This is a genomic window from Clostridium bornimense (assembly GCF_018917145.1).
GTDB classification, from domain to species: Bacteria; Bacillota; Clostridia; order Clostridiales; family Clostridiaceae; genus Clostridium_AN; species Clostridium_AN bornimense_A.
In genome coordinates this window covers 1-87,987 of sequence record NZ_JAHLOD010000009.1, presented here as the reverse complement: position 1 = coordinate 87,987, position 87,987 = coordinate 1, and the positions used below count along the sequence as shown (strand labels likewise).

Below are 87,987 nucleotides of genomic sequence, written 5' to 3'. Positions count from 1 at the left end.
TAACTTATAGTATTGGTCGGCAAACCTACTATTATTTTACATCGGAGGTTTTTTATTTTCTACGTATAGCTAAAAGCTTTTTAGAACCACAGGTCGAACCTGTGGTATTCATTAAACAATAAAAGCCACATTGCAATTGCAATGTGGCTTTATGGTGGACCATCAGGGACTCGAACCCCGGACCTACCGGTTATGAGCCGGTTGCTCTAACCAACTGAGCTAATGATCCATTTTTACCTGGCAACATCCTACTCTCCCACACAGTCTCCCGTGCAGTACCATCGGCCCTCTGAGGCTTAACCATCGTGTTCGGTATGGGAACGGGTGTATCCCTTAGAGGCATCATCACCAGATGCTAGTTTCCTTTCAATGAAAAAACTTATTGTTCTTTCAAATTTACTACAATAGTTATTATATCAACTTAAAATTTATTGTCAATATTTTTATTAGCATATTTTAATATTCTCTAATCTCATCAAAAATAGTAGAAAACTATAGCAGACTGATTAAAATCATTTTTCCACTATAGTCCTCTATATATTATACTGAAATTAAAGTTTCTTAACTATATCCTTATATGCTCTTCCCCTTACTTCAAAATTAGGATACATATCAAATGATGCACATGCTGGTGATAATGTTACAATATCTCCAGCTTTAGATATCTCTTTTGCCTTTAATACTGCCTCTTCCATAGTATTAACCATATATATTGTTAATGAAATATTCTTTTCTTTAATAACATCTTGAAATACTTTGTTTATTTTTTCTTTTGTCTTACCAAGTAAAATTAAAGCTTTTACCTTTTCATACCCTTCTTCTGCTAATGGTTCAAACGGTATATTCTTATCATAACCTCCTGCAATTAAAATAACAGGATGATCAAATGCCTTTAATCCTGCTAATGTTCTTGTAGGTGATGATGCTATAGAATCATTATAATATTTAACACCATTAATTTCTCTAACAAGTTCACATCTATGTTCTACACCTTTAAATGTAGTAGCAACTTTTCTCATTGTGTCGATGCTAACATAATCATATACTGCACAAAAAGCTCCTAAATAATTTTCTACATTATGCATTCCTTTAATAACTATTTCATCCTTATCGCATACCTTTTTATTATTTACATATAAACTTCCATCTTTATAATATGCTCCATTATCAATTATTTGTTTAGCAGAAAATTTATTTAATCTACCTTTTTCTTCTCCAACAAATGATGCTGTAATATCATTATCCATATTCAATATTAATAATCCACTATTATCTTGATATTTAAATATATTTTTCTTTGCTTCAATATACTCTTCCATACCTTTATGCATATCTAAGTGATTTGGTGTAATATTAGTAACTACTACAACGTCCATAGGTAACTTAATAGTCATAAGTTGAAAGCTAGATAATTCTAAAACAACCTTATCTTCTTCATTGATTTCTTCTATCTTTGCAAATAAAGGAGTTCCTATATTTCCTCCTACATATGTCTTATACCCTTCTTCTTTTAACATATTATATATTAATGTAGTAGATGTAGTTTTACCGTCACTTCCTGTTACTGCAAAAATTGTACCTTTGCAATATCTAATAAATTCCTCCATCTCTGATGTTATATATGCACCTTCTTCTTTTGCCTTAACTAAAGCATCACAATCTATTCTCATTGATGGTGTCTTAAAAATAACTTCAAATCCAGTAAGCTTATCTAAATAACCTTCTCCTAAAATTAATTTTACTCCTAATGTTTCAAATTCATTTCCAACTTCACCAAGTGCCTCTCTACTTTTTCTATCAAACGCACTGACTTTTGCCCCTAAACTAACTAAAAATCTTATGAGAGGCACGTTAGAAACACCTATTCCAACAACTGCCACATTTTTATTCTTTATAAACTCCTTAAACTTACTAAAGTCTTCTCTCATAAACTTAATCCTCCTGACAATTAACTCTGTATTAATTATATCATGTATTTTCATTGATTTATAACAGCTATAAATAAATTACATCTGTATTTTTACTTTCATATAAAAACATCAATATTTTTCATAACATATTTATATATTTTCATAATTCTACAATACTTTTGAAAAATTTCACTTTTATCGAAAACAATTACATGCGCTATTTTACTGTATTTACAGTATTTTATAGAATTTTCAGAATATAAAAACATTATTTTTTTTGTTGAAAACATACTGCAAATAATGTATTATAATAGCATAACGCAAGAAAACTTTGATACAAATTCCCATAATTTAAAAAGATTTGACACATTCCCGTGATCAAACCCCAAATAACCAGATGCATCCCTATCTGGTTATTTACTTTTTTGAATAGTATTTATTAAGTAAAAAAAATCTGTCACATAAAGAAAAGTGACAGATTTTTTCTTTTTAACTAATATAGATATACTAAATCCTACCTTATATCATAACAAAAGTGCTCACTAACAACTTTTTGATCATATCATACAATTAAAACATTAATTTTTCTTCTATATAAGATTTAACTTCACTAATAGGAAGTCTAACTTGATCCATAGTATCTCTATCTCTTACTGTTACAGTATTATCTTCTAATGTATCAAAATCTATAGTTATACAGAATGGTGTTCCTATTTCATCTTGTCTTCTATATCTCTTACCAATAGATCCTGCTTCATCATAATCTACAGCAAAATATTTAGCAAGTTCACTATAAACTTCAGTAGATTTTTCAGATAATTTCTTTGATAATGGAAGTACTGCAACCTTATATGGTGCTAATGCAGGATGTAATCTTAAAACTGTTCTTACATCACCTTCAGATACTTCTTCTTCATCATAAGCATTGCATAAAAATGCTAAAACAACTCTATCAGCTCCAAGAGATGGTTCTATTACATATGGAATATATTTTTCATTTGTTACTGGATCTTGATATTGAAGATCTGTTTTAGAATGATTCATATGTTGAGTTAAATCATAGTCAGTTCTATCAGCAACTCCCCATAATTCACCCCATCCAAATGGGAATAAGAACTCTATATCAGATGTAGCATTTGAATAGAATGCTAATTCTTCTTGTTCATGATCTCTCATTCTTAATGCTTCAGTATTCATTCCTAATCCTAATAAGAAATTCCAACAATAATCTTTCCAATATTTAAACCATTCTAAATCTGTTCCTGGTTTACAGAAGAATTCTAATTCCATTTGTTCAAATTCTCTTGTTCTAAAAGTAAAGTTTCCTGGAGTAATTTCATTTCTGAAAGATTTACCTATTTGTGCTATACCAAAAGGCATCTTCTTTCTAGCACTTCTTTGAACATTCTTAAAGTTAACAAATATACCTTGAGCTGTTTCTGGTCTTAAATAAATTTCTGCTGCTGAATCTTCTGTTACACCTTGGAATGTTTTAAACATAAGATTAAATTGTCTTATTTCTGTATAATTGTGCTTTCCACACTTAGGACAATCTATATTATTCTTATCTATATATTCTTTTAATTGTTCTTTTGTCCATCCATCTGCTGATGCAACTTCTACTCCAGACGCTGTCATGTGATCTTCAACTAACTTATCTGCTCTAAATCTAGCTTTACAATCTTTACAATCCATTAATGGATCAGAAAATCCACCAACATGTCCTGATGCTACCCATACTTCTCTATTCATAAGAATAGCTGAATCTAAACCAACATTGTATGGTGATTCTTGAACGAACTTTTTCCACCAAGCTTTCTTTACATTATTCTTTAACTCTACTCCCAATGGACCATAATCCCATGAGTTTGCTAATCCCCCATAGATATCTGATCCAGGAAATACAAAACCTCTGTTTTTACATAATGCTACTATTTTATCCATAGTCTTTTCTACTGCCATCAATATAACCTCCTAAAACTTTTTATTTCAAAAAACAAAAAAACCACCTGCTCATCTAAGGGACGGTTTTACCGCGGTTCCACCCTTATTGGCAGCTAGCCCAACTTTATTTTTAATCGCTCCAAAGTTCCTTCGATATAAATTTCCTAATGGTTTGCAGCACCCACCATCTCTCTTCAAGGTCCCTTATATCTACTCCTCTTTTTCAACGCGTCTTTCATTATATTACTATTATATATCATTCAGCTAAATTAGTAATTACTTTATTTTATTTTATCAAAGATTATATAAAAGTCAATATTGTTTATCATTACCTCCTTTGAGTATTTTTTGTCTTTTCTTGCATTATTTTGTATTTTAATGTATTATATTGGTACTACTTTTTTCTTTTTTTGTTTTATTTATTGAATATTAAAGAGGTGATTATGTGATAAAAAAAACTTTTATTAAAACTATAATAACTTTTACAACTGCTATTGCTCTAACTCTAAACTCTTCAGCTATTGCAAGTTTTTCATCATTAGAGACTAACGTTTATGCTGCCACTTCTACAGCAAGACAAATGGAGTATTTAGATCGTGGTGTTATAGCCACTAAAGTAAATAATGGTGTATATATTGGTTGGAGAATGTTAGGTACTGATAGTGAAAATATTTCTTTCAACATATATAGAGATGGTAAAAAAATCAATTCTTCACCTATAACTAATAGCACCAATTATCTTGATACGACCGGAACTACAAACTCTAAATATTCTATAAAGCCAGTAATAAACAACAAAGAACAGGATGGAACATCTGAGGTATCTGTATCCTCAACACCATATAAATCTATTCCAATAAAAAAACCTGCTGATGGAAAAACTCCATCTGGAGAAGAATATAGCTATAGTGCTAATGATGGTAGTGTAGGAGATGTAGATGGTGATGGACAATATGAAATTATATTAAAATGGGATCCATCTAATAGTAAAGATAACTCTCAAGATGGATATACAGGAAACACTTATATCGATGCTTATAAAATGGATGGTACTTTTCTATGGCGCATAGATTTAGGAGTAAATATTCGCTCTGGTGCTCATTATACTCAATTTATAGTTTATGATTTTGATGGCGATGGTAAAGCTGAAGTAGCATGTAAAACTGCAGATGGAACAAAGGACGGTACTGGAAAATATATTGGAGATAAAAGTAAAGATTATAGAAATAGCAAAGGACGTGTTTTAAGTGGTCCTGAATACTTAACAATGTTTGAAGGTTCCACCGGTAAAGCTTTATCTACTATAGATTTTTCTCCTGAAAGAGGTAAAGTAAGTGATTGGGGAGATAAGTATGGTAATAGAGTTGATCGTTTCCTTGGTGGTGTTGCATATTTAGATGGAAAAACTCCAAGCCTTGTTATGAGCAGAGGATATTATGCTAAGACTGCTATAACAACTTATAACTTTAAAGATGGCAAACTTACAAAGAATTGGGAATTCGTTGCCGATGATTCAACAAATTCTAACTATAGAGATCGTGGTTGCCACAGCTTAAGTGTAGCTGATGTTGATGATGATGGTAAAGATGAAATAATTTTTGGTTCTGCCACTATTGATGATAATGGTAAAGGATTATATTCTACAGGACTTTCTCATGGTGATGCTCTACATGTTGGAGATTTAGATCCTAATAATGATGGATTGGAAGTTTTCCAAGTACACGAATCAAAAACTTCTAAATATGGATTCGATCTTCGCGATGCAAAAACCGGAAAAGTACTTTGGGGCGTAAAAACTGGTACTGATGTAGGTAGAGGTCTTACTGCTGATATAGATCCTACTCATCCAGGCGAAGAAATGTGGGCATCAGGCCAAGGCTTATATAATTCTTCTGGTAAAAAAATAAGTTCTTCAACTCCAGGTTCTATAAACTTTGCTGCATGGTGGGATGGTGACTTATCTCGTGAATTAGTAGATCGAAATAGAATAGATAAATGGGATTATAAAAATAACAAATTAAACAGACTTCTAACTGCTACTGGATGCTCTGCTAATAATAGTACAAAGGCTACTCCAGTATTACAGGCTGATATATTAGGAGATTGGCGTGAAGAAATAATTTGGAGAACTGACGATAGTAGTGAATTAAGGATTTATTCAACAACAGATATAACTGAATATCGCATTCATACATTGATGCATGATTATGTATATAGATTAGGGGTGGCTTGGCAAAATGTTGCATATAATCAACCTCCACATACAAGCTTTTTCTTAGGGAATGGTATGTCAAAGGTTTCTCAGCCTAATATATATTTAGCAGGTAACTCTAACAGCTCCAATGATTCATCTAGCTCTAGTAATAATTCTACATCTAATAATTCAACTACTGTAACTAAAATTACTAGTGGTAAATGCTATAGACTTAAAAATGCAAATAGTGGTCAATATATGGATGTAAAAAACGGCAACTATGCTAATAATACTAATATACAACAACACCCTTCTAACGATGCATCTGCACAAGTTTTCAAAATAGTAAGCGTTGGTGATGGATATTATAAAATGGTATCTCAAGTTGGAAATGCAAATAAAGTTGTAGATGTCAGTGGCAAAAAAACTGCTAATGGTACTAACATAGCATTATATACTGATAAAGATGCTACTAACCAACAATTCAAGTTCAAACGTCTAGATAATGGTAACTTTGTTATATACACTAAAATTTCAAAAAACAAATCTGTTATAGAAGTAAAAGATGCAAGCAAAAGTAAAAAAGCAAATATTCAACAATGGGAATATAATTCTCACCTATGCCAACAATGGATTCTTGAATTAGCTGAATAATTTGCTTTTACGAAAAAGCTGCCACAAATAAATTTGTGGCAGCTTTTTTCAACACTATTAATATATATTTTAAAATAATAAAAAGATTAGTATTAATACTAATCTTTTTTATGGCTCCGTAGAGAGGGCTCGAACCTCCAACCTGTCGGTTAACAGCCGAATGCTCCACCATTGAGCTACTACGGATTAATCTCACTCACAAGTATTATTATATTAAGATTATATCTATCTGTCAACACTTTTTTAATTAATTTTAATAATAAAATAAAGTTTCTATATTAAAGGGTCTTGCCTAAGGATTACCCCCATTGCAAAACCCCTTATTTTTATTGTTTAGTTCCAACTTTTATTATAGTATCTGATGGTCTATAATAATCTGTATTAACTTTTTCACTACTTACAACTTGTCCATTAACAATCTTATCTAAATAGCCAACAGATTTATATCCTACTGTTCCATTACTTTCTACCTTTTCCTTACCAGCTTCTAAAGTATTATCATTTTCTCTTTTAACAGATGGTTGTACAGTCTCTGTGACTTCCCCTCTCATTTTATAAGATACTCCTGGAGTTATTGCTCCTTCGTTACTGTATATGTTAAATGTTAATATTCCATTAGACTTATCTGCAAATCCTTCAATATAAATTGGATATTGTAAAGTGTTTTTAAATTTGAAATCTTGATAACCATAAGCAATTGCTGCGTCTGTACTCTTATCTACATAACTAACAGACATATTATGAGGATGTCTTTCTGTAGGTCTAACATTTAACTGCATCACTGCATTATATAAAGTAGTAGATACCTGACAAATTCCTCCGCCATAATCTTTTTCAAATTTAGTACCAACAATTACAGTAGCCGGTTGATATCCTTTATCCGCAGTAGTATCTCCTACAATATTATTAAAAGAAAATTCCTCTCCTGGCATCAATACTGTACCACTTAAAGTTTTCGCTGCTAAACGAATATTCTCATTTCTTCCAGCATCACTTGTCCCAAACCTAGTTGTAAATGTACTTACATTTTTATTTATTTTTTTTAATTCACTTGCTGTAACTTTAGCAGTAGTATTTTCAACCTCTGCCTCAACAGAATAACTATCTTTATCTTTGCTTTTAAAAGCTTCTTTAATATCTTCTTTAAGTTTATCCTCATTTACAACTTTACCACTTACATCATCAGTAACAACAAAATTACCACTACTTAATTTTATTGTTGCATTTTTAGCTTCTGTATTAACCTTCTCTTTAACTTCTGTTACGATTCTATTAACTTCCTCATCACTAAGAGCAAATTGTAAATCATAATTTACCTTTTCTTTACTCTTAATCATTTTATACTTAGAAAACATTCCTAGATTTTTATCTTTTCCAAATTGCTCTGCTTTATCTATTATATCTTGTGAATTTTTTTCTAAATTATTAACATCTATATCGAAATCAAATTCATTTTCTTCTGCCTTAACAACTATTTTTTTGCCACTATATTCTTTTTCAATATTTTCTTCCATAGTCTTTAAAGCTTCTTCTTTTGTTTTTCCTCCAAGGTCTACACCTTCAACAATAACATTAGGATATATTTTATTTTCCCATTTATTAACCTCTGAATTTACATACGCAAAACAACCACCACCAACAGCTACTACAGTAACTACAGGTATTACCATAAATAATAACTTCTTATTAAAAATTTTCTTTATTTTATCCAAATCTATAAACCCTCTCTTACTCATATATGCTATTTTACCTCATAATACTCCTCTAAAGTTAGATTCTTCTCATAAAGCACACCTGCAAGTTCAACACCTACATATCTAAAATGCCATGGTTCATATAAGTATCCTGTGATTTCTTCTTTATCCTTAGGATATCTTAATATAAATCCAAATTTATGAGCGTTATCCTTCAGCCACTTTCCTTCATCTGTAGTATCAAATGTATCTTCTAACTTACATCCTATTTTATTACTAGTTATGTCTATTGCTAACCCAGTTTCATGTTCAGATGTTCCTGGTGGTGCAACATAATTAATACCTTCTCCTCTAGTCGCTACTTCATCACTATATAAACTTTCCTGACTATCACTACTTCTGTACCCTGATGTTAGTAACATCGATAATCCATTTTCTTTACCTTCAGCAATCATTTTATTTAAAGCTTCAGCAGCCTCACTTCTCATTTGTATAGGTTTATTTACTAAGTTATCATTAATTTCAACTAAATCTGTTGGTATGTATCCATCTTGCAATTTATTTTCTTTATTTACTAACACAAAAATACTATTACTATCTTTATAATTATATTGATCTAACAACTGTTTCTTTTTATCTTCATTACTAGAATTGTTTTTATTATTAGTACTATCATTACTCTTTGATCTTTCTCCATCAGATTGCATTTTTTCACTAGAAGTACTATGTTTACTAATATTATTCTTTTCTAAAGCTATAACCGTACTAGAACCTGCTAATAATATAACTGCCAAAAAGATTGAAAATCTCTTTTTATTTTTAACTCTCATCTTTTTCATATATTTTCCCTTTCCAAAACAGTATGTTTCTATTTTGCTAAATATAATAAAATACATTGTAAAATGATATTTTACTCTATAATAACATTTTGTATGTAAATCAACAATATATCTTATAAAACCTAATAAAAAAATAGGTAATATTGCATAAAAAAAGTTGTAATAAACTTTTATGCTTATTACAACTTTATTACTATATTATAATTCTACTTTGTATTTGTAGGTTTCATAGTAGGGAATAAAATTACATCTTTTATAGATGATGAATTAGTTAAGAACATAACTAATCTATCAATTCCCATTCCCATTCCTCCTGTAGGTGGCATACCGATTTCTAATGCTGTTATGAAGTCATCATCCATCATGTAAGCTTCATCATCACCCATTTCTCTTTCTTTTAATTGTTGAAGGAATCTTTCTTTTTGTACTATAGGATCATTTAATTCTGAATATGCATTACATAATTCTCTTCCATAAACAAATCCTTCAAATCTTTCAGTGAACATTTCATTTCCTCTCTTTTTCTTTGTAAGAGGAGAAATTTCTACTGGATAATCTATTACAAAAGTAGGTTGAATCATTTTCTCTTCAGCAAAAGTTTCATATAATTCATTTAAGATTTCACCTTTAGTGTAGTTCTTTAAATCTTTCTTTAACTCTAAATGCTTTTCCTTAGCAATAGCTTGAGCTTCTTCATCACTATTTATTGTGTTAAAGTCAACACCAGCATATTCTTTAACTGCATCTACCATAGTAATTCTTCTCCAAGGTGGAGCAAAATCTATTTCTGTACCTTCATAAACTACCTTAGTTGTTCCATGAACTTTTTCAGTTATATAAGCTACCATATTTTCTGTTAATTCCATCATATCATTATAATCAGAATATGCTTCATATAATTCTATCATAGTGAATTCAGGATTATGTCTTACTGACATACCTTCATTTCTGAAGTTTCTTCCTATTTCATAAACTCTTTCAAGTCCACCAACAATTAATCTCTTAAGGTGTAATTCTGTAGCAATTCTTAAGTACATATCAATATCTAAAGTATTATGATGTGTAATAAATGGTCTTGCAGCTGCACCTCCAGCAATAGCTGAAAGAATTGGTGTTTCAACTTCTAGATATCCTCTGTTATCTAAAAACTCTCTCATAGCTTTTATTATTTCAGTTCTCTTAATAAATGTATCCTTTACTTCTGGATTCATTATAAGATCTACGTATCTTTGTCTATATCTTAAATCTGTATCTTTTAATCCATGGAATTTTTCTGGTAGCGGTCTTAATGATTTTGTAAGTGCAGTGAATTCCATAACTTTAATAGTTATTTCACCTGTTCTACTCTTAAACACTTCACCTGTTACAGCAATAAAATCTCCTATATCTAGAGTCTTAAATCTCTTAAGTGCTTCTTCACCTACATTGTCTAACTTAACATATAATTGAAGTTTTCCCTCTCTATCATATATATCAGAAAATCCAGCTTTACCTTGAACTCTCTTAGACATTAATCTACCAGCAACTGTTACAGTTGTATTTTCTAACTCATCATAATTATCTCTTATTTGTTGAGAATTATGTGTTCTCTCTACTTTATATTGATCAAATGGATCCATACCCTCTTCTTGTAATTGAGCTAGTTTTTTTCTTCTTTCTAATAAAAGTCCATTTAATTTTTCTGTTTCCAATTCTTCATTAAGCTCTTCATTAGCTACTTGCTTTTCATCAGCCATTTAAAAATCCCTCCAAGTTATAAAATTTCTACTATTTCTAAAGATAACTCACCATCTGGAACATCTACAGTAACTTTATCCCCAACTTTCTTTCCTATCAAAGCCATCCCAACCGGTGACTCATGAGAAATCTTAAAGTTTAATGGATCTGCCTCTGCTGAACCAACGATGGTATATAAATCTATTTCATTAAGATCTAAGTCTTTAACCTTTACTTGTGAACCAATAGATACTGAATCTTTACTAATATCACTTTCATCTACTACTTCAACCTTTTTTAGCATTGCTTCTAATTGCGCAATTTTACCTTCTACAAAAGCTTGCTCATTTTTTGCTTCATCATACTCAGAATTCTCACTTAAATCTCCAAAAGAAAGTGCCACCTTAATTTTTTCTTTGATTTCACTTCTTTTTGTAGTTTTTAAAAAGTTTAATTCCTCTTCTAATTTTCTTATTCCATTATAAGTCATAACAATTTTTTTTTCTGCGCTCATTTCAGTACTCCCCTTTTCATATTCCCCTATTAATATTCTAATTATTATATGTCCCTGTAACCATTTACGTTATTATAAACTAGCATCTTTTTATTGTCAACAATACTGAAGTTTTTTTGGAATTATTAGTCATTTTTTTATATCTATATTATAGACTTTTTATATTCTGTTAATACTTTTATTACCTCATCAGCACTAGTTAATACATTTATTTGATTTTTTATATCAATAGAATTCTTAAGTCCTTTTAAATACCAAGCTATATGCTTTCGCATTTCTCTAACTGCTTTGTATTCTCCAAAGTCTTCTATCTCTAATTTTAGATGCCTTATTACAGTATCTATTTTTTCTTCATTTGTAGGACGTCTTATTTCTCTCCCATTTAAATAATCTCCTACTTCTCTAAAAATAAATGGATTTCCTTGTGCTCCTCTACCTATCATTATTGCATCACAGTTAGTTTCTTGAAATAATCTAAGAGCACTATCAAAACTATTTACATCTCCATTACCAACTACCGGTATACTAACTGACTCTTTTACCTGTCTTATAATATCCCAGTTAGCAGTTCCAGAATACATCTGTTCTCTAGTTCTACCATGAAGTGTAATACACTTTGCTCCTGCTTCCTCTAAAACTTTACCAAATTCAACAGCATTAATACTATTGCTATCAAATCCTATACGATATTTTACAGTAACAGGCTTTGATGTTGCTTTGCTTACTTCTCTTACTATCTCTGCAGCTAATTCAGGTTCCTTTAATAATGCTGAACCTTCTCCATTCTTTACAACTTTAGGCGCTGGGCATCCCATATTAATATCTATAGCAAAAAATCTATCGTCACTATCAAATCTCTCAGCTGCTTTTGCCATTATATATGGATCTCTTCCAAAAATCTGTACTGCTGCTGGCTTTTCTTCATTTGTTAACTTCAAAAGCGCTTCTGTATTTTCTGACCCATAATATAGTCCTTTTGCACTAATTAATTCTGTGGTAACCATACCACATCCCTGTTCAACACAAATTCTTCTAAAAGCAGAATCTGTAACACCAGCCATTGGTGCTAAGAAAACCTTATTTTCAAAAGTAAGATTTCCTATTTTCATATAATTAACCTCTATTCTTTTCGTATATTATTCTTAGCCCCTCTAATGTAAGAAATCTATTTACTTCATCTACATTCTTTGTTTCTTGACTTATAAGTGTAGCTAAACCACCTGTAGCAACTACAAAAGGTTCTTCTTCACCTAACTTAATTAGTTCAGTTTTCATTAAATCAACAATATATTCTACTTGACCTATATATCCATAAATAATACCACTCTGCATTGCAGACGTTGTATTTTTACTGATAACATTATTAGGTTTTATTAGTTCTATCCTTGGTAGTTTTGCAGCTCTTGCAGTAAGCGCATTAGCACTTATCTTAATTCCTGGTGTTATAGCACCGCCTAAATAATCTCCATTCTTTCTAACAGCACAAAAAGTAGTAGCTGTTCCAAAATCAATAATTATTAGTGATCTCTTATAAATTTCATGAGCTGCAACAGCATTTACTATTCTATCTGCACCAACTTCCTTAGGATTATCATATTTTATATTTATCCCTGTTTTTATTCCCGGTCCCACTACTATAGGGTCTCTTCTTAAGTATTTTTTTATCATGTTCTCCAATGAATACATTATATTAGGAACTACGGATGAGATTATGACCCCTTCTATCTCTTCTATAGAAATTCCACTATGTTCAAAAAGATGCATAACTTGAATCCCATATTCATCTGCACTTCTCTGATCATTAGTTGATAATCTCCATTCATTAATTAACTCTTTATCTCTATATATTCCTAATACAATATTTGTATTCCCAACATCTAATACAAATATCATACCCTTCTCCTTTAAACTATACTAAATCTAAATGACTTTCATTTATTAAAATAGTATATCCATTTTATCAAATGAAATATCATAAACGCAAGATATACATTTTACTTATATTTATTTCCTAGGCAATATATGCACAAATAATACTAATGGGACTGTGGCACATTAAAACTAATAATTTTTTGTGCTACAGTCTCATCATTTATACTTAATAACTAAAAACTAATAATTTTTAGAATAATCCAACGATCTTTCCATCTTCATCAATATCCATTATGTTAGCTGCTGGCTTCTTAGGTAATCCAGGCATTGTCATTATATTACCTGTTAATACAACTATAAATCCAGCTCCGTTAGAAACTCTTACTTCTTTAACAGTAATCTCAAAGTTTTCAGGTCTTCCTAATAATGATGGATTATCTGAGAAAGAATATTGTGTTTTAGCTACACATATTGGCATTTTATCAAGTCCGAATTTTTCTAACTCTCTTATTGATTTCATTGCATCTGCAGTAAAGTTAACTTTACTACCACCATATATTTCTTTACAAATTATATTCATCTTTTCTTCAATAGAAAGATTTTCATCATATAGATAGTGGAACTCTTCTTTATTATTGTCTATTTCTTTAATAACTTTTTCTGCTAAGTCAATTCCACCTTCTCCACCTTTTGCCCATACATCAGTAAGTGAAACTTCAACACCTATCTTTTCACAATATTTCTTTAATAATTCTACTTCTGCATCTGTATCACTTAAGAATCTATTAATAGCAACTACTGCAGGTAATCCATATTTTCTAACATTCTCAACATGTCCTTTTAAGTTTTCCATTCCTTTTTCTAATGCTTCTAAGTTTTCTTCACCTAAAGCATCTTTTGCAACACCACCATGATGTTTTAATGCTCTAATAGTTGCAACTATAACTACACAACTTGGTTTTAAATTTCCAGATCTACATTTTATGTCTAAGAATTTTTCAGCACCAAGATCTGCACCAAATCCTGCTTCTGTAACAGCATAATCTCCAAGAGCTAATGCCATTTTAGTTGCAATAATAGAGTTACATCCATGAGCTATATTGGCAAATGGTCCTCCATGTATGATAGCTGGAGTATTTTCTAAAGTTTGTACTAAGTTAGGCTTAATAGCATCCTTCATAAGTAATGCCATAGCACCTTGAACCCCTAATTCCTTACAATAAACTGGTTCGCCAGAATAATTATATCCAATTACGATGTTACCCATCTTTTCTTTCAATTCACTTAAACTATTAGATAAACAAAGTATAGCCATAATTTCTGATGCAACAGTAATCATGAATCCATCTTGTCTCATTACACCATTTACTTTACTTCCAAGTCCTATAACTATTTCTCTAAGTGCTCTGTCATTCATATCCATAACTCTTTTAAAAATTATTCTCTTAGGATCAATTCCTAATGAATTACCTTGATGTATATGATTATCTATTGCTGCTGCTAAAAGATTATTTGTGCTAGTTATAGCATGCATATCTCCAGTAAAATGTAAATTTATATCTTCCATTGGAACTACTTGAGCATATCCCCCACCAGCAGCTCCACCTTTAATACCGAATACTGGTCCTAAAGAAGGTTCTCTTAATGCGATAACTGCTTTTTTATTCAATTTACATAATGCTTGACCTAATCCAACTGTTACAGTTGATTTTCCTTCACCGGCTGGAGTTGGATTTATTGCTGTCACTAAGATTAATTTCCCTTGTTTATCTTCATTCTTTTTTAATATATCCAAAGATAATTTACATTTATATTTACCATATAAATCTACATCATCTTCTTCTACCCCTAATTTTTTCGCGATATTCATAATAGGTTCCATCTTAGCCTCTTGTGCTATAACTATATCACTTTTCATCTTTTACACCCCTTGTAATTAAAGTTATCTTATAACCTTTTTTTCAGTTAATTAACAAAAACATTATATCATATAATATTAGAATTTATATAATTTACATTAATTTTATCAATATATGTCTCTACTTTTATTGATATTGTGCACAGTTTTCAACTGATAGCTATTGTGAAACCTGAATAAAAAAAGCTATTGTACCGGCAAATTTTTATTTGCTAGCACAATAGCTTCTTATATTATAGATCTTTCTTTTCAAAATCTTCTAAAGTTATTTCTTTGTTATCTTCTTTATCTGCAGATTCTTTATTTTCTTCTAATACTTCTTCTACTGAAGATCCATCTGGATATTTACCAGTAGAAACTAATGATTCGAATTCATCTGCTTCTAATTTTTCTTTTTCTAAAAGAGCTTTTGCAACTAAATGAAGTTTATCCATATTTTCGATAAGGATTGTTTCTGATCTGTTATATGCTTCTGTAATAAACATCTTGATTTCTTCATCAATTTCAGCTGCAACTTCTTCAGAGTAATTCTTACTTCTTCCGAAATCTCTTCCTAAGAATACTTCACCTTGTTCATCACCAAAAGCTATAGTTCCAAGTTTATCACTCATACCATATTTCATAACCATTGATCTAGCTATATTAGTAGCTCTTTCTATATCATTACTAGCTCCAGTAGATATATCTCCTAATATTAATTTTTCTGCAACTCTACCACCAAGTAAAGAAACCATTTCATCTTTTAATCCTTCTTTAGACATATAACTTCTGTCTTCCTCTGGAAGATGCATAGTATATCCTCCTGCAGAACCTCTAGGAATGATACTTATTTGATGTACAGGATCAGCATTTGGTAAGTTTCTCATTACAATAGCATGCCCTGCTTCATGATATGCAGTAAGTTTTCTATCTTTTTCACTTATAACTCTAGATTTCTTTTCAGGACCTGCAATAACTCTAGTAATAGCTTCTTCTAACTCTTCCATAGTTATTGTAGATTTTCTAGCTCTAACTGATAATATAGATGCTTCATTCATAAGATTTTCAAGATCTGCTCCTGTAAAACCTGGAGTTCTCTTTGCTAAAGTCTTTAAATTAACATCTTCTGCTAAAGGCTTATTTTTAGAATGCACCTTTAATATTTCTTCTCTACCCTTAGCATCTGGTGATCCAACTATAATTTGTCTATCAAATCTACCTGGTCTAAGTATAGCTTTATCTAAGATATCAGGTCTATTTGTAGCTGCAATAACAATTATATCTTCATGGATTCCAAACCCATCCATTTCAACTAATAACTGATTTAGTGTTTGTTCTCTTTCGTCGTGACCACCGCCAAGACCAGCACCTCTTTGTCTTGCAACTGCATCTATTTCATCTATAAAAATTATACATGGTGAATTTTTCTTAGCAGTTTCAAATAAATCTCTAACTCTAGATGCACCAACACCAACAAACATTTCAACAAAATCAGATCCTGATATTGAGAAAAATGCTACACCAGCTTCTCCTGCTACTGCTTTTGCTAATAATGTTTTACCAGTACCTGGAGGTCCAACTAAAAGAACACCTTTTGGAATTCTTGCTCCCATATCTCTATATTTTTTAGGATATTTTAAGAAGTCTACAACTTCTTCTAATTCTGCCTTTTCTTCATCTTCTCCAGCTACATCTTTAAATGTAACCTTCTTATCGTTAGTAGCTTTTTGTGCTTTACTTTTTCCAAAGCTCATAACACCTCTACCGCCACCGCCTTGAGATTGGTTCATAAACATAACCATCATCATTACAGTAAATATTATTAATATACCTGTCGGCAAGAACTGTACCCACACTGGTATAGTAGTAGGCTCTTTATACTTTTGTGTTATTGTATCATTAGCATTATCTTTAAGAAAATCATCTAATCTTGTACTAGATATTGATGTACTATATCTGTTATTATCATTCGCTACAATCTCTACAGTGGAAATTCTTCCATCAGAGTTTACTTCTATACTTTTAATTTGATTGTTTTTCCACATTGTTTCAAATTTGTCTGCTGTTATTGATGTTAATGCCTTTGAACTTTGGAATAACATCATTGATGTAATAACAACAGCAATGATTAAAAATAACCAGGCCGTTAATCCATAAGTAGATTTTTTCACGTAAGGCCCCCCTCTCATTATAGTTATATTAAATTTTAACACAGTAGCATATTTGTTACAATTGAGTTTTTTTAACTATTTGTAAATTTCCTCTTTTAAAACTCCTATATAAGGTAAATTTCTATATTTTTCGGCATAATCTAAACCATAGCCTACAACAAATTTATCCGGAACTTCATATCCTATGTATTTTGCATTAACTTTAACTTTATTTCTTTCTGGCTTTGTTAAAAGTGCCGCAATTTCAATATTTTTAGGACCTCTATTTTTTAGATAATCAACTAAATAACTAAGAGTAATTCCGCTATCAATAATATCTTCTACTATTATTATATTTTTATCCTTAATTTCAAAATCTAAATCTTTAAGAATTCTTACAACGCCAGTACTAGTTGTTCCATTTCCATAACTAGATACAGCCATAAAATCCATTGTAACTGGTATCGTTATTTCTCTCATAAGGTCTGCCATAAAAGGAACTGACCCTTTTAAAATACCGATTAAAAATACCGATTCTCCTTCATAATCTTTTGATATTCTTTGCCCAAGCTCTTTTACTTTTTCTTTTATATTATCTTCACTTATTAAGATTTCTTTTACATCATTATTCACTACAATTACCTCTCTTAACTTGTATAATTAATATACGTTTTGTTTCTTCTGTTATTTTAAATTTCTCACTAATCCTTAACCCTACTATCCAAGCTATTTCATTATCAAATAGTATCAATGGTATCTTGCTTCTCTTACTCTTATCTATTTTTTCATTTATAAATAAGTCCTTTAATTTTTTCCTTCCCTTCATTCCTAAAGGCGTAAAATAATCTCCATCTCTTCTATTTCTAATTGTCACCTTTTTAATTTTATCATAATCAAAGTATTTTATTAAATAATTATTTGAAAATTTATTTATATTTTTCTTATTAGTTACTTCACATTCTATTGTTATATCTAATTCTTCTATATAAGTAGTACCACTTATATTTATATCTTTTTCAAAATTAATAAATTCATTATTTTTATTATCTATCTGTATAACTATATCGCCATAATTATTAGTAGCTTTAATTCTTCTCGGCAAAATTAACTCTTTCCCTGTTTCACCACTTTGAATTAATATTATCTCATCAATATGCTTTTTTTCTATCTCTTTTATATTACCTAACAAATCTTTCATAACATTTCTGATTAATCTAGATAAAACTGCTTTATGAAGCGTAAATGCCTCTTTATCTATAACTATTTTATCTCCAAGATTTTTTGCATACTTTTTATATGATATATAGCTTTGTTCTTCTAAATAATCATTATCTATAGTAAAGCTATCTATAGTCCTCATAATAGTTCTTACTATATCCTTATTAAAATTTTCAGATATATACGGTAATACATCTAATCTAATCTTATTTCTACTATATATATTCTCTAAATTAGTTGCATCTAATCTCGTCTCTACATTCATTTCTTCACAAAACTTCTCAATAGAACTTCTATCTACATCTATTAATGGTCTTATAATATTATCTCTAACAGCATCTATACCTCTCAGACCGTAGATTCCACTTCCTCTAAATAATCTCATCATAAAAGTTTCTACTTGGTCATTAGCATTATGAGCAACAGCTACCTTGTTACACCCTTCTTTTATAGAAACCTCTCTAAAAAAATCATACCTTATTTCTCTTCCTGCAACTTCTGTAGATACGCCTTTTTCTCTCGCATACTTATCAACATCTACCCTACAAGTATTTACAGGAATATTAAACTTATTTCCTAAACCTTTTACATACTCTTCGTCACCATCAGATTCTTTATCTCTTAACATATGATTTACGTGAGCTATCACTAAAGAAATATTTAACTCATCCTTTAGCATATTTAGTACATGTAACAATGTCACTGAATCTGGTCCTCCAGATACTGCTACAAGAATTCTATCTCCTTTTTCTATCATATTATATTTATTTATAGTTTCTTTAACTTTATGTAATAAACGCTCCATCCTACTTTAATACTCCTAATCTTAGTGTATATTAATATAATTACATAATGACTTTATACTGTCAACAAAGTTAATCCATAACCTTAAACGTTTTAGACACTATTAACGTCATATCATCTTTAATATATCCTTTCGATAACTTTGTAGCTTCTTTTATTATTCCATCTCTTATTAATTCTTGACTATTAGTTTTACATTTCTTTAAATACTCAACTAACCAACTATAATCACCTTCGTCACCTTTTTGGCAATCTATAACACCATCAGATAGCATCACAATTATATCTCCATTCTCTAATGATATATTATTTACTTGAACATCAGGTTTATCTAAAACTCCTATAGGTAAAGTTGTATTATTTATAACCTTTACTTCTTCACCTCTTTTTATAAAAGTAGCAGCAGCTCCTACCTTAATTAATTCTAACTCGCCTCTATATAAATCAATATTAGCTATATCTAATGTTGCAAATTTTTCTTCTTCATTAAATTTCAACGACATTATAGAATTCAAAGTATCAATAACCGTATCCATTGATAATCCTGATTCTGTAAGCTTCTTAACTAAATCTATTACTATAGAACTATCTTGATCTGCCACCTTTCCAGATCCCATTCCATCACTTAAAAATATATTGTACTCTCCATTTTTCCCTTTACCAAAATAACTATTATCGCCACTCTCCACTTCGCCATCTTTAGGAATAACCTTAATACAAGAAGATATATAAAACTTAGGTCTTTCCTCAAATAAAACTGTACATAAGTTTTTACTTCTATCTATGCAACAATTTTCATTTCCAACACACATCTCTCTCTTCACTGCTCTGCTTATAATAGGTATTACATTTCTTACACAAAAATCTGTACCTCTACAATAATTAAGCTTAACATTGACAATAAGCCGTCCTTCTTTAGTATTTGTACAACTTAAATCTTTATAATCTATTCCTGCCTTATTAAAAGCATAGGCTATATTTCTTTCTTCTCGTACATCAAAAGATATATCATTTTGAAATTCATTAATTATTTCATCTATAGAACTTGCCATATGAGAAATATTATTAGATAAAATTTCTCTACCTTCTATTTGCTTTTTTTGATATATATCACGAATCATAATAGACGTCTTTAATTCAGAAGATATCTTTTTTATCATCGTTCTATTTATACACTTTCTATCCAGTTCCTTCGGCATATCTTCATTATTGTATAATATATTATCTATAAGCTCTTCAAATGCAGCATAAGTATAGTATGTTTCCTTTTCCCAACATTGATTTTTCATACTACATCTACCACAAACCTTTTCTACTAAATTGTATACAGATTCTTCTCCCATATCTTTATAATTCTTTTCTGCACTTATGGTCAGTTGTTTTAATATATTAGATATATCATCAAGAACATTTGCATATGTACTCATTCTTTGATTTACAGCATTTTTTATTTTATGTCCATAACTTTCATAGGCCTTTTCTCTTTTAACATCAAGATTAAACTCCCTCTCTAAAAAACTATATACATTTTTGGGAATTAATAATGCCATAAGAAAAGCTATAGCTCCATCTACTATTCCTATATAGCTTGATGTATTTCCAGATATATATATTATGATAAACGTAATAATTCCACCAACTATTGCTAATACCTTTCCACTCTCTCGTATTATTTCAACAGTCATAGATATTAATGCATAGGTTCCAACAATAATCATTAAACCTTTACTATTTATCCCCACCATTACTCCTATTGCTATAGAAAAAATTATTCCCATTCCATTTCCGCACACTAACGAAGCTATTATTATTATAGTAATTCCTAAAACGTTAGCAATATTTATTCCTGAAATATTAATACCCCAAAATCCAGCAACTATAACTGATATTAATAAAGCCATTGATGCAATTTCTTCACTATTAAAAAGATAATTTGTTTTTATAGCTGACATAGATGAAATTGAAAATTTAAATATATAGTATATCGGTATTATTGACACCACTTCTACAAAGGTTAAAAATATTCCCATTCCATAATTGGTATTGTCAAATATAATTTTATACACATAACTTATACAAAAAATTGCTATATATTGAACACATATCTGTAACTGAACTTTTTTATTATTTAATAAAAAAGTAATTATATCTATTGCTATAACATAACTTATATATATAATTATAGATCCAACTTTATCACCTATTGTTGTATATCCTAATATAGACATTAAGGATACAACAATAACTTCACCTTTTTTTAAATATTGTACTAAAATTAATAATAAAGCTATTCCAAATGGCGCCACTTCTTTTATAAGCGTTACTCTACTTACAAAAAAAATTGCTATAGCTGATATTACTAATGATATAATTCTTCTAACGTATTCTTCTTTTTTATTCTCCCCATTATAACTAAAATCAATCTGCATACCTTCATCCCCTATCTCTATTGTGAATAAAGTATATCAGTTTGCTTTTCCATTTTTTGTAAATTTCTCTTGTGATGAATTTAAAACTTTTTGACACTATGTAATAGATTATCATCACTAATAATGTTTTTCGACATTGTTTATTAATTTAAATATAATTCAATTGTCAATTAAATATATATTAATAATCTATATATCTAAAAACGTAATATGATTTTAGTAATATTTTATTTAATGTTTTAATATAAAAAAAGAACTCAAGTTTATCACTTGAGTTCTTTTGGTGCCGAAGACCGGAATCGAACCGGTACGATGTGTTAGCATCGCAGGATTTTAAGTCCTGTGCGTCTGCCAGTTCCGCCACTTCGGCATATTTGTTCTACTCGCTTCTAGCGAATACCTTTTTAATATATTGTTCTCTTGAACATTTATTATTTTACCATAAAACATTTTCTTTTGCAATAGTTTTATAGTAATGGTAGCGGAAATAGGACTTGAACCTACGACACTTCGGGTATGAACCGAATGCTCTAGCCAGCTGAGCTATTCCGCCACATTTGGTTGCGGGGGCAGGACTTGAACCTGCGACCTTCGGGTTATGAGCCCGACGAGCTGCCAACTGCTCCACCCCGCGTTATTTGGTGCCGAAGACCGGAATCGAACCGGTACGATGTGTTAGCATCGCAGGATTTTAAGTCCTGTGCGTCTGCCAGTTCCGCCACTTCGGCATATTTGTTCTACTCGCTTCTAGCGAATACCTCTTTAATATATTGTTCTTTCGAACATTTGCTATTTTACCACAAACCATTATCTTTTGCAACAGTTTTATAGTAATGGTAGCGGAAATAGGACTTGAACCTACGACACTTCGGGTATGAACCGAATGCTCTAGCCAGCTGAGCTATTCCGCCACATTTGGTTGCGGGGGCAGGACTTGAACCTGCGACCTTCGGGTTATGAGCCCGACGAGCTGCCAACTGCTCCACCCCGCGTTATTTGGTGCCGAAGACCGGAATCGAACCGGTACGATGTGTTAGCATCGCAGGATTTTAAGTCCTGTGCGTCTGCCAGTTCCGCCACTTCGGCATACGTCGTTTAGCGACAAGTTAAATTATATATGACATTTTATAAGCTGTCAACAAGTTTTTTTATTTTTATTTCTATTTTATTTTGAGTTGTATAATATATGTAAATAATAGAGTCAAATTCTAATTTTAATTATATACTTATACACACTTTTTTTTGATCTAATAGTTCATTTTGATAAAATGGAAATTTTTTTATAGCAACCTACTTAGAAAACTTATTAAGAAACTGAGACCAAATTATAAACTATGATTTTGCATTTATATCAAAAAAATCCCGAAGGAATTTCTACCATCACCATGCACTAAAAAAGAGGTTTTGCCTACAAATTTTCATTTGTTCTGCAATAACCTCTGATTTATTTCACTATCTTGTTAGAGAATTTTTTTTATTTCCTCTACCTTTGAAGTCTTGATGTTTCTTTAAATCTTGAAATCTTTCTTCACTTTCTTTTAGAAACTTAGATAAAATGTCCTCAAAATCCCCACCGTTGTTCTTACCAGCATTTTTGTTGCTATTCTTTTTCCAGTCAATTTCCATTGGTCTTGAAGATTTTTTCGGTGTACTTGCTTGTTTTATTGATAAACTTATCTTACCATTATCGTCAACTGAAAGTACCTTTACTTTTACTTTATCCTGTTCCTTTAAATGTTCCCTTATATCCTTAACATAATTATCTGCAACTTCGGATATATGTACTAATCCTGTTTTTCCCTCGACCTCAACAAAGGCTCCAAATTTAGTGATGTTAACTACCACCCCGTCTGTTATAGTACCTGCTTTTAAAGACATGTAAAAAAAATCCTCCTTAGATTATAAATATATTAATTTTTATTGTTATTTTTCTCTATTACCGGAATTTCATCTTTCTTTACTAAATTACCTTTTTCTCTAGCCATAGTTTCTATATATGCATCACTTTGACTCATTTCTAAATCTTCTTCCAACTTAGAATTTTCTTTGTTTAGCTTTTTTGTTTCGGCTTTAGCATTATTAATGTCATTCTTTATCCTATGCATGGTAATTTGTTGATTAACAAGAGTATATACTACACTTATTAATACTACAGTAATCACAAGGTTTTTCAAGTTAAGCCTTCTCTTCATACTTTCTATTCAACCCCTAAATTAACCTTTTATACATATTTATATTTTAAAGTTTTTTTTAAATATATTCAAGTTAATTTTTATTTTTTCCTTTTATTATTAATTGAAAAGGATAGATTAAATAGTTAAAAATCATTCTTAAAGACTTTACTGCACTATTTACCAAAACTGATAAAATTTTTGTAAAGTGCCTACTTATCATTTTGTAATATAAGCCAAACCCTAATGCTATACATAAATAAGCATAAACAGATATAAAAGGCGCTCCTACAATATGTAGAAATATATATACCATAAAACCGGCAAGAATCCAAAAAAGTAAATCACTTATAAATGTCATAATTTTATTAGGAACTTTTATTCCTCTTATAACTCTATATATATCAAAAAATATTCCTGCAAAAACTCCTGAGATAAAGGTCATCGCTATAATATACGCTTGAGATACATTAGATATTATCATTTAAAAAGCCTCTCTAATATACTTTCTTTTTCTCTTTTGGATGATGCGTATACACAAGAATCTATAGTTCCTGATATTATAACATCTCCATTTTCAACATCTAATTTATTCATTTTTAGATCTTTCCCCTTAATTGTTAGCTTTCCCATTGTTGTATTCAAGTTTATTTCGTCTTCATTAAATCTAATGACCTCTACAACTCCTGTTACAGAAAGATTTGCTCTATTTTCCATAGTCAAATTTGATGGTTTGCTATTACTTACTACTACTTCTTTCTTTACATCCATCTCAATCCCCCCTACTTATATATAAATATGAGGGCTCAATTAACTTTATTACTCTTCTTTATCTTCTTCACCCATTAATATCTCATACATTTCTTTTGCATCATCTTTCTTAACATGTGAAGCTATATTAATTATTCTAGCTTTTAATTCTCTATTACCAAATTGTATTGTTATAATATCATTTTCTTTTACATCAGTACTTGCTTTAGCTACTTTATCATTTATAGATACTCTACCACTATCACAAGCTTCTTTTGCTACTGTTCTTCTTTTTATTATTCTTGAAACTTTTAAATATTTATCTAATCTCATATAATCCTCCATTACCTATAATACATAATCTATCTAATATAAATAAAAAGCCTAGATACCTAGGCTTTCTATTTACAAGTTAAATTACTTGTTTACTCTCTCTTTTAATTCTTTACCAGCTTTGAATGCTGGAACAGTTGAAGCTGGAATAGTGATTTCTTCCTTAGTTTGAGGGTTTCTTCCTTTTCTAGCTTCTCTTCTTTTAGCTTCAAAAGTACCGAATCCAACTAATTGAACTTTATCTCCGTTTTCTAAAGCTTCACCTATTGAATCCATAAATGCCTTTAAAACAGCTTCTGCATCCTTTTTAGATACATTAGCTTTTTCTGCCATACTTGAAATTAATTCTGATTTATTCACTTTTGTAACCTCCTTGTACTTAAAGCATATAAAATTAATATTCTTCAAAAATATTTAATTTCCTCTTTTTAATTAAATTTTATTGATTTTTTTTTGATTCATTCCACAATTCATCCATTTCCGCAAGATTCATATCTGAAAGTTCTATCCCATTGTCGATTGATTTTTTTTCCATATAAGAGAATCTCTTTATAAACTTACTTATAGTTGTATTTAAAGCTTCTTCTCCATCTACTTGTAAAAATCTCGCTACATTTATTGCAGAAAATAATAAATCTCCAACTTCCTCTAATATTCTTGACACTTCTGCATTTTTATATACTTCTTTTATCTCATTTAATTCTTCAATTACTTTATCAAATGCAGGTTCTACACTGTCCCAATCAAATCCAACCTTCGCAGCCTTTTTTTGTACCTTAGCTGCCCTGATAGTAGCCGGTAAACTTTTGGCAATATTATTCATAGAATCTGTTATTGAAGTATATCCTTTTTCTTTCTTTTTAAGTTCTTCCCACTCTTCAATAACTTCTTCTGATGTAGTATTTACTCTATTTGCAAATACATGAGGATGTCTATAAATCATTTTTTCACAAATTCCTCTAATTATATCGTGTTCTGAAAAATAACCTTCTTCCTTACCTATTGTTCCATGGAAAACTACATGAAGCAATACATCGCCTAATTCTTCTACTAAGTTATCATCATCTTGATTATTAATAGCTTCAACCACTTCATAACTCTCTTCAATAAGGGCATTCTTAATAGACTCATGGGTTTGTTCTCTATCCCAAGGACATCCATTTTCCCCTCTTAAGGTTTCTAATATACTAGTTAAATGATAAAAATCAAAATATTTTCCTGAATCATCTTTTGGTATATAAATTGATGTAAGATAATCTATATCTTCTTGCCAATCTAATTGATATAGAGGAATTTTTCTAATTGATTCAACTCCTTCTACTCCCGCAGCCCTTACAAAAATAATCTCTTTTTCATCATCATAAAATTTCGATAAATTAAACTTTACTTCAGATGCTATCATATTATCATATACTTGAGTTATTATAGTGCCAACTCTTGTATCTATAATTTGATTATCCATATCAAAAGCATCTATTATTTTTAATCCCTCAACAGGATCTATATTTAATGTTTCCATCATAACATCAACGAAGGAGACTGCTGTATGTATTTTATATTGAATTCCTTCCTTTTTGCACATTTCAACTAATAACGATACTGATTTTTCAGCTACTAATGGATGACCTGGCACTCCATACACTAAGTCTCCTAATTCCTTATGTTTTTCAATTAGATCCTTAGCAATATTAAGATACACTTCATCAAAAGAATCATACTCATCATAACAATGATCATATGTTTCAAAATTTATCCCCATATCCTTCAAATATTTTATTGTAGGATGAATCTCTGTTCTAAGAAATATCGGTTTATTACTTTTTAAAACTTCTATAGTTCCAATAGTTAAAGAATCTCTTGAACCAGGTCCTAATCCAATAATATTAATCATCTTAAGCTCTCCTTCTCTTCACTTTCTTTTTCACTTCGCTTATATCAACAACTCCAAAAGCTATTACTAATAATGTATAAATAATAACCCCTATCCCTATAGAAATCAAGGTTATTACAGGTACCACGGAAATATTCTCTTTTAACTTATTATACACTATATATACAAATATACCCATAATCCCTGATGTTATAATGTTCTTTGTAAATATTTTTATATAGTTAATTTTTAATTTCGTAGATAAACCCAAGTATATTAAATTTAAAACAACTGTAACTATATATCCCAAAATTGTTCCTATCGCTGCTCCATTTATACCAAAACTTACATCCGGCACTAATATTATTGTTGTAATTATTTTAACTACACATCCTATTAATAAATTTATTACAGGCATTACGTATTTTCCTGTTCCTTGAAGCACTGATGTTGAAGTTTGTGTTATTGCCATAAATGGAATTGCTACAGAGCAATAACTTAATATTTCTCCTCCATCACCATGACCAGGAAATATAGTATTCAATATCGGTGATGCTAATATAGCTAATCCTACCGCAGATGGAAATGCAATAGCCATAGATATATTCATAGCTCCCTCTATTTTTCTTTTTAATTCTTCTCTTTTTCCCAAAGCGAATAATTCAGATATTATAGGTACGATAGATGAACTTAAGGCTATAGAAATAGTCAATGGAACATTTACAAGTATACCTGCCTTTCCAGATAATTGACCTAACAAAATTGCCGCTTCTTTATATGTATGTCCACCTTTTACTAATAATTGAGGAACTAAAGCAGAATCAATTAAATTAACAGAAGATATTACTGCTGCCCCTACAGATATAGGAATTGCTACACGTAATACTTTGCTCATTATTTCTGTATCATTTTTTATCTTCTTTATTCCCCATTCCTTTTTCACTTTTATGTATTTTAAATATAAATATATAAGACCAAACAAGCCACCAACAGATGCTCCTAATGTAGCTCCACCCGCTGAATATTCTACTCCATATGATATAAGAATATATGCTAGTCCTATTCCTATAACTATTCTACCAATCTGTTCTATAATTTCTGACACTGCTGTAGGCGTCATATTTTGATACCCTTGAAAAAATCCCCTAAATGCACTCATAAGACCAACTATTATCGGCGCAAAAGATACTCCTAGAAGTGAATAATACACCTTATGATCCCACTTTAAAAAAGCCATTATACTATCACTAAATAAAATCATAGACAAAGTAAATCCACAACCTATAATCAACATTATAATTATAGCTTTTTTTAATATAGCAAATGAACCTTCCCTATCATTTACAGCATTACATTCTGAAACCAACTTAGATACTGCTATAGGAATACCGCTAGCTACTGCAATAAAGAAACCTAGTAGTGGATAAGCCATTTGATAATATCCAACACCTTCGTCACCAACTAACATAACCAAAGGCCACCTAAAAAATAGCCCTAAAAACTTTGCTATAATTCCCGCCATTCCTAATATTAATGTTCCCTTTACTAACGATTGTTTTTTCATTATATCCCTCCATTCTCGGATAATTAATAATTATGCTAAAATGGAGGTTTTATAACCTATTGTTCCATTTGCTTTCCTAGAAACGCCGCAGCTGTTTCTGCAATTTTCTTTTCCACTTCTCCAAAATCTGCTCCTGAATCCTTTGATGCAATAATTACAGATCCAATAACATCACCTTCTGCAATAATTGGAGCTACAACTTGTGCAATGAATTCACTTACATCTTCATCTTCATACATAGGTAAAGCCTTATTAGCCCCATCCATTAAATATGTTTTTCTTTTATTTATATTGTCTTCCAAAGAATCAGATATCTTCTTATCTAAATATTCTTTTTTAGATGCTCCAACAACAGATACTATTCCATCTTTATCTGTAATAATTATCATATGACCTAACGTTTGATGTAACGCCTCTGCATATTCTTTTGAAAAATTAGTTAATTCCCCAATAGGAGAATATTTTTTTAATATAACTCCCCCTTCTCTATCCGTAAAAATTTCCAGAGGATCTCCTTCTCTTATTCTTAATGTCCTTCTGATTTCTTTTGGTATAACTACTCTTCCTAAGTCATCAATACGTCTTACGATTCCTGTAGCCTTCATAATTTTCCTCCTTATTTGTAAGTAACTCTTGTACTAATATTATCTTTATATGAAAACATTTTTATACTTACAAATAAGAAAAAAATACATTATTCTTAATCTTTGGTCTCTTTAGCACCGCTTTCATACTTACGAAAAAAACTGAGAAGAATGGGTTCTAAATCCATTCTCCTCAGTTTTACTTATAAAAACATATTAATTTGTTAACTTCTTATCATAAGTTTTCAATTGCTTCTTATATATTTTCTTTAAATCACTATATATTCCACTTGATTCAGCTTGTTTTTTCAATTCATACTTAATACCAGTATCTGTATCTGTAACTCCTATGATAAAATATCCAAACTTTAAGTTACCTGATTCGTCTTTAGAAGATTCAATAATATCAGATGTCTTACCTACTTCCAATTCTTTTACTGCATTTACGAAATTCTCATCTATACTTGACATATCTTCTGATTCTGTATCCATAAATCCAAAGAATCCATTGTTTTCTTTTCCACTATCAGTAGTATATTTTGCTGCAATCTCATCTATAGTCTTACCACCATCGATTTCTTTTTTTGCAGCTTCCATTTGATCTTTATCTTTATTAACTATGTATAAAACAGCTTTTTGTTTTGCTTTCTTCTCATAGTCATCTTTATTATCCTTTTTATATTTCTTTATAGAAGCATCATCTGTCTTACTTTCCATATACTTATCAATAGCACATTGTGTTATATACATGTTTCCTAAGATTTCTTTCATTTCATCTACTGAAACTCCAAGTTGTGCTTTAGCTTTTTTCTCAAAATCTTTATCATCTGAAGCTCCTAATTGCTCCTTATAATAATCAACCTTTTCATCTACAAATTCTTTCTTTTTAGTATCATCAACCTTAACATTGTTATCCTTATTATACATCTTTACTAACTCATTATAAATAAGACTATCTAATTCAGATTGTTTAGCTTGATTAAGTGCTGATACAGCATCACTATTTTCTAAATAATTATCTCCGTACTTTTCTTTTAAAGTATCTTTATAGCTTTTCATTTTATCTTCGATTTCTGATCTCTTAATTTCAGTATCTCCAACCTTTGCTACTACTTGTTTACCTTTTGCCGCATCTGTTCTTTCAATAAATGTACATGATGTTAATCCTAGCGTAGATACTATAATACCTATTGCTATAACAGTATTTCTAACCCTTTTCACTCCTATTCCCACCTTCGTCATTGTTATTTATTTATCTCTTATAATTTTACCACATTTTTCTTACTCTTCAACAAATTTTGTTATATCTTCAATAATAGTTTTAACTTCTACTAAAAGTTGATCACGTTTTTCTATTGAGTAAGCCATTATAGGATTTTCGCCATCCTTAAATGATATATTTTTAGAATACTTTTCTATAACCTTAGTTATCATATTACTTGTAATTCTCTTTCTATTATCGAACTTAATATCTATTACTGAATTTCTATCTTTTATTTCAATAATTCCAAGAGCTTTACCTAATATTCTTATATAAGAAATATCTATTAAATTATTTACTGACGTTGGTATATCTCCAAACCTATCAATAATTTCTTCCACTACTTCTTCTTTCTCTTCATTTGATTCTATTGAAGCTATCTTCTTATAAATTTCAATCTTAGTAACTTCATCTTCTATATAATCATTTGGAATATATGCATTTACCTTTATATCCACTACTGTGTCAACAGTTTCTTGATCAATATCCCCTTTAATAACTTTTATTGTATCCTCTAGCATCTTACAATACAAATCATATCCTATAGAAGCCATATGACCATGTTGTGCTGATCCCATTAAGTTACCTGCACCTCTTATTTCTAAGTCTCTCATAGCAACCTTAAATCCTGATCCAAGCTCAGTAAAGTCCTTAATAGCCTTAAGTCTTTTTTCTGCCACTTCAGTAATGACCTTATCTTTTCTATATGTAAGATACGCATACGCTATTCTATTAGTTCTTCCAACTCTACCTCTTAGCTGATACAATTGTGATAATCCCATTCTGTCAGCATCATATATAATCATAGTATTTGCATTTTGAATATCAATTCCAGTTTCTATTATTGTTGTAGCTAAAAGTATGTCATACTCACCACTCATGAAAGATGACATTACGTTTTCCAATTCCTTTTCTTTCATTCTTCCATTAGCAGTAATTATTCTAGCTTCTGGTACTATCTTTGATAGATAACTTTCCATTTCCAATATAGAATCTACCCTATTGTATACAAAAAATACTTGACCACCTCTATTAATTTCTCTAAGTATTGCGTCTCTTATTAATTGATCATTGTATTCTACAACATAAGTTTGTACTGGATATCTATTTTCTGGTGGTGTCTCTATAACACTAATACCTCTAACTCCAGTTAAAGACATATGTAGAGTTCTTGGTATTGGTGTTGCTGTTAATGTTAATACATCAACATTCTTTTTAAACTCTTTAATTTTTTCCTTATGCCTTACTCCAAAACGTTGTTCTTCATCTATAATTAATAAACCTAAATCTTTAAATTGCACAGATGATCCTAAAATCTTATGAGTTCCTATAAGTATGTCTACATTTCCTTCTTTTACAGCTGTTAATGTCTTCTTTATATTAGCTGCTGTCTTAAATCTAGATATCATATCTATATTTACTGGAAAACCTGAAAATCTTTCTTTAAAGTTTTTATAATGCTGCTCTGCTAAAATTGTTGTCGGCACTAAAATAGCTACTTGTTTTCCATCCATAACCGCTTTAAAAGCGGCCCTCATAGCAACTTCTGTTTTTCCATATCCAACATCACCACATAATAGCCTATCCATAGGCTTATTACTTTCCATATCCTTTTTTATATCTTCTATAGCTAATAATTGATCTTCTGTCTCCTCATAAGGAAACTCATCTTCAAATTGTTTTTGCCAAGGAGTATCCTTTCTATATGAATATCCTGTTACTGCAGATCTCGCTGCATACAACTTAACAAGATCCTCTGCTATAGCATTTATAGATGTTCTTACTTTATTTTTAGCCTTTTGCCACTCGTTACCACCAAGCTTATTTATCTTAGGTACAACACCTTCACTACCTATATACTTTTGAATTAAATCAAGTTGTTCTACCGGTACATATACCTTAGCATCATTAGCATAAGATATTTCTAAGAAATCCTTTTTAACATTATCTATTTCTAATTGAGTTATTCCTTTATATACACCTATACCATGACTAACATGTACAACATAGTCACCAGGCTTTAATTCAGTAAAACTCTTTATTTTCCCTACGCCTTTAGCTTTCTTTTTCTTTTTTGTTTTTCTTTTTCCTTGTCCAAACAATTCTTTATCTGATATTACACTTAAACCTAAGTCTGGAAATTGAAAACCTTTATCTAGCATTCCAAAAGTAATCATAATTTGACCATCTAAAATCTCATCAAAAGAATCTTTATATATTGCCTCTATATCATCTTCCCTTAAATTTCTTCCTAATCTTTCACCTCTAGCCCTAGTACCACTTAAAACTACTATCTTATCGCCATTAGCTTTTCTCTCTTTTATATCCTCTATAAAAAGTTCTGTTTTTCCTTGATAAGAATTTAAAGTTATTTGATTTAAACTTACTGTAAGGTATGGTGGAAAATACTTATCTCCTTTTGCAAGCATACTTAACGTTAACAACTTGCTACCTTCAATCTTCTCTACTATTACATCTTTAGATAGTACTATATCACCTTGCTTTGGTAATATATCCCCTCTACTCAAAAATGTATCGTAATCTTCTAAAAATTCATATTGTAATGACTCTAATTTTCCTATTGATCTATCAACTTCATCAACTATTACTATAGGATTATTAAAATATTGAAGAAAATCTACAGGTTTCTCATAAAAATATGTTACATATGAATCTACAGTTTCAAATGTACCCTTTTCAATTAAGCTTTCTATATTTTTATTAACTATACCTGATATTTTTTCTTTTGCTTCTTTATCATCTTTTAAGCTAATCTTAACTTTTTCAAAATCCTCTTTAATTGCCTTTATTGCATTATCGCAAAATTCTTTAGGTATTATAACTTCTTTAGCTGGAGTAATTTCAGCAGTTTTTACCTTTTCTATACTACGTTGTGATTCAACATTAAAAGTTCTTATAGAATCTACTTCATCTCCAAACAACTCAATTCTGTATGGATATCTGGATACTGGAGGAAATATATCTATAATCCCACCACGTTTTGAAAATTGACCTCTACCTTCTACAACATCTACATGCTCGTAACCACTTTCAACTAACTTTTCAACTAATTCTACTTCATCTAACTCTTTACCTTCTTTTACCTTGAAATGGTATTTCTTCATAACTTCCATTGGTATATAAAGGCCTCTTAAAGTTTCAATACTAGTTACTATTATTCTTTTTCCATTACCAATTAGCTCTTTAAATACCTTTAATCTTTCCCAAATTAAATCTCCTGATGTAGCTGTAATATTATAAAAAACTATATCTTTTGTTGGAAAATAATATGCATTTGTTGTAAAAAAGCTTAATTCTTCATATAACTTTTTACTCTCCATATCTGAAGAGGTAAAAACTACTATAGAATCATCACTACTTTCAAACAGTGACCATATTGCATACGCCTTACCAGATTCTGATAATCCATTTATATTTATAGGAAATTGATTATTTTTTATACCCCTTAATATATTTTCAAAATTTCCACTACCTACTATTGGGGTAAGAAGACCTTGTAATCTCATCTTTACACCTCTAAGAATTTATATTTAGTCCATTGTACTTATTCATAGATGCATTGACACCATTAGCTATCATTTCTTCAACAGCATCAGCACTAGCTTCAAACACCTTTTCTACTATAACTCTTTCTTCTTTATCAAATACACCTAAAACATGCTCTATTAAGTTATTTTTTGGAGCCCCCACCCCTACTTTTATTCTAGGAAATTCATCTGTCTTTAAATTTGCTATAACACTTTTAATTCCATTATGACCGCCAGCACTTCCTTTATCTCTAATTCTAAGTCTACCAACATTTAATGAAATATCATCATATATTATAATAATTTCATTAGGTGAAAGTTTATAAAAATTAGCTGCCTCTAAAATACTTTCACCACTTAGATTCATATAAGTTGAAGGCTTTAACAACATAACTTTCTTATTTTCAATAATACCTTCACCACATACACCTTTAAATTTTTCTTTACTAACTGAAATATTATGTCTATCTGCTAAAACATCTATAACATCAAAACCAACATTATGTCTAGTTTTATCATACTTGCTACCTATGTTTCCTAATCCTACTACTAATATCATCTTTATCACCTTCATTCATGAATTTAGGCTAGAGAAACCCCTAGCCAATGTTATTTTCAATTGTTAATTCTATAATCTTTCCATCTCTTACTATATTACATTTTATATTAGAATTAAAATAGTTTTTTTCCATAAACTTTTCAAAAGCTTTGTAATTTTCTATGCTTTTCCCATTAACACTTATAACTATATCTCCTGGCATAAGTCCACTATTTTTATATATTCCAGATACATTAATAATATATGCACCTTTATCTATTTCATCCTCTTCAGTAGCATCTCTTCCTACCAGTCCCATATTGCTAGATTCACCTTCATAATCTCTTATTATACTCTCTACCTTGTTTATTATATCTCCCATGTATACAATATCTGGAGATTCTTTAGAATTTTTTATACCTACTATTTCACTTTTATTATTAATAAATATTCCTATATCGCTTACATTGGTAATGTTATTTTTTATATAATGTACATCTTCTTTAGTATCTACTTCTACTACAGATCCTATTGATACTTGTTTTTTGAAATCTGCATCATAGAATCCATAAATAGTGTATCCTCTTTTTATAATTGGCAACACTGCATTATATCCTGACACCGATGACTCTCCATCTATTTTTATAACAGCTATATCTACTGTATCATCTTTCCCTATTAACGTTCCTTTCATTGACCGCCCATCATAATTAATAACTATATCTTTATTATCTTTTATACTCGAATATGTAGTTAAAACATATCCCCCTCTTTTGTATAGAATACCCATTGTAGAGTTTTCATTATTCTCATCAGTTACATTAAGTATATATGAACTTATATTCCAAAAAATTTGTTCAACAGCATTATTTTGTATATCTAATATTTTGGAAGCATTTTGTTGCCTATACTTACCTAATATAAATTCATGATATAAAAATATACATAGTATATTTATTGCTACAGATATACAAACTACATTACTATATTTCACGATAACTTTTGTAGCTTTTCTTCTTTTGTTTAATTCATAATGAATAAATCCCTTTTTTTCATCGTTACAACTTTCTTTTTTCAAAGAAATCACTCCCTAATCTGTAGTCTTTTTATACTAAATGTAAATTGTACTCCGCCTTCTCTTTTGTTTTCAACAATTATATCTTCGTTTAAACTTTTTATTATATTTCTAACTATAGACAATCCTAAACCAGTAGATTCCTTAATAGTCCTTGACTTATCCCCTTTATAAAATCTTTCCCATATATGTTTTAATCCATCTTCACTAATAGATGCCCCGCTATTATATATGGATATAAAAACTTTATCCTTACTTATCTTAACTTCTATCTTAACTATTCCTTCTTCATTACAATACTTTATAGCATTATCTATTAAGTTAACTAAAACTTGAATGACTCTATCTTTATCTGATACTACATAAAGTTCTTTTTCGTCATATATTATCTCTACATTTAATCTCTTTCTTTCAAATAATGGTTGAAAGTAATCAACTTGATCTCTAATTAACTTAATAATATCAAAAGAAGTTATCTCCAATTCTACATTTCCAGATTCTAATGTTGATAAATTTAGCAAGTCATTTATAAGTCTAGCTAATCTATCTATCTCATCATATGCTAGTGACAAATAATGTTCTTGCTTACTAGCAGGTATAACACCATCTAAAATTCCACCAATAAACCCTTTAATAGAAGTCATTGGTGATCTTAATTCATGGGATACATTTGAAATAAACTCTTTACTATTATTATCTAATGTCTCCATATATTCAGCAGTTCTATTAAAAGCTCTTCCAAGATCCTCAATCTCATCTAATCCTTGAATTTCAACTCTCGTTGTAAAATCACCTTGTGATACCTTGTGATATGATCTATTTATTTCTACTATAGGTTTTACTATTCTTCTTCTAGTAAATAAATAGAAACTTAATGCACCTAAAAATGCTACTAGCACAGCCATAGAAAATATCTTTAACAAAAACATAGCCATACTCTTTGTGAAATACATCGGATTTTCACTAATAATTATTGCTCCCAAAAACTTATTTTCCCTAATAACCGGTGCAATATAAACTTCTTTATCTGTATTTGCAAATATATCAGTAGGCCCGCCTTTATCTATGAATTCACCTTCTTTTAGCTTTTCAAGATACTTACTATCTATTTTTTTACCTATGATAGATTTTGAATCATCAGAACCCATGAAAATATTACCTACTGAATCAGCTAATGCAACTTTATATCTCTTAGTATTTTCTAAACCTACTAATGAGTTACTTAATAAACCTCCACTAACACTTCCTTCATAGTATTCTTCTATAACTACAGAAAGTATTATAGATGCTTGCTTAACATCTTGATTTCTATTTTCAATATAAATATTTCTATATAAAAATGCTAATAATATAGTTAATACTATAAAACTGCCCATAAAAATACTTAGATATGCTCCTATTATCTTAGAAAAAAGTTTTCTTTTTTTACTTTCTCCTCGCATTATTTCACCTCAAATTTATATCCTACTCCCCAAACAGTTTGCAGAGACCAACCTTCTCCATCAGATACCTTTTCTCTAATTCTCTTAATATGAACATCTACAGTTCTTGAATCACCTGGATAATCGTAACCCCATACTTTGCATAATAATTCTTCTCTAGTAAATACCTTATTTTTATTCATAGCCAAGAAGTGTAAAAGTTCTAATTCTTTTGGTGGCATTTTTATTTCTTTTTCACCTAAATAAACTGTATAAGAAGATATATCTATCTTTAAGTCATTAAACACTAAAACGTCATTTTCATTATTTTCATTTCCATTACTTCTTCTAAGTACAGCCTTAATTCTAGCTATTAATTCCCTTGCATCAAAAGGTTTAACAATATAATCATCAGCTCCTGAATCTAAACCTGTAATTTTATCATAAGTACTGCCTTTTGCTGTTAACATAATTACAGGAACATTACTTTCTGATTTTATGTCTTTTAATATTTCAAATCCATTTTTACCTGGAAGCATTACATCTAATACTATCAAATCAGGTTGCCACTCTTTAAACGCATCATAAACTTTATCACCTTCATTTACTACTTTTGTAACAAACCCTTCACTTTCTACGTATAATTTTATAAGTTCACAAATATTTTTATCATCATCTACTATTAAAATTCTATTATTCACCATAATACCTCCAATTTTATAATAATTATATTCTTCTTTATAATAACAAAACCACTAATTAAGCCTTGTACTTTAGTTAACGAAATCTACATTTTCTTATATTCAAAAAAAGGAGGTAAAATCCTCCTTAATAATTCTTAACTTTTTGATAACTTTTATTCTAAAAATAAGTAATATATTAATTTCCCTTTATTTCTCCATGTGATTCATAATGAAATATTTCAGAAACCTTATTGTTTTCATCAGCAAGAACTACTGTTGGCTTATGCTCTAATGCCTCTTCTCTAGTAAATTGTGCATATGACATTATTATAACCTTATCTCCAGGTTGAACAAGTCTTGCTGCAGCACCATTTAAACTAATTATGCCTGTTCCTCTTTCTCCTGGGATAGTGTATGTTTCAAGTCTACTTCCATTATCAACATCAACAACTTGTACCATTTCATATTCTAATATTCCTGCAGCATCTAATAAATCCTTATCTACTGTTATGCTTCCTACATAATTTACATTGGCTTCTGTTACGATAGCTCTATGTATCTTACTTTTTAACATTGTTAATTGCATTATTTCATCCCCTTACTATTTTATTATAATATTATCAATTAGTCTTGTTTTTCCTATGTATACTGCAATAGCAATTAATACATCACTTTCTATTTCTTCTACATCCTCTATAGTATTTATATCTACAATATTTACGTAATCAATTTTAGCTAATGGTTCTTTATTTATAACATTACTAATGACTGATATAACTTTTTTACTATTCTTTTCACCATTTTCTATAGCATTTTTAGCTTCTTTTAAGCTTCTTGAAAGTACTAACGCTGCCTTTCTTTCATCTTCTCCTAGATATTTATTTCTAGAACTCTTAGCTAATCCATCTTCTTCTCTAATAATAGGGCACCCTATTACTTCAACAGGACTATTAAGATCTCTTACCATTTTCTTTATAACCATAAGTTGTTGTGCATCTTTTTGACCAAAATAAGCTCTATCTGGTAGTACTATGTTGAAAAGTTTTGTTACAACTGTAGTTACCCCGTTAAAGTGTCCTGGTCTTTTTGCACCACAAAGACCAGCTGTAAGTCCTTCTACTGATACTGTTGTTTTTCTTTCTTCAGGATACATTTCTTCTACAGATGGTAAAAACATAACATCTCCACCATAAGTTTCACAAACTTCTTCATCTCTTTTTTGATCTCTTGGGTACTTATCTAAATCTTCATTAGGTCCAAATTGAATTGGATTTACAAAAGTAGATACTACTACAATATTATTTTCCTCTTTAGCCCTCTTTATTAAAGAACCATGTCCCTCATGAAGATATCCCATTGTAGGTACAAACCCTACTGTAAGTCCATCCCTTTTATATTGTTTTACTAATTCCCTAACTTCACTTATTGTATATACAACTTTCATAAAATCCCCTCCTAATACAACTTAGCTAATGCAGCTGCATCTATACTAAAACAATGTTTTTCTTCTGGAAATGCCCCACTTTTTACATCTTTATCGTATGCCTTGAAAGCTTCCATCATAATCTCACCAACATTAGCATACTCTTTTACAAACTTAGGTTTAAATCCTTGGAACATAGATATCATATCTTGATAAACAAGTACTTGTCCATCACAACATTCTCCAGCTCCAATACCTATAGTTGGAATAGAGATAGCCTTAGTTATAAGTTCTGCTACATCTCTTGGTATACATTCTAAAACAACAGCGAAAGCTCCTGCTTTCTCTAGAGTCTTTGCATCTTCTATAAGCTGTTTTGCTGCTTCTTCGCTTTTTCCTTGAACTTTAAATCCACCAAAAACATTTATTGATTGTGGTGTTAATCCAATATGTCCTACTACAGGAATTTGAGCATCAACTATAGCTTCTACCTGTTTTGCTACCTTAGCTCCACCTTCAAGCTTAACAGCTCCAGCTCCACCTTCCTTTATAAGTCTTCCTGCATTCTTTACTGCATCCTCTATATTAGTATAACTCATAAATGGCATATCACCTATTACTAAAGCATTTTCTACGCCACGAGTTACTGCTTTAGTATGATGGATCATATCTTCCATCGTAACAGATAAAGTATCCTTATATCCTAAGCATACCATTCCTAAGGAATCACCAACTAAAATAGAATTTATATCACAAGAATCAATGAGTTTAGCTGTAGAATAATCATACGCTGTTAACATTGATATCTTTTCTCCTCTTTTTTTCATTTCAATAAATGTTGCACTAGTATTTTTCATTTTCATTTCCCCCTAAAATAGAATTTATTTTTTTATACTTATTACTTAATCCATTTCTCTCTATTGATAAATCTAACAACTCTAGAGACAGTCTTTTATAAACCTCTTTGTCACCTTCATTTAATTTACTTAAATGACCTTCTATAGTATCTACATCACCTCTAACCACAGGACCTGTTAAGGAATTAACAAAGCCCTTGTCAAAAATACTATTAATATTACTTTCAACGAGAGGACGTAATGCTGCAATGCTATCTTCTTCATTAAAGCCTACCTTTTGTAAATATTTTGAGCTTAATGATAACAAAGCCAAAGTTAAGTTTGAAGCCATAGCACAAGCTAGATGATATGTTTTTTTATCACCCTTCATTAAAATAACTTTGTTTCCACAACCTTCTACTAGACCTTTGACAAGAGATAACTTTTCCTCTGCACCTTCTAATGTAAATACTGCCTGTCCTAAATTTTTATATGATGTTTCTTTATCCGAGAATGGATAGATTGGGTGTAATGAATACGGAAATGCACCTAATTCTCTAGCATTAGAGAATATACTTGAAGAATATGAGCCTGAGGTATTTACAATTATCTTATTTTCCAAATCAAAATTTGATATTTCGTTAAATCCATTGACCAATTCATCATCATTAGTAGTTATGAATATAATATCACAATCTAAAACAAAAGATTCTAAATCACTATAACCATTAGTTTCTGTAAAGTCTCTCGCAAATTCAGTCGAGGCAAACGTTTTAGAATAAAAACCTGCAATATCTAATCCATTGTTTTTGAAATATTTTCCTAAGGACACCGCAACCTTACCGGCTCCGAAAAATCCTATCTTCATAGCATCACCACCTATGTTAGTGTGCTCATAATTATTTCTTCAAGATCTTTAGGTGTAGTTCTTAATTTGATACTACCCATATTATAGACTATAACATATTATTTTTTTATCAACAATAGTTGGATAAAATTTCTTTTATTGCTAATATAGAGAACTATTATACTTAAGTGTTATTTTTTCATTCAAGGACATACCCAAATTGTATATTCTTAATTATTTGAACTTAATTATGCACTAAAAAACACATACTGATAATAAAAAAATAAGTGTGATGACACCAAACTTCAACATCATCACACTTATTTTTTAAGAAATTCCGCAGGAATTTCCTCCTTAAATGTGCACTGAAAACTGTGCACTGGCATACATCCTATTAGTCTTTAAAAATTATTGAAACTGGAAGATCTTCATAGATTCTTCTTATAGCTTCTGCAAAAATTGGCGCTACTGATAAAACTTTTATTTTATCAATTCTCTTTTCTTCTGGTAATGCTATAGTATCTAAAACTACTAATTGTTTTATGCAAGAGTTTTCTATTCTTTCTATAGCAGGTCCTGATAATACTGGATGAGTACAAGATGCATAAACTTCTTTAGCTCCCATCTTCATTAATGCTTCAGCAGCATTAACTATTGATCCTGCAGTATCTATCATATCGTCTATCATAACTACTGTTTTACCTTTTATATCTCCAATTACATTCATAACTTCAGATACATTTGGCTTTGGTCTTCTTTTATCAACTATCGCTAATGGTATGTGTAACTTCTCAGCAAAATTTCTAGCTCTTTTAACTCCACCGATATCTGGTGAAACTGCTACTAATTCTTCTGGGTCTATATCTAATTCCTTAATGTAGTTAGCAATTAAAGGTCCTCCCTCTAAGTGATCTACTGGAATATCAAAGAATCCTTGAATTTGAGTTGCATGTAAATCCATAGTTAAAACTCTATCTGCTCCTGCAGTATGAATAAGATTAGCTACAAGCTTAGCTGTTATAGGCTGTCTAGCTTTCGCTTTTCTATCTTGTCTTGCATATGCATAATGAGGTATAACTGCTGTTATCTTACCTGCTGATGCTCTCTTGAAAGCATCTATCATTATTAAAAGTTCCATTAATGAATCATTAACTGGATCTGCTGTTGGTTGAACTACAAATACATGAGCTCCTCTAACACTTTCATCAATATCTACTGATATTTCTCCATTTGAGAATTTAGAAACTTTAGATTTTCCAACTGATACACCTAATATGTCTGCTATATCTTGTGCTAATTGTTGATGTGAATTTCCTGCAAATATTTTAATATTTTCGCCATGTGAAATCATTACCATTGGCCTCCTTATTTTTTTTGATATAACCCTCTTCTACTAACCCAATTTTTTATATTAACTTGTCTTGCTCTAGCAACTGCTAATGCATCACTAGGTACAGTAGTTGTTATTGTAGATCCAGCAGCAATATATGCTCCGTCTTCTACTTCTACTGGTGCTACAAGATTTGTATTGCATCCAATAAACGCATTATCGCCTATTTTGGTTAAGTGTTTATTATTTCCATCATAGTTTACTGTAACAGTACCACAACCAAAGTTTACATTTTCTCCAACTTCTGCATCACCTACATAAGTTAAGTGAGAAACTTTTGTTCCATTTCCTATAGATGATTTCTTAATTTCTACAAAATCACCTATCTTTACATCATTGCCTATATTTGATTCTGGTCTAATATAAGCAAATGGTCCAACATGAGTATTTTCTCCTACTTTACTTTCTAAAATAACAGAACTTTGTACCTCTGTACCTTTTCCGATGAAACTATCTACAATTCTACTATTTTGTAAAATTACACAATCTTCAGATATTGTTGTAGTTCCTTCTAATATACATCCTGGATAAATAATAACATCCTTCTCTATCTTTACGTCTCTTCCTATATAAGTGTTACTTGGATCAATTATAGTTACCCCATTTATAAGATGTTTTTCATTTATCTTTCTTCTCATAATTGACTCTACTTCTGCTAATTGTACCCTAGAATTTATACCTAAAGTCTCTTCAAACGGTGATACCACAGATCCTACCTTTAAGCCTTTTTTAGCCATTATTTCTATTACATCTGTTAAGTAATATTCATTTTGTGCATTATTATTATTTAATTTGTCTAATGCTTGAAGTAATTCTTCTATATCAAATATATACATACCTGCATTTACTTCTTTTATTTTCAATTGTTCTTCATTACAATCTTTATGTTCAACTATAGCTTCAACATTACCTTCATTATTTCTTACTATTCTTCCATAACCTGTAGAATCTTCAATAATAGATGTAATTATTGTTCCATAATTTTTCTCACTTATGTGACTATTTATTACGTTTTCTAATGTTTCTGGTTCTATTAGTGGTGCATCACCATTTGCTATAACAACTATACCTTTTTTGTCTTTTAAAAATTCCTTAGCACATATTACTGCATGTCCAGTACCTAATGTTTCTTCTTGTAAAGAATAACTTACATTTTTCTCTTCGGTATTTTTACGAACAAGCTCTGCACCTGTACCTATTATTACATTAACATCATCTATATTAACTTTTCTTAATGTATCTATAACATGATTTACCATGCTCTTTCCACATACCTTATGTAATACTTTCGGAAGCTTTGATTTCATTCTAGTGCCTTGCCCCGCAGCCAAAACCAATGAACACTTATACATATTTACACCTCTACCAAATATTTAATATATATTTATATATATCACATATTATTATATTTTATAGCGCATATATTTTCAACAGCGTAAAGTTTTATATAGATAATAATAAAATCTCATTTATATAAATGAGATTTTATTATTATCTAACTATTCAGTTACATTTTCCTCTTCACTAGCTTGATTCTTAACCTTTTCATATTCAGATAAAATTGAATTTTGTAGTTGTTCTCTAGTAGCTGTATTAATTGGATGAGCAATATCCTTAAACTCTCCATCTGGAGTTCTTCTACTTGGCATTGCTATAAATAATCCATTTTGTCCTTCTATAATTTTAATATCATGAACTACAAATTCATTATTGAAGGTTACAGAAACGATGGCTTTCATTTTACCTTCGCTAGTAATCTTTCTAATTCTTACATCAGTTATTTGCATGCAATACACCTCCAAGACACTTTTATAATTAAATTCTATAAAAATCTTGGATTTCCTTCTTTATTTTTACATTTTATTAAAAAAATTTTATTTTCTTTCAATATTTATATTATAGAAGGTTTTAATATTGCCATTCCATTATTATCAATACCGTAATATTTTATAAGTGATATATAATTATCTACTATTTTTTCGCTACTTTCTACATTATCTATAAGTACTCCTGTTCCAATTAAATTACAATCAAACTCTTTTATAAGATCAGCGATTCCTTTAGCTGTGCCTCCTGCTTTCATAAAATCATCTATAAACAAACAGTTTGACTTTGCATTTAATGATTTTTTAGAAAGTGACATTGATTGTATTCTTTTGCTTGATCCCGATACATAATTTATTGATACTGTAGTTCCTTCAGTAACTTTATTATCTCTTCTTACAATTACTAATTTAACTCCTAACATCTTTGCTACTTCATAAGCAAGCGGAATCCCTTTAGTTTCTACTGTAACTACATAATCAATATCTTTCTCTATAAAAATTGATGCTAGTATATGACCTGCTTTTGAAATTATATCTGGATCATATAATATATCCGTCATATAAAGAAAATCACCAATAATAACTCTTTCCTTCTCTCCTAATACTTTGCACAACTTTGATACAAATTCTTCTCTCATCTCATCTGTAACAGAACAAACGTACTTAACTCCGCCAGAAGCTCCCGCCACTGTTTCCACTTTTCCTAAATTTAAAGATTTAAATGTATCTTTAATAATAACAATATCTTCAGAGGTTGTAGACTTCGCTGCATTTAGTCTTTCAGTAAAATAGTTCAACCCTATAACTTTGTTCGGATTTTCTATAAGTTTTTTAGTTATTACACCTATTCTCTGACCTCTAGAATACTTTTCCATCTTTTCTCCACACCTTATACGAATTTTTTTAGTTTATTTTTTTACTAATATTCATATTTTATGATAAAACCACTAAATTATCAATATAAATAGTATTGGAGAAAATTTAGAAAATTACACAATCTTTGTTTTGATTTACTGAATATTTGTATATAATTAGTATAGACTAGTAAGAATTAAGGAGGCGACAGTTTTGTCATTAAATATAAATAAAGACCATAATATTCACTTTATAGGTATCGGTGGGGTTTCGATGAGTGGATTAGCAGAAATTTTACTTCATAGAGGCTATAAAGTTTCTGGTTCAGATATGAATGCATCTCCTATAACAGAACATTTAAAAAATATTGGAGCAACCATCTATATAGGTCAAAAGAAAGAAAATCTAAATAATGTAGGTGCTGTAGTTTATACTGCTGCTATTAGTGAAGATAACGAAGAGCTTATAGCTGCTCGTAAACTAAACGTGCCTTTATTTAATAGAGCACAATTCCTTGGTGAAATCATGAAAGACTTCCATCATAATATTGCTGTATCTGGTACTCATGGTAAAACTACTACTACTTCAATGTATTCACACGTACTTTTATCAGCAGAATTAGATCCTACTATATTAGTTGGAGGAAAACTTGATATTATCGATGGTTACGTTCGTTGCGGTAAATCTGACTTCTTCTTAACAGAAGCTTGTGAATATAAAGAATCATTCTTATCTTTCTTTCCTACAATAGGCGTAATATTAAATATTGATGCTGATCATCTAGACTATTACAAAGATATAAATCAAATAGAAGAAGCGTTCAAGAAATTCGCTCATATAATTCCAAAAGACGGATACTTAATTGCTAATGCTGAAGATAAAAAAGTTATGGAAGTTGCATCTACTGTAGATTGTAATGTAATATCTTTTGGTATTAATTCCGGTGATGTAAAAGCTGAAAATATTATTTTTGATGAAAGAAGTCGTGGGTCTTTTGATGTAACATATAAAAATGAAAAAATTCTTTCTATTACATTAAAAGTACCAGGAAGACACAATATCTTAAACGCTCTTTCAACAATAGCTGGTTCTATAGCTATGGGAATACCTTATGAAAATATTAAAGCTGGTCTTGAAAGTTTCCATGGTACTAATAGACGTTTTGAATATAAAGGTAAAAAGAATGGTATAACTGTTATTGATGATTATGCTCATCATCCAACAGAAATAAAAGCAACTTTAGCAGCTGCTAAAAACTTTCCTCATAAAAAGTTAGTTATAGCGTTCCAACCTCACACTTACACTAGAACTAAGAGCTTATTTAAAGAATTTTCAGAAGTATTTGATGAAGTTGACGAACTAATTTTAGCTGATATTTATGCTGCTAGAGAAAAAGATACTGGTATAGTTTCATCTCAAATGCTTTGCGATGCAATAAAAGCTAGAGGTGTAAATGCTATTAATATTCATAGTTTTGATGAAATAGAATCATATCTAGAAAAAACTCTTGAAGATGGTGATTTATTTATCACTGTAGGAGCTGGAGATATATTTAAAGTTGGTGAATCATTCCTAGCTAAATAATAATTAAAATGAATGGAACTGTCGCACAATAAATATGCATTGTGCCTCAGTTCCTTTTTGGTAGTGAAGAGATAATAGTGTAAGAAGAACCATAGTCTAACTTATAACATTCAACTAAGCACTTAAAATTTCAGAAATTCTGCAAGAATTTCATCTATACCTGTGCCTTGTGCCCTGTGACCTTATACATATACCTTTTCACTGTTTTTGAAATTTTTCTTGCTTTTTGTCACATTTGCATATATAATAAGTCTCGTGCCTCGGGGTGTGGCTCAGATGGTAGAGTGCGTGGTTTGGGACCATGAGGTCGCAGGTTCGAGACCTGTCACCCCGACCAAAAAGACGTTGAAGTAAACTTCAACGTCTTTTTTTATAATCTATATACTAATGCATTAATATGAATGTAATTATTGTTATAGCTACTAATGCAATTATTGATAAAATATTTCTGCTCTTGACCATTTTGAATTCCCCCTCTTATGCTACTGCAATCTTCATTTGTAAATTGTTATATAAAAATAAGCAATAGAACTTATCTTATGAGCTCCATTGCTAATATACAATATAATATCATAATATTATATAATTATCTATATTTTTCAAAAAGTTATATAAATATATTTAAAATTTTCCTAAATACTAATTCTTTCCTCCAGCAGCTTCAAATAATGTACTCTTTTCTTTTGTTAACTCTCTTTTAGTTAAAATATCATAAAATCCTGATACAATATAAGTTACCGTCATAACTATAATAATTGCTAAAACCTCTCCGCTACCAAAATACTCTATAGCCATAGCTACTGCTGTTATTGGTAACGCATGTGATCCACAAAATACGCCTATCATTCCTAATGCAGCTACAGATGCTAAAGGTAATCCAAAAAAACTAGATATTGCACTACCAAAAGTTGCCCCTACAAAGAATGTAGGATTTACACGTCCACCTTGAAAAACAGAACCTAATGCTACTGCAGTAAATATTGTCTTCCAAAAGAAATGTAACATATGAGACTGCGTAGAAAAGGCATCATTTATAATAGATTGACCTAATCCATTATAGTTTTTTCCTAATATTAAAGTGAGTACTATTGTTATAATTCCACCTAGGAAACCTTTTATCATTGGGTTTTTAACTACTAATCCATAAATCTTAGAACTATTATCAACAACAAAGTTAAAAAACATTCCTACTAATCCAAAAAGCAGTCCAAGAATTATAAGTTTTACTATAAGAAGACATGTTAATTTTCCTAAATCTAATTGCGGATATTCTATTGGTTTTACACCGACTAATTTTGACACTTCACTAGAAATTACGCTAGTAAAAAAAGCTGGTATTAATGATTCATAATGAAAATTACCTTTAAGTACTAACTCCATACCCAAAAGTGCTCCAGCAAATGGTGTGTCATATAATACCCCAAAAGCAGCACCAACTCCACTAATTACTAAAGTTCTTTGTTCACCATCATTTAGCTTTAATCTTCTAGCCAAAAAATCTCCAAAGGTTCCTGCCATAGCCACACCAGCACTATCTTTACCTGCTGATCCTCCAAAAAAAGTTGTTGCTAATGACCCTATAAAACTTACAGGGATCATATATATAGGAATATCTTTTGCAGCACTTTGTACTTCTGACTTTAGCAAATTTTCTCCTGAATACGCATTTCTTTTTACTCTAACATATATAAAACTAATTATTACTCCTGCAATAGGCAAAAAATATATTAACCACTGATTCTTCTTTCTAAATTTATTAGCAAAACCTAATATTCTATCAAAAGCCCCTACTACTATTCCAATGGCGATTCCCATAATTATGCTTAGAATAAGCCACTTAAAAACTTGTTTTATCAATTCCTTACTATACTTTTCTATTTTATTCTTCTTCATATTGCACCGCCTATATTAATTTATAATATAGTAGTGTTCCCCAAAAATGATTATACTTATTAATAATATATAATTATAAGTGTAGTAGTATTTAAATTCCTTATAGTTAATAAAAAACAAATCTTCTTTTGTGGTATGTGCCTAAATAATCATGATTTAAATTCCTTATAGTTAATAAAAAACATATGCCTTAAATTCTAACTCAGTGGTTTGTGTTTTATTTAAATTCCTTATAGTTAATAAAAAACTAAATCTATCTTTTTAGATGTTCCACTTTCTATACAATTTAAATTCCTTATAGTTAATAAAAAACGTAGCTATAAATCTTAATCCCATACCACCCATATCTTTATTTAAATTCCTTATAGTTAATAAAAAACTCTGTGTGATTTGCCCTCAGCTTTTAGAACTGTAAAATTTAAATTCCTTATAGTTAATAAAAAACCATTTCTTGCATCTGCAAGTAAAGCCTTTCTAATTCTATTTAAATTCCTTATAGTTAATAAAAAACAAAACAGAAATAGTAATGACAGCTAATTTAAGAGAAATTTAAATTCCTTATAGTTAATAAAAAACGCTCCAGCAACTTTTAGACCATCTATATTATTCTCATATTTAAATTCCTTATAGTTAATAAAAAACGATGAACTTTTTAAACATGCTTAACAACAACACAAAATTTAAATTCCTTATAGTTAATAAAAAACACAAGATAGAAAAGGTCGAAAAGCAATATTAGATATATTTAAATTCCTTATAGTTAATAAAAAACAATTACTTGCTATTGTAAACGAAGGTGATAATAATATATTTAAATTCCTTATAGTTAATAAAAAACTTATATACTTAGTAGATAGTTTAAATGAATTATACGAATTTAAATTCCTTATAGTTAATAAAAAACTACACTATTAGAATCAGCCATATCGTTTAATAATACAATTTAAATTCCTTATAGTTAATAAAAAACGAAAACAGGCGGTAGTAAAACACATACACATTCTAGATTTAAATTCCTTATAGTTAATAAAAAACTATCCATGCTATGGCGTCTTTTACAGTTAAGTTAGTATTTAAATTCCTTATAGTTAATAAAAAACTGCTTTCCAAAATATAAATTTTAATTTATAATCCTTATTTAAATTCCTTATAGTTAATAAAAAACGTCCTAACGCTTCCATAGCCGCCGCACTTTGTTCAGTATTTAAATTCCTTATAGTTAATAAAAAACTTCTTTAAAGCTGGTATAGATGGAATAAAAGAAGCAATTTAAATTCCTTATAGTTAATAAAAAACGAGGAAATTATGGAAAATAAAAGTATAGTGCCTAATATTTAAATTCCTTATAGTTAATAAAAAACTGATATATTTATTGTTAATGCATTTCTTTTTAGTGATTTAAATTCCTTATAGTTAATAAAAAACAGTGTTTCAGAAATAACTTTGAATAATGGAGAAAGTATTTAAATTCCTTATAGTTAATAAAAAACACATGTATTATTACATGATTAAATATTTAACAAGTTTATTTAAATTCCTTATAGTTAATAAAAAACACAAGATAGTGCTTTAGGTAATGCAAATTACTTTAAATTTAAATTCCTTATAGTTAATAAAAAACGCTAATATGGAATTCCAACAAGCAATGTCAAAACTTATTTAAATTCCTTATAGTTAATAAAAAACCCCCTATTTACATATTACCTTAAAGTAGCTATTTTACTAGGTTTCATCATAAAAAGTAATTAGTAAAAATCTTATTTTTGCAGTAAACCTTTAGTAGGAAATATCTCAATTGCTCTTAACCATCCTCAAAGTCAATGATACCAATAGTTTTCTAATGTTTATACTAAAATATGATTTACTGCAATATTAATCCTTCATCTTCTGTATATTTATATTTATCACTATCTTTTATTAGAAAATATCCCTCTACTCTCTCTACAAGATTCATACCATATAACTTGTTAAAAATCCCCTTTGATATTTGTATAGATTTAAGTTGTACATCTTTTCTATTACTTGTACTTGCAAAATCTTTTGCTAATATAACTTTATACGTAATATCTATATCCCTAAATAACTTCGAAGCCTTTTTCTTATTATCTACTATATTTTTATATGGTTCAAATTTAAACATTAAATCAGTTCCAGTAAAATTATCTGTAATTATTCCATATATATCTTTTATACTATCATTACAAACTTTAAATTCTTCTGAAAAGTATTTTTTAATACTATCATTATCATAATATTCATCTAAAATAACTTTTCTAGTTTCCATATCAAAAATAATCTGTTTCTTTAGCCTATTTATAAGTATCTTCTTAGTTATTTCTTTAAGCTTATCTTCATAAACATCTTTTTTATTAGGTAATATATAAAATTCACCTAATGAATACTTATTGTGCCTATTACATCTACCCATTCTTTGTATTAATGAATCCATAGGTGCTAAATCTGTTATTATTACATTGAAGTCTAAATCTAACGATACCTCTACAGATTGTGTAGCTATCCATATATCCCCTTTACCATTTAGTATATTATTATATTTTACTTTTTTATCTTCGAACTTAAATCTACTATGTAATACCCCAATTTCTTTATCATGATACTTCTTTTTTAACAATTCATATGTTTTATTTACTTCATCAATAGTATTTTTTACTATCAATACCTTTTTACCATCTTCAATAGATTTATATACTATATCTTCAACTCTATTTTCTTTAATAAACTCAACTCTAACATTTTTTCCTTCTGAAAACTCTTCTACCTCATTACTCTCAACAAATTTAATTTTCCCACTTTCATTAGAAAATGATATATTTTTTTTAACCATTTCATCTTTATATGATTTAGGTAATGTAGCTGTCATTAAGTGAAATTTTACATTTAACCATTTACAACTAAATTCTATAAAATATAATAATATTAAAAACATTCTAGGGTCTAATAAATGTACTTCATCTACCGTTATTGATGCCCCTTCTAGTGCTGCAAAAACTTTCTCATACCCTGGGAACTTAAACATAGCTAATAATAATTGATCTACTGTAGCTATCACATATGGCTTACAAAAATTCTTACTTAGATTTATATCTCTCATCGTTAATTTGATTTCATCTGAATCATTATTGCTTACTGAGTATAAATTAATATCACCATGAAGTAATCCTATATAGTCATCATCTTTAAATATACTTTCTCTATAAAAACTTTCTGCTGAAATTTTATTTGGAACTAAAAAAAACTTTCTTTTAAAACTTTTTCTATAATCTGAAACAGTTTTTCCAGCTCCAGTAAATGCAACTGTTAATACATTCTCATCTTTCAACTTCCTCAAATTTTCTTGCAGTGTTGTAAAACTTATATCTTTGTAACTGATCCCACTTCTTGAAGCAATATTATTCTTAATTAACTTATCTATATCATTATCACTTATATCATTATAAAATCTAAAATTCTTCTCTCCACTAGACGCAATATGATCTGTTAAATTTAATAACCCTTTATACTTAATATATTTTATTTTTTCTTCTTCCCCATCAATTTCATCACCTAAAGTATATAAATAATCATAATCTAATTTTTCTTTGTCAAACTTAAAATTAATCTTCAAATTTTCTGAAATAAACTCTTCTACTTCTTTCAAATTATACTCATTACTTTCTAATATATCTTTTTCAATATACTGATATATTTCTTCCTGAACTCGAGTTTTACTTAATCTAATATAATCTTCATATTTGCCATGGTGCAATATTATAGCTTTATATATAATTAATTTTTCATTACACTGTATGTTAATGTTTTCTAACACCATAAACAACATAGCTCCTGATAAAACATTATGTCTAGTTATATTATTTTCTTCTTCATTACCATACAATTTATTTTGCATTACAGAATTTATCTTTCCCAAGTCGTGACAAATACAAATAAGATTCATTATTTCTTTATCATAGTTTTCATAAAGTCCTGACTTATACATAACTGCTAAAACTTCTAACAAATCACCTATATGCTCAACTAATCCTTGTTGCTTTCTATTATTCTTAACGTCTTCAGATTTCGCTAGTACTTTTCTCATAATCCCCCTCCTAAAGCCATGTGAAAACTTCTTTTTTCTTACCATCATCATATATATTTACAGTTATATTTTTAGGATATATACCTTCTTTATCTACGTATATATAATGACTAAATATAAATTTTCTGTCGACTTTATCAGCTTCCAAGTCTTTATATGTGCTTGGCAAAGCATATAATGCACCTTTAGATAATATATCATTTGAACTATCTTTTAAGTCTACTTTTATATAGCTATTCATAATTTTTAATTGTTCTTTAATAGCTTCTTTCGTTTCACTTATATATTTTTCTTCAAGATACACTTCTTCAACAAAAACACCTTTAACTATTGGAATTATGAAATCTTCTTTTCTTCCTATATTCATATACTTACTTGGACTTTCTAAGCTATTCTTTATAATCTGAAATTCTTCATTACTTTCTGTAGATATATATATGGTTAATTGTACATCTTTAAGAACCTCATAATTTAATATACTATTTTCAGCTAATTCACTTTTATAATAATCATAATATTCTCCATCACTTAACCTATTTTCTACCTTTTTCTTAAACTTCCTATAATCATCCCAAAATGAAATTCTCTCTCCTCTAGAAAACTCTATTTCCTTTGACTTATAAAACCCAATTACAGCAATATCTATTGGTGATTTTAATCTTCTATCACATAAATAAGTCAACATACCCATTATTGTAGTTTTAGGTGGTAATTCTAAGGTATCTATATATTCATTTTGAGAAACCTTATGATCTCTATAATGAGCTGTTGGTTGCTTAACTCTAATTCTTAATGCTTTTTTGCTCATATTTCTCCCTCTAACCTTTCAAATACCACATATTATCATCTCTAACTTCAATTCTATCTGCTAACTTCTTTATTTCTTTAATTGGAGAATTACTAATTACTATATTGTCGCTTTTATTTATTGTCTTTATTCTATTGTCAAAAGCAACTATATATTCATCACTATTAAGCTTATATCCGTCTATAGTATTTATTACACTATCTAAACTAACTGCATTTAAGTCAGAAATATAATTCATATCATCCCAAAAATATGGAACTACCTTATCAAATGCTCCTCCCATTACAGCTAAAGGCTTTAATAAAACCGATGTATGTTTTATATTTCTTGTAAGTATAGTTAGTGCATCCATTATATCCTTTGCAGCTTTTTCTCTTACTTCCTTAGGCATATATTTTCTATCATCTGGTGCTAATAACTTTCCATCCTGAACCTCAACAACTCCAATTCTATCTAACTCTAATGTTACTGTGTATACATAGTAATCAGCCATAACTTCTTCTACCGCTAAAGCTTGTGTACTTGGGAACTTATCATCTCTTACTATTTCTTCTCCATTTGAATCATAATACTTTCTTCCTAATCCCTCTTCTAAAAAGCCTCTATTAGTAACCAATTGAGTTGTACTATTATAAGGATTTAAGGATCTAAAAGGAATTATTCTAAGCGGTGATACCTTCGTTAATGACCCTTTGCCCTTAGTTGGAACAAAGTACCCAAATACATCTGATTCTAATCCATATTCATCTGCACTTTCTATTCCTTCACTATGCGCATACAAATTACTTATCTTTCCGTCTTTTGATTTATTCAAAACAATATCACTTAACTTCCAGTTATAGTTTTGATGAAGACTTTTTCTTAATTCATATGTGAAAGTTCCAATGCTTGTCTTAGCATGAAGCTTATTCTTATATTGTTCCTTTTTCATTGGAGTATAATTTCCATACCCCTGATCATAGGAAAGTGGTACTGGACTCTCTGTAAGTATAGTTAATGTTATTCCTTTTATTCTTTTACTCATTCTTTTTTCCCTCTTTCATTAATTCTTGTAAAAACAATCCTATATTTGTATTTAACTCAATTTCTTCTGACTTCATTATTCCTTCTACAAATCCTTTTTCTATTGGTACATTATATGCTGCTAAAGTATGCATTATAGTCTGAAGTATACCATCTCTGTCATTAGTCTTTAGCATTTGTAAAATCTTAAAAACAAAATTTTTTCTTCTAGTTTCATCCATGTGTACTGACATTCTTGATCCAGCTTTACTATATATAGAATTACTTTTAAACAACTTATTCGCTTCCTTCCCATAAACAATATATAGACAATACAAATACTCATTAATATTGTTATACGTACTAAATTTATCAATATCTCTAGTTCCATTTCCTTCTTTTATCACAATTATGTTACTCAACAATAATTCTTTTAAGCTTATTAGAGCATTATTTTTTATCATAGTCTTAGCAATTCTTTTCATTGTAGCCGACTCTCTAGAAAATATATATTTATCTACACTATCAATAAGTTCTATACTTTTAAGCAAAGCCTTATAATCAACAATAGAATTAAAATTTAGTATTATCCCTTTATTAGTATCTATATTAAAGTCATAAATTTTTAAAGATGATATATTATCTTGAACTAACTTTTTATAGAACCCTTTATCATTTGAAAGTTTTCTATCTAACATAATCTTATAATTAGCAAATTTCATTTCTTTTAAGTTATTAGTATAAGCAAATGCTACTGGTCTTTTTAAACTTATATAAAACAAACACATAAGATTAAAGAATTCGCACTCAAAACATATAGCACTAGAACTTGTACCATTATTCTTAAATCCTGATTTCTCAGCACCTCTAAATAGAAAGTTATATTTTGAATCAATCCTTTCTTTTAGATTAATATCTAATTTTGTAGTTTTATTTATATTACATACACTGCAAATATCATCAGTAGGCTTATATTCAACTAAATCGTTTTCTGAAATACTAATATTACTTTCAATAATAATCTTTGTTAGTGTTTCTATATTATCTTTCATATTTTTTAAACTGGTATTAAGTCCGTATTTACCGCTATTTCTTACGTATGGTATTCGTCTATTTTCAAATGATTTAATTAATTCTTTTTTATCTTTTTCTTTACATTGAGCCTTCTCAACTTTTGATAGAAAGTTCTCACTATTTATATTATTAACGTCATCTCCCAATACTATTTCTAACCTATCCATCTTCATATTTTTAAAAACTTCAAAAATTAATGTATCTATTATGTAATTAGAAATTATTTTAGGATCTACATACTTAAATTCAAGATAATTTCTCTCTAATCTCTTATCGATACTTATATTATAACTATTCTCTATTTTCTCTAATACATCAGAAAAAAATATAATTCCTACATCTCTAACAATATCTCCAGAAATATAATATCTAACATATTTATCTATAACTAATCACCTCCTATTGTAAAACACTTACCATACCTGAATTTTCTGTTCTTCTGTATCCTATACCAGTTTTATATAAAGCATTTAAATCCTCTACATTTCCTTGCAAAAAAAATGATCCCTTATATGCATTTATATAATAAAAATCACGTTCCTTAAATTTGCTTATCTTTTCTTTCACTACGACTTTTTTATAATTCAACGGAGTAAATTTCAATGGTTCCTTAAGACCATATCCTCTTATGTTTTTTAACGTTATATCTGCTATATAATTCAAGCTTTCTATATATGATGAATCACTTACATCAAGATACATACCTTCTTTATTCTTAATAACTATTGGAGATAAGGTTTTAAAAACTACTCCTTTACCTTGTATCTTATTTTCTACATTAACATTAACTTTTTTTACATTAAAAATGTATCCTTTGTACTCTAACTGTTTTACTTTTAATGCACCATTATATAGATAATAAAACATTTCCTCATTATAAAAGCTTAAATTTATAATCACATCTCCATGAACGCTATATTCTTCTTCACCTCTGTCATAATTAGCTAAATATAATGCTGTATTTATGTCTTTAACTTTCTTGTTATTTTTTCCTTCATAGTAAAATAAATTTTCTTTCATTGTTTTATCAACAGCATCTATTATTTGCTTAACAAACGAAACCATCATCATACCATGACATAGAGGCACTCGATTATTTTCACTTTTAGTAATTATCGATATCCTTCCCATATTTAACCTCCTTTTTTAATATTATACATCATTTTTTAGATACCACTGTTAATTTTGATACAAAACTTGCTGATACATCATATTTTCTAGCTATATATGATTTGTTTTTCTCTCCACTTTCATATTCTTTTAAAATCCTCTTCCTTCTTTCATCTGATATTTTTCTTGACATCATATTCCTCCTTTTTTATAATGCTATATCATCATTAACATATAAATAAATATAGGTAATTTATTGCATTTCATGAAATTATTATTATCTATTTTTCTCTTTTTATCAATTCCGTTTATTTACAAAAAAACTGTGATGTACTCACACAATTTGTTACATCACAGTTTTACTTAGTTTTTCACTTATTTTCTTCCTAATTGTTAATAAAAAAATATATATCATATTTAAACATAAATATAAACATATTTATATTCCTTATAGTTAATAATCACTTTTATTCTACACACTACTAAATATTATCACTAATAATTCATATACAAAAAGGCCGTCACCAGCCTTTTTTATCTATCCAACTTTATTAAAATCGTAATGATTTACTTCTCTTCCTTCTTTATATGAAAAATCACAGTAACTATTACCCCATCCTATAGTTTTGCTAACTTTAACTCCTGTACCTAAAACTTTACCTATAGCTATATCTAAAGTACATACATATGGTGCTAATTCTTCTCCACCGTTCTCCATATAATATTTAATAATAGGACAACATCTATAAGTTACACAAAGTTCTCCTTCATCTTTAATTTTTACATCAAAAACGAACTCATCATTATTTCTACTACTTTTACTGTATATTCCTAACTTTTGTAGTATCTCAATATTCTTTTCTGAGAAGAAATTTTTTCTTTTTGCCCACCTTAAAATTTTAGGGATTCTAGTAATCTTCATTACTGTTACATCATAAACTATTTTCCCCATCTCTACTGGTGTTACCCCTTGCTCTTTCATAAACTTGTACAAAGTTAAAAAATAAGCTGCTATTACAAGTTTTTGCGTATTAGGATTCTCTTTTTGATCAACACAAGGTATTGTTGGTAATATATATTTAAATTCTTCTAAAGTATCCTTAAATATCTTATCTAAAGCCTCTCTAGAAAAATCATCTACAAGTAACTTTCTTAATAATCTATTATATTGTTTAACTTGCCTTATATACCACTTATTTTTGGGCTGGTACTGACCATCTTCCACGGTGCCTTCCATCGATAAATTCAACTCCATTTCATATTTTAACTTTTATTTCACATTATTACCTTTAGTGTACCATAACATTAAAAAGTTTCTTAAGCTTATATTTCTTCACTTTCAGCTATATTTTATATATATTTCTAACTATTTTACATTATCATTAATTATCTAATATTTTATCCCATTTATTAGTTTTAACTTTATTTATCTATCTGAAAATGAATTTATGTATTTAAATACGAACACATGTTTGCTATAATAAACATGGTGATTTTTATGAATATAAATGAAAAGTTAAAAATTTTATCTGGAGCAGCGAAATATGATGTATCTTGCTCTTCTTCAGGATCTAATAGACAAAACACTAAAAATGGAATTGGCAATAGCTCCATTAATGGTATATGCCATAGTTATACTCCTGATGGTCGTTGTGTTTCCCTACTTAAAATATTATTAAGCAACTATTGCATATATGATTGTGCATATTGTATAAATAGAAATTCAAATGATGTTCCCAGGGCAGCTTTTACTGTAGATGAAATAGTAGATCTCACAATAAATTTTTATAAAAGAAACTATATTGAAGGATTATTTTTAAGTTCAGCTATAATAAAAAGTCCTAATCATACTATGGAACTCTTAACAAAAATAGTAGAAAAATTACGTGTTGTGGAACATTTCAACGGTTATATACATCTAAAAGCAATTCCTGGAGCTGATGATGACCTTATAAAAAAAGCAGGAACTTTTGCTGATAGAATGAGTGTAAATATAGAATTACCCTCTAATGAATCTTTAAAACTATTAGCTCCTGACAAAGAAAAATATGATATTTTCACTCCTATGAAAAATATCAAAAATTCTATCATAGAAAATACTGAAGAAAGAAAGTTATTTAAAAAGGCACCACTTTTTGTTCCTGGAGGTCAAAGTACTCAATTAATAGTAGGTGCTACCAAAGACAGTGACCTTAAAATATTATCTTTATCAGAGAACTTATATAATAAATATAAGTTAAAAAGAGTTTATTATTCAGCATATATCCCTGTTAATTCTGATAGCAATCTTCCTGATATAAAAACACCTCCTACAATACGAGAACATCGATTATATCAAGCTGATTGGCTTCTTCGCTATTACGGATTTTCTTCTGCGGAACTGCTAAATAAAAAAACTCCTAATTTTGATATAAATTTTGATCCTAAAACTTTTTGGGCTATAAACAACTTAGATATGTTTCCTGTAGAAATAAATAAAGTTCCATATAACATATTAATAAAAGTTCCAGGCATCGGTATTCGTGGCGCTAGGAAAATTATTAGTGCTAGGCGACTTAGTAAATTAAGCTTTTTTGACCTAAAAAAAATGGGAATATCATTAAAAAGAGCACAATATTTTATAACATGTAACGGTAAATATTACGGAGATATAAAGTTTAGAGAAGATTACATTACTTTAGCCTTAGCACCTAAAAAAGATTTAAATATTATTGAAAATGAAGTTATAACTCAACTTTCCTTTTTTAATGATAACTACAACTTACTAACTGATGGCAATACATCAATAACAGGAGAATTTTAATGAAAGTATTATTATATGACGGTTCATTTTATGGATTATTAACAGCAATATATCATGGATTTTACATGAAAGAAAAAGATATAAAATTATATATAAAAGATACCTATAAACCTAATTTCTTAAATATGGAGTTCTATATAAATACAGAAGAAACAAAAGCATTAAAGGTCTATAACTCAATTAATGATAAACTAGGTAAAAAGATCTTAACAAATGTATATTATCTTCATCTAGCTGACGGCGACGAAATTCCTACCTTAATATTTAAATACTTAAAATTAGCCTTTAAATATGGTGCTGAAATTTCACTAGCTAAAAATAACGATATTATTATTGATGTTGATAAATATCGTCGTCGGGTATCCCTTGAAGCTCACCGTTTTACTGGCTTTGTGAGATTTAAGGCTATAGGAGAAAATCACTACTATTCTATGATTTCTCCTGATCACAATATACTTCCCCTCATAATTAATCATTTTGTTAATAGGTTTAGAAATCAAAACTTTATTATCCATGATACCAAAAGGGAATTAGCAATTATTTATAATATGTCACAAGGTATTATTACCGATTTTTCTAAAGAGCAAGGAAATTATTTTTTCCACAATAGCTTTGATAAAAACTATGAAAACCTGTGGAAAACTTTCTATTCTTCTGTGAATATTGTGGAAAGAAATAATCCACGACTTCAAAAAAGCTATATGCCTTCTAGATATTTTAAAAATCTAACAGAATTAGATTAAATGTTTATTTCCTAGATATTAGTACACACTATATAGGAAATAAAATTTAGGAGGGCCTTATGAAAAAATCAAAAAAACATATATATAGTTTTTTATTGTTACTATTTTCTCTTTTTCAATTAATATCTTTTAATTCAGTAGAAACACATAAAGTAAATCATAAGAATTTTCTTTCTTCTCCAACATTATCTACTGTTGCTATAAAAAATACTGCAAAGCTCACTACTAAAGGTTATCTTTGGAAAGCTACAAAAGGAGCCAAGGAAGTTTATCTTATAGGTACTATCCATTGTAGCGATCCAAATTATGATTTCTACAATGATGCGCTACTAAAGATAACTGATAAATGTGATACATTAGCTGTAGAAATAAATCCTACTATGGCTGAAACATTAGGTATGTCAATGAAACTTTTATGTCCTACTGGTGATACTATAGAATCACAATTAACTAATGAAGAAATTCGTAAATTGCAAACTCTTTGTATGGATTATAATATAAATTATTCAGTATTAAGAAATATGAATTCTACAGGAATCTGTATGAATCTTAATAACTTAAATTGTATCAACTCAGGATTGACTGGTGAAGGCTTAGATAATAAATTAATGGCTAAATTTAAGTGCTCAAATAAAAATATAGTTCAACTAGAATCTTTAGATCTTCAATTTGATCGTCTAAGCAAACTATATGACATCTATACTTTAAAAGAAATACTAAATTCTTATGGTAGTAATACTAGAAGCAATTCTAGTGAAGATGATAGCAATAGAATTTTATTCACAGCCTTTATTAACGGAGATGAAAACTACATGATGGATTCCATAAATCATTCAAAAAAATCTCCTAAAGAATATGACCTATTAATAAAATCTAGAAATAGGAACATGGTTGATGAGATAGAAAAAAATATATCTAATAATAAAAAACTTGCTGTTGCTGTAGGTGCTCTCCACTATTTTGGAGAAGACGGCATAGTTAGTCAATTGCAAGATAGAGGATATACTGTTGAAAAAATTAAAACTACTTAAGAAGGTCTCAAGTACACAGTCAAAAATTTTCACTATAATTATAAAATTTGAATTAATAAAAAGGTTATCGCTAACAAATCTTCATTTGTTTATACGATAACCCTTTTTATATAACTAAATATTACTTATAACATTTCTTAACCATTTTCCAGACTTCAATCTACGTGTTTGTAAAAACGCCTTTATAATTTCTTCTGTTGTTAATAATGCAAAAACTCCAGCTACAGGCAATTTTAAAACCATAGCTCCAATAAATGATAATGGCACTGAATAAAACCATATTGTACATCCTTGTAAAATCATAGCATAAGTAGTATCACCGCCGCCTCTAAAAACGCCTACTATCATAACTAGATTATAGGACCTTAATGTAAAGAACATCGCCATTACCCTAAGAACTTGTATAGTATCAAAATAAGTTTCGCTAGTAACACTAAATGGTTTTAATACTAGTGGTGCTGTTATCCATACGATTATTCCAAGAGTAAACCCTACAACTACAGATAATTTTGCAATATTGTGAGAATATTCCCTCGCAACTTCTTCCTTTCCTGCACCTATATTGTTTCCAATGATTATAGATGCTGCACTAGCCATACCTGATAAAAATACTAAGAACATATTATTTAATGTATTAGCTATCTGCATCGTAGCAACGGCATTTGTACCTATTTTTGCATATGCAATAGAATACGCTGTTAAACCTAAAGACCATACTAGTTCATTAACTATTACAGACCAAGATGTAATAAAATATGTTTTTATAGTACTTATTTTAAAATTCATAATCTCTCTAAGATTAGCTGCCACGATATTATTTTTTGCATAAACAACAGAAACTATAAATATCATTTCAATAATTCTAGCAATAGTAGTAGCTAAGGCTGCTCCATTAACGCCCATTGCTGGTATACCGAACTTTCCAAATATGAAAATCCAGTTTAATACTGCGTTTGATGCCACCCCTATTAAACTTGCGTACATTGGTAACTTAACTTGTCCCGTACTTCTTAATGCTGATGAATAACTTTGAGTAAAATTAACAAAAATACAGCTTAGCGCTACTATTCTTAAGTATTGTATTCCCCTTGCAATAACCTCAGGATCGTTTGAAAAAAAGTTCATTATTACATTTGGAAATACTCCTGCACCAATAGCAAATAAAATAGATGCTATAAATCCTATTGTTATATCTACTCCTAAAAATGTCTTAATGCTCTTAAGATCTTTCTTGCCCCAAAATTGAGACATAAAGATGCTTGCTCCTGAATTTATTCCAAATATACATAAAGTAAATACAAAAATATATTGATTAGCTAATCCAACTGATGCAATAGCTGATTCACCAAGTCGACCAACCATAACATTATCTATTAAATTCAGAGAAGATGTTATAAAACTTTGAAGTGTAATAGGTAATGCTAAGGCAAAAACAGTCTTTAAAAATTTCTTATCTTGAAATACCTTTTTCATTTTTTATCTCCTTATTTTTTTACAATAAAAAAGGAAAGCCTATGGGTAGTAATGCCGCCCATCTGCTTTCCATATTTATACCATTAAATATTTTCTTATAAAAGACTATAAAAGTCAATATTAATAATTATCAAAAGATTTTCCTACATCTGATGATATATGAGAATCAGATCCATAAACCTTTCTTATATTATACTTAGTGACCAATTCATTAAACTTACCTGATGGATATGGTTCTAAACAATATTCTTTTCTTAATCCTGCTGTATTAAAATCAATCTCATATCCTCTTTCTTTTATTTCTTTTGCTATATCTTCTAATAATTGAACATTATCATAATCTATTGGATATTTTTTATTAAATAGTCTAACAAGAGTAGGATGTCCTATTCTCCTTGGTTTATAAGTACCTAAATCAGCTGTTATAGATTTTAGAACTATCTCAAAATACTTATCATAAACCTCTTTTACTCCGCCTAACTTTTCAACTAATTCACCAAATACATCCACGCTATAATCCATTGCATAATAGTCATCACCTATTTTTAAAAAGTGTACAGATAATATTGCATCATCTAATCTATTTCCATACTTGTCTAAAAAATCTTTTGTTTCCTTTTCGTATCCTTCTATATAATCCACTTCTAATCCAATATTAATTTTTATCTTTTCACTATAAGTTTTCTTAAGCTCCAATAATTCATTAAAATATTGTTTTATTTCCTCTTCAGACGGAGAACATTCTTTTAAAATTTCTTCATCCATAAATACCATTGGAAATGGCATATGTTCAGTAAATGTTATTTCTTCTAAGCCCATGTCTATTGCCTTATCTATGTACATATGAAAAGGATCTTTTGATCCATGAGGACAATATGGGGAATGTATATGACCATCTCTTATTATCTTTTTCTCTTTCATAGGTTCCCTCCGTTCTTAAATAATTATACCTTTATTGTAATATATATACAACTAAAAGTATTGGGATATCACAATACCTATTAAATTTTGCAATTGTGATTCCCTACTTATTATTTACACTCTTATCTTTATATCTTAAAACTTGTATCATTATCATATTTTCTAACTGTTGATGCAAGATATCTTTTTAATATCTTTGATGAGAAAACTTTAAACTCTAATGATGAAGATATTTTTACCTGACAATTACTTTCTAGAGATCTTTTTATATCTACTATCTTGTAATGTTGTCCATTTATACTAGTCTTAATTGAACCAATTTGTAGTGCAGTATGACTATCACTACCACCAACTATTGGTTTATTTAGCTTTTCTGCAAGACTTACTACATTTTTCTTTACCTCTATCTCTCCTTTTTTATAAATATCCTTAGCATTTAACTCTAAAACGTCTAATCTTCCTAAAAGCTCTATCGGCTTCTTAAATAGCTTTTGCCCTTTTCTAAATGGATGTGCTCCTATCTTAAAGCATTTGTATCTATCTCCTAAATTCAATAACTCTTCAAACTCAATAAAATTTTCTCTTTCTACATTACCCATTAATCTATGATGCAGTTCTACGATAGACTCTATTTCACCAACTAAAATTACATGCCCTCCACCCTTTATACTTACCTCCATAGATGGAAATATAGAAATACCATTAACTAAATATCTATCACCTCTATACGGATAATTACTTTCTAAATATTTATATATATCATTAAAAGCTATTGCTTGAAAATGCTCACAAAGGGCAATACCCTCTATATTACTTTCTTTAGCACTATTAATTTCTTCTAAAAAGAATTTCTCATTAAATGCTCTCTTCTTACTTAATAATCCATGAACATGAAAATCAATGTTCATACAATACTCTCCCTAATAATTAATATTAATATTATAATATTAACTTAATAGTTTTTTTGACATACTACCCTCTTCAAATTTTAAGCAATAAAAAAAGAACCGGGGAAGAGTGGTTCTTTTTTTTATCTATATAAATTTTATGTGGCTAACTATTTTATATTGCAATTGTCTTAAATTTATTTAAGTCTTCGAAACTTGGTTTAAATCCATATTCCTTACATACATTCATATATTTTTTTAGAAGTTTAATATCCATTTTTTACTCCTCCTTAAATCTCTTATCTATCTATAAATGTTCTTTTCGCTTTCCATGATTCTATTATACTAAAGTCTATATAGTAATTTCTATAATTTTACTTATACATGCTTTTTTTGCTCCTATTTGCATTTTTAAAATAAATTATTGCACTAACGATTTATTTTTTAACGTTCACGATATTTTTTAATGATTATCTGTATTTTAGGAAAAATAAAAAAAGAACCGGGGAAGAGTGGTTCTTTTTTTTATCTATATGAATTTTTATGTGACTAGCTATTTTATATTGCAATTGTTTTAAATTTATTTAAGTCTCTGAAACTTGGTTCAAAACCATATTCCTTACATACATTGATATATTTTTTTAAAAGTTTAATATCCATTTCCATTTCTCCTTAAATCTTTTTATTAAATATATTCTTTGCTTTCCATAACTCTATTATACAAAACCTTTTATATAGATTTCTACAATTTTACTTATACTCCATATTTTTAATCTCATTCGCATTTTTGTAGACTTTTTTTACATTAACGACCTATTTTTTCACGTTCACGACTATTATTAATGTAAAAATATCTTTTATACTAATTTTTTCAACCCATTATTAATACCTTCTAATATAGATAGCAACGTATTTAAAACAATTGGTAAGAATAATGCCACTACAAATGCTATGCCACTTATTATAAATATCTTATACTTAGGAGCATGTCCAATATAGATTTGATATCCATGTATAGCCGATACCGCTATTGCCGCAATCATTACAACTTTTGAAGCAATCCATGATATCAAATTTATTATCTTACACAAAAATATAACTAAAGATAACAACGCTACTATTGGTAATATTACAATTTGTAATGGTAACTTTATCAATTCACTTGTTGAAGATGATTCTTTCTTCTTTTTTGACTGGTCTTTTCTAGACTTACTTCTTTTTTCTTCCCTATCTTTATCATTATTCTTAGATTTATTATTATGATTTTTACTTTTTACACTTCTTGAAGATGAACCATCCCTTCTTCTTCTCCTTGTTGATTCTTCTTCATTACTATCTGAATTTTGCCTTGCTTCAACTTCTTTTCTATCTATGACCCTGGTTTGCTGATATTGATTCTTTTCCTTTTCTAACTTTATTTCTTCATATGCCTTATCAAATACTTTTATAAATGCCATTGCCCTTTTTTCATCTTTTATATTATCTCTATATTCTCTTACTTTATTTTCATACGCTCTTTTAACTTCTTCCATTGATGCGTTTTCATCAACACCTAAAATCCTATACTTTTCCATATCTTCTATCTCCATGATGTATTTTATTTAAGCTTTATTATACTCCCTACTTTTAAAGATTCTATGAATAATAACTAATAACTTTGACAATACATAATACATATAAAACTGCTATACTTAAGTTTTGTTTTCACTAATCATGAATTTCTAGTTCAAGCTACATGAAGGTACAACCTTCATTAGCCCCTCGTGATAGTTCTATATAAAATACAAATACCTTAAGGAAACTATCTTATTCTATATACAAAATTATTACACTTAAAATCTCAGAAATCCCCCTTAAAGGGAATTTCATCTATCACTGTGCACTGACTTCTATTTTGATGAAAAAACTACCGTACTTTGATTTTACTTTTTTGTGCGACAACCCCTTTTCTTTTAATAACAATTATACCTATGGGATGCTCAGACTTATTTTCTAGAATATATATAAGCTCTTGATATTCTTCAATACTTATATTTTCATAATTCCAAAAATCTGATACATTCATAGCACCTTCTGTAATAGTACCTGTTTTATCAAAACCGATAGTGTCAATATTATATGCTTGCTATAGTGCTTCTCCACCTTTAATTAGAATACCTCTTTCAGCACCACAACTTGTCCCTTCTAATATTGCAGTGGGTGTAGCTAATCCTAATGTACAAGGACATGCAATAATCATTACAGCACTTGCATTTAGCATAGCAATATAAAAATCTTTTTCTCCATTATGAAAGAACCAATATATAAAAGTAATCACAGCTATTATAATAACTAACGGAATAAAATAAGCTGCTATCTTATCTACTAATTTTTGAATAGGTGCTCTTGATTCCTGTGCTACTTCTACAGCCTTTACAATTTGTTTAAGTGTTGTATCCTTACCTACTCTTGACACCTTAACTTTAATACTACCAAAACAATTATAAGTTCCTCCAATAACTTCATCACCTTGATACTTATCTTTTGGCAAACTTTATCCTGTTATCATCGATTCATCTATCGATGTCTCACCTTCTATAATTATTCCATCAGTAGGTATTTTATTTCCTGGTTTTACTACTACAATATCATTAACTTTTACATATTCAATCTGTGGTGCACATGCTGCACAACTGATACATTTTAATGGAACGGATTTTATATCCCTCATGATTTTCACTACGTCTTGCATTTTCTAATCCAATAACATACATACCATCCATTGATACTCCAATTCCAACAATAACTGTTATAGCAAGTACAAACCAACTAAGGGCATCAACACCAAGAGTAAAGAATGATTTATTCCAAGGTCCCCATATTAATCATCCTTCCTATTTTTATCACTATTCATCTTTTAAATTTGAGATATTATCAATTATTTCTGAATTTATAGTTCCTGAGAGTACCTTATTGTAATTACACAAAAATGTACCAAAAATCAGTATCATCATTGCTTCTGCTTCATTCACTCCCACTTTAGATCCATAAATTTTAACTAAACATTTCTCCATAACTTTTTTCCATGAATTAAACATATCATTAATCAATTTGGCTATTTTTTCATTATATTGTGCCATTACATAAATCTAAACAGCTACATTTGGTCTATGTTCATCTTCATTACCTTCTGCTACATATTTTAAAAATCGATTTATATACTCTTTATTTGTCTCTTCTTTCTTTTTATCATTCTCTTCAAACCATTCAATACACTTGCTTGAAAAGAAATCTTTTGCATACTCAACATAAGAACAAATCAAATCATCTTTACTCTTGAAATAATAAAGTAATTTTTGATGAGACATATTAGCATGCTTAGCTACATCTCTCATAGATATACTTGCTAATGGTTTTTCTTTTATACACTCTTGAAGTGAATATAATGTCAAAAATATACTAATTTTCTCTTATACTACAACTTGATTTTAAACACAAAAAAGCACCTATCCCATCATGAATAGTGTGCTTGATTTTCATTATATTAATCTATCTTTTTAAATCTATTACATTTTGTACTAAAGCTTTGCATCTTTCACAATCAGTACCTGCACCTGTAATTTCTCCAACTTTATCTACTGTGTCTGCTCCATTTTTAACAGCAAATACAACCTCTTCAAGAGATACATTTTTACATCCACATACTGATGCTAATATTTTTTCAATTTCTTCTGCACATTTTCCACATCCAGTTGCAGCACCAGTCATTGCTTTTATTTCATCAAGAGTACGTGCACCTTGAATCATTGCTTTTCTTATTGTAATATAGTCGACATTTTTGCAATGACATATAACTCTATTTCCTGCCATGTTTAAATCCTCCAAATCATTAATTCTACACAATTATATATGCTTACAACAATTTTCACAAGAAACCTTAATTAATCTAAAAAAAAAAGCACCTATCCTTCTAAGATAGTGTGCTTTAATTTTCTTATCTAATACAGTTGTTTTACTGTTACACCAATTTTAATGTCCAATCTTCACAATTCCAAGTTTCTGTAACTATATCTCTATAGAATTCTGGTTCGTGGCATACTAAAAGTATAGTTCCTTTATATGCTTTTAATGCTCTCTTTAATTCATCCTTTGCTTCTACATCAAGATGGTTTGTAGGCTCATCAAGAATTAATATATTTGTTTCATTGTTAAGAATCTTACAAAGTCTTACCTTTGCAGCTTCCCCTCCTGAAAGTACAACTATTTTTGATTCAATTTGCTTTGTTGTAAGCCCACATTTAGCTAAAGCAGCTCTTATTTCATATTGACTATATGAAGGGAATTCATTCCACACTTCATCAATGCAACTGTTATAATTACTTTCTCTTTCTTCTTGTTCAAAATATCCTATATGTTGATATTCACCAAGTTCTACTTCTCCACTTATTGGTTGTATCTTTCCAAGTAAACTCTTAAGAAGAGTAGATTTACCAAGACCATTAGCTCCAACTAAAGCTACCTTTTGTCCTCTCTCTAAAAGAAGATTTAATGGTTTTGTTAATGGCTCATCATAACCTATTACTAAATCTTTAGTTTCAAATATTAACTTTCCTGAAGTTCTCGCCATCTTAAAGTTAAACTCCGGCTTTGGCTTCTCTTTCATAAGCTCTATTTTTTCCATCTTATCAAGTTTCTTTTGTCTAGATTTAGCCATGTTTGATGTAGCAACATTCGCCTTATTTCTAGCTACGAAATCCTCTAATCTAGCAATTTCCTTTTGTTGCTTTTCATAAGCTGCTTCTAGTCTCTTTTTATTTTCATCATATAATCTCTTAAACTCATAATAATCACCAACATATCTTGTAAGCTTTCTTTCCTCTACATGATAAATTAAATTAACAACAGAGTTTAAGAAAGGAATATCATGAGATATTAATATAAATGCATTTTCATAATTTTGAAGATATCTCTTAAGCCATTCTACATGTTCTTCATCAAGATAGTTTGTAGGCTCATCTAAAAGTAATATATCTGGAGTTTGAAGTAATAACTTTCCTAAAAGTATCTTTGTTCTTTGTCCACCAGATAAATTATCTACATCTCTATCTAACCCTAAATCTAAAAGTCCTAATCCTTTTGCTACTTCTTCAACTTTTGCATCTATAACATAAAATCCATTGTTATCTAGCATATCTTGAATAACAGCAGTTCTTTCAAGCATTTTATTTAATTCATCAGCATCAACTTCACCCATTTTTTCATATAAAGAATTCATTTCTGCCTCTAAATCAAATAAATATTTAAATGCATCTCTTAATGCTTCACGTATACTTTGTCCCTTTGTCAATGCTGCATGCTGATCCATATATCCAACTCTAACATTATTAGACCAAATAACTTTTCCTTCATCAGGCATAAGCTTACTTGTTATTATACTCATAAATGTAGATTTACCTTCTCCATTTGCACCGATAAGACCTACATGCTCACCTTTTAATAATCTAAAAGATACATCTTCAAAAATAGCTCTATCACCAAAACCATGACTGATATTCTTAACTGTTAATATACTCATATATTCCTCCTACAGTCCCGTATAATTTCTACTATTGTAACACTAACTATTAGTTTAATTTATACACCAGTTTTCTGTCAAAGGAAATTTGTTCTCTCTTTATCTATTTAATAGTTATTAATGCTTTTTGCTCTTTTGATGGTTATACTATAATAAGATTAATATTTTTGGAGGATAAATTTATGAACTGTAAATTCTATTTACATAAAGGTAAAGGTCAAAAAGCTATTTTGGGGCATCCTTGGATATTTAGTGGCGAAATTATGGGCTACGATGGTGAGTATACTAATGGCGACATTGTTGATGTATATACTAATGAAGGTAAATTTATAGGTAAAGGGTATATAAATGATGCTTCATTAATTACTATTAGAATTTTAACTAGAGATATAAATGAAGAGATTGATAAGGAATTCTTTAGACGCAAATTACATCTTGCTTGGGATTATAGAAAAAAGGTTATCGATACATCTAGTTGTAGATTCTTATTCGGTGAAGCAGATTTTGTTCCTGGAATGGTTATTGATAAATTTAATGACTATTATGTTATCCAATCATTAGCTCTTGGAATAGATAAATATAAACAAACTATTGTTGATATATTAGTAGAGGATTTCGGTGCAAAAGGCGTTTATGAAAGAAGTGACGCTAGTGTTAGAAAAAAGGAAGGTATGGAATTAACAAAAGGATTCTTAACAGCTCCTTTTGATACTAATATAATCATCGAAGAAAATGGCGTAAAATACCACGTAGATATTGAAAATGGTCAAAAAACTGGTTTCTTTTTAGACCAAAAGGAAAACAGAAAAGCCATCCATAAAATTTGTAAAGATGCAGAGGTTATTGATATCTGTACACATACTGGCTCTTTTGCATTAAATGCTGGTATAGCTGGTGCAAAGCATGTAATTGGTGTTGACATATCTCAGCATGCTGTAAATAACTGCAGAGAAAATGCCAAACTAAATAACTTAGAAGATACTGTAGAATTTATTTGTGAAGATGCTTTTGAAGCTCTTAATAACTTCTATCATCAAGGGAAAAAATTTGATGTTGTTATCTTAGATCCGCCAGCATTTACAAAATCAAGAGATACAATAAAAGCTGCACAAAAAGGTTATAAGAAACTTAACTTTAGAGGACTTAAAGTTGTAAAAGATGGGGGATATCTTGTAACTGCTTCTTGCTCTCACTTTATGAGTCCAGAGTTATTTAAAAAAGCTATTGCTGATGCTGCAAGGGATGCAGGAAAAATGTTAAGACAGGTTGAATTTAAAACTCAAGCACCGGATCATCCAATACTTTGGAATGATGATGAAAGCTATTATCTAAAGTTTTATATTTTCCAAGTGCTTTAATTAACTTTATTTTTGGGGAGGGATTGTGATGGACGAATACACTAAAGCTCTTTTAGAACTAGAAGAACTTCATGAGCGAAAATCAATTTTTACTTCATACTTTTTAAAAGTTACAAAAAAAGATACTTCCATAGATGAAGGAACATTTAAAGATTTAATGATGGATAATGTATACTTAAAGTTATTTTGTCCTTATCTTAGAACATCATTGGGAGAACAAATCTTATATAGTAACATAAGAAATCCTTTGACAAATAAAGAAGATTTAGAAAAAAGACGTGATAAAATTTCTAAATTAAAATCTTCTAATATGAAAACTAGAATAGGAAAAATATTAGATAACATCGGTACTATAGGATATTATAATTTTACAGACATCGTATTTAATAAACTAAAAAGATCTACTACTGTATCTATAATGTCTAAGATTTCTTTAATATGTACTGTGTTAGCTGTAGCACTATATTTTCTGAATCCATTTTTATTATTTTTAATAGTATTTCCGATAATTACTTACCCAATATTCTCAGGTAAGTTCTTTGACGATAATAATGATACTATAATCTTAATAAAATACTTAGCAAAAGTTATTTCTGGTGCTGAGGACCTTGCTAATATCAATGCACCAGAATTTGCTGATGATATAAAAAGAATTGAAGAGATTCATAAAAAGTTCTCTTTAATTCCAACTTTGAGTAAATGGTTAGGTACACCACATAAACAAAGTGCCATAATAATAACATTAGATACACTATTTGGCATAAGATATTTTGCTTACAATATAATAGCTAATGTATTAGATCGTAACAATAAAGAACTTCTTGAATTAATCGAAATTATCGGTGAACTAGATAGCAACTTAGCTATAGAGGAAATTGAAGAAAACAACTATGTTTGTTCTCCAAACTTCACTGATAATAAAACCTTCTCCTGTGAAGATTTATATAATCCTCTTATAGAAAATTGTGTAGCAAACTCACTAACTATTAAAGATCATGGATTAATTCTTACAGGTTCAAATATGGCAGGTAAATCTACTTTCTTAAGAAGTATCGGTATTAATGTTATTTTAGCACAAACAGTAGGTATAGCTTTTGCTAAGAAATATGAAGCACCAATTTTAAATATTTTAACTTCTATCAGTAGAAATGATAACATGTTAGCAGGAAAAAGTTATTATCTTGAAGAAGCTCAAGCTGTTCAAACTATTGTTCAAAATTGTAATAATGAAGTACCTATTCTTTGTATAATAGACGAAATATTTAAAGGAACTAATCCTACAGAAAGAGTAGCTGCTGCTGCATCTATTTGTAATTACTTATCAAAAAGTAATTGTATCCCTATAGTTGCTACTCACGATATGGAGCTAACATCCATGGTTAAAAATTATAGTTTTTATTATTTCTCTGAAACAATAAATAAAGATAAATCTATGACTTTTGATTATAAATTGAAAAAAGGACTTTGTCCTTCTTCAAATGCAGTAAAAATATTAGAAATCTTAAACTATCCAAAAGAAATAATAGATGATACTTATAAAAGATTAAAAAAGTAGGGCACAGGGCACAGGGCACAGGGCACAGGGCACAGGAAAATTGTACTCTTTTGTTTTTATTGAATCAATTTATTTATCAAAAACTCTATATAAAATAAAGGACTTGCTACACTACTGTAACCAAGTCCTTTATTTTACAATACTATAATAACAATTTTTTTCTTTCTAAGTTGTATTTTTAGAGTATTCTATATCTCTTTAAAACCACACTTACAATTACAGAAATTCCGCAGCAATTTCCTCATTATCTGTGCCTTGTGCCTTCATACTTGTGCCCTAATCCATTCCATGATAATTCATAAGCTGCATCTTCAGGACACACAGAGTTTAGCATTATATCCGTTGATAATTCATATCCTGCTAAGTTATTTTTTCTAGGGTAAAATTCTATATAAAAATGATAATAGCTACTTTCTTTAATGAAATAATAGCATATATTAATGGGAGGATCTTGAAGTATATTATCAAGATTTTTTATAACCTTAATATATATATATGATAATTCACTTATCTCTTCTTCTGAAAACTCCTCCATTGATTTAGTATGCACTTTAGGAACAATTCTAACAGTATACGCTAATATAGACCCTTTAGGACAATATGCTAAAAAATACTTTCCTTCATATACTACCCTATCTTTTTCTTTTATTTCTTCATTTATTTCATCACAAATCATACAACGACCTGTCTTTTCTATATACAGCTTTAACTTTTCTTCTTCTTTCAAATACTTATTAGGTATATTATTTGTAGCTAATATTTGAGAATGTATATGATCCATAGATGCACCAGCTTCTCGTTTATAATTTTTAAAAATTTGAATATGGTTAATTTCTTTATATTTTTTTATATATTTAATCATATCTATATATAACTTTAATAACTGCGAAATCTCTTCATCTTTAAAATCAGATAACTTCTTATAATGATTATTAGTTTCTATAACTACATAATGAAGTCCTCTAATATCAAAATTTTCATTATCTAAAGAAGCCACTGCTGGATATTTATTTTCTATTACTCTCATAGTCCATGGGTTTCCAACTGACATTATTGTCTGTGGAGTATCCTCTTCAGCTCCAGGACAAAATGGGCATTGATCTTTTGATATTTTTCCCCCACTAACTATCGGTCTCTTCCCTCGTCCCTTGCAAAATATAACTTCTTTATCAGTAAACGCATCAAAACTATAATTACTATTATAAGATTTAACTTTCATTTTGTTATCCTCCATTAGCTTAATAGTACTTTGTATAAAAAACTTTATTTACTTCTTAATTACCTCAGTAGAATAAATAAAATAAACTTACATAAAATAAAGAAGCTATTAATATAATATTATTTTTCTAATAGGAGTGTGCACATGGATATCGAGTATTTAATAATTTCTTTATCTTCAAAATCTGATGCTGAAATTCAAAATAAACTTAATGAATTAAGTTTAGTTGGTTGGCAATTAGAATTTGTTCTTCCTGATGGTAGACACTACTTCAAAAGATATGAAGTAGAATTATAATCAAATAGAAATACATTACGTAAAGTTTACCGTGTAATACAAAATCTTTTATGAAGGAGATGTCGCATTAACAAATGAAAAGTTGTTAGCGATATCTCCTTTTATTATGGCACAAGTAAGGGTAATTTCAATGTACAGTTAAGGCAGTTCACAGTTTCGGTTAATTTCCCACAATGGTGAAAATATTTTAGTCCTTAGGGCGACAAGAGGTACAATTGTGTGAATAGATATATTTAGTGCATATATAAAACTATTATACTTAAGTGTTGTTTTTCATAAATAATGGGTTCTAACTTCAAGCTACATGAAGGTACAACCTTCATTAGCCCGCCGTAATAGTTCTATATCAAATATAAATATCTTAAGAAAACCAACTTATTCTATACACAAAATTGTAGCACTTAAAATCTCAGAAATTCCCCAAAGGAATTTCATCCACCACTGTGCACTGTGCACTGACAACTGTGCACTGATATATCCCTGTGCCTTGTGCCATCATACTTGTGCCCTAACATTCTATTTTGCTGAAAAAACTACCGCACGCTGATTTCTAACCCTTTTGTGCGACATCCCCTTCTTTTACTACTCAATATTTTATATTAGTTATTAACTATCTTTCCCTCTTTATATACTGGAACTACATCTGTAATGTCCTTCTTACAACAATAAGCAAAGTCATCTTGAAGTCCTAATTCCATCATTCTTCTATAATGTCTAGCTTCTTTTATATAATCTTCTACATTTTCATTATTTCTATAAACAAATAATGCTGTTTTAGCTATATCAGATAGCTCTACTTCCTTTTCCATATTACATAAGTGATTAATTATATGACCACCACATATAAAATCATCTATGGAAAATTCACCTTCTGTACCGGCATTAACAATAACTACATCATCACCGATTTCTACAAGTTTTTTTGCTACAGCTTCTCCATTAATCATTGCAGCCATAATTAAAGTTTTACCTTTTTCACAACCTTTAATTGCTCGTGTTCCATTTGATGTTGTCATAGTTACTACCCTACCAGAAACTTTATCTTCTGTATATTCTAATGGAGAATTAGAAAAATCAAAACCTTCTATCTTAACAGCTCGTCTTTCTCCACCTAATAAACAATCATATTGCTCTTTCAATGCTAATGCTTCTTCTATTGTTACTACTGGTATAACCTCTTTACATTTATTCTTCATTGCAGTAACAATAACGCTTGTTGCTCTTAACATATCTATTACAATAACAGATTTCCCTATTAGCTTGTCCTCTTTAATAAAATCTACTGATGGAATTAAATCAATTTTCATCACTATTTCGCCCCTTCGTTTTTAGTATATTTAAATCCTTCTATCTCTTTAAAATTCATACCTTGATATATTCCCCTATCTCTAAGAGTATTATCAATAGCATTTAGTATTTCCCACTTTTTCAAACTCCACATTGGTCCTATTAATAGTTGACGTGGTGCATCTCCTGTAAGCCTATGAATAACAATATCATCTCTTATATATCCAACAGCTTCACATATTAAATCTATATACTCTTCTTTTGTTAAAAAATCAAATGGCTCCTTTTCGTACTCTTCTGCCATTTTTGTATTTTTCATAAGATGCAAAAGATGTATCTTTATTCCTTGGATATCTTGATTTGATAAATATTTTATAGTATCAAGCATATCTTCTTTAGTTTCACCAGGCAGTCCAAAAATACTATGAACTACTGTATCTATCCCTCTATCTCTTAATCCTTTTAGCCCTTTTTCAAATGTAGTTAATGGGTATGCTCTATTTATTCTTTCAGCAGTTTTATCACTAACACATTGTAACCCTAACTCTACCCATACATAAACTTCTTTACTCATTTCTTCTAATAAATCAAGTACATCCTCTGGCAAACAATCAGGACGAGTTCCTATAGCTAACCCTACTACACCTTCTTTTGAAATAGCCTCTTTATACTTTCTTCTTAACTCCTCTACTGGTGCATACGTATTTGTATAAGCTTGAAAATAGGCTATTAATTTGCCACTACTCCACTTCTTGTTCATCATATCTTTTATATCATCAAACTGATCTGATATTGATTGAACTCTATTTCCAGCAAAATCTCCTGATCCACTAGAACTACAATAAGTACACCCTCCTGTTGCTACCTTTCCATCTCTATTAGGGCAAGAAAATCCTCCATCAAGAGAAATCTTAAATACTTTTTCATTAAACTTCTCTCTTAAAAATGAATTTAAAGTATAATATGATTTTCCTCCCCATTTTTCATTTATCATCTATATACCCTCTACTTTCTTATTCTCATAGTTTTCTAAATTTAACTTATAGTTTTCTTCATGATTACTTTTTCTATTTTTAACTTTATAATAAAGATATTCTTCATCAAAATCAATGTACGTTATATCATTTTCCTCCAAAGGGAACTCCTTTTCAAAATCAAAATCTACTTTATCTCTATTCTTTGCAAAATATGCTGCTATACCTTTATTTCCATCGCTGCTATACTGAACTAATATATATTTTTCTTTAGGACTATATGCTACAAACTCAACTTTCTTATTTTTTAATATATCAAGACAATTAACCTTAGTTCCTATAGGTGTATCGCTATCTGCCTTTTCTTCCTTGTTCCACTGATTTTCTATATCAAAAGTAAATATATATGAATCTTTATCATAAGTTGTCACTATACCTTCTTCCACATCAAACCCTAACGTTAATGTTATTATATTATCAGTGTTTATCTTCACCTTATTTATTTCTACATTATCTTCTTTGTTTATATCATACTGCGGCAAACTAAATTTGTTTAGAACTAAATAATTCCTTGCATCATTTTTAAATCGTACTCTTACTTCATCTCCATCTTTCACTAATTCTCCTTCAGTAAGTGGAGATACCTCTACTATCTTGTACTTATCATCTTGTCTTTCTACTTTTATCTTTATAGTCTCGGAACTACTATATCCTTCTAATAGATCACATCTTATTATTCCAAAAGTATACTCTCCCTTTTCTCCGATTTCAACTTCCTCTTTTAAATTATAACTTACGATTTTTAGAGTGTTACTTTGATTTATTACATTATTTGCTTCCTCTGTAACTAATAGCGTCCTATTCTCTTCATATCTCTCTTGTACTAAGTTTTTCATAAATTCTTTTGCAATAGACTTTCCTTCATATAAATTAAAATCTTTAGAAGTTTTTTCAATTGAAACCCCTTTTTCACTACAACCTACTAATAAAAAAATACATAAAAATAATGCCACAATTCTCTTCATAGTATCTCTCCGTTTCTTCTTTTATTAATTATTTTGTGATATTAATAATTATTTATGTAATTATCTTAAAATTTCAGTGTATATATTAATGAAACCCATTATTTAAGGAGGATTTATGAAAAAGAAATCATCATTACAAATAGGTCTAGTCTTTGTCGGTACTATCGTTGGTGCCGGTTTAGCTTCTGGACAAGAAATAACTCAATTTTTCACAAACTACGGGAAAATATCTTTTATAGCATTATTTATCCCGCTTATAATCTACATACTATTAGGAAACGCTGTAATAAATCTATCTATTAGACATAATTTGAATTCATATTCTGAACTATGTAACCTAGTTTCTCCAGGTTTTCTTGGAAAAGCTACTGGATTTGTAACAACATTATATTTATTAAGCTCCTGTTCTATAATTATTGCAGGTTCTGGAGCTTTATTAAATCAATACTTTGGAATTCCTAAAATAATAGGAAGTCTACTTATAATATTTATTGCTATTTTAACTCTTATGAAAAATACCGATGGATTATTCGCAATAAATTCATGCATTGTACCAATGTTAATTTCTATAATAGCAATAATATTTATTTTTTATGTAGGTTTTTCTTCTACCACTTCTATAGAATCTCATAATATATATCCCTACAAAAATCTTTGGTTTGTTTCCGCTTTTCTCTATGGCGGTTTTAATATAATGGGATGTAGCGGAGTTATAGTACCTCTTTCCAGTGAAATAAAAGATAAAAAGAAACTTTTTAACGGTCTGCTAATAGGAGCTATTTCTCTTACAGTAATATCACTAGCTATAAACTACTTATTATCCTGTAACTTTGACTCTATACATAAATTTGAGATACCATTACTATTTGTAGCTGATAGATTTGGTAAAATCATTCAAGGATTTCTACTTATGGTTATATTCTGCGAAATGTTTTCTACTATTGTTTCCGATACATTTTCTATATCCAAAACACTAGATTCAGCTTTTAATATTCCATATAAATATGGAATGTTCATAGTTTTAACAATTGGTATCTTTATATCACAACTAGGATTTAAAAATCTTATCTCTACACTCTATCCAGCATTCGGAGTAATATCTATATTTTTTATGATAAGTATTCTTATATATGATAAAAAAGATAAGAAATCCACCGCAATACGAAAACATTAATACAATTCACAATTGTGAATCGTGAATTGCAAAAAAGGCTTTCGCTCACAAACTCTCATTTGTTATGCGACAGCCTTTTTTAAATTTTCCTCTATCCAATAGGATATTTAAATACCGGAACTACACCATTAGTTGTAAATACCGGTGATATAAACTTACCTTCACCACATTCAATAAAATCATCACTAATATTTAATGATCCCTTATTATCATTATTTACGTCTTTTCTCAATTCTCCTATTTTAGTAACGGCAACATATATAGCTGATATCTTATACCATGTAGCATAATCTACATTTCCTGTAGCTGATAGCCCAAATATATTTTGAAAAGTTTTTACTGAGTCTGCAGTACTTTGACCATATATTCCATCTACAGCCACCTTATTAATTAAAGGATAATTTTGAGATATTCTATTTAAATATTCTTGCACCGCTCTCACCGGTTCTCCACTACTTCCCACTGAAAGAGTATATCCTGGATATGATTTAGGTATTCCTGCAACTTTAGATGCCTGTGTAATAACTATGTCTCCATAATAATATCTTAATATCTGTTCATAACTTCTTCCTTGATCTCCAAGATATTTACTTCCCCATTGTGAAAGCCAATTTGGGCAACTTACATTTTTACCATCACAGAATTGAGTTAATAAAGGTTGTTTTGCAGATGGTCTCTTTACGTACGTAGTAAATACTTCATCTACTATCCTATCCACATTATCGTATATATTTCTACCATAAGTAAACGCCAAATCAAATGCAGTAGAGTTAGTTATTTGATATGGTTTTCCTTTTCCTCTATACCACTCAGTATAAACTCTATTTAATGCAAAGGATACTATACATATAGCATTTGCCCTTAATGTCTCATCAGGCCAAGTAGCAAATACTTCACTACTTAATGCATTCTTTACATAATCCTGAAATCGTACAGTATAATCAGCTCCACTAGTACTATTAGGTGATCCATCATGAACTACTATAAATTCTGGAACAACAGCTTCTCTCAAAACAACTAATCCTGATGTAGGTGGTAATGGTTTTTCTGGATCCTCTGGTATCTTTGTTGGATAATCTCCCACTTGAACATTCGGTGGTATATTAATAACTTCATCAACTCTAGAATTTTCAGAAGCTGGTGTTAAATTACATTGCTGAATAGCTGTAACATCAGGTAATACTTGTACTCCTTTTATGAATATATCTTGATACCCACTAACTTGTATTAACACATCTAATAATGAATATGGATTTCCACCTGTAGGACTTTGTGAATTTGAAAGAGGTGGTGTATCTATCTCTATAACTGATGTTAATCCTGATGAATCTGTTGTAAGTGTTGTCTCTTTTGTAGTGCTTCCTTCTTCATTAGTTGCAGTAATAGTAACTTTACCATTATCTATAGGTATATATGATTGACCAAGTAATAATCTTGCTTGAAATCCTCCTGTAGCCATGCATTGCACTCCTTATAAATTTATCCTTAATATTATATGAATTTATCTATAAAAATGTGTTTTATTAATTTCAGCCTCAAATTCACTAGGATATCGAATAAAGATATTTGATTTTTCCCTAAAAACAAATCCTCTCATACTATTAAATACACCTTTAAGATCTAATTCTCCATATCCTGTAGTAGGATTAGGATAAACTTCCCCTGGTCTTTCCCTTGCACCTCTTATGATATAATTTTCTATTTTCGGTGCATATAAAGTAGTATCCCTACCATACACTATTCCCCATTGCATCATAAGTATAATAGCTGATGCCAAAACAGCCCCTGCTGCTGAAGATCCTGTAATTGTAGAAACAATTCCATCTTTACCTATAACAGAAACTTCAACACCTCCTGCTACTACATCTGGAACAATTCTTCCATCTCTTGTATATCCTCTAGATGATCTTGCCACTATTGTATTTGATGTTTGATTATAATATCCAGCATTAAGAATATATCTAGCTGAAGATGGTATTGTGAATGTTGTTTGATTATTAGATTGCAAAAATTTAGTCTCTGGATCTAAAAGTTCTCTTTGAGGTAACCACGCATTATAAACACCATTTATAATACTGTCTCCTATAAGTCTAAACTTCCATATACCTTGAACTACATCTATTAGTCTAATTTCTATCATCTCATCACCAGATAGTTCCTGTGGCATATAATATTTAACTTCTGCTTTTGTACCTTCCAAAACAAAATTTACTTCTTGACTCTGCATAAGCTTAGCTTCTATCTTTTCTATAACTTCGCCAGAAGGAGATACCATTGATAGAGAAACCTTATCCGGTTTAGACATCCATATTTGAAATTCTATACTACCTTCATTAGGACCAACTCTTAATTCAATATCAGCAGTATCCCCTGTCTTTTCAATCTTTCCAGCTGCATGTACTTCAGTATCTCCTTGATTTCCCATTCCTTTTACAATAGCTACTCCTCTATATGCTCCTATAAGATCTATATATCTTTCCATTGTTGTTGTTCCATCATGACCACCTCTATTAGTTCCTAAACCAAAGAATATTACAAAAGGTTTTCTTAAAGTTCTTCCCATGTCAGCCAAGTATCTTAACCCCATTATTATATTTCCATCTTCATACATTGGTACATTAATTCTTGAAACTCCATAATAGTCTCTTATTGCCTGTCTTGCTTCTTTAAGTTTAACAATAATAAATTCACAATTTGGTGCACCACCTTCAACCTTTACACCTCTTGCACCAATTATAGAAGCCATCGATGTTCCATGTCCTATTTCATCTTTAGATGGAACTATACTATAAGGATCTCCTCCATTTTTACTGGCTTCGATAGCTTTATTTATATCCTCTCTTGTATACTCTGCACCTATAGGAAAACCACTTGGCACTTTTCCCCCTGATATAGTTTGATCCCACAATGATATTATCCTACTGGTGCCATCTTCCTTTATAAAATCTTCTTCCAAATAATCTATACCAGTATCAATAATTCCTACTATAACTCCATTACCTGTTAAATTTAAATAAATATCATCATGAAATTGTAATATATTTGCTGATTCTAATGGTGATACTGCTTCTAATGTATATATAGTTGGCTTATCATAATAAACTATTCCTGTGCCTTTGCTTATATAATCACTCCAATTATCAAAGGGCAAAGATACTACTGCTATGTTTTCTGTTATTCTTACAGCACAAGTACTACCAAAAGCTCCTAGTGGTGGTGCTTCTCCTTGGTATTCAATAATCAGGCTCCAATTTTTTTCATTATAAAAACTTTCTTCACAAATTTTAGCACTATTCTTTACATCATCTTGAGATGGCACTTCCCTCTTAGATACAATAGTATCCATCGCCCCTGTCAATGACAATAATCCATATCCCCAAGTAGTATTAGGATAAACTACATCTACTCTAGTTCTTCTTGCACCTTTTAACAAAAAATATTTTAATCTATTGCCATACATATATGGATCATAGCCTTTTACAATACCATACTGACATAATAAAGCTGCTGCACCAGATACATGTGGTGTAGCCATAGATGTTCCTGTAAGAGAATCTAATCCGCCATCAGGTATAGGTCCTAATATTGATTGTCCTGGAGCTAATAAATCTGGCTTTTCTACAAGCCCTCCTCGACCTGAAAATGACGAAACGTCCCCTGTTGCCATATTATAACTACCTACTGTTATGACATCTTCTACAGTTCCCGGTATACCTACAGTATTATACGGATTGGGATTCAGAAATTTTGTATCCTTACTTAATGCTTCTGATATAGGTAACCACATATTATATTCTCCTGGTTCACCTTCAATAGTCATATATAATGTATACACTCCAGCAGAAATGCCTTCAGTCTCACCTACTATGGCTATAGATATATCTCCTTCTATAGAAAATGGTAATGGTCCTGAAACACTTATATAATATTCATTATTTCCAATCTTACCGCTATAAAATCCTTGTCTCATTGCTATAAGTCCTGAATTAACATTACATGGACATCTTATTTCTAAGGATATATCCCACAAAATCGGTTTATATAATTGTAATATTATCACTTGTTCTCCTTCTGCTACATTGAAAGTTTCTTCTATTTCAGCAGTTCCTTGAACACTTTTACCAACATGATGTGCAGCTTCTCCTTCATTACCAGCAGCTATGACAATAGTTACTTTCTCTATTCTAGAAAGTGTATCTATATATTGCTCTAACAACGAAGAGCCATCATGAGCCCCAGAATTTGTAGCATAACTTATATTTATTACTATTGGCTTGTCTAGCTCTATACTTTTATCTAATAAAAACTTCAATCCTCTCATTAGTTGTGAACTTTTGCCAAATAACGTTTTGCCACTTCTTGTGAACTTCACCATAGAAATAGTACTTTCATAAGCTACTCCATAATACTTTTTATCTATTTTACCTCCTGCTGCTGCTATTCCTGCTACATGAGTTCCATGACCTACTTCATCTTGTGATGGTACTACAGAATGTGGATCACTAGAATTTAATGCCTTATTAATATCATCAGAATTAAAAACTTTTCCACCTAATGATAAATCATATATATAATCAATCCTCGTAGTACCATCTTCATTTATAAATGCAGGATGAGTATAATCTATTCCAGAATCAATAAATCCTACTATTACTCCACTTCCACTTAATCCATATTGTTCCCATACTTGAGTGGCTCCAATTTCTCTATTAGATGCCTCTGCTGTTTCAAATAATGTTTTTGGTAGCTCTATATAATCAATTTCTTCTATATTATAAAATTCATCTAACTTTGAAAAATCTATTGTAACTATACCAAAACCAAATCCTAAATCCTCTAACCTACCATTTATTGCTTCAACCTTTTCCCTTACTGCATCTACCTTAATACCGTATAAAACAACAAACTCTATTTTGCCAACTCCATATATTTCATTTTGTGAATATTGTAAGAGCTTATACCTTACTGCTGGTGGTACTCTATTAAGTAAATTAACTATACCTTCAGTTTTTTCCATAATATCCTCATTAATATTGATTTACTAATTAATATTCATCACTATTTTTGTTTAGAATAGCAAAAAAGATATACAAAGTATTACCTTTGTATATCTTCTGGATATATTTCTTTATATTTATCTCGTATTTCTAAAAATTCATCTAAATTGTCTAAGAACAAATCTACTAATACAGGATCAAAGTGTTTTCCTCTTTCTTTCCTAAATAAATCTAGAATATCTTCTAGTGGCCATGCCTTCTTATAAACTCTTTCAGATCCTAAAGCATCAAATACATCTGCAATAGCCGTTATTCTTCCTGCAATATGTATTTCTTCTCCCTTTTTACCATATGGATATCCTGTACCATCATATTTTTCATGATGTTCTAGAGCTATTATTGCTGCTGTTTTCATCAATATATCATTTGAATTCTTAAGCATTTCATATCCTATTTCTGCATGAGTTTTCATAACTTTAAACTCTTCAAAAGTTAACTTTCCTGGTTTATTTAAAATTACATCTGGAATTGCTAACTTTCCTAAATCATGCATTGGTGATGCAAGTTCTATAATCTCTGCATCTCTCTTTGTAAGACCATATTTTAATGTTAATAACTTAGAATACTCTGCAACCCTCTTTACATGATGTCCTGTTTCATTAGAACGTGTCTCTGATATTTCTCCAAGAGTATATATAATTTCCTTTTGAGTTCTATCAATTTCATTATTTAAATAAATGTTATCATATGCAACAGATACATTTCTACAGAAGGTATTTCCTAAGTATATATCTAAATCTGTTAATCCTTTTAAGTTTTCTATATATAAAATAGTCTTTACTCCAAAATCATTTTTAAAGTATAACACTAAAGTATCATTTTTATATTGGCTACTTTCTGAGGCTATACTTTTATATACAAGATCAAATTCTTCCTCATTTAAAGCTTTTTTTATACTCAAGCCCACAGTATCTTTTAACTTTCCTGCAGCAGCTAAGATAACATAATCTTCATCTAAGCTACTAGCAACTATAGCTGAATTACTATCAATAACTCCTCTATTATTAAAATCTAATATAGAGAATAACTGAACTAACATCATTGATGTAAATTCTTTTATTTCTCCAAATTCAAATACTTTACCAGAGCTCTCTATTATCTTTTCTAGACCCATTTTACTATAACTTAATAGATACTTATCATAAAAATTATTAATTTCAGCTGCTATTGTTAAAATAATCTCATCAGCTGTTATATTCTTTATATTCTTTATTCCATTAATATTCAAACTCTTAATTTCATCAAAAGTAAGTGTTACTTCATCTGAAATAAATGTCAATATTCTCATAAGATCATTTTCTAAATTACTTCTTATAAATTTTATTAAGTCTTTTCCTTCTTCTGTATCGCTTTGTAAACCTACTACTGATATCAAAATATCTCTATTTTTTATAAGAATATATTTGGCTTCTTTATGAGACTTAACCTCTATTACTTTTATCTTCTTGCCTTGATATGTATAATTCTCTAAACTTTTCTTTACTTTTTCTATGTTGTTTTGATCAATATTTACTATTAATACTTTCCATATATTTTCTTCTGATGTTATGAGAATATTATTATTGTCTAATTCCTTTTTGCTCACCCCATGATTATCCATATCTTATTTTCCCCCTAAGGTCTTTTTCCTCTTTATACAATAAATTAATATATTATTGAATTAAATATAATTATAGCCTTTACTTCAATATATCGAGATTTAGTATTTTTTCTTTAGCAATGACAGATATTTTTTAACGTAGTATAATTATCTAGTAGTTATTAAATAGAGGTGATATTATGAAAACAAATGATTTACCAATAGGATTCTTCGACTCAGGTGTTGGTGGAATATCCGTATTAAGAGAGGCGTATAAAATTCTTCCAAATGAAAACTACATATATTTTGGTGATTCAAAAAATGCACCTTATGGTACGCGAAGTGATAACGAAATAAAGAATTTGACTCTTAACGCAGCAAATTTTTTAATTAATAAAAAAATTAAGGCTTTAGTTATAGCCTGTAATACAGCTACTTCTGTAGCAATAAACACACTTAGAGAAACATACAAAGATTTACCTATCGTAGGAATAGAACCAGCAGTTAAACCAGCTGTAGAATCTACTACTTCTGGATCTATAGTAATTATGGCTACTCCTATGACTCTTAAAATGCGTAAATTCAATGAACTTATATCTACTTATAGCGAAGGAAGAAAAATAATTCCTATGCCTTGTCCAGGATTAGTAGAATTTATTGAAAAAGGCATCTTTGAAGGTGATGATTTACATAAATTTTTAATGAATAAATATAGAGATATTGATATAGATGATATCGGTGCCGTTGTTTTAGGCTGTACTCACTATCCTTTTATAAAAAAGGAACTTAGCAAAATAATTGATGAAGATAAAATCTTTGATGGTTCAAAAGGTACAGCTAATCAATTAAAGCATTTATTACAAGATAAAAATTTACTTAACAATAGCTCTACTACTGGCAACATTGAAATTATTAATTCTCTTAATGATAACTATCTACATGAGTTATGCAAAAACTTATTAAATCTAAATATGAAATAATGTAACAATTCTAATAAGCCATACGTATACTATAATGAAATAGCATAATTCATTATAGGTGATGTACTATGGTAAAGTTAGTTGTTAAAAATATAACTGATGGAAACACATCTCAAGATGACGCAACTTTGTTAAAACAAATTATCCACGAAAATATTGGACAATATATAGAATTAGATTTTTCTGGAATGGATAAAATTCCATCCACCTTCTTTTTCACATTATTTTCAGACCTTATTTATAATAAAGGTAGAAATTTTATTATAGATAAAATAAAAATAACAAATTTAAAAAATCCTGATGCTTTTAATCGCATGATAAAAGGTACTAATTTTTAAATAAAAACTCCTCAAGCTATCGCATAGAGCGATGGCTCTTTTTATTATGACACAAGACTAATTCACAATAAATTAGCCACTTAAAATTTCAGAAATTCCCCCAAAAGGAATTTCATCAACAACTGTGAACTGTTCACTGACATATACCTGATACTTGTGCCCTACCTAATGTTTCTATGGTATAATAACTTTATTATATGTATAAAATATATAAATAACATTTCAAGGAGGTATTTGTAATGAATCCAATCGTTACTATGAAAATAAAAGATAGAGGAACTGTTAAAATAGAATTATACAAAGATTTAGCTCCAAATACAGTTAAAAACTTTATCTCTTTAATAGATAAGAATTTTTATGATGGGTTAACTTTCCATAGAATTATTAAAGGTTTTATGATTCAAGGAGGATGTCCAGAAGGTACAGGTATGGGTAACCCAGGATATTCAATAAAGGGTGAATTCGCTAAGAATGGATTTAAAAACGACTTAAAACATACTGAAGGTGTTCTTTCAATGGCAAGAGCTATGTCTCCTGACTCAGCTGGTTCACAATTTTTCATTATGACTGAAAGTGCTCCACACCTTGATGGTTCATATGCTGCATTTGGTAAAGTAATTGAAGGTATCGAGTTCGTTCATGATGTAGAAAATGTAAAAACTAACTACAATGATGCACCACTTGTACCAGAAGTTATTGAAAGTATGACAGTAGACACTAATGGTGAAGCAATAGAAGAACCAGAAATTATTGAATACTAGGAGTGATTTTATGAACTCTTCTAAAAATATTTTAGTATACGGAGTAGAACCTAGTAAAATATTATTTATTAACAGTTTCCTTAGTAAAAATAGATTACCATCATGTACTGCTATAGATGATTCTGTAGAAAACATGATTATGTCTGATATTTTAAATAATCCAATAAAAAGTGTTAACGCGGTTAAATCAAAAGAAACCATAATTATATTTAATAATCTTTCACAAGTAGAAATGTCTACAGCTATTACCTTAGTTAAAAAGGTGTTGAAGCCTAAACCAATATTCGCAGCAATAACACCAAATTCAATAGACTGGACATTTGCTAAGCTGAAAGAAGAACTAATAAGTGAAAAAAAATTTTTTGAAGGTAAATAATAATGAGTAGAATTGGGGAAAAAATTAAAAATCTTAGAAATAAAAAAGGGCTTACACAAAATGATCTGACTCCTGTCAAGTAGACAATCAAAATAAATAAAAGATATATGATTATGCGACTACGTTGTTAGTCGCATTTATCATGATGCTCTTTTTTTCTTTGCTTCTAACTCTGCTTTATAAGCAAGTATTCTCTTATTTTCTGGTATCGGATATTG

At 29.4% G+C, this 87,987-nt stretch carries 73 protein-coding genes, 10 tRNA genes, 1 rRNA gene, 1 pseudogene, 1 CRISPR repeat array and 1 other annotated feature; of the genes and pseudogenes, 14 read left to right on the top strand and 71 right to left on the bottom strand.

From position 1 onward, the window contains the following. Positions 1–152 precede the first annotated feature (152 nt). From KQI30_RS05025 to KQI30_RS05010, 4 genes are all read right to left on the bottom strand, one after another. A tRNA-Ile gene (locus KQI30_RS05025) sits at positions 153–229 on the bottom strand. 6 nt (positions 230–235) lie between these two features. After that, positions 236–353 (bottom strand): 5S ribosomal RNA (gene rrf / locus KQI30_RS05020). Positions 354–551: 198 nt separating this feature from the next. Then, complete coding sequence (gene murD / locus KQI30_RS05015) at positions 552–1,928, bottom strand: UDP-N-acetylmuramoyl-L-alanine--D-glutamate ligase (protein ID WP_216462142.1); 1,377 nt, start codon at positions 1,926–1,928, stop codon at positions 552–554. Positions 1,929–2,480: 552 nt separating this feature from the next. Beyond that, positions 2,481–3,872 (bottom strand): glycine--tRNA ligase, encoded by a 1,392-nt coding sequence (locus tag KQI30_RS05010; RefSeq protein ID WP_216462140.1) that lies wholly within the window; start codon positions 3,870–3,872, stop codon positions 2,481–2,483. 55 nt (positions 3,873–3,927) lie between these two features. Beyond that, positions 3,928–4,090: a binding site (T-box leader), on the bottom strand. 209 nt (positions 4,091–4,299) lie between these two features. Between KQI30_RS05010 and KQI30_RS05005 the strand changes: the two genes are divergently transcribed. Next, positions 4,300–6,702: an RICIN domain-containing protein gene (locus KQI30_RS05005; RefSeq protein WP_216462139.1), complete on the top strand. Its 2,403-nt coding sequence runs from the start codon at positions 4,300–4,302 to the stop codon at positions 6,700–6,702. 111 nt (positions 6,703–6,813) lie between these two features. Here the strand turns inward: KQI30_RS05005 and KQI30_RS05000 are convergent. From KQI30_RS05000 to purR, 42 genes are all read right to left on the bottom strand, one after another. Beyond that, a tRNA-Asn gene (locus tag KQI30_RS05000) sits at positions 6,814–6,888 on the bottom strand. A gap of 140 nt (positions 6,889–7,028) precedes the next feature. Then, complete coding sequence (locus tag KQI30_RS04995) at positions 7,029–8,438, bottom strand: VanW family protein (protein WP_216462138.1); 1,410 nt, start codon at positions 8,436–8,438, stop codon at positions 7,029–7,031. A 5-nt stretch (positions 8,439–8,443) separates the two neighbouring features. After that, a complete protein-coding gene (locus tag KQI30_RS04990) occupies positions 8,444–9,235 on the bottom strand; it encodes a M15 family metallopeptidase (RefSeq protein ID WP_216462137.1) in 792 nt (263 codons plus the stop codon). A gap of 206 nt (positions 9,236–9,441) precedes the next feature. Next, complete coding sequence (gene lysS, locus KQI30_RS04985) at positions 9,442–10,971, bottom strand: lysine--tRNA ligase (protein WP_216462136.1); 1,530 nt, start codon at positions 10,969–10,971, stop codon at positions 9,442–9,444. 17 nt (positions 10,972–10,988) lie between these two features. Beyond that, positions 10,989–11,465 carry a transcription elongation factor GreA gene (greA, locus tag KQI30_RS04980; RefSeq protein WP_216462135.1) on the bottom strand — a complete coding sequence of 159 codons (477 nt, stop codon included), beginning with the start codon at positions 11,463–11,465 and terminating at the stop codon, positions 10,989–10,991. A 143-nt stretch (positions 11,466–11,608) separates the two neighbouring features. Beyond that, a complete protein-coding gene (gene dusB, locus KQI30_RS04975) occupies positions 11,609–12,574 on the bottom strand; it encodes a tRNA dihydrouridine synthase DusB (protein ID WP_216462134.1) in 966 nt (321 codons plus the stop codon). A 4-nt stretch (positions 12,575–12,578) separates the two neighbouring features. Next, positions 12,579–13,358 carry a type III pantothenate kinase gene (locus KQI30_RS04970; protein ID WP_216462133.1) on the bottom strand — a complete coding sequence of 260 codons (780 nt, stop codon included), beginning with the start codon at positions 13,356–13,358 and terminating at the stop codon, positions 12,579–12,581. 229 nt (positions 13,359–13,587) lie between these two features. After that, complete coding sequence (locus tag KQI30_RS04965) at positions 13,588–15,255, bottom strand: formate--tetrahydrofolate ligase (RefSeq protein ID WP_216462132.1); 1,668 nt, start codon at positions 15,253–15,255, stop codon at positions 13,588–13,590. A 233-nt stretch (positions 15,256–15,488) separates the two neighbouring features. Beyond that, the gene (gene ftsH / locus KQI30_RS04960; protein ID WP_253287389.1) at positions 15,489–17,339 is read right to left on the bottom strand and encodes an ATP-dependent zinc metalloprotease FtsH; all 1,851 of its coding nucleotides are present in this window, start codon (positions 17,337–17,339) and stop codon (positions 15,489–15,491) included. Positions 17,340–17,480: 141 nt separating this feature from the next. Then, complete coding sequence (gene hpt, locus KQI30_RS04955) at positions 17,481–18,017, bottom strand: hypoxanthine phosphoribosyltransferase (protein WP_216462131.1); 537 nt, start codon at positions 18,015–18,017, stop codon at positions 17,481–17,483. Next, positions 18,010–19,407, bottom strand: a complete 1,398-nt coding sequence (tilS, locus tag KQI30_RS04950; RefSeq protein ID WP_216462130.1) for a tRNA lysidine(34) synthetase TilS — start codon at positions 19,405–19,407, stop codon at positions 18,010–18,012. Before tilS ends, hpt begins: the two co-directional genes overlap by 8 nt. A 70-nt stretch (positions 19,408–19,477) precedes the next feature. After that, on the bottom strand, positions 19,478–21,835 hold the full coding sequence (gene spoIIE / locus KQI30_RS04945; RefSeq protein WP_216462129.1) for a stage II sporulation protein E: 2,358 nt from the start codon (positions 21,833–21,835) through the stop codon (positions 19,478–19,480). Positions 21,836–22,116: 281 nt separating this feature from the next. After that, positions 22,117–22,205, bottom strand: a tRNA-Leu gene (locus KQI30_RS04940). Positions 22,206–22,311: 106 nt separating this feature from the next. Next, positions 22,312–22,388: transfer RNA gene (locus tag KQI30_RS04935), tRNA-Met, on the bottom strand. A gap of 5 nt (positions 22,389–22,393) precedes the next feature. Then, positions 22,394–22,469, bottom strand: a tRNA-Met gene (locus KQI30_RS04930). Positions 22,470–22,474: 5 nt separating this feature from the next. After that, positions 22,475–22,563: transfer RNA gene (locus KQI30_RS04925), tRNA-Leu, on the bottom strand. 106 nt (positions 22,564–22,669) lie between these two features. After that, positions 22,670–22,746, bottom strand: a tRNA-Met gene (locus tag KQI30_RS04920). Positions 22,747–22,751: 5 nt separating this feature from the next. Continuing rightward, positions 22,752–22,827: transfer RNA gene (locus KQI30_RS04915), tRNA-Met, on the bottom strand. A gap of 5 nt (positions 22,828–22,832) precedes the next feature. Further along, positions 22,833–22,921: transfer RNA gene (locus tag KQI30_RS04910), tRNA-Leu, on the bottom strand. Positions 22,922–23,287: 366 nt separating this feature from the next. After that, on the bottom strand, positions 23,288–23,713 hold the full coding sequence (locus tag KQI30_RS04905) for a S1 domain-containing RNA-binding protein (protein WP_216462128.1): 426 nt from the start codon (positions 23,711–23,713) through the stop codon (positions 23,288–23,290). Between the two features lie 32 nt (positions 23,714–23,745). Continuing rightward, complete coding sequence (locus tag KQI30_RS04900; protein ID WP_216462127.1) at positions 23,746–24,027, bottom strand: FtsB family cell division protein; 282 nt, start codon at positions 24,025–24,027, stop codon at positions 23,746–23,748. Between the two features lie 73 nt (positions 24,028–24,100). Further along, positions 24,101–24,490, bottom strand: coding sequence for a spore cortex biosynthesis protein YabQ (gene yabQ / locus KQI30_RS04895; protein ID WP_216462126.1), 390 nt, complete (start codon positions 24,488–24,490; stop codon positions 24,101–24,103). Then, complete coding sequence (gene yabP / locus KQI30_RS04890; protein ID WP_216462125.1) at positions 24,487–24,777, bottom strand: sporulation protein YabP; 291 nt, start codon at positions 24,775–24,777, stop codon at positions 24,487–24,489. The genes yabQ and yabP overlap by 4 nt, the downstream gene beginning before the upstream one ends. A gap of 48 nt (positions 24,778–24,825) precedes the next feature. After that, complete coding sequence (locus tag KQI30_RS04885; RefSeq protein ID WP_044039442.1) at positions 24,826–25,089, bottom strand: RNA-binding S4 domain-containing protein; 264 nt, start codon at positions 25,087–25,089, stop codon at positions 24,826–24,828. Between the two features lie 84 nt (positions 25,090–25,173). Beyond that, positions 25,174–25,449, bottom strand: coding sequence for an HU family DNA-binding protein (locus KQI30_RS04880; RefSeq protein ID WP_044039443.1), 276 nt, complete (start codon positions 25,447–25,449; stop codon positions 25,174–25,176). Between the two features lie 79 nt (positions 25,450–25,528). Then, positions 25,529–26,980 (bottom strand): nucleoside triphosphate pyrophosphohydrolase, encoded by a 1,452-nt coding sequence (gene mazG / locus KQI30_RS04875; protein WP_216462124.1) that lies wholly within the window; start codon positions 26,978–26,980, stop codon positions 25,529–25,531. 1 nt (position 26,981) lies between these two features. After that, complete coding sequence (locus KQI30_RS04870) at positions 26,982–28,523, bottom strand: putative polysaccharide biosynthesis protein (RefSeq protein WP_216462123.1); 1,542 nt, start codon at positions 28,521–28,523, stop codon at positions 26,982–26,984. Between the two features lie 56 nt (positions 28,524–28,579). After that, positions 28,580–29,128 (bottom strand): stage V sporulation protein T, encoded by a 549-nt coding sequence (gene spoVT, locus KQI30_RS04865; RefSeq protein ID WP_216462122.1) that lies wholly within the window; start codon positions 29,126–29,128, stop codon positions 28,580–28,582. A 195-nt stretch (positions 29,129–29,323) separates the two neighbouring features. Continuing rightward, positions 29,324–30,328, bottom strand: a complete 1,005-nt coding sequence (locus KQI30_RS04860; RefSeq protein WP_216462120.1) for a SurA N-terminal domain-containing protein — start codon at positions 30,326–30,328, stop codon at positions 29,324–29,326. Positions 30,329–30,388: 60 nt separating this feature from the next. Continuing rightward, positions 30,389–33,895: a transcription-repair coupling factor gene (gene mfd / locus KQI30_RS04855; protein WP_216462119.1), complete on the bottom strand. Its 3,507-nt coding sequence runs from the start codon at positions 33,893–33,895 to the stop codon at positions 30,389–30,391. A 10-nt stretch (positions 33,896–33,905) separates the two neighbouring features. Continuing rightward, positions 33,906–34,475, bottom strand: a complete 570-nt coding sequence (gene pth, locus KQI30_RS04850) for an aminoacyl-tRNA hydrolase (RefSeq protein WP_216462118.1) — start codon at positions 34,473–34,475, stop codon at positions 33,906–33,908. Between the two features lie 40 nt (positions 34,476–34,515). Continuing rightward, positions 34,516–35,532: a S1C family serine protease gene (locus KQI30_RS04845; protein WP_216462117.1), complete on the bottom strand. Its 1,017-nt coding sequence runs from the start codon at positions 35,530–35,532 to the stop codon at positions 34,516–34,518. A 5-nt stretch (positions 35,533–35,537) separates the two neighbouring features. After that, on the bottom strand, positions 35,538–36,971 hold the full coding sequence (locus KQI30_RS04840; protein ID WP_216462116.1) for a sensor histidine kinase: 1,434 nt from the start codon (positions 36,969–36,971) through the stop codon (positions 35,538–35,540). Continuing rightward, the gene (locus tag KQI30_RS04835) at positions 36,971–37,654 is read right to left on the bottom strand and encodes a response regulator transcription factor (RefSeq protein ID WP_216462115.1); all 684 of its coding nucleotides are present in this window, start codon (positions 37,652–37,654) and stop codon (positions 36,971–36,973) included. Before KQI30_RS04835 ends, KQI30_RS04840 begins: the two co-directional genes overlap by 1 nt. A gap of 175 nt (positions 37,655–37,829) precedes the next feature. Further along, the gene (panD, locus tag KQI30_RS04830) at positions 37,830–38,219 is read right to left on the bottom strand and encodes an aspartate 1-decarboxylase (protein ID WP_216462114.1); all 390 of its coding nucleotides are present in this window, start codon (positions 38,217–38,219) and stop codon (positions 37,830–37,832) included. Between the two features lie 15 nt (positions 38,220–38,234). Further along, on the bottom strand, positions 38,235–39,077 hold the full coding sequence (gene panC / locus KQI30_RS04825; RefSeq protein WP_216462113.1) for a pantoate--beta-alanine ligase: 843 nt from the start codon (positions 39,075–39,077) through the stop codon (positions 38,235–38,237). 11 nt (positions 39,078–39,088) lie between these two features. After that, entirely contained in the window at positions 39,089–39,913 is an 825-nt protein-coding gene (gene panB / locus KQI30_RS04820; protein WP_216462112.1) for a 3-methyl-2-oxobutanoate hydroxymethyltransferase, read from the bottom strand. Further along, on the bottom strand, positions 39,900–40,775 hold the full coding sequence (locus KQI30_RS04815; protein ID WP_437177721.1) for a Rossmann-like and DUF2520 domain-containing protein: 876 nt from the start codon (positions 40,773–40,775) through the stop codon (positions 39,900–39,902). Before KQI30_RS04815 ends, panB begins: the two co-directional genes overlap by 14 nt. A 358-nt stretch (positions 40,776–41,133) precedes the next feature. Continuing rightward, entirely contained in the window at positions 41,134–42,090 is a 957-nt protein-coding gene (locus KQI30_RS04810) for a ribose-phosphate diphosphokinase (RefSeq protein ID WP_216462110.1), read from the bottom strand. 14 nt (positions 42,091–42,104) lie between these two features. After that, complete coding sequence (glmU, locus tag KQI30_RS04805) at positions 42,105–43,481, bottom strand: bifunctional UDP-N-acetylglucosamine diphosphorylase/glucosamine-1-phosphate N-acetyltransferase GlmU (protein ID WP_216462109.1); 1,377 nt, start codon at positions 43,479–43,481, stop codon at positions 42,105–42,107. Between the two features lie 147 nt (positions 43,482–43,628). After that, on the bottom strand, positions 43,629–43,916 hold the full coding sequence (gene spoVG, locus KQI30_RS04800) for a septation regulator SpoVG (protein WP_216462108.1): 288 nt from the start codon (positions 43,914–43,916) through the stop codon (positions 43,629–43,631). Between the two features lie 104 nt (positions 43,917–44,020). After that, complete coding sequence (purR, locus tag KQI30_RS04795; protein WP_216462107.1) at positions 44,021–44,830, bottom strand: pur operon repressor; 810 nt, start codon at positions 44,828–44,830, stop codon at positions 44,021–44,023. 193 nt (positions 44,831–45,023) lie between these two features. On the opposite strand from purR, the gene murC reads away from it, so the two are divergent. Beyond that, entirely contained in the window at positions 45,024–46,394 is a 1,371-nt protein-coding gene (murC, locus tag KQI30_RS04790; RefSeq protein WP_216462106.1) for a UDP-N-acetylmuramate--L-alanine ligase, read from the top strand. 261 nt (positions 46,395–46,655) lie between these two features. After that, positions 46,656–46,731, top strand: a tRNA-Pro gene (locus KQI30_RS04785). Positions 46,732–47,033: 302 nt separating this feature from the next. On the opposite strand, the gene KQI30_RS04780 is transcribed toward KQI30_RS04785, so the two are convergent. The 8 genes from KQI30_RS04780 to KQI30_RS04745 form a co-directional block, all read right to left on the bottom strand. Continuing rightward, complete coding sequence (locus KQI30_RS04780) at positions 47,034–48,287, bottom strand: chloride channel protein (RefSeq protein ID WP_216462105.1); 1,254 nt, start codon at positions 48,285–48,287, stop codon at positions 47,034–47,036. An 89-nt stretch (positions 48,288–48,376) separates the two neighbouring features. Beyond that, positions 48,377–49,973: a CRISPR direct-repeat array (repeat unit 29 nt; unit sequence ATTTAAATTCCTTATAGTTAATAAAAAAC). 175 nt (positions 49,974–50,148) lie between these two features. After that, the gene (gene cas3, locus KQI30_RS04775) at positions 50,149–52,383 is read right to left on the bottom strand and encodes a CRISPR-associated helicase Cas3' (protein ID WP_253287386.1); all 2,235 of its coding nucleotides are present in this window, start codon (positions 52,381–52,383) and stop codon (positions 50,149–50,151) included. A gap of 10 nt (positions 52,384–52,393) precedes the next feature. Beyond that, on the bottom strand, positions 52,394–53,191 hold the full coding sequence (gene cas5, locus KQI30_RS04770; RefSeq protein ID WP_216462104.1) for a CRISPR-associated protein Cas5: 798 nt from the start codon (positions 53,189–53,191) through the stop codon (positions 52,394–52,396). A 10-nt stretch (positions 53,192–53,201) separates the two neighbouring features. After that, positions 53,202–54,215: a type I-B CRISPR-associated protein Cas7/Cst2/DevR gene (locus KQI30_RS04765; RefSeq protein WP_216462103.1), complete on the bottom strand. Its 1,014-nt coding sequence runs from the start codon at positions 54,213–54,215 to the stop codon at positions 53,202–53,204. Next, positions 54,208–55,440, bottom strand: coding sequence for a hypothetical protein (locus KQI30_RS04760; RefSeq protein WP_253287385.1), 1,233 nt, complete (start codon positions 55,438–55,440; stop codon positions 54,208–54,210). The genes KQI30_RS04765 and KQI30_RS04760 overlap by 8 nt, the downstream gene beginning before the upstream one ends. Positions 55,441–55,666: 226 nt before the next feature. Next, positions 55,667–56,398: a CRISPR-associated endoribonuclease Cas6 gene (cas6, locus tag KQI30_RS04755; protein WP_216462102.1), complete on the bottom strand. Its 732-nt coding sequence runs from the start codon at positions 56,396–56,398 to the stop codon at positions 55,667–55,669. A gap of 28 nt (positions 56,399–56,426) precedes the next feature. Further along, positions 56,427–56,570, bottom strand: coding sequence for a hypothetical protein (locus KQI30_RS04750; RefSeq protein WP_216462101.1), 144 nt, complete (start codon positions 56,568–56,570; stop codon positions 56,427–56,429). A 345-nt stretch (positions 56,571–56,915) separates the two neighbouring features. Then, positions 56,916–57,614 (bottom strand): L-2-amino-thiazoline-4-carboxylic acid hydrolase, encoded by a 699-nt coding sequence (locus KQI30_RS04745; RefSeq protein WP_216462100.1) that lies wholly within the window; start codon positions 57,612–57,614, stop codon positions 56,916–56,918. Between the two features lie 261 nt (positions 57,615–57,875). Here KQI30_RS04745 and KQI30_RS04740 point away from each other — a divergent pair, with 261 nt between their 5' ends. Genes KQI30_RS04740 through KQI30_RS04730 form a run of 3 tightly spaced genes read left to right on the top strand, consistent with a single transcriptional unit; the run spans position 57,876 to position 60,954 of the window. Continuing rightward, positions 57,876–59,180, top strand: a complete 1,305-nt coding sequence (locus tag KQI30_RS04740; protein WP_216462099.1) for a putative DNA modification/repair radical SAM protein — start codon at positions 57,876–57,878, stop codon at positions 59,178–59,180. Further along, positions 59,180–59,923, top strand: a complete 744-nt coding sequence (locus tag KQI30_RS04735) for a TIGR03915 family putative DNA repair protein (RefSeq protein WP_216462098.1) — start codon at positions 59,180–59,182, stop codon at positions 59,921–59,923. Before KQI30_RS04740 ends, KQI30_RS04735 begins: the two co-directional genes overlap by 1 nt. A gap of 59 nt (positions 59,924–59,982) precedes the next feature. After that, complete coding sequence (locus KQI30_RS04730) at positions 59,983–60,954, top strand: TraB/GumN family protein (RefSeq protein WP_216462097.1); 972 nt, start codon at positions 59,983–59,985, stop codon at positions 60,952–60,954. Positions 60,955–61,068: 114 nt separating this feature from the next. Here KQI30_RS04730 and KQI30_RS04725 read toward each other — a convergent pair whose 3' ends face one another. The 10 genes and pseudogenes from KQI30_RS04725 to abc-f form a co-directional block, all read right to left on the bottom strand. Beyond that, complete coding sequence (locus tag KQI30_RS04725; protein ID WP_216462096.1) at positions 61,069–62,427, bottom strand: MATE family efflux transporter; 1,359 nt, start codon at positions 62,425–62,427, stop codon at positions 61,069–61,071. A gap of 120 nt (positions 62,428–62,547) precedes the next feature. Next, entirely contained in the window at positions 62,548–63,348 is an 801-nt protein-coding gene (gene hisJ / locus KQI30_RS04720; protein ID WP_216462095.1) for a histidinol-phosphatase HisJ, read from the bottom strand. A gap of 128 nt (positions 63,349–63,476) precedes the next feature. After that, positions 63,477–64,256 carry a PHP domain-containing protein gene (locus KQI30_RS04715; RefSeq protein ID WP_216462094.1) on the bottom strand — a complete coding sequence of 260 codons (780 nt, stop codon included), beginning with the start codon at positions 64,254–64,256 and terminating at the stop codon, positions 63,477–63,479. An 836-nt stretch (positions 64,257–65,092) separates the two neighbouring features. Next, positions 65,093–65,809 carry a J domain-containing protein gene (locus KQI30_RS04710; protein WP_216462093.1) on the bottom strand — a complete coding sequence of 239 codons (717 nt, stop codon included), beginning with the start codon at positions 65,807–65,809 and terminating at the stop codon, positions 65,093–65,095. Between the two features lie 332 nt (positions 65,810–66,141). Beyond that, entirely contained in the window at positions 66,142–66,300 is a 159-nt protein-coding gene (locus tag KQI30_RS04705) for a hypothetical protein (protein ID WP_253287384.1), read from the bottom strand. A 60-nt stretch (positions 66,301–66,360) separates the two neighbouring features. Beyond that, positions 66,361–66,945: pseudogene (locus tag KQI30_RS04700) on the bottom strand (HAD-IC family P-type ATPase). Between the two features lie 175 nt (positions 66,946–67,120). Beyond that, entirely contained in the window at positions 67,121–67,354 is a 234-nt protein-coding gene (locus KQI30_RS04690) for a hypothetical protein (protein ID WP_216462090.1), read from the bottom strand. Between the two features lie 9 nt (positions 67,355–67,363). Then, positions 67,364–67,666 carry a TetR/AcrR family transcriptional regulator gene (locus tag KQI30_RS04685; RefSeq protein WP_216462089.1) on the bottom strand — a complete coding sequence of 101 codons (303 nt, stop codon included), beginning with the start codon at positions 67,664–67,666 and terminating at the stop codon, positions 67,364–67,366. A 97-nt stretch (positions 67,667–67,763) separates the two neighbouring features. Next, positions 67,764–68,084 (bottom strand): (2Fe-2S)-binding protein, encoded by a 321-nt coding sequence (locus KQI30_RS04680; protein WP_216462088.1) that lies wholly within the window; start codon positions 68,082–68,084, stop codon positions 67,764–67,766. Between the two features lie 148 nt (positions 68,085–68,232). Further along, positions 68,233–69,789 (bottom strand): ribosomal protection-like ABC-F family protein, encoded by a 1,557-nt coding sequence (gene abc-f / locus KQI30_RS04675; RefSeq protein ID WP_216462087.1) that lies wholly within the window; start codon positions 69,787–69,789, stop codon positions 68,233–68,235. A 182-nt stretch (positions 69,790–69,971) separates the two neighbouring features. On the opposite strand from abc-f, the gene KQI30_RS04670 reads away from it, so the two are divergent. Then, the gene (locus KQI30_RS04670) at positions 69,972–71,147 is read left to right on the top strand and encodes a class I SAM-dependent rRNA methyltransferase (protein WP_216462086.1); all 1,176 of its coding nucleotides are present in this window, start codon (positions 69,972–69,974) and stop codon (positions 71,145–71,147) included. Positions 71,148–71,175: 28 nt separating this feature from the next. Further along, complete coding sequence (locus KQI30_RS04665; RefSeq protein WP_216462085.1) at positions 71,176–72,702, top strand: MutS-related protein; 1,527 nt, start codon at positions 71,176–71,178, stop codon at positions 72,700–72,702. Positions 72,703–72,946: 244 nt separating this feature from the next. Here the strand turns inward: KQI30_RS04665 and KQI30_RS04660 are convergent, their stop codons facing one another. Next, complete coding sequence (locus KQI30_RS04660) at positions 72,947–73,921, bottom strand: galactose-1-phosphate uridylyltransferase (RefSeq protein ID WP_216462084.1); 975 nt, start codon at positions 73,919–73,921, stop codon at positions 72,947–72,949. 144 nt (positions 73,922–74,065) lie between these two features. Between KQI30_RS04660 and KQI30_RS04655 the strand changes: the two genes are divergently transcribed. Continuing rightward, complete coding sequence (locus KQI30_RS04655; RefSeq protein ID WP_216462083.1) at positions 74,066–74,218, top strand: hypothetical protein; 153 nt, start codon at positions 74,066–74,068, stop codon at positions 74,216–74,218. 599 nt (positions 74,219–74,817) lie between these two features. Here the strand turns inward: KQI30_RS04655 and KQI30_RS04650 are convergent. The 3 genes from KQI30_RS04650 to KQI30_RS04640 are packed head-to-tail and all read right to left on the bottom strand — an operon-like array spanning position 74,818 to position 77,504. Further along, positions 74,818–75,525, bottom strand: coding sequence for a 2-phosphosulfolactate phosphatase family protein (locus tag KQI30_RS04650; RefSeq protein WP_216462082.1), 708 nt, complete (start codon positions 75,523–75,525; stop codon positions 74,818–74,820). 2 nt (positions 75,526–75,527) lie between these two features. Continuing rightward, on the bottom strand, positions 75,528–76,499 hold the full coding sequence (locus tag KQI30_RS04645; RefSeq protein ID WP_216462081.1) for a TIGR01212 family radical SAM protein: 972 nt from the start codon (positions 76,497–76,499) through the stop codon (positions 75,528–75,530). Then, on the bottom strand, positions 76,500–77,504 hold the full coding sequence (locus tag KQI30_RS04640; RefSeq protein WP_216462080.1) for a hypothetical protein: 1,005 nt from the start codon (positions 77,502–77,504) through the stop codon (positions 76,500–76,502). It abuts the gene before it with no gap. A gap of 115 nt (positions 77,505–77,619) precedes the next feature. Here KQI30_RS04640 and KQI30_RS04635 point away from each other — a divergent pair, with 115 nt between their 5' ends. Then, a complete protein-coding gene (locus tag KQI30_RS04635) occupies positions 77,620–78,678 on the top strand; it encodes a YkvI family membrane protein (protein ID WP_216462079.1) in 1,059 nt (352 codons plus the stop codon). A gap of 91 nt (positions 78,679–78,769) precedes the next feature. On the opposite strand, the gene KQI30_RS04630 is transcribed toward KQI30_RS04635, so the two are convergent. The 3 genes from KQI30_RS04630 to KQI30_RS04620 form a co-directional block, all read right to left on the bottom strand. Beyond that, entirely contained in the window at positions 78,770–80,137 is a 1,368-nt protein-coding gene (locus KQI30_RS04630) for a peptidoglycan-binding protein (RefSeq protein WP_216462078.1), read from the bottom strand. 42 nt (positions 80,138–80,179) lie between these two features. Further along, positions 80,180–83,695, bottom strand: a complete 3,516-nt coding sequence (locus KQI30_RS04625) for a S8 family peptidase (protein ID WP_216462077.1) — start codon at positions 83,693–83,695, stop codon at positions 80,180–80,182. Positions 83,696–83,775: 80 nt separating this feature from the next. Beyond that, entirely contained in the window at positions 83,776–85,335 is a 1,560-nt protein-coding gene (locus tag KQI30_RS04620; RefSeq protein WP_216462076.1) for an HD domain-containing phosphohydrolase, read from the bottom strand. Positions 85,336–85,514: 179 nt separating this feature from the next. On the opposite strand from KQI30_RS04620, the gene murI reads away from it, so the two are divergent. From murI to KQI30_RS04600, 4 genes are all read left to right on the top strand, one after another. Next, a complete protein-coding gene (gene murI, locus KQI30_RS04615) occupies positions 85,515–86,294 on the top strand; it encodes a glutamate racemase (RefSeq protein WP_216462074.1) in 780 nt (259 codons plus the stop codon). Between the two features lie 68 nt (positions 86,295–86,362). Further along, entirely contained in the window at positions 86,363–86,632 is a 270-nt protein-coding gene (locus KQI30_RS04610; protein WP_216462073.1) for an STAS-like domain-containing protein, read from the top strand. A gap of 239 nt (positions 86,633–86,871) precedes the next feature. Beyond that, entirely contained in the window at positions 86,872–87,393 is a 522-nt protein-coding gene (locus tag KQI30_RS04605; RefSeq protein ID WP_216462071.1) for a peptidylprolyl isomerase, read from the top strand. Positions 87,394–87,403: 10 nt separating this feature from the next. Next, positions 87,404–87,769, top strand: coding sequence for a DUF3783 domain-containing protein (locus tag KQI30_RS04600; protein WP_216462070.1), 366 nt, complete (start codon positions 87,404–87,406; stop codon positions 87,767–87,769). The last annotated feature ends 218 nt before the right edge of the window (positions 87,770–87,987 follow it).

Bases quoted from the DNA above. Each gene is read 5' to 3' on its own strand.
- murD (WP_216462142.1), bottom strand. From the start codon at position 1,928: ATGAGAGAAGACTTTAGTAAGTTTAAGGAGTTTATAAAGAATAAAAAT.
- KQI30_RS05010 (WP_216462140.1), bottom strand. From the start codon at position 3,872: ATGGCAGTAGAAAAGACTATGGATAAAATAGTAGCATTATGTAAAAAC.
- KQI30_RS04995 (WP_216462138.1), bottom strand. From the start codon at position 8,438: ATGAGTAAGAGAGGGTTTATAGATTTGGATAAAATAAAGAAAATTTTT.
- KQI30_RS04990 (WP_216462137.1), bottom strand. From the start codon at position 9,235: ATGAAAAAGATGAGAGTTAAAAATAAAAAGAGATTTTCAATCTTTTTG.
- lysS (WP_216462136.1), bottom strand. From the start codon at position 10,971: ATGGCTGATGAAAAGCAAGTAGCTAATGAAGAGCTTAATGAAGAATTG.
- greA (WP_216462135.1), bottom strand. From the start codon at position 11,465: ATGAGCGCAGAAAAAAAAATTGTTATGACTTATAATGGAATAAGAAAA.
- dusB (WP_216462134.1), bottom strand. From the start codon at position 12,574: ATGAAAATAGGAAATCTTACTTTTGAAAATAAGGTTTTCTTAGCACCA.
- KQI30_RS04970 (WP_216462133.1), bottom strand. From the start codon at position 13,358: ATGATATTTGTATTAGATGTTGGGAATACAAATATTGTATTAGGAATA.
- KQI30_RS04965 (WP_216462132.1), bottom strand. From the start codon at position 15,255: ATGAAAAGTGATATAGTTATAGCACAAGAGGCTAAGATGGAACCTATT.
- ftsH (WP_253287389.1), bottom strand. From the start codon at position 17,339: ATGATGTTATTCCAAAGTTCAAAGGCATTAACATCAATAACAGCAGAC.
- tilS (WP_216462130.1), bottom strand. From the start codon at position 19,407: ATGGAGCGTTTATTACATAAAGTTAAAGAAACTATAAATAAATATAAT.
- spoIIE (WP_216462129.1), bottom strand. From the start codon at position 21,835: ATGCAGATTGATTTTAGTTATAATGGGGAGAATAAAAAAGAAGAATAC.
- KQI30_RS04905 (WP_216462128.1), bottom strand. From the start codon at position 23,713: ATGTCTTTAAAAGCAGGTACTATAACAGACGGGGTGGTAGTTAACATC.
- KQI30_RS04900 (WP_216462127.1), bottom strand. From the start codon at position 24,027: ATGAAGAGAAGGCTTAACTTGAAAAACCTTGTGATTACTGTAGTATTA.
- yabQ (WP_216462126.1), bottom strand. From the start codon at position 24,490: ATGATAATATCTAATGTATCTCAAGCGTATATTATAGCGATGACCTTT.
- yabP (WP_216462125.1), bottom strand. From the start codon at position 24,777: ATGGATGTAAAGAAAGAAGTAGTAGTAAGTAATAGCAAACCATCAAAT.
- KQI30_RS04885 (WP_044039442.1), bottom strand. From the start codon at position 25,089: ATGAGATTAGATAAATATTTAAAAGTTTCAAGAATAATAAAAAGAAGA.
- mazG (WP_216462124.1), bottom strand. From the start codon at position 26,980: ATGATTAATATTATTGGATTAGGACCTGGTTCAAGAGATTCTTTAACT.
- KQI30_RS04870 (WP_216462123.1), bottom strand. From the start codon at position 28,523: ATGAAAAAACAATCGTTAGTAAAGGGAACATTAATATTAGGAATGGCG.
- spoVT (WP_216462122.1), bottom strand. From the start codon at position 29,128: ATGAAGGCTACAGGAATCGTAAGACGTATTGATGACTTAGGAAGAGTA.
- mfd (WP_216462119.1), bottom strand. From the start codon at position 33,895: ATGAGATTACAAGGTCTTCTTACCCCAATAGTAGGTAGTGGAAATTTT.
- pth (WP_216462118.1), bottom strand. From the start codon at position 34,475: ATGATATTAGTAGTAGGATTAGGAAACATAGGTAGCAAGTATGATAAA.
- KQI30_RS04840 (WP_216462116.1), bottom strand. From the start codon at position 36,971: ATGCGAGGAGAAAGTAAAAAAAGAAAACTTTTTTCTAAGATAATAGGA.
- KQI30_RS04835 (WP_216462115.1), bottom strand. From the start codon at position 37,654: ATGGTGAATAATAGAATTTTAATAGTAGATGATGATAAAAATATTTGT.
- panD (WP_216462114.1), bottom strand. From the start codon at position 38,219: ATGCAATTAACAATGTTAAAAAGTAAGATACATAGAGCTATCGTAACA.
- panC (WP_216462113.1), bottom strand. From the start codon at position 39,077: ATGAAAGTTGTATATACAATAAGTGAAGTTAGGGAATTAGTAAAACAA.
- panB (WP_216462112.1), bottom strand. From the start codon at position 39,913: ATGAAAAATACTAGTGCAACATTTATTGAAATGAAAAAAAGAGGAGAA.
- KQI30_RS04810 (WP_216462110.1), bottom strand. From the start codon at position 42,090: ATGATTTCACATGGCGAAAATATTAAAATATTTGCAGGAAATTCACAT.
- glmU (WP_216462109.1), bottom strand. From the start codon at position 43,481: ATGTATAAGTGTTCATTGGTTTTGGCTGCGGGGCAAGGCACTAGAATG.
- spoVG (WP_216462108.1), bottom strand. From the start codon at position 43,916: ATGCAAATAACTGATGTAAGAATTAGAAAGATTACTAGCGAAGGTAAA.
- purR (WP_216462107.1), bottom strand. From the start codon at position 44,830: ATGGAAAAGTATTCTAGAGGTCAGAGAATAGGTGTAATAACTAAAAAA.
- KQI30_RS04780 (WP_216462105.1), bottom strand. From the start codon at position 48,287: ATGAAGAAGAATAAAATAGAAAAGTATAGTAAGGAATTGATAAAACAA.
- cas3 (WP_253287386.1), bottom strand. From the start codon at position 52,383: ATGAGAAAAGTACTAGCGAAATCTGAAGACGTTAAGAATAATAGAAAG.
- cas5 (WP_216462104.1), bottom strand. From the start codon at position 53,191: ATGAGCAAAAAAGCATTAAGAATTAGAGTTAAGCAACCAACAGCTCAT.
- KQI30_RS04765 (WP_216462103.1), bottom strand. From the start codon at position 54,215: ATGAGTAAAAGAATAAAAGGAATAACATTAACTATACTTACAGAGAGT.
- KQI30_RS04760 (WP_253287385.1), bottom strand. From the start codon at position 55,440: ATGAAGATGGATAGGTTAGAAATAGTATTGGGAGATGACGTTAATAAT.
- cas6 (WP_216462102.1), bottom strand. From the start codon at position 56,398: ATGGGAAGGATATCGATAATTACTAAAAGTGAAAATAATCGAGTGCCT.
- KQI30_RS04750 (WP_216462101.1), bottom strand. From the start codon at position 56,570: ATGTCAAGAAAAATATCAGATGAAAGAAGGAAGAGGATTTTAAAAGAA.
- KQI30_RS04745 (WP_216462100.1), bottom strand. From the start codon at position 57,614: ATGGAAGGCACCGTGGAAGATGGTCAGTACCAGCCCAAAAATAAGTGG.
- KQI30_RS04740 (WP_216462099.1), top strand. From the start codon at position 57,876: ATGAATATAAATGAAAAGTTAAAAATTTTATCTGGAGCAGCGAAATAT.
- KQI30_RS04735 (WP_216462098.1), top strand. From the start codon at position 59,180: ATGAAAGTATTATTATATGACGGTTCATTTTATGGATTATTAACAGCA.
- KQI30_RS04730 (WP_216462097.1), top strand. From the start codon at position 59,983: ATGAAAAAATCAAAAAAACATATATATAGTTTTTTATTGTTACTATTT.
- KQI30_RS04725 (WP_216462096.1), bottom strand. From the start codon at position 62,427: ATGAAAAAGGTATTTCAAGATAAGAAATTTTTAAAGACTGTTTTTGCC.
- hisJ (WP_216462095.1), bottom strand. From the start codon at position 63,348: ATGAAAGAGAAAAAGATAATAAGAGATGGTCATATACATTCCCCATAT.
- KQI30_RS04715 (WP_216462094.1), bottom strand. From the start codon at position 64,256: ATGAACATTGATTTTCATGTTCATGGATTATTAAGTAAGAAGAGAGCA.
- KQI30_RS04710 (WP_216462093.1), bottom strand. From the start codon at position 65,809: ATGGAAAAGTATAGGATTTTAGGTGTTGATGAAAACGCATCAATGGAA.
- KQI30_RS04705 (WP_253287384.1), bottom strand. From the start codon at position 66,300: ATGAATGTATCAGATTTTTGGAATTATGAAAATATAAGTATTGAAGAA.
- KQI30_RS04690 (WP_216462090.1), bottom strand. From the start codon at position 67,354: ATGGCACAATATAATGAAAAAATAGCCAAATTGATTAATGATATGTTT.
- KQI30_RS04680 (WP_216462088.1), bottom strand. From the start codon at position 68,084: ATGGCAGGAAATAGAGTTATATGTCATTGCAAAAATGTCGACTATATT.
- abc-f (WP_216462087.1), bottom strand. From the start codon at position 69,789: ATGAGTATATTAACAGTTAAGAATATCAGTCATGGTTTTGGTGATAGA.
- KQI30_RS04670 (WP_216462086.1), top strand. From the start codon at position 69,972: ATGAACTGTAAATTCTATTTACATAAAGGTAAAGGTCAAAAAGCTATT.
- KQI30_RS04665 (WP_216462085.1), top strand. From the start codon at position 71,176: ATGGACGAATACACTAAAGCTCTTTTAGAACTAGAAGAACTTCATGAG.
- KQI30_RS04660 (WP_216462084.1), bottom strand. From the start codon at position 73,921: ATGAAAGTTAAATCTTATAATAGTAATTATAGTTTTGATGCGTTTACT.
- KQI30_RS04655 (WP_216462083.1), top strand. From the start codon at position 74,066: ATGGATATCGAGTATTTAATAATTTCTTTATCTTCAAAATCTGATGCT.
- KQI30_RS04650 (WP_216462082.1), bottom strand. From the start codon at position 75,525: ATGAAAATTGATTTAATTCCATCAGTAGATTTTATTAAAGAGGACAAG.
- KQI30_RS04645 (WP_216462081.1), bottom strand. From the start codon at position 76,499: ATGATAAATGAAAAATGGGGAGGAAAATCATATTATACTTTAAATTCA.
- KQI30_RS04640 (WP_216462080.1), bottom strand. From the start codon at position 77,504: ATGAAGAGAATTGTGGCATTATTTTTATGTATTTTTTTATTAGTAGGT.
- KQI30_RS04635 (WP_216462079.1), top strand. From the start codon at position 77,620: ATGAAAAAGAAATCATCATTACAAATAGGTCTAGTCTTTGTCGGTACT.
- KQI30_RS04630 (WP_216462078.1), bottom strand. From the start codon at position 80,137: ATGGCTACAGGAGGATTTCAAGCAAGATTATTACTTGGTCAATCATAT.
- KQI30_RS04625 (WP_216462077.1), bottom strand. From the start codon at position 83,695: ATGGAAAAAACTGAAGGTATAGTTAATTTACTTAATAGAGTACCACCA.
- KQI30_RS04620 (WP_216462076.1), bottom strand. From the start codon at position 85,335: ATGGATAATCATGGGGTGAGCAAAAAGGAATTAGACAATAATAATATT.
- murI (WP_216462074.1), top strand. From the start codon at position 85,515: ATGAAAACAAATGATTTACCAATAGGATTCTTCGACTCAGGTGTTGGT.
- KQI30_RS04610 (WP_216462073.1), top strand. From the start codon at position 86,363: ATGGTAAAGTTAGTTGTTAAAAATATAACTGATGGAAACACATCTCAA.
- KQI30_RS04605 (WP_216462071.1), top strand. From the start codon at position 86,872: ATGAATCCAATCGTTACTATGAAAATAAAAGATAGAGGAACTGTTAAA.
- KQI30_RS04600 (WP_216462070.1), top strand. From the start codon at position 87,404: ATGAACTCTTCTAAAAATATTTTAGTATACGGAGTAGAACCTAGTAAA.